This window comes from Collinsella sp. AM33-4BH (genome assembly GCF_003469205.1).
In the GTDB taxonomy this organism is placed as follows: Bacteria; Actinomycetota; Coriobacteriia; order Coriobacteriales; family Coriobacteriaceae; genus Collinsella.
Window position 1 is genome coordinate 115,344 of sequence record NZ_QSIN01000002.1, and the last position, 115,343, is coordinate 230,686.

102 protein-coding genes, 4 tRNA genes and 1 pseudogene (2 of these 107 cut by a window edge) are annotated in these 115,343 nt (G+C 59.6%); 91 read left to right on the plus strand and 16 right to left on the minus strand.

Annotated elements, in window-relative coordinates; translation table 11 throughout:
• The 7 genes in view from DW821_RS02005 to DW821_RS02035 are tightly spaced (at most 9 nt apart) and all read left to right on the plus strand, a layout consistent with a single transcriptional unit that may run on beyond the window.
• Positions 1-789, plus strand: partial view of a sugar nucleotide-binding protein gene (locus DW821_RS02005; RefSeq protein WP_118065282.1) — the 3' portion only. It extends 687 nt beyond the left edge of the window; the window shows 789 of its 1,476 coding nt (coding positions 688-1,476); its start codon lies beyond the left edge, outside the window; its stop codon occupies positions 787-789.
• A complete protein-coding gene (locus DW821_RS02010; protein ID WP_118065284.1) occupies positions 782-1,879 on the plus strand; it encodes a glycosyltransferase in 1,098 nt (365 codons plus the stop codon). Before DW821_RS02005 ends, DW821_RS02010 begins: the two co-directional genes overlap by 8 nt.
• A 2-nt stretch (positions 1,880-1,881) precedes the next feature.
• Entirely contained in the window at positions 1,882-3,180 is a 1,299-nt protein-coding gene (locus tag DW821_RS02015; protein WP_118065286.1) for a hypothetical protein, read from the plus strand.
• A gap of 2 nt (positions 3,181-3,182) precedes the next feature.
• Positions 3,183-4,190 carry a Stealth CR1 domain-containing protein gene (locus DW821_RS02020; protein WP_158567524.1) on the plus strand — a complete coding sequence of 336 codons (1,008 nt, stop codon included), beginning with the start codon at positions 3,183-3,185 and terminating at the stop codon, positions 4,188-4,190.
• A 9-nt stretch (positions 4,191-4,199) separates the two neighbouring features.
• Entirely contained in the window at positions 4,200-5,333 is a 1,134-nt protein-coding gene (locus tag DW821_RS02025) for a hypothetical protein (RefSeq protein ID WP_118065290.1), read from the plus strand.
• On the plus strand, positions 5,330-6,529 hold the full coding sequence (locus DW821_RS02030; protein ID WP_118065292.1) for an ATP-grasp domain-containing protein: 1,200 nt from the start codon (positions 5,330-5,332) through the stop codon (positions 6,527-6,529). The genes DW821_RS02025 and DW821_RS02030 overlap by 4 nt, the downstream gene beginning before the upstream one ends.
• A complete protein-coding gene (locus DW821_RS02035; protein WP_118065294.1) occupies positions 6,529-7,848 on the plus strand; it encodes a lipopolysaccharide biosynthesis protein in 1,320 nt (439 codons plus the stop codon). The genes DW821_RS02030 and DW821_RS02035 overlap by 1 nt, the downstream gene beginning before the upstream one ends.
• Before the next feature lie 72 nt (positions 7,849-7,920).
• Here DW821_RS02035 and DW821_RS02040 read toward each other — a convergent pair whose 3' ends face one another.
• Entirely contained in the window at positions 7,921-9,870 is a 1,950-nt protein-coding gene (locus tag DW821_RS02040; RefSeq protein ID WP_118065296.1) for an RICIN domain-containing protein, read from the minus strand.
• A 292-nt stretch (positions 9,871-10,162) separates the two neighbouring features.
• On the opposite strand from DW821_RS02040, the gene DW821_RS02045 reads away from it, so the two are divergent.
• Both DW821_RS02045 and DW821_RS02050 read left to right on the plus strand, forming a co-directional pair.
• A complete protein-coding gene (locus DW821_RS02045; protein WP_118065298.1) occupies positions 10,163-11,896 on the plus strand; it encodes an ATP-dependent endonuclease in 1,734 nt (577 codons plus the stop codon).
• The gene (locus DW821_RS02050; RefSeq protein WP_158567525.1) at positions 11,896-13,707 is read left to right on the plus strand and encodes a UvrD-helicase domain-containing protein; all 1,812 of its coding nucleotides are present in this window, start codon (positions 11,896-11,898) and stop codon (positions 13,705-13,707) included. Before DW821_RS02045 ends, DW821_RS02050 begins: the two co-directional genes overlap by 1 nt.
• 647 nt (positions 13,708-14,354) lie before the next feature.
• Here DW821_RS02050 and DW821_RS02060 read toward each other — a convergent pair.
• Entirely contained in the window at positions 14,355-14,777 is a 423-nt protein-coding gene (locus DW821_RS02060; protein ID WP_055251178.1) for a hypothetical protein, read from the minus strand.
• 254 nt (positions 14,778-15,031) lie between these two features.
• Between DW821_RS02060 and DW821_RS02065 the strand changes: the two genes are divergently transcribed.
• The 7 genes from DW821_RS02065 to DW821_RS02095 all read left to right on the plus strand — a co-directional run bounded on the left by DW821_RS02065 (position 15,032) and on the right by DW821_RS02095 (position 20,611).
• The gene (locus tag DW821_RS02065; RefSeq protein ID WP_118065304.1) at positions 15,032-15,838 is read left to right on the plus strand and encodes an Abi family protein; all 807 of its coding nucleotides are present in this window, start codon (positions 15,032-15,034) and stop codon (positions 15,836-15,838) included.
• 483 nt (positions 15,839-16,321) lie between these two features.
• Positions 16,322-16,855, plus strand: coding sequence for a hypothetical protein (locus tag DW821_RS02070; protein ID WP_147487018.1), 534 nt, complete (start codon positions 16,322-16,324; stop codon positions 16,853-16,855).
• 147 nt (positions 16,856-17,002) lie between these two features.
• Complete coding sequence (locus DW821_RS02075) at positions 17,003-17,410, plus strand: hypothetical protein (protein ID WP_118065308.1); 408 nt, start codon at positions 17,003-17,005, stop codon at positions 17,408-17,410.
• Between the two features lie 39 nt (positions 17,411-17,449).
• Positions 17,450-17,842 carry a helix-turn-helix transcriptional regulator gene (locus DW821_RS02080; RefSeq protein WP_118065310.1) on the plus strand — a complete coding sequence of 131 codons (393 nt, stop codon included), beginning with the start codon at positions 17,450-17,452 and terminating at the stop codon, positions 17,840-17,842.
• Entirely contained in the window at positions 17,839-18,288 is a 450-nt protein-coding gene (locus DW821_RS02085) for a hypothetical protein (protein ID WP_055251170.1), read from the plus strand. Before DW821_RS02080 ends, DW821_RS02085 begins: the two co-directional genes overlap by 4 nt.
• A gap of 230 nt (positions 18,289-18,518) precedes the next feature.
• On the plus strand, positions 18,519-19,490 hold the full coding sequence (locus tag DW821_RS02090; protein WP_233540507.1) for a LacI family DNA-binding transcriptional regulator: 972 nt from the start codon (positions 18,519-18,521) through the stop codon (positions 19,488-19,490).
• Between the two features lie 128 nt (positions 19,491-19,618).
• A complete protein-coding gene (locus DW821_RS02095; protein WP_158567526.1) occupies positions 19,619-20,611 on the plus strand; it encodes a PLP-dependent transferase in 993 nt (330 codons plus the stop codon).
• 100 nt (positions 20,612-20,711) lie between these two features.
• Here the strand turns inward: DW821_RS02095 and DW821_RS02100 are convergent, their stop codons facing one another.
• Positions 20,712-21,056, minus strand: coding sequence for a winged helix-turn-helix domain-containing protein (locus DW821_RS02100; RefSeq protein ID WP_117854558.1), 345 nt, complete (start codon positions 21,054-21,056; stop codon positions 20,712-20,714).
• Between the two features lie 193 nt (positions 21,057-21,249).
• Here DW821_RS02100 and DW821_RS02105 point away from each other — a divergent pair, with 193 nt between their 5' ends.
• Positions 21,250-22,761, plus strand: coding sequence for an IMP dehydrogenase (locus tag DW821_RS02105; RefSeq protein ID WP_099431630.1), 1,512 nt, complete (start codon positions 21,250-21,252; stop codon positions 22,759-22,761).
• Positions 22,762-22,819: 58 nt separating this feature from the next.
• Here the strand turns inward: DW821_RS02105 and DW821_RS02110 are convergent, their stop codons facing one another.
• Entirely contained in the window at positions 22,820-23,683 is an 864-nt protein-coding gene (locus tag DW821_RS02110) for a SinI family restriction endonuclease (protein ID WP_118065314.1), read from the minus strand.
• A 111-nt stretch (positions 23,684-23,794) separates the two neighbouring features.
• Here DW821_RS02110 and DW821_RS02115 point away from each other — a divergent pair, with 111 nt between their 5' ends.
• The 27 genes from DW821_RS02115 to ffh all read left to right on the plus strand — a co-directional run bounded on the left by DW821_RS02115 (position 23,795) and on the right by ffh (position 55,117).
• The gene (locus tag DW821_RS02115) at positions 23,795-25,144 is read left to right on the plus strand and encodes a DNA cytosine methyltransferase (protein ID WP_118065316.1); all 1,350 of its coding nucleotides are present in this window, start codon (positions 23,795-23,797) and stop codon (positions 25,142-25,144) included.
• A gap of 213 nt (positions 25,145-25,357) precedes the next feature.
• Positions 25,358-27,934 (plus strand): leucine--tRNA ligase, encoded by a 2,577-nt coding sequence (leuS, locus tag DW821_RS02120; RefSeq protein WP_118065318.1) that lies wholly within the window; start codon positions 25,358-25,360, stop codon positions 27,932-27,934.
• A 258-nt stretch (positions 27,935-28,192) separates the two neighbouring features.
• Positions 28,193-28,687, plus strand: coding sequence for a ribosome maturation factor RimP (gene rimP, locus DW821_RS02125; protein WP_117639296.1), 495 nt, complete (start codon positions 28,193-28,195; stop codon positions 28,685-28,687).
• 1 nt (position 28,688) lies between these two features.
• Positions 28,689-29,936 carry a transcription termination factor NusA gene (nusA, locus tag DW821_RS02130; protein ID WP_006234042.1) on the plus strand — a complete coding sequence of 416 codons (1,248 nt, stop codon included), beginning with the start codon at positions 28,689-28,691 and terminating at the stop codon, positions 29,934-29,936.
• Between the two features lie 91 nt (positions 29,937-30,027).
• Positions 30,028-32,742 carry a translation initiation factor IF-2 gene (gene infB / locus DW821_RS02135; protein WP_117639298.1) on the plus strand — a complete coding sequence of 905 codons (2,715 nt, stop codon included), beginning with the start codon at positions 30,028-30,030 and terminating at the stop codon, positions 32,740-32,742.
• 11 nt (positions 32,743-32,753) lie between these two features.
• The gene (rbfA, locus tag DW821_RS02140) at positions 32,754-33,164 is read left to right on the plus strand and encodes a 30S ribosome-binding factor RbfA (protein ID WP_117629486.1); all 411 of its coding nucleotides are present in this window, start codon (positions 32,754-32,756) and stop codon (positions 33,162-33,164) included.
• Positions 33,157-34,200: a bifunctional oligoribonuclease/PAP phosphatase NrnA gene (locus tag DW821_RS02145; protein WP_117639300.1), complete on the plus strand. Its 1,044-nt coding sequence runs from the start codon at positions 33,157-33,159 to the stop codon at positions 34,198-34,200. Before rbfA ends, DW821_RS02145 begins: the two co-directional genes overlap by 8 nt.
• A gap of 15 nt (positions 34,201-34,215) precedes the next feature.
• Positions 34,216-35,148 carry a tRNA pseudouridine(55) synthase TruB gene (gene truB / locus DW821_RS02150; protein ID WP_118065320.1) on the plus strand — a complete coding sequence of 311 codons (933 nt, stop codon included), beginning with the start codon at positions 34,216-34,218 and terminating at the stop codon, positions 35,146-35,148.
• Positions 35,145-36,152 (plus strand): riboflavin biosynthesis protein RibF, encoded by a 1,008-nt coding sequence (gene ribF, locus DW821_RS02155; RefSeq protein WP_233524890.1) that lies wholly within the window; start codon positions 35,145-35,147, stop codon positions 36,150-36,152. Before truB ends, ribF begins: the two co-directional genes overlap by 4 nt.
• The gene (gene dnaG / locus DW821_RS02160) at positions 36,145-38,253 is read left to right on the plus strand and encodes a DNA primase (RefSeq protein WP_117639304.1); all 2,109 of its coding nucleotides are present in this window, start codon (positions 36,145-36,147) and stop codon (positions 38,251-38,253) included. The genes ribF and dnaG overlap by 8 nt, the downstream gene beginning before the upstream one ends.
• Before the next feature lie 110 nt (positions 38,254-38,363).
• Positions 38,364-39,713: an RNA polymerase sigma factor RpoD gene (gene rpoD / locus DW821_RS02165; protein ID WP_055286388.1), complete on the plus strand. Its 1,350-nt coding sequence runs from the start codon at positions 38,364-38,366 to the stop codon at positions 39,711-39,713.
• A gap of 160 nt (positions 39,714-39,873) precedes the next feature.
• Positions 39,874-39,948 (plus strand) — tRNA-Asn (locus DW821_RS02170).
• A gap of 34 nt (positions 39,949-39,982) precedes the next feature.
• Positions 39,983-40,057, plus strand: a tRNA-Asn gene (locus DW821_RS02175).
• Positions 40,058-40,218: 161 nt separating this feature from the next.
• On the plus strand, positions 40,219-40,608 hold the full coding sequence (locus tag DW821_RS02180; protein ID WP_187361832.1) for an Asp23/Gls24 family envelope stress response protein: 390 nt from the start codon (positions 40,219-40,221) through the stop codon (positions 40,606-40,608).
• 27 nt (positions 40,609-40,635) lie between these two features.
• Positions 40,636-42,297 carry a DAK2 domain-containing protein gene (locus DW821_RS02185; protein WP_118065322.1) on the plus strand — a complete coding sequence of 554 codons (1,662 nt, stop codon included), beginning with the start codon at positions 40,636-40,638 and terminating at the stop codon, positions 42,295-42,297.
• A gap of 9 nt (positions 42,298-42,306) precedes the next feature.
• Positions 42,307-44,484: an ATP-dependent DNA helicase RecG gene (gene recG / locus DW821_RS02190; RefSeq protein WP_118065324.1), complete on the plus strand. Its 2,178-nt coding sequence runs from the start codon at positions 42,307-42,309 to the stop codon at positions 44,482-44,484.
• On the plus strand, positions 44,481-45,110 hold the full coding sequence (gene rsmD / locus DW821_RS02195) for a 16S rRNA (guanine(966)-N(2))-methyltransferase RsmD (protein ID WP_118065326.1): 630 nt from the start codon (positions 44,481-44,483) through the stop codon (positions 45,108-45,110). Before recG ends, rsmD begins: the two co-directional genes overlap by 4 nt.
• The gene (coaD, locus tag DW821_RS02200; protein WP_118065328.1) at positions 45,103-45,600 is read left to right on the plus strand and encodes a pantetheine-phosphate adenylyltransferase; all 498 of its coding nucleotides are present in this window, start codon (positions 45,103-45,105) and stop codon (positions 45,598-45,600) included. The genes rsmD and coaD overlap by 8 nt, the downstream gene beginning before the upstream one ends.
• 68 nt (positions 45,601-45,668) lie before the next feature.
• Positions 45,669-46,166, plus strand: a complete 498-nt coding sequence (locus DW821_RS02205) for a hypothetical protein (protein ID WP_022094019.1) — start codon at positions 45,669-45,671, stop codon at positions 46,164-46,166.
• Positions 46,166-46,720, plus strand: coding sequence for a DUF177 domain-containing protein (locus tag DW821_RS02210; protein WP_117847656.1), 555 nt, complete (start codon positions 46,166-46,168; stop codon positions 46,718-46,720). Before DW821_RS02205 ends, DW821_RS02210 begins: the two co-directional genes overlap by 1 nt.
• Before the next feature lie 64 nt (positions 46,721-46,784).
• Entirely contained in the window at positions 46,785-46,964 is a 180-nt protein-coding gene (rpmF, locus tag DW821_RS02215) for a 50S ribosomal protein L32 (RefSeq protein WP_022094017.1), read from the plus strand.
• 87 nt (positions 46,965-47,051) lie between these two features.
• Positions 47,052-48,071, plus strand: a complete 1,020-nt coding sequence (plsX, locus tag DW821_RS02220) for a phosphate acyltransferase PlsX (RefSeq protein WP_117847658.1) — start codon at positions 47,052-47,054, stop codon at positions 48,069-48,071.
• Between the two features lie 124 nt (positions 48,072-48,195).
• Positions 48,196-48,438 carry an acyl carrier protein gene (locus DW821_RS02225; RefSeq protein WP_117847660.1) on the plus strand — a complete coding sequence of 81 codons (243 nt, stop codon included), beginning with the start codon at positions 48,196-48,198 and terminating at the stop codon, positions 48,436-48,438.
• Between the two features lie 3 nt (positions 48,439-48,441).
• Positions 48,442-49,167 (plus strand): ribonuclease III, encoded by a 726-nt coding sequence (rnc, locus tag DW821_RS02230; protein ID WP_117847662.1) that lies wholly within the window; start codon positions 48,442-48,444, stop codon positions 49,165-49,167.
• 10 nt (positions 49,168-49,177) lie between these two features.
• Positions 49,178-52,714 carry a chromosome segregation protein SMC gene (smc, locus tag DW821_RS02235; RefSeq protein ID WP_118065330.1) on the plus strand — a complete coding sequence of 1,179 codons (3,537 nt, stop codon included), beginning with the start codon at positions 49,178-49,180 and terminating at the stop codon, positions 52,712-52,714.
• Positions 52,714-53,631, plus strand: a complete 918-nt coding sequence (ftsY, locus tag DW821_RS02240) for a signal recognition particle-docking protein FtsY (protein WP_117769597.1) — start codon at positions 52,714-52,716, stop codon at positions 53,629-53,631. Before smc ends, ftsY begins: the two co-directional genes overlap by 1 nt.
• Before the next feature lie 10 nt (positions 53,632-53,641).
• Positions 53,642-55,117 carry a signal recognition particle protein gene (ffh, locus tag DW821_RS02245; protein ID WP_117769598.1) on the plus strand — a complete coding sequence of 492 codons (1,476 nt, stop codon included), beginning with the start codon at positions 53,642-53,644 and terminating at the stop codon, positions 55,115-55,117.
• A 120-nt stretch (positions 55,118-55,237) separates the two neighbouring features.
• On the opposite strand, the gene DW821_RS02250 is transcribed toward ffh, so the two are convergent.
• A complete protein-coding gene (locus DW821_RS02250; protein ID WP_117769599.1) occupies positions 55,238-56,002 on the minus strand; it encodes a DUF134 domain-containing protein in 765 nt (254 codons plus the stop codon).
• Between the two features lie 166 nt (positions 56,003-56,168).
• On the opposite strand from DW821_RS02250, the gene thyA reads away from it, so the two are divergent.
• The 4 genes from thyA (at position 56,169) to DW821_RS02270 (ending at position 60,044) form a co-directional block, all read left to right on the plus strand.
• Complete coding sequence (thyA, locus tag DW821_RS02255; RefSeq protein ID WP_118065332.1) at positions 56,169-57,017, plus strand: thymidylate synthase; 849 nt, start codon at positions 56,169-56,171, stop codon at positions 57,015-57,017.
• 9 nt (positions 57,018-57,026) lie between these two features.
• Entirely contained in the window at positions 57,027-57,545 is a 519-nt protein-coding gene (locus DW821_RS02260) for a dihydrofolate reductase (protein WP_117769600.1), read from the plus strand.
• 109 nt (positions 57,546-57,654) lie between these two features.
• Positions 57,655-58,569: an RNA methyltransferase gene (locus DW821_RS02265; protein ID WP_118065334.1), complete on the plus strand. Its 915-nt coding sequence runs from the start codon at positions 57,655-57,657 to the stop codon at positions 58,567-58,569.
• A 125-nt stretch (positions 58,570-58,694) separates the two neighbouring features.
• Positions 58,695-60,044 carry an MATE family efflux transporter gene (locus DW821_RS02270; protein WP_117769602.1) on the plus strand — a complete coding sequence of 450 codons (1,350 nt, stop codon included), beginning with the start codon at positions 58,695-58,697 and terminating at the stop codon, positions 60,042-60,044.
• 83 nt (positions 60,045-60,127) lie between these two features.
• Here the strand turns inward: DW821_RS02270 and DW821_RS02275 are convergent, their stop codons facing one another.
• Positions 60,128-60,613 carry a cob(I)yrinic acid a,c-diamide adenosyltransferase gene (locus DW821_RS02275; protein ID WP_117847666.1) on the minus strand — a complete coding sequence of 162 codons (486 nt, stop codon included), beginning with the start codon at positions 60,611-60,613 and terminating at the stop codon, positions 60,128-60,130.
• 92 nt (positions 60,614-60,705) lie between these two features.
• Here DW821_RS02275 and ftsH point away from each other — a divergent pair, with 92 nt between their 5' ends.
• From ftsH to DW821_RS02295, 3 genes are all read left to right on the plus strand, one after another.
• Positions 60,706-62,598: an ATP-dependent zinc metalloprotease FtsH gene (gene ftsH / locus DW821_RS02280; protein WP_171021520.1), complete on the plus strand. Its 1,893-nt coding sequence runs from the start codon at positions 60,706-60,708 to the stop codon at positions 62,596-62,598.
• Between the two features lie 75 nt (positions 62,599-62,673).
• Positions 62,674-63,135 carry a DUF523 domain-containing protein gene (locus DW821_RS02285; protein WP_118065336.1) on the plus strand — a complete coding sequence of 154 codons (462 nt, stop codon included), beginning with the start codon at positions 62,674-62,676 and terminating at the stop codon, positions 63,133-63,135.
• Between the two features lie 207 nt (positions 63,136-63,342).
• The gene (locus DW821_RS02295; protein WP_370221172.1) at positions 63,343-63,570 is read left to right on the plus strand and encodes an IS3 family transposase; all 228 of its coding nucleotides are present in this window, start codon (positions 63,343-63,345) and stop codon (positions 63,568-63,570) included.
• A gap of 81 nt (positions 63,571-63,651) precedes the next feature.
• Here the strand turns inward: DW821_RS02295 and DW821_RS02300 are convergent, their stop codons facing one another.
• Together DW821_RS02300 and DW821_RS02310 are read right to left on the minus strand one after the other, a co-directional pair.
• On the minus strand, positions 63,652-64,287 hold the full coding sequence (locus DW821_RS02300) for a Type 1 glutamine amidotransferase-like domain-containing protein (RefSeq protein ID WP_118065340.1): 636 nt from the start codon (positions 64,285-64,287) through the stop codon (positions 63,652-63,654).
• 515 nt (positions 64,288-64,802) lie between these two features.
• Entirely contained in the window at positions 64,803-65,885 is a 1,083-nt protein-coding gene (locus DW821_RS02310; protein ID WP_118065343.1) for an iron-containing alcohol dehydrogenase family protein, read from the minus strand.
• Between the two features lie 510 nt (positions 65,886-66,395).
• On the opposite strand from DW821_RS02310, the gene ileS reads away from it, so the two are divergent.
• The 11 genes from ileS (at position 66,396) to DW821_RS02365 (ending at position 78,837) form a co-directional block, all read left to right on the plus strand.
• Positions 66,396-69,173 carry an isoleucine--tRNA ligase gene (ileS, locus tag DW821_RS02315; RefSeq protein ID WP_370221173.1) on the plus strand — a complete coding sequence of 926 codons (2,778 nt, stop codon included), beginning with the start codon at positions 66,396-66,398 and terminating at the stop codon, positions 69,171-69,173.
• A 238-nt stretch (positions 69,174-69,411) separates the two neighbouring features.
• Positions 69,412-69,993, plus strand: a complete 582-nt coding sequence (gene lspA, locus DW821_RS02320; RefSeq protein ID WP_118065488.1) for a signal peptidase II — start codon at positions 69,412-69,414, stop codon at positions 69,991-69,993.
• On the plus strand, positions 69,993-71,006 hold the full coding sequence (locus DW821_RS02325) for an RluA family pseudouridine synthase (protein ID WP_118065347.1): 1,014 nt from the start codon (positions 69,993-69,995) through the stop codon (positions 71,004-71,006). Before lspA ends, DW821_RS02325 begins: the two co-directional genes overlap by 1 nt.
• 82 nt (positions 71,007-71,088) lie before the next feature.
• Entirely contained in the window at positions 71,089-72,384 is a 1,296-nt protein-coding gene (locus DW821_RS02330) for a glycosyltransferase family 2 protein (protein WP_117786779.1), read from the plus strand.
• An 81-nt stretch (positions 72,385-72,465) separates the two neighbouring features.
• Positions 72,466-72,888: a prepilin peptidase gene (locus DW821_RS02335; RefSeq protein WP_118065349.1), complete on the plus strand. Its 423-nt coding sequence runs from the start codon at positions 72,466-72,468 to the stop codon at positions 72,886-72,888.
• A 31-nt stretch (positions 72,889-72,919) separates the two neighbouring features.
• Positions 72,920-74,167: a deoxyguanosinetriphosphate triphosphohydrolase family protein gene (locus tag DW821_RS02340; RefSeq protein ID WP_117757600.1), complete on the plus strand. Its 1,248-nt coding sequence runs from the start codon at positions 72,920-72,922 to the stop codon at positions 74,165-74,167.
• 60 nt (positions 74,168-74,227) lie between these two features.
• The gene (locus tag DW821_RS02345) at positions 74,228-75,577 is read left to right on the plus strand and encodes a replication-associated recombination protein A (protein ID WP_199570618.1); all 1,350 of its coding nucleotides are present in this window, start codon (positions 74,228-74,230) and stop codon (positions 75,575-75,577) included.
• A 100-nt stretch (positions 75,578-75,677) separates the two neighbouring features.
• The gene (locus DW821_RS02350) at positions 75,678-76,265 is read left to right on the plus strand and encodes a hypothetical protein (protein WP_117639347.1); all 588 of its coding nucleotides are present in this window, start codon (positions 75,678-75,680) and stop codon (positions 76,263-76,265) included.
• Positions 76,258-76,635: an ATP-binding protein gene (locus tag DW821_RS02355; RefSeq protein ID WP_117736300.1), complete on the plus strand. Its 378-nt coding sequence runs from the start codon at positions 76,258-76,260 to the stop codon at positions 76,633-76,635. The genes DW821_RS02350 and DW821_RS02355 overlap by 8 nt, the downstream gene beginning before the upstream one ends.
• Before the next feature lies 1 nt (position 76,636).
• Entirely contained in the window at positions 76,637-77,428 is a 792-nt protein-coding gene (locus tag DW821_RS02360; protein WP_118065353.1) for an RNA polymerase sigma factor SigF, read from the plus strand.
• Entirely contained in the window at positions 77,425-78,837 is a 1,413-nt protein-coding gene (locus DW821_RS02365; RefSeq protein ID WP_118065355.1) for an AI-2E family transporter, read from the plus strand. The genes DW821_RS02360 and DW821_RS02365 overlap by 4 nt, the downstream gene beginning before the upstream one ends.
• A 6-nt stretch (positions 78,838-78,843) precedes the next feature.
• Here DW821_RS02365 and DW821_RS02370 read toward each other — a convergent pair whose 3' ends face one another.
• Complete coding sequence (locus DW821_RS02370) at positions 78,844-79,083, minus strand: hypothetical protein (RefSeq protein WP_089571736.1); 240 nt, start codon at positions 79,081-79,083, stop codon at positions 78,844-78,846.
• A 197-nt stretch (positions 79,084-79,280) separates the two neighbouring features.
• Here DW821_RS02370 and alaS point away from each other — a divergent pair, with 197 nt between their 5' ends.
• The 14 genes from alaS to DW821_RS02440 all read left to right on the plus strand — a co-directional run bounded on the left by alaS (position 79,281) and on the right by DW821_RS02440 (position 92,398).
• Positions 79,281-81,938: an alanine--tRNA ligase gene (gene alaS, locus DW821_RS02375; protein ID WP_118065357.1), complete on the plus strand. Its 2,658-nt coding sequence runs from the start codon at positions 79,281-79,283 to the stop codon at positions 81,936-81,938.
• A gap of 17 nt (positions 81,939-81,955) precedes the next feature.
• Entirely contained in the window at positions 81,956-82,384 is a 429-nt protein-coding gene (gene ruvX, locus DW821_RS02380) for a Holliday junction resolvase RuvX (RefSeq protein ID WP_089571740.1), read from the plus strand.
• Positions 82,377-83,732 carry an endolytic transglycosylase MltG gene (mltG, locus tag DW821_RS02385; protein WP_233539075.1) on the plus strand — a complete coding sequence of 452 codons (1,356 nt, stop codon included), beginning with the start codon at positions 82,377-82,379 and terminating at the stop codon, positions 83,730-83,732. The genes ruvX and mltG overlap by 8 nt, the downstream gene beginning before the upstream one ends.
• A 1-nt stretch (position 83,733) precedes the next feature.
• The gene (locus DW821_RS02390) at positions 83,734-84,231 is read left to right on the plus strand and encodes a YqeG family HAD IIIA-type phosphatase (protein ID WP_118065361.1); all 498 of its coding nucleotides are present in this window, start codon (positions 83,734-83,736) and stop codon (positions 84,229-84,231) included.
• A gap of 8 nt (positions 84,232-84,239) precedes the next feature.
• Positions 84,240-84,773 (plus strand): shikimate kinase, encoded by a 534-nt coding sequence (locus DW821_RS02395; protein WP_118065363.1) that lies wholly within the window; start codon positions 84,240-84,242, stop codon positions 84,771-84,773.
• Positions 84,770-85,879, plus strand: a complete 1,110-nt coding sequence (locus DW821_RS02400) for a hypothetical protein (protein WP_118065365.1) — start codon at positions 84,770-84,772, stop codon at positions 85,877-85,879. Before DW821_RS02395 ends, DW821_RS02400 begins: the two co-directional genes overlap by 4 nt.
• Positions 85,880-86,011: 132 nt before the next feature.
• A complete protein-coding gene (locus DW821_RS02405; protein WP_118065367.1) occupies positions 86,012-87,142 on the plus strand; it encodes a Xaa-Pro peptidase family protein in 1,131 nt (376 codons plus the stop codon).
• 159 nt (positions 87,143-87,301) lie between these two features.
• Positions 87,302-87,865: an elongation factor P gene (gene efp / locus DW821_RS02410; RefSeq protein ID WP_117806186.1), complete on the plus strand. Its 564-nt coding sequence runs from the start codon at positions 87,302-87,304 to the stop codon at positions 87,863-87,865.
• Positions 87,866-87,889: 24 nt separating this feature from the next.
• A complete protein-coding gene (locus DW821_RS02415) occupies positions 87,890-88,252 on the plus strand; it encodes an Asp23/Gls24 family envelope stress response protein (RefSeq protein ID WP_006233982.1) in 363 nt (120 codons plus the stop codon).
• 3 nt (positions 88,253-88,255) lie between these two features.
• Entirely contained in the window at positions 88,256-88,843 is a 588-nt protein-coding gene (gene nusB, locus DW821_RS02420) for a transcription antitermination factor NusB (RefSeq protein ID WP_117806187.1), read from the plus strand.
• 2 nt (positions 88,844-88,845) lie between these two features.
• Positions 88,846-89,085 carry an exodeoxyribonuclease VII small subunit gene (locus DW821_RS02425; RefSeq protein ID WP_006233978.1) on the plus strand — a complete coding sequence of 80 codons (240 nt, stop codon included), beginning with the start codon at positions 88,846-88,848 and terminating at the stop codon, positions 89,083-89,085.
• Between the two features lie 34 nt (positions 89,086-89,119).
• Complete coding sequence (locus DW821_RS02430; protein ID WP_233540790.1) at positions 89,120-89,923, plus strand: TlyA family RNA methyltransferase; 804 nt, start codon at positions 89,120-89,122, stop codon at positions 89,921-89,923.
• Positions 89,920-90,780 (plus strand): NAD(+)/NADH kinase, encoded by an 861-nt coding sequence (locus DW821_RS02435; protein ID WP_118065371.1) that lies wholly within the window; start codon positions 89,920-89,922, stop codon positions 90,778-90,780. Before DW821_RS02430 ends, DW821_RS02435 begins: the two co-directional genes overlap by 4 nt.
• Entirely contained in the window at positions 90,770-92,398 is a 1,629-nt protein-coding gene (locus tag DW821_RS02440; RefSeq protein WP_118065373.1) for a DNA repair protein RecN, read from the plus strand. Before DW821_RS02435 ends, DW821_RS02440 begins: the two co-directional genes overlap by 11 nt.
• A gap of 221 nt (positions 92,399-92,619) precedes the next feature.
• On the opposite strand, the gene DW821_RS02445 is transcribed toward DW821_RS02440, so the two are convergent.
• A complete protein-coding gene (locus DW821_RS02445; protein WP_117637710.1) occupies positions 92,620-93,477 on the minus strand; it encodes a MurR/RpiR family transcriptional regulator in 858 nt (285 codons plus the stop codon).
• Positions 93,478-93,750: 273 nt separating this feature from the next.
• Between DW821_RS02445 and DW821_RS02450 the strand changes: the two genes are divergently transcribed.
• From DW821_RS02450 to DW821_RS02495, 10 genes are all read left to right on the plus strand, one after another.
• Positions 93,751-95,754, plus strand: a complete 2,004-nt coding sequence (locus DW821_RS02450) for a fructose-specific PTS transporter subunit EIIC (RefSeq protein ID WP_118065375.1) — start codon at positions 93,751-93,753, stop codon at positions 95,752-95,754.
• Positions 95,755-96,303: 549 nt separating this feature from the next.
• Positions 96,304-96,567: an HPr family phosphocarrier protein gene (locus DW821_RS02455; protein ID WP_022094575.1), complete on the plus strand. Its 264-nt coding sequence runs from the start codon at positions 96,304-96,306 to the stop codon at positions 96,565-96,567.
• A 133-nt stretch (positions 96,568-96,700) separates the two neighbouring features.
• Positions 96,701-98,404 (plus strand): phosphoenolpyruvate--protein phosphotransferase, encoded by a 1,704-nt coding sequence (gene ptsP, locus DW821_RS02460; protein ID WP_055250441.1) that lies wholly within the window; start codon positions 96,701-96,703, stop codon positions 98,402-98,404.
• A gap of 74 nt (positions 98,405-98,478) precedes the next feature.
• Entirely contained in the window at positions 98,479-99,411 is a 933-nt protein-coding gene (locus DW821_RS02465; RefSeq protein ID WP_055250439.1) for a 1-phosphofructokinase family hexose kinase, read from the plus strand.
• Between the two features lie 183 nt (positions 99,412-99,594).
• Positions 99,595-100,527 carry a 1-phosphofructokinase family hexose kinase gene (locus tag DW821_RS02470; RefSeq protein ID WP_117637712.1) on the plus strand — a complete coding sequence of 311 codons (933 nt, stop codon included), beginning with the start codon at positions 99,595-99,597 and terminating at the stop codon, positions 100,525-100,527.
• Positions 100,528-100,691: 164 nt separating this feature from the next.
• A complete protein-coding gene (locus tag DW821_RS02475) occupies positions 100,692-102,086 on the plus strand; it encodes a CCA tRNA nucleotidyltransferase (RefSeq protein WP_118065377.1) in 1,395 nt (464 codons plus the stop codon).
• A gap of 127 nt (positions 102,087-102,213) precedes the next feature.
• Positions 102,214-102,290: transfer RNA gene (locus tag DW821_RS02480), tRNA-Glu, on the plus strand.
• 22 nt (positions 102,291-102,312) lie between these two features.
• A tRNA-Glu gene (locus tag DW821_RS02485) sits at positions 102,313-102,389 on the plus strand.
• Positions 102,390-102,539: 150 nt separating this feature from the next.
• Positions 102,540-103,847, plus strand: coding sequence for a lysylphosphatidylglycerol synthase transmembrane domain-containing protein (locus DW821_RS02490; protein ID WP_118065379.1), 1,308 nt, complete (start codon positions 102,540-102,542; stop codon positions 103,845-103,847).
• A gap of 116 nt (positions 103,848-103,963) precedes the next feature.
• Complete coding sequence (locus tag DW821_RS02495; RefSeq protein ID WP_158556488.1) at positions 103,964-104,575, plus strand: TetR/AcrR family transcriptional regulator; 612 nt, start codon at positions 103,964-103,966, stop codon at positions 104,573-104,575.
• 3 nt (positions 104,576-104,578) lie between these two features.
• Here DW821_RS02495 and DW821_RS10280 read toward each other — a convergent pair.
• The 6 genes and pseudogenes from DW821_RS10280 to DW821_RS02525 form a co-directional block, all read right to left on the minus strand.
• Positions 104,579-104,803 (minus strand): annotated as a pseudogene (locus DW821_RS10280) (DDE-type integrase/transposase/recombinase); the annotation flags it as partial.
• 29 nt (positions 104,804-104,832) lie between these two features.
• Positions 104,833-106,149, minus strand: a complete 1,317-nt coding sequence (locus DW821_RS02505) for an ABC transporter ATP-binding protein (RefSeq protein ID WP_117637716.1) — start codon at positions 106,147-106,149, stop codon at positions 104,833-104,835.
• Positions 106,150-107,172, minus strand: a complete 1,023-nt coding sequence (locus tag DW821_RS02510) for an iron ABC transporter permease (RefSeq protein WP_117637717.1) — start codon at positions 107,170-107,172, stop codon at positions 106,150-106,152. It abuts the gene before it with no gap.
• Positions 107,173-107,194: 22 nt separating this feature from the next.
• A complete protein-coding gene (locus tag DW821_RS02515; RefSeq protein WP_117637718.1) occupies positions 107,195-108,766 on the minus strand; it encodes an ABC transporter substrate-binding protein in 1,572 nt (523 codons plus the stop codon).
• A gap of 4 nt (positions 108,767-108,770) precedes the next feature.
• A complete protein-coding gene (locus tag DW821_RS02520) occupies positions 108,771-109,304 on the minus strand; it encodes a hypothetical protein (RefSeq protein ID WP_117637719.1) in 534 nt (177 codons plus the stop codon).
• A gap of 145 nt (positions 109,305-109,449) precedes the next feature.
• On the minus strand, positions 109,450-110,376 hold the full coding sequence (locus DW821_RS02525) for a sirohydrochlorin cobaltochelatase (protein ID WP_117639389.1): 927 nt from the start codon (positions 110,374-110,376) through the stop codon (positions 109,450-109,452).
• A 458-nt stretch (positions 110,377-110,834) separates the two neighbouring features.
• Between DW821_RS02525 and cobM the strand changes: the two genes are divergently transcribed.
• The 5 genes in view from cobM to cobJ are tightly spaced (at most 1 nt apart) and all read left to right on the plus strand, a layout consistent with a single transcriptional unit that may run on beyond the window.
• Positions 110,835-111,626 (plus strand): precorrin-4 C(11)-methyltransferase, encoded by a 792-nt coding sequence (cobM, locus tag DW821_RS02530; RefSeq protein WP_118065381.1) that lies wholly within the window; start codon positions 110,835-110,837, stop codon positions 111,624-111,626.
• Position 111,627: 1 nt separating this feature from the next.
• Positions 111,628-112,812 (plus strand): cobalt-precorrin-5B (C(1))-methyltransferase CbiD, encoded by a 1,185-nt coding sequence (gene cbiD, locus DW821_RS02535; RefSeq protein WP_255413170.1) that lies wholly within the window; start codon positions 111,628-111,630, stop codon positions 112,810-112,812.
• The gene (cobI, locus tag DW821_RS02540) at positions 112,775-113,494 is read left to right on the plus strand and encodes a precorrin-2 C(20)-methyltransferase (protein ID WP_199584252.1); all 720 of its coding nucleotides are present in this window, start codon (positions 112,775-112,777) and stop codon (positions 113,492-113,494) included. The genes cbiD and cobI overlap by 38 nt, the downstream gene beginning before the upstream one ends.
• Positions 113,495-114,628 (plus strand): cobalt-precorrin 5A hydrolase, encoded by a 1,134-nt coding sequence (locus tag DW821_RS02545; protein WP_117637723.1) that lies wholly within the window; start codon positions 113,495-113,497, stop codon positions 114,626-114,628. It begins immediately after the preceding gene.
• Positions 114,628-115,343 carry the 5' portion of a precorrin-3B C(17)-methyltransferase gene (gene cobJ, locus DW821_RS02550; protein ID WP_117637724.1) on the plus strand. Its footprint extends 28 nt past the window's final position, so 716 of the gene's 744 nt are visible here — the first part of the coding sequence; the start codon lies at positions 114,628-114,630; its stop codon lies beyond the right edge, outside the window. Before DW821_RS02545 ends, cobJ begins: the two co-directional genes overlap by 1 nt.

Here is a 115,343-nt window from a genome sequence, read left to right on the forward strand (position 1 = left end):
ATGTCCGACCCGGAGGCATACGCACAGTACGACTGGTCGCTCTACGGCACCGTGATCAACTGCGGCGCCTACACGGCCGTGGACAGGGCCGAGACCCCCGAGGGCCGCGTGACCGCCTGGAAGGCCAACGCGACGGGGCCCGCGCTGCTCGCCCGCACCTGCGCCGGGCACGGGATCACGCTCGTCCACGTGTCCTCCGACTACGTCTTCGACGGCACGGCCGAGGTGCATGACGAGGAGGAGCCCTTCAGCCCGCTGTCCGTCTACGGCCAGACCAAGGCCGCCGGCGACATCGCCGTGGCCGGGTGCCCGCGCCACTACATCATGCGCAGCTCCTGGGTCATCGGCGAGGGACACAACTTCGTCAAGACGATGAAGTGCCTGTCCGACCGCGTCGCCGACCCGGAGGACGGGCTCGCGCAGGTCACGGTCGTCGACGACCAGCTGGGCCGCCTGACCTTCACGCGCGACATGGCCGAGGCCATCTTCCACGTGCTGGGGACGCACGCCCCCTACGGCACCTACGACTGCACCGGCTCCGGCGCCGTGAAGAGCTGGGCGGACATCGCACGCGCCGTCTTCGAGGCCGCCAACGGCAACGGCGAGAAGGTCGTGCCGGTATCGACCGCCGACTACTACGCGAGTGCCGAGGGCCCCATCGCCCCGCGCCCGGTCCACTCCGCGCTCGACCTGTCCAGGCTCGAGTCGGTCGGGTTCCACATGCCCGACTGGGAGGAAGGGCTTTCCTGCTATTTGAATCAAATCGAAGATTGGAGTGCCCGTGGTTAAAGTACTTCAGGTTACCTCGAAACTGTTCAGGGGTGGCGCGGAGGCATTCATCATGAACGTCTACCGCAATATCTGCCGCACTCAGGTGCAGTTCGACTTTCTCGTCTTCCACACCCCCCGCGAATACTACGAGGATGAGGTCGAGAGCCTTGGCGGGCATGTGTACCACGTGCCCATCATGGAGGGCGCGAACCTGCTGCGCCGCAAGCGGATGTTGGACGCCTTCTTTGACGAGCATCACGACTACGCCGCCGTGCACTGCCATATGGCTGCGCTCGGGCGCGACGTCCTGCGCTCGGCGGGCGAGCACGGCGTCGGGCGACTATTCTCACACTCGCACATCGCCGATTTCGAGCGCACCCCGCGCAATATCGTGAAGCAGGCTTTCCAGAAGGGTTTCGGCGAGTATGCGACCAAGCGGCTGGCCTGTTCGAGGACCGCGGGGGAGTTCATGTATCCAGGCAAAGATTTTGAGGTAGTGAACAACGGCATCGACGTGGCGCGGTTCGCCTTCGACGCCGCACGAAGGGACGCTTTCAGGGGTTCGTACGGGTTTTCGGAGGAAGACATCCTGGTTGGCCATGTCGGACGCTTCGAACTGATGAAGAATCATGCCTTCCTCATCGATGCTTTTGCCGCCCTCGCCCGTATTGACGAGCATGCGTTTCTCGTCCTTGCGGGGGACGGCTCACTGCGCGAGAACGTCGAGAGGAGGGCAGGTGATCTCGGGCTTTCCGAGCGCGTGTGCTTCTTAGGACTGCTCGACGATATGCCCTCGTTCTACGATGGGGTTGATTGCTTCGCCATGCCTTCGTTGTCTGAGGGACTGCCGTTTTCGGCGGTGGAGGCGCAGTGCTCCGGGTTGCCGTGCGTGCTTTCGGACAGGATTACCGACGAGGTGGCCATTACCGACTTGGTGGAGTATCTGCCGCTGGAGGCGGGGGCCGAGGCCTGGGCCGACTGCATTGAGCGCGCGCTTGGATACTCGAGCGGTATGCGCAAGGGCTACGCGGGAGTCGTGGCGGATGAGGGGTTTGATATTCACGGGACTGTCGCGCAGCTTGCTGCGCTATACATGGGACGGGGGTAGTTTTGTCTTCCGTTGCTTTAAAGGTCGGATACAGAGCGAAGGATGCTGGACGTCCTAAGATTCTTGCGCGTGAGGCGTTTCAAGTCATCTTGCTTGTCATCCTTATCGCCTCGCCCATGCTTGATGGTTTCATCAAGGCGTTTTCGTATGCTGACGAGCTCGCCGCCATTCTTCTCGTTGGATGGGGGCTTTTTAGAAAAGACAAGATTGTGCTTAACGGAGGGGAGCGTATCGGCATTTTGGCCGTCGCTTTGCTGCTTGCGCTCGGACTTGCTTCAAACTTCGTTACAGGCTATCAGCAAAGTAAGTTTGCTATTGCCGTAGATGCGTTCACATGCTTCAAGGTTTTCGCGGCATATTATGGAGCGCTGCAGGTCGTATATGGTGAGGAGAGGATTCTTTCGCTTGCGATCGGTGTTGTGAAACTGCTTATAGCCGCCGCCCTTTTCGGCTACGCACTCCATCTTTCGGGGGTTGTGCCGATGGGGAGTGACCGACATTTCATGGGTGTGCCTTGCTATCGCTTCGTGTTCGGACATACCACAGAGCTCGCAGCGTATTGTGTCGGCATCTCCGCTCTCTTGATGACCGATGCGAAAAAGAACAAGGTATGGATTATCCTCGACATTTTGCTCTTGCTTTCGACTATGAGGGCGAAAGCCGTCGGAATCGCCTTCGTCATCGGCTTCTTTCTGGTTAGGGGGTTGGTGACGCGCGGGGACAAGAAGCCCACAGTATTCTTGTACCTGATTCTCGTAGTTGGTGTATTGTTCTTGGGCGCTGATCAGCTGCAGTTCTATTTTGGGGATACGACGTCGGCCAGGTATCTTCTTCAGTCCACTTCTATGCAGATTGCGCAGAGTTTGTTTCCCTTTGGCTCGGGTTTCGGCACGTACGCTAGCTATATGTCGGGCGAGTATTACTCGCCTCTTTATTATCTATATGGGCTTTCCGGCGTCTATGGCTTGAGCCCAGATTACCACGCTTTCGTTAGCGACAGCTTCTGGCCTACGGTCATCGGGCAGTTTGGTTTTTTCGGGCTTGCGCTTTTCACCCTGCTCATCGGGACGTTCTTCTATTCGTTCATATCGAGGTCAAGGTCTCATCGGGTTCCTGTCGGTGCATACGTGATTATTCCTCTCTATTACATGATATTGAGTACGGCTGACGCTTCCTTCTTTAATTTTTATGGGCCTTTTTACGCTATGGTGATGGCGATTGTGTCGACAGATTTTCCTTCAAAGTCAGAGAGTAGGACAGAGGGATTTAAACGCAACTACGAAATGAAAGACAACGGATGAATATGGAAATCGACTTTGTAATTCCATGGGTGGATGACTCGGATTCAGAATGGCTCTCGGAGAGGAATAGGTACGAGGGACCGTCGGATTCGGCTTCTGCTCACGGACAGGACAAGCGATATCGGGATTGGGGCCTACTTCGGTACTTCTTTCGCAGTGTCGCTTTGAACGCACCTTGGGTCCGCAAGGTTCATTTCTTGACCTATGGGCATCTTCCTAAGTGGCTCGACACTTCGAATCCAAAACTTCATATCGTGAAGCATGAAGATTACATCCCCCATGAGTACCTTCCCACCTTCAATTCCAACGTCATCGAACTTAACGCAAACCGAATCGAGAGTTTGGCGGAGCAGTTTGTTTTGTTCAACGATGATCTGATCGTTCTAAATCGTACAAGCGAGGACGATTATTTCCATAAGGGATTGCCGAGGGCGACCGCCGTATTAAGTGCCGGTGGTCTCGCCCGAGGGGACGAGTTCTATGTTCCTTTTAACGTTGCGAGCGTCCTTAGCACTCATTTTGTGCCGTTGAATTGCGTCAGGAGTCATCCGCTGAAATGGCTCAGCCCCGCATATGGGACGATGGCCCTGAGAACGGTACTCATGCTTGCATTTCCATCGTTTAAGGGATTTTATGAACCGCACCTCTGCAATTCTTTCTTGAAATCAACCTTCGATGAGGTTTGGGCTGAAGAGAAGGATGAGCTGGAGAGAACTTCCTCACATCGATTCAGGCAGGCTACCGATATATCGAACTGGCTTATGAAAGATTGGCAGTGCGCAAAAGGCGACTTTTATCCGCGGCCCATCTCATTTGGAAAGAGTTTTAATTTAGGAATTGACTTCGATTCAACCCTGGAAGAGGCTGAATCGTATCTTCGCGGGCGCAAGGGAAAGGTCGTCTGTCTCAATGACGGCGACCTCACGCCGGAGCAGTACGAGACTGCGCGGACGAGAATTCTCGCCTGCCTTGACGAACTTTTCCCCGAAAAATGTGAATTCGAGCTTTAGGGGCAGACGATGCACATAATCAAAGAGGCTGCTAAGGCCCTGGTCGCAAAGCTTGGCTTCCAAACGAATAGGCGTATCGTCGTCTTCGAGTCCGACGATTGGGGTGCCGTGAGGGTCCCGGATTCCGATGCACTTGCGGCATTTGAGAATCGCTTCCCCTCTTTCAGGCTCGATCACTACCAATCTTTTGACGGCTTGGAGAAGAAGGCTGACGTAAGCGCCCTCTCTTCTTTGCTGCGTGAGAATGCGGTGCGATTTCGGGCTTCCGCGCCAGTGTTCACGTTGAACTTCGCAACCGCCAACCCTGATTTCAATCGATGCGTTCCTGGTAACGCTGATGTGGCGCACTTTGGATTTGAGCCAATAGATAAAACCTACCGAACCTATGACGGAGACGAGGGAGTACTCGATTTCGTTCGGCTGGGCTGCGGTGAAACAGCACTGCATCCGCAGCTCCACGGACGAGAGCATCTCAACGCTACGGCATGGCTCACCGATGCGGCCACCGACCCTGTGGTGGAATATGCCTGTAGCTTGAGAATGGTAGGGCTGGACGATGCCTTCTACAATGGGATTGACGCTCTCAACAATGGAAACACTCTGATTGACGTGCACGGATACCTTGAAGACGCGGTCGCGATTTTCAAACGCCTTTTTGGCTTCGCCCCCAGGAGCTTCATCCCACCATGCTATGTCGCCAACAAGGAATGTGAGCTCATCGCCGCTGAGCTGGGCATCGAGACGATCCAATCATCGCCGAAGAGGAATGTTCCGAAAGGGAACGACTCCTATTCGAGGAGGATTAATGTTTTCGGACGCTCCAACGTACCTGGGCAGTGCCGCTTAATCCGCAATGTGCAGTTCGAGCCCTCGCGTTCTATGTTTCAAGGCAAGAGCGTCGACGAGTGCGTCGACGCTGCTTTCGCCGAAATCGAGACGGCTTTCAGGCGTAGGCAGCCAGCGGTGGTATGCACCCATCGCGTCAACTACACTTCACGCGTGGATGAGAGGCATCGTGCGTTCTCGCTCGAGGCCCTCGACGGGCTTCTGCAGGAGTTGGCGACGCGGTACCCGGACTGCGAGTTCATGACGTCCGACGAATTGGGACGGGCGATTCTTTCTGGAGGTGTTATAGATCGATGACTTGTGAAAGACACATCGACTTCCCCAAGGGGTGGCGTATTCTGGTCGTAGGCGGCGATCACCACAACACCCTGGCGAGTCTGAGGAGCCTCGGAAGAGATGGGGTCCCGTTCGACTTGCTTCTTCATTCGGGTATGAAAAGCGCCGACGGGCTCATGGTACCGTCCTCGAAGTATTGTCCCAAGAACTTCGAGCTTGTCGATAACAGCGTAGAGGCCATCTCGGAAGGTTATCGGTCCTGGCTTACAGACAAAGACCCAAGATTGTGCATCGTTCTCGCCAGCTCGGATCTTTCCGCCTACGTCGCCGACCGCGAGCTTGCCCCGAAAGGCATCGTCACGTATTCGTTTTCAGGCGAGCCCGGCAGGGTTGCGGGATTGATGGACAAGTACGAGCAGTATGTTTGGGCGCAAGCGCACGGCGTGCCCATGGCGCGTTCGGTCATCGTTACGAGTCGTGATCACGCGGCGGCCGGGCTCAGCTTTCCCCTCATATTGAAGCCGCTCGTGAGCGCGTTCGGCGAGAAGACCGACATCGCGATTGTGGACTCCCCGGATTCCTACGCCGCTGCCGTCACCCGCCTATTCGCGGACGGCTACGAGCGACTCTTGGTCCAGGAGGTCGTGGACTTCGACTACGAGGCCGTGGCCTCGGGCTGCATCTTCCTGTCGGATGGAAAGGAATCGCACATAACGCTGCGAAAAGAGCTCACGTTCCCAAGGAAGGCCGGCAACGTCGCCATCGGGTGTTCCGAGGCGGCTCCCGAGATGGAAAAGCTCCTCGAAAAAGTAATCGGCGAGCTCTCGAGCGAGGGCTTCAGGGGCATGTTCGACATCGAGGTCTTCGCCACCAGGGATGGGGCGGTCCTAAACGAGATCAACTTCAGGCAGAGCGGGAACATGTTCGCCTGTCTCGACGGCGGTATGTCACTGCCGCTTCTTTGGGCCCTCGACGCGGCGGGGGAGGAGATTCGCCCTCCCGAGCCATTCGGTGGGCGGTTGAGGATTGTCGCCGAGCCACAACTGGTCTCGGGTGTTACCCACAGGCAGATAGGCGTCGGCGCAGCGATTGCCGCCATGGCGGGGGCAGATAGCTTCGCCTTGCGCGCGAAAGACGACAAGGCGCCGTCTCGGCGGTTTTTCCTCGGTGGCTTCGCGGCCAAGCTTTCCAAGGCGCTACGCAAGAAGGGGCGTTGATGGTCGGTAGGGTGAAATCGCTGCTGGGCCGGCTCAAAGGCAACGAGTTTTGGCTGAAGCTCGCCAAGAACGTCTCTACGATTGTGGTGGGGCAGGGGGGCGCCTCTGCGCTCAACATGGTCACGACGTTCTTGTCCGCCGGGTTCCTCGGGGCCGCAGGCTACGGTTCAATGATGATCGGCCAGACGTTCATGCAGGCCGTGGACGCGTTCCTCAACTTCCAGTCTTGGCAGGGAGTGATTCGCTATGGGTCGATTTGCCAGGAGCGAAGGGACGACGCCGGACTCGCCGCGACCATAAAGGCTGGTTTCTTCGTCGACATCGCCTCCGCCCTCATGGGGTGCGCGGTCGCTTTCGCGATTGTTCCGCTCGTCTCAAGCTTGCTCGGGTGGGATGACGTCTCCACGCTCGCCGCGACGATATTCTGCTTCGAGATTGCTGTGCATGTCGAGGGCACGCCGACCGGAGTGCTGAGGCTTTTTGACAAGTTCAAATATGTCGCCATCCATGCGGTCGCAGTGGCGGCGCTGAAGCTCGTCCTCGCCGCGGCAGTGTTCTACGCTGTTGGCCCGAATGTCGCTGCGATTGCGTTTGCCTACTGCGCGGCGGACGTCCTAAAGAGTGTGTCGTTGTTCGCTATCGCGCTCTTCGTTGTCGGTAAGCATGTCGGCCTGAAGGGCGTGGCTGCTGCCAGGAGGCGCGACCTCCCTGAGGGCTTCTTCTCTTTCACAATGTGGTCGAACCTGGCTGCGACCGCCGACGCGCCAATCCAGTACTTCGACGTATTCTTCCTATCCATGTTTTCCAGCGAGGTTGTTGGTGTGTTCAAGTTCTTCAAGCAGCTGCTCTCGGCTTTCACCCTACTCTCGACGCCGGTGCAGCAGGCAATCATGCCTCAGCTCGCAGAGCTGATAGCCAAGGGGCAGGACGACCAGGCTTTTGTCGTTGTGAAGAAAATCGAGCGCATGGTCTTCAAGGTCGTTGCGCCTTGCGCGGCCTTGGCAATCATTGCGGTTCCGCCCGCTCTCTCGTTTTTCATGGATCCAGTCTACGGAGGCTACTGGCACTTGTTCGCCACCCTTGCGGCGCTGACTGTCGTCAGCATCACCTTCTCGGCGCTACACCCATGCTTTACAGCCTACGGGCTGTCGAAGCAGTCTGCGGGGATAACGCTTCTGGCCAACGTAATCTACCTCATCGCCTGCTATCTTCTTCTGGGCGCTATCGACATCATGGCGATTCCGCTGGCCATGGGCGTCCAGTATGCATTGACGATCGGCCTTAAATCCTTGTTTATCAAGAAGATCGTTCTTGCCTAGACCTTTGGCCCGTCGATGAAAGATGCAATTCTCCTTGAAGGCTCGGCGCAGCTCATACGCGTCGAGCCTTTTCTAGCGGCTTTCTAGCACCCACTTCTGCGCCGTAGTGCCGTTTGACCGGTACAGCTGGACGTTGGTCCCGGGGGCGGACTTGCCGCCCGCGGCGTCGAGCACGCACGAGGGGTTCTTCGCCGAGGCGATTGTCACGGTGCCGTCCGCGTTGTCGGAGATTGCCCAGCGCTGGGCGCCCGTCCCGTTGCGCGTGAATTGCTGGACGTTGCCCCCGGGCCGGGCCGAGCCGCCCTGGACGTCGAGCGCCAGCCCCGATTTCGCGTTGGTTATCTCGTAAGCACCGGCATGCGCGTCGTATCGGAAGCGGAGTACCTGGGCGGAGGTCCCGTTCGTCGACCAGAGCTGGACGTTTGCGCCGGGGTCGAGCGAGCCTGATGCCACGTCGAGCGAGGCATCGCCGGGCAGGGCGCTTTTGACGGTGAAGTAGCCGTCGAATTCGGTTGGTTTTGGAATGGGTTTTGTCTCGGGATACTCAGCCTCGAAGTCGAACTTCGCTGACCACTGGTAGCTCGAGGCCGTCGTGACATTAGACGTCACCGTGAGTGTTACGCCGTTGGAGGCCACGCTCCATTCCCTCTGGTTCATATCGTACGCAACGAGCGCGTTTTGTATTCCCGAGATGCTCGGCGGGAAGGTTCCGTTGTCAGCATCTATGGAAAAGCTCTCTTCCTTGGCATCCAAGTGCTGCTGAATGCGGTCGGCATACTTCTCGGCCCATTCATTGGCCTTGCCGTTTCGCACAAAGTAATTGTTGGACAGATCGGTCGAGCGGTAGGCGTAGTCATCCTTTTGGTAGTTTGCCGTGTGGTCGGAGTGGGCGATTGCCATGAGCTCGTCGGTCAGGCCAAAGTACAGATGGCGCTGGTCCAGGTCTCCGTACCAGTTGTCGCTGGTGTCGTCCCAGGTTAGGTCCATCTGGCACCATTTGCCGTCGATCTTTACGGCGTTCCAGGTGTGGCCGTTGCCGGTGATGCGGCCGTTGGCGATGCCCGCGGCGTCAAGGAGCTTGGAGTAGATGCGCTGGTAGCTCTCGCAGGTGCCCTGGTGGCGCGTGAGGCCGCTTTCGGCCGAGCACCAGTTGAGGCTGTGGTCGTACTCCAGCTGGTCGAGCGTCCAGTCGTGGAACCACAGCGCCATGTTGTATTCCGAGCCGTTTGTTTGTTGCCTGCACAGGTCCACGGCGTCGTTGACGATCTGCGTGACGCTCGGGCGGGCGGCGTCGTTTACGGTCACCTCCGCCGTGGTGCGCAGGTAGTAGATCCCCTTGTCGTTTTGGGGGTCGTTTCTGTCGTTGTCCATAAAGTAGAAGTAGATGCGGTACGTGCCCGACGCCGTGAAGTCAAAGGTAAAGTCGTGGCCCGCGGTGCCCAGGCTGTAGTAGCTGGCCCATGCCGGGCGCGACGGGTCGCAGACGCTTTCCTGGCTGCCGCCGTCCCAATAGGTGGGCACGTCCATGCGCGCCTTGGCCTGGGACGAGCCGTTGGCCTGGGTTACGTGGAAGGTCGTCGCGGTGCCCGCGGGGGCGTCGTTCCAGGAGACGGTGAAGGTGACGCCGTTTTGGGTTGCGGTGGCGGAGTGGGCGTAGCCGGCTTGTGACGTGGTGGAGATTGCCTCGGGCGTGCCGTTGGTTTGGGCACGAAGGGATGGGGCGGGGGTGCCGGTTGCGGCGGCGGTGCCGGTTGCGGCGGCGGTGCCGTCGGCGCTTTCCGTGTTGACGGCGCTGGTGCCGGTGGATGTTGCGGTGCTGTCCTCTGCGGTATCTGCTGTCGTATTTGTGTTGGTGCCGTCTTCGGCCTTGCCTGTGTCGCTGCTCGTGGCGTCGGCTTGCGCTTGCTGCTCGGCGGCTGCCTGAGGCTGGATGGCTTCCGCGACGGCTGCCATGGGCATCGTCGAGCTGACCATGGACGTGCACGCGATCGCGCAGAGCAGGTAGTAAATAGGTCGTTTCATAGCGGAGCCTCTCGGTGAGCAGCCAATAGGGTCCGAAGGCAGCTCCAGGCCAGCACTCCGCACATATTTTGTTGGGTTTATTTTACGGGAACCCCAGTCAACATCAGCGAACTTTCTGGGGAATGTTGGGGGAGGGGGAGCCTTAGGAGACGGCTTGGTGCATGCAAACAACCTTCTTAGGACTACGCTTTTGATTTACAAGCCTATCGAAGTGGCTGTGCCTCAAGTTCAGTACAACACGAGGCGTGTTAGATTGTTGGAAGCCATAAAACCATAAAGGTCGGGAGGACGCATGAGGATCTCTAAACTGAGGATTGAGAACTATCGGAATCTCGATGGAGTGTCGATTAGTTTTGACGAGGACGTGAGCTATATTGTCGGCGAGAACAACCTCGGCAAAACGAATGTGCTTGACTTGCTCAATACAATTTTCAATCAAGCGACGATTAGCGAAGAGGATTTCGCTGACATTGAAAAGCGCGCAGGGGCTCTAGTAACTTTAAAGTTGGACGAGGACGAGATCGGAATAACGGGGCTCGACATCGATCCTACGACCGGAAACACTATTACCATCTGCGCTTTTGCTGACGACCCGGATTCTCGAATTGAATTTAAGGCCGAAGGGAGCGGAGAAAGTATTCCACCCTCTCTGATGCGATCCGTTCACATGTTCAGGTACTCGACTGCATCCTTTAATAGGGGAGACCTGGCGTTTGATGGTACCCGAGGTGTCGGTAAAGTTCTCTCCAAAGGTATCGCTCTTTATCTAGATAAGGAGGGTAAAGAGGTCTCCGATTTTCTGGATGGGAGCGAGCTCGAAGGTCTGGTTGCAGATCTCGGCGAAATCGTCGGCGACGTCCCGATCCTGTCATCATATGGTGTGAGGCCTGGCGTCGATTCATCGGATGGCGGAACGCTTGGAAGTTTGGTTACCTTGCTTGACAAGAGGGGCGTTCATTTTAAAAAGGCAGGGGTAGGCTTGCAGTACCTCGCTATTGCCTCGCTCTCGATAATCGAGAGCATTATGCGTCTTTCGCCTAAACGCCTTCAAGAGAGCCTTTGCTCAGATGATGATGACAGACGCGTGCTGCATGCCGTTCTGGCTTATGACGAACCCGAAGCCCACCTTCACCCGTATATGCAGAGGCGTCTCTCGAAGAGCTTGCATAGGATTTGCGAAGGGAAGGATGATAGATTCAATGCTCTTCTAAAGGACTATTTCGGAATTGATTCAATCAAAGCTCAGCTGATCATGGTGACGCATTCGCCTAACATTCTGGCTCGCGGCTATAAGAACATTGTGCGATTCGGGCAGGGCGAAAATTCGCCGAAGGTCATATGCGGTAGGGATATTGACCTGTCCGACAAGGTTGAAAAGCATCTTATGCTGAACTTTGAGTCGATACGAGAGGCCTTTTTCGCGCGGTCGGTTTTGGCTTTTGAGGGGCAGACAGAGTCTGGAGCCATTCCGGTGTTCGCTCGCAACCTTGGGATGGATCTGGATGATTATGGAGTTGTGCCTATCAGGGCCGGCGGGAAAAAGAACGTTAAACCACTCTGTGAACTTCTGGGCAAGTTCGAGATTCCAAATTATTCAATTGTCGACAGAGATGAGGATGAGCTGCAAGAAACTTCTGAAGACCATATAACGACAACCGAACGGGATTTCGAAGGTGAGGTCGTTGACTCGTTCTTCGCTAGCGATAACCAGGGTGCGTTTATTGCGCTTCTTGAGTCGATTGATCCTTTTCAGAGGGCAACTTGCATCAAGGGGAATAGTAAAGCTTTGAAAAGCGCCTGTGCTGTCTACGGCGTTAACTTGCGGGACCCTGAATACGATTTCCGGGGATCGGAGTTTGACGGGTTATTCGCAGACACGCCCAAATCACGTGCGCTTATGTATGCATGGCTTTCATCGAACAAGGGCGTCGTGTCTGGCGTCGCCCTCGCGGAGGCTCTTGGTGCTAATGGCGTTCCCACATGTTACAAAAGTATTATTCGCAAGGCCGTGGGGCTCGAATGCTGATGAGTCAGACTGACCTGCGGGATAGTGTTAGAGCCGAGATTGAGGCGCGCTGTGGTGGGGATGCATCGCAGTGCTCCGCGATTTTCTCGCCATCAAAGAGGGTGTTCGTGGAGGCGCCGGCAGGCTACGGGAAGACCACGGTGATGACTGGGCGGGCTTGCTGGCTGCTGGCATCTGGCGAAGTCCATCCGCCAAAAAGGATTTTGGCCCTGACCTTTAGCGTTGCCGCCGCGCGGAGGATGCGTATGGATTTGGGCATCACTATGTCGGCACTTCCTGGTCCCGTGGCCAAGCGTTTTGAGGACAGCGTCATGGCGACCAACTTCCACGGCTTTGCTTGGGCTCTGCTACGCAGATACTGGAAATCGCTCTCGCTCCCAGTGAACGTTGGCGAGCTCTCTATGGTTGATGACAACAGCGCCGTTAGCGAGCTGGTTTCGCGAGGTGGCAGGCTGACCTGGGATGAAAAGAATGCCGTTGACGACTTCCTCCGCTTCATGAGAAACGGTCAGGAAATGGACTTGAGGCGTGTGATGTTTTCCTTTAATAGGATCATCAAGGAAAGGTTTGCATCGAACGGTCTCTTGCCATACTCCGCAATGATTTCCCTTGCAATTGAATTGCTCGCTCATTTTCCCAAGTTAAGGTCCTATCTGTCGGCAGCATATCCTGTCGTGCTTGTCGACGAGGCGCAGGACACGAACGCGTTGTGCTATGTCTTCCTAAGGGGTCTGATTTCTGATGAGTCGGGGATCTGCATGTTCGGCGACCCCATTCAGCGTGTTTATGGTTTTATTGGTGCAATGGAAGGCTTAAAGGCAAAGGCCACTACCGACCTGCGTCTAACGCCGTTGGAACTCGAGTATAACCATAGGTTTTCTGGGAGATCTATCGTCGGAGAGCTCGGTGCTGCGATTCGCTCCAACATGAAGGGCACCATTGCCGGCGGTACGCCCCGACTTCCCATATTTGTTGGCTCTACTCAGCAAGACGAAGCGACTGCCATCGTTTCCAAGGTTACGGCGCTCGCTCAAAGCAGTGGCGGGAGGATTGCGATTCTTGTTCGTAAGCGTGGTGCCCTTGCCGATCTCATTATGGAAGAGCTTGCTAAAGAAGGTATCTCTTACTTCAACGGACTCTTCTCGGATACAAGTCGGGGGTTCATCGAATTCAATGCGTTTGCTTTATCCAGGATTACCGATGCAGTGTCTGGAGAAAAGGGCGTCAGCCGGTCTGCTGCGGACAAAATAATCGACTCCATCTCTGATGAACTGCTGACTGGCTCCAAGAGGTTCGAGTATGGGCGGTCCTATGCCATGCTTCTAGGAGCGCTGCGGAAACACCTTAAAAATGACTGCGTCGCGATGGGACCTTCGGAGCGCTTCGACTATATCGTTAGTATCTTTTCCGAGGGCTCCCTGCGACGTTTCTCCGATTACCTTGATGTGGGCATCTCCATGATGACCGTTCACTCCGCTAAGGGGCTCGAGTGGGACACCGTTTTCATTCCGGGCGTTACGCGTTTCGATTGGCCTGGAGGGATTTGCTCTCGTTGCGAAAATGCTGGTATATGCTTACGTTCTGCGCGAGGTTGCCAGATTGCTGATGCGAAGAAAATGCCAGATGGGCTTATTGAGGAAATAGGCCTGCTGTACGTCGGCGTCACTCGCGCCCGCAAAGCGGTATACGTCTCCGCTTCGATGCAGCGCAGAACAAATTACGGGAACTATCAGGTTGCCTGCCCCTCTTGCCTAACGTCTCTTCCGGGCATTGAGCCTGTGAGCTGGACGGTCATGGACGGGGAGGGGTGATTGCCGGTGGGATGGAGCGTGTCTGCTTCTGACGCGAGGTCCGGTTGCGGCCCTTACTATGGTCTCATGGAGTGTGCCCAAGCTGCTCTTTGACTAGAACGGCTTGGGCACTGGCGTCTTGGTAGGATGCGGTGTTTGTTTAATTAGCCACTGTTGAATATTGCGAAGCAGCACCGTGGCATTGCGCCTAGGCACCGGGGCCGACATGAGTCCCGCGCCTTCTTCTTGCTAACGTCCGGTTTCGCCCCGCTGCCGCATGTTGACTTCGCTCATTGTTGGTACGGGTCGTATTATGCACGTCTTTGTCCGTGACGGCTGTTTCTTCTAGGATGAAGTGGTCGAACGATCGGCTCTTATGCTAATGAGCTGAGGCTATTTAATAAAATCCTTCCTCCTGATCCGACCAAGGTGGCGGTCCAGTTCGTATATAGCGTCAATGTAAAGCTCGGCAGAATCGCGTATGTCTCGCATGTCGAGGCAGCATCTTTCAAAGTGCAGCTTGCCTTTTTGTTCTTTGGCGCTGCGGATATTGCGACATGTCATCAATGCGATGTCATTATCGCCCACGCAGTTGATTCTTGAAAATCCTTTTGGTGTGATGCGATAAATAACTGCCTTAGGAAAGGAATCAAGTAGGCTTTTCCCTCTTATGTCAATGCAGATTCTTCCTTCTGATCCAAAACCATAATCTTGATGTCTAGTTGAATTGAGGGGGTGGGCAATAACTGCCGAGCGAACAACTTGGAGATATTTGCTCGCGTCGTCGAGTTCACTTTGTTTAGAGAACTCAAAATCGTTTTCGATCTCTTTTCGAAGACAGTTCCCTTTAATTTGCCAGAAGCATCTTTTATCCAAGTAGCAAGTGCCACAAGATAAACGGTGTCCTTTGGGTTGGGCAAGAAGCCCCCGCCGATAGTGGAATTGAAATCTTGAATGCTGTATTTAGCCTTAAGGATGAGATCGGACATTAATTCATAATGATCGGAGTCCTTCCAGGGCCATTTCTTCCATATGCCGCCTCCGTGTTCACCTAAATCATCGGTGGTCTTTAGTTTTTCGATCGCTTGCATGTCACTCCTGTCTATTCGATTTGTTGCAGCGCTTCTTTTGTTGTCTTGATGTCAACATGGTGCCCATTAATGGCTATAATCTGCCAGCTATCCAAAGAATGAGTCCAAAGGTTGATTTGGAGGATTGGCGGCATAGGATTGACGGACCCGGAGTTCTCCCTTAAAGTAAGTCTTGTGATGAGGCCTTGCGACGGTACGTCCGGCTTGGTCCGTGGGAACCGCCGAAAGGCGGTTTTCGCGTTTAAGGGGCCCAAATGGATAAACCATTTAAATCTATTGATGAGCAGATTGCTATTCTTGAAAGCCGTGGACTCGAATGCGATAACAATACTCGTTTAGTTTTGGAACGCGAGGGATACTATCCGGTTATTAACGGCTACAAGGATTTGTTTCTCGACCAGCGTGGAGATTCTTGCCACGAGCTATTCGTAAAAGGTACGAAGTTTTCTGATATATATCGTTTATTCGAATTTGACCGTTCATTGCGTCTGCTCATGTTTGAATACTTTAACAAGGCGGAAGCAGTGCTTAAAACCGTCTGTTCTTATCGTTTCGCAATGGCCCATAAAGATAGCCCGGAGGCATACCTGGATAGAAGATCCTACCGTGCCGATGCTGGTTATCGAAAAAAGATCGACATGCTTATTGGTGATTTCGAGAAGGTGCTGTGTAGGTCTCAAAAATGGAAAAGCGATTATAAAAGGGACTACATTCGGCATTATGAGAATAATCACGACAATACGCCGGTATGGATTCTTATGAATTATTTGATGCTTGGTCAGGCATTCAAGTTCTATGAGTTTCAGCCAGAAAGCATGAGAAATTCCATTGCCAAGTCGTTTTCTGATCTTTATTCCGAGACGCATGAAGTCGATAAGCGCATCAGCCCGCGTAGGCTAAGACTTGCATACGATCACATTAAAGATTTTCGAAATATCTGTGCGCATGACGAACGTCTATTCTGCGCCAGGGTGTCTCCGTCTCACGATGTCAATCTAGTAGGGGTTTTAAGCGATCTTGAGCTAGTGCTGACTGAGGATGACTATAAGATGTTACGATGAAATATACTGCTTGATGCACTTAAGTTGAGCGACGAGCTCAGCAACGATGCCAGCGCAAAGGTGCTTTTCGCTATGGGTGTTAACGATTTATCGAGTGTGTTTCCTAGGGAAATATTGGGGTCGTAATCGACGCGAGCGATGAATTTACTCTACAAGTTGGATGCGCATGAGATTGCGCAGAGCGGGCGGGACGTTGCCCATTGGTGGCGTCCCGCCCGCGCTTCGTTGGCTATACGTGATGCGGCAGCTCCAGCATGAGGCCGTCTCGCGCTTCTTCGAGACTCGCCTGGCCTGCCTATGCGTTTTGCTAGGCGGGCCTTCTTATGCCGCGGGTGTGGATAGCCTTACCATTGTGGGGCAGACCTTCGACGAGCCGGGTGTCTCGGGCCCCGGCTGGGTGGCGCGCACGTTATTGCTGCTGGCGACGGATCGGTCGATGATTGTCGCTTCTTTGGTGTGTACGCCTCCGATGGCCAGTTTGCCATGGACGCCTCCTGGGTGTACGCGACCGGCGCCATAGCCGATGTTGTCTGCGAGAGTGACTCACTTACGTCCGCGCAGTTTGTGACGCCGGCGGGCGGGGCCTTTGGTACCGCCTGCGTGATGGACGCCAGCGGGGCCGTAGCGCTGCGTGTGGTAATTGAACCCGCGGGCGCCCTGCCGCCGGCGGGGAAGACCCAGCCCGGTACCGATGAACCTGCCGGTGGCAATCCCGCGGGGGATACAAAGCCCGGAAGCGAAGGAAAGCATAGCGACGAGAACAAGCCCAGCGAAGATTCCGCCCCCACGCCTGATTCGTCGCCCAAGTCGGACGCCAGGCCCGCGTCCGCGTCCATCAAGACGCCTGCGACCAAGACCACCAAAAAGACCAAGCCCACAACAACGCAAGCCGCCGCGCTCCCTAAGACCGGCCACGGCGACTGGGCGGTTGCGTGCCTTGCCTTCGTCTTCCTAGGTATGTTATTGCTCACCATAAAAGTTCGGGCTCTTCGCTGGGGGCCTTATGTGCCAATGTAGTTTCTACTGCCTCTTTCCCGCATTTCTCTGAGTCAATAATGCAGATTGCTTGAACTCGGCTTGGGGCTTGCCATGTATTTGAATTTGGCTAAACTTAACCTATAAGTTAACCACATTTGGTTTTATCTGAGGCGGAGGGGGTGGCCTTTGGTTAGTGACTATGAACTTGTCGAATATGCTGATCCCGAGGGACGACCTTTTTGGGAACTAACCACCTCCCCTGAGAACTCTCAATTTCAGAAGATGATGTCTGATCCTAAAACGAAGTTTACCGCCCGTAAAATGATCAATCAGATTTCAAAAGTCTATGACTACGGGCTAAAGGATGTCAGTGGAACGTCAAAGCTTCGATGTATCGAGCCTAAGATTGGACTATACGAACTCAAGGGTTTTGATGGGGTTAATCGAGAAATGGTCTACGCGATTTGCCAAGGCGTGGACAAGATTGTTTTGCTTTTTTGGTTTAAGGGCCATCAAGGCTCGGGAAATATTTCCAAAGAAATTAAACGCGCAAAACAGTTGGCCCCGATAGCAAAGCAGCTTTTGGAGTCATAGCGTCGGCTTTTTTGCCCGCTTACGAAACGGAGACTTGTAATGGTTAAGGTCGATTTATCAGACTTTTACGCGAAAACGGAAACGAGCGAAACCCGTGCCTATGAGCACGCACTAGATATTGAGTTTATTGTTCATCGCGAGATGCAGCGCTCGGGCTTGAGTAAAAGTGAGCTGGCAAAGCGTATGGGCGTGAGTCTTCAGTCGCTTTCGAAATTGTTGAATTCTCAGCCCAACATGACGCTGAAAACAATCGCAAAGTTTGAGCTTGCGTTGGGTATCAAAATCATTCCTCAGGTCATTTCCAGTTATTCGAATGAGGCGCCGTTTTCTTCGTCTAATAACTCTGTCCGAGAACAATGGTCTTCATTTAACAGCGACTGCTCGGCGAAACGATTGAACTTTGAGATGATTCCGGGAGGTTTGGCTGCATGAGCAAGGATTTCATTGCGCCTATTCAGGTTGTTCATTTGTTTGTTGTCGACTCAACTTTTCATATCGAGAATGAGCCCTCCCAGAATATGGATTTAAAAGTTGACGTTAGCTATCAGGACGTCCATCTATTGAGGAACAAGGCGGGCGAGCGTGCAGACTTAAAGCTGTATGTGTGTGGCAGTCTGATTGATAGGGACGATGCAAAGGAAAAAATGCGCGCTGATGTGACGGTTGCTATTTCGGTGTCAACAAAAATGCCGTTCGACATTTCAGACGATGAAGCGCGCCGTTATCTTCTCTCTAATGCGATTTCCATGGCGTATGGTCACGCTAAGAGCTATCTGATGGTCGTTACTGGACTTTCGCCCATGGGGGCTTTGACGCTGCCGGCAATTCTTCCTTCGGAATTGGCAGCGGACAGCGATGCATCTTTCCAAAGTGAGTAAGTTGTTCTCGAGTTGGATTTTGCCTGCCGCTGTGTGCAAATGTAACGGGGTGCCGAATCGGTAGTCTGACTGATTCGGCATTTATATTTCGAAGTTTCTAGTTGAAGCCCTGCGATGCCCGTGCTGCGACAGCTAAATTGACCGTGACGTCCCGTCTTGCGACACGCATGTAGCTCCGCACGGGTATCATGGTGAAAGCGATTTCAACGACAGGGGTGCTCGTGGTAAAGATGAAAGATGTGGCCGAGCTGGCGGGCGTTTCGAGCGCCGCCGTCTCGCGCTACCTCAATGGTGGGTATATCTCGGCGGACAAGGCCGAGCGCATTAAGCAGGCGATTGAGCTGACCGGATACGTGCGATCCAGCCAGGCTCGCGCGCTGCGAACCGGTTCCACCAAGCTCATCGGCGTCATCGTGCCTAAGATTAATTCCGAGTCGGTGAGCCGCATTACGGCGGGCATCGGGCAGGTGCTTGGCCGCCGCGGCTACCAGATGCTTCTTGCCAATACCGATAACGTCCCCGATCGCGAGCTCGAATACCTCGATTTATTCCAAAACCATCCGGTCGATGGCATTGTGCTGGTGGCAACTATGATTACCGGCGAGCATCGCCGGGCGATTGAGTCGTGCCGTGTGCCCATTGTGTTGATCGGCCAACATGTCGAGGGCGCGGCGTGCGTCTATCACGACGATTACGAGGCCGCTTTCGAGCTGGGTCAGGCACTCGCGAAGCGTGCTGAGGGCAAGATCGCCTACATCGGAGTTGCCGAGGAAGACCGTGCCGCCGGTTATGACCGTCGTCGTGGTTTTGAGGCCGGCTTGCGCGCCGCGGGCGTGGCACTTGATTCGAGCCTGATTTGCCAGGGGTCCTTTACGCTCGACTCGGGCTATCGCGCTGCACGCGAACTGCTCTCCGTCGATCCCGATGTTTCGCTTATCGCGTGCGCGACCGATACTATGGCGGCCGGCGCCCTGCGCGCTCTTGACGAGGTTCGCGGCATGGGCGAGGGTGTGCGTCGCGTGAGCGGTTTTGGCGACAACGCATTTTTGCGCGCGCTGACGGGCGGCATTCCCACCGTGCATTACGGCTACCTGACCAGTGGCGTCGAGGCGACTAATATGTTGCTCAATACGCTCGATGGCGTGGAGGGGGAGAGCGGTTTAAAGACGCTCAAGCTCGGCCATCAGCTGATGAATGTCTAGGCTTACGTGATCTACCGCGCGCTCAACATTTAGGCGTTCAGTCGCCTATCGGCGCTATACTGCAGCCGTTGCCCACGATGCGGGGAACACCCGCATCGTGGGTTTTTGTTTTGAAGGGACGGTACCGCATGGGCGTACAGCAGCTAGAAGAGGCCTGGGCTTTGAGGACCGGCGCGCGTGAAGCGCGGTTGCTCGCGGCCTCGCATGTGCCAGCAGCGCTGTCGCAGCTGGGGATTGTGCGTCCCGGTGACCGCTTGGTGGCCTTTGCGGACGACTTTGCCGATGCGTTTGCGTGCGGCTTTGATGGCTGCGATGTCGCGCTGGTGGGCTCGCCGTCCGCCGAGGCGTTTGCCGCTGCGTCCGAGGGCTTTGATGCTTCGTTTGATGCCGAGGGTCCGCACCTGTGGTGGTTTGTGAACTCCATCGGCGGGTTTGGTCTGCGTGTGCCCGATCTGCGCGCTCTGGGTCGGGCGGCGCGTGAGGCCCATGCGCTGCTGGTTGTAGACAACACCGTGGCGTCGGCTTTTGGCTGCGATTCGCTGCGGCTGGGTGCTGCGCTGTCGCTCGAGGCGCTCGATCGCGTGTGCGCCGGCAAGGCTCCGCGCAAGCTCGTTGCCGCTTCGGTGGCGCGTTCGCAGCTCAAGCGCCATCATGTGGATGCTGCTGCCGAGTGCGCGAATGCGTTGTTTGCGGGTTGCCGTGCTTTGTCACTCGACCTTTCTACCGAGGAGGCGGGTGTGCTGGAGCGGGGGCTGGACACGCTCGATGCCCGCATGCAGGAGCATTTCGACCGCGCCCGTGCGCTGGCCGAGTATCTGGCCGCCAACGAAATGGTGCGCAACGTGCGCTATCCCGGGCTGAGCTCGCATCCTGACCATGCTGTTGCAACGGGAATCCTGGAGCACGGATTTGGGCCAGCAGTTGAATTTGACCTTATTGAGCGTAGCGCGGGAGAGCTGTTCGATGCTTTGCCGGGGGAGTTTCGCACATCGCCCGCCGGCGGCGCAACGACGCGCCTCTCTGCTCCGCGAGGTAAGCAGGGGAGCACCATCCGCCTCTTCGCCGGCACCGACAACCCCCTGGTCGCGGCAGCCGCCCTAGACAACGCCCTCCGCAAGTAGCTAATTTGGGACGGGGCTTTTTTAGCTACCCAATGTCATTTTTTGCTATGAGTCAAGAATGCTCTGGATGGTAGCTAAAAAAGGCCCCGTCCCAAATTGGCTACTCTTTGATGCTGGCGATGAGGGCGTCGGCTTTGGTGGCAATGACTTGGTTTATGTCGGCCTGCAGCTCCTCGTAGACCGCTATGGCGCGCTCGCCGGCAGGCGTGAGCGTGGATCCGCGGGCGCCGTCGCGCTCGATGAGTTTGCATCCCAGCTGCCCTTCGGCTTCGTTCACAATGCGCCAAGCCTTGGAATAGGCCATGCCCATGCTTTTGGCGGCGCGGTTGAGCGAGTGCTCGCGGGCAATACCCTGCAGCAACAAGACGCAGCCGTGACCAAACACGCCCGGCAGATCTTTGTCGCACGCTTGAATGACCAACTTTGCCGTCGTCTTGTACTCCATGTGCCTTACGTCTCCCCGCTAAAGCGTTTGCTGGGCAAACGCAAAGCGTGCGTCAAACCCTCGTGTGCTCTTCTTAAATCATGCATTGTAGCAGTCAAAGTGCGTTAAGATACTTCCCCAGTATTGGGCGCCCAAGGTTGGGCTGGGTCCTACGAGGCCTGCAGCCGACCGGTCGCATGGAAAAAGGAGAAACATGGCTACGTTCTTTCCCGGTGAGTCCCACACGTTTTCGGAGTATCTGCTGGTCCCTGGCTACTCGTCCTCGCAGTGCATCCCCAACAACGTCTCTCTCAAGACGCCGCTAACCCGCTTTAAGCGCGGTGAGAAGCCGGCAATCACCCTGAACATCCCCATGGTTTCCGCCATCATGCAATCCGTCTCGGGCGTCGACATGGGTGTCGCGCTCGCTACCGAGGGTGGCCTGTCCTTCATTTACGGTTCCCAGAGCGCCGAGTCCGAGGCCGCTATGGTCAAGGCCGTCAAGGATCACAAGGCCGGCTTCGTTCAGTCCGATTCCACGCTGACACCCGACATGACCATGGAGCAGGTCATCGAGCTCAAGGAGAAGACCGGCCACTCCACCATGCCGGTCACCGACGACGGCACTCCCAAGGGCAAGCTCCTGGGCATTGTCACCAGCCGTGACTATCGTCCCAGCCGCGATGACCACCAGAAGAAGGTCTCCGAGTTCATGACCCCGCGCGAGCAGCTCATCGTGGGCGACAAGAACATCAGCCTCAAGGTTGCCAACGACGTCATTTGGGACAACAAGCTCAACGCCCTGCCGATCGTCGACGACAACGATCACCTTATGGGCATCGTTTTCCGCAAGGACTACGACAGCCACAAGACCAACCCCAACGAGCTGCTCGATAACGACAAGCGCTATATGGTCGGCGCCGGTATCAACACCCGCGACTATGCCGAGCGCGTGCCGCTGCTCATCGAGGCTGGCGCCGATGTCCTGTGCATCGACTCCTCCGAGGGCTTCAGTGAGTGGCAGAAGCGCACCATCGAGTGGATTCGCGCCAACTACGGCGAGGACGTCAAGGTCGGTGCCGGTAACGTCGTCGACGCCGAGGGCTTCCGCTTCTTGGCCGACTGCGGTGCCGACTTCATCAAGGTCGGTATCGGCGGCGGTTCCATCTGCATCACTCGCGAGACCAAGGGTATCGGTCGTGGCCAGGCCACCGCGCTGATCGACGTCTGCCGCGCCCGTGACGAGTACTACGAGGAGACCGGTGTTTACGTGCCCGTGTGCTCCGACGGCGGCATCGTCTACGACTACCACATGACGCTCGCCCTTGCCATGGGCGCCGACTTTATGATGCTGGGCCGCTACTTCGCCCGCTTTGACGAGAGCCCGACCGAGCGCGTCAACGTCAACGGCCAGTACATGAAGGAGTACTGGGGCGAGGGTTCTGCGCGTGCCCGCAACTGGCAGCGCTACGACCTGGGCGGCGCCGCGAAGCTCAGCTTCGTCGAGGGCGTCGACTCCTACGTTCCCTATGCCGGTTCCCTCAAGGACGGCGTGGGCGGCACGCTCTACAAGGTCAAGTCCACGATGTGCAACTGCGGCGCCCTCTCGATCCCCGAGCTCCAAGAAAAGGCACGTCTGACCCTGGTGAGCTCCACCTCCATCGTCGAAGGCGGCGCCCACGACGTAGTCGTGAAAGACTCCCAGCAGTCCGTAAGTTATCGCTAGTTACTAAATAATTTATGAAAATGGGGTCGCGTGTCTGTTGGATTGCGACCCCATTTTGTTATAGGTCTCCTTCTCTTTCGCTAATCAGATAAGGATTGTTTCTGACCGTGTTTGAAACAAAATCCAAATAGTCTGCCTCGGTGACGAGATCATTCGGAACAGGTTTATCTACCGTACTGCCCTCTCGAACAATTTCAATCAACTTTGGCCAATATGTTTCAATCTTTCCGTTACGACGCTCCGCCTTCATTCGATTCCATGCTTTTGCGCCGCAGGATTCCCTGAAACCCTTTCCTGAACTATTTTCAGTATTCGTTTTGTTTTTTACCTGAAACATGGCAGTGCATTCATCGTTGCAAAAGTCGATTGCCGTGAGAATCTTCCCTCTGCACCAAATCCATCCATATGGCTTAATTTTTGAATATATGTACTCCTCCAATAGGTTGCCACCTATATTTTCAGCACTCATGAATAAATTGTGGTGCGCCGCCCACTCGTAAGCGCGCTCTTTTGATCCTGCGTGTTTTGCGTCCATTACCATATGTATCAGTGCTTCATCGGTAACCGTCTTTTTGGGATTCGCGACATAATCACTTGGAAGCGACTGCCATCCCGAAAGAAATTTTGAAATCCATTTGTTTAGCCAAAGTTCCAAAAATGCTTTCGAGTCTAATTCGAGTATATCTGGCTTCATTGGAATCGAGGGAATCATTGCTGAGGTTTCGGCTTGGAGAAGAATGGGAAATAGCGACTTCATTTCCCTTTTTCTTTCATTGGCGTCATAGTGACAGGTTTCGTTGTTAATTGTTCGGTCTGCGATGGATTCAAAGAGTTCTTGCGCCGGAATGTGATGCGAGTTGCAGTAATTCAGTGATTCCGATAATTTCTTTTTGACATCTTCACGTTTTGCGTTTTTAGCCATGGTCGTGCCTCCTTTGTGTTGATTTTCAACTAGATAAAACCTATACACAAGCGTATATTTGAATTAAAATGGACTAAAAAATGTTCAATTACTTAATTGCTGGAGTCCATTTTGGAAAATGAGGCGATACTGTCTTCCGCGGAAGTTGCGAGCCGTCTTGGGGTGACATCTCAGACTGTTACAAGACTATCTCGTAACGGAGATCTCAATTATGCGCTTGTTGGTAAGCGTAGAGTCTATAGAGAGAACGAAATAATCAGCTTTATGAGGAAAAAAAATCTATGCTTCGCTCCCGCAGACCATCGCGCTACTGAAGTAGTTGATTCGGCATTAACTGCGGTTTCTTTTTTTTCTGGGGCGCTTGGCTTGGATTATGGAATGGAGAGGGCCGGTATTTCGTCCAGTCTTTACTGTGAAAATGACACGAAGTGCCGAATGACTATTGCGTCCAATCGGCCTAATGTTGGTTTGTTAGGAGACATTAATAAGGTTACTCCCGATCGGGTATTTGATTATTCGGGCATTAGCCCCAAAAGGGGTATAGATGTTATGTTTGGCGGGCCTCCTTGTCAGGCATTTTCTACGGCTGGAGCGCGTCGCGCCTTCGATGACGTTAGGGGCAACGTATTCCTAAAGTATCTCGATCTTGCTGACCATCTTCGACCTAAGTATTTGGTAATTGAAAATGTCAGAGGGCTCTTGTCTACGGCATATCCTTTGGAAGCTGGCGGAGAGCCCGTACACGGCGGCGCTATGAAAACGGTTCTGAACAAACTTGAATCAATGGGCTATGGCGTGAGCTTCAATTTGTATAATGCTGCGAATTTTGGGGCTCCTCAAATTAGGGAGAGAGTTGTCTTGATTGCTAAACGAGACGGTTCAATCTGTGATTGGCTGACCCCCACGAACTCAAATGACCCCAAGTGGCAACTTAATCCTTGGATGACTTTTTCAGATGCCGTTCGGGGATTAAAAGACGAACACCATTACGTTCAGTTTCCGGAAAAAAGGCTTAAGTATTTTAAGTTGCTTAAAGAGGGTGAGTATTGGAAGAATTTGCCTGTGGAGCTTCAGGAAGAGGCGATGGGGAAGGCGTATCGGCTTGGAGGCGGTAAAACGGGTTTTTATAGAAGAATATGGAATGATCGGCCTTCTCCAACTTTAGTCACAAGCCCGACAATGCCTGCTACTGATTTGTGCCACCCCACAGAAGATCGCCCTCTTTCAATTGAGGAATATCGTGCCATTCAGGGCTTTCCGGATGATTGGATTTTCCGAGGTGATATTAGCGATATATATAGGCAAATCGGCAATGCTGTTCCCATTGCTTTGGGGGAGGCTATAGGCAAGTCAATTCTTAAAGACATGTCGAAGTCCAATGACAACAATAAAGACTTGTTCGAAGGCTTCCCGTATTCAAGATATAAAAACTCAAGCCAGTTGACTTGGAGTATTCGATAGTTCGGTTTGTTGCAAGTTGCATACACCTTGTATTTCGTGATTTGCTATCATCAGTCGAGTTAACGATGTGGCGGGGCGTTCTCACCTTTGCTCGCTGCAAGTTCCGCACGAGCCGAAGAGCACTTAATGTGCTCTTCGTGCGAGCAGGACTATCCGCAGCAGCGAGTAAAGGTGAGAACGCCCCGCCCCAACCCAGCTAACAAAGGAGCTGATATGTGCGATTGCACAGATCATAAGGACGAGATCCCTGCCTACGACGCACAGGCCATTGAGTCCAAGTGGATGAAGGCGTGGGAGGACTCCAACCTCTTTGCCGTCGACACCGACGAAAGTAAGCCCAAGAAGTACGTGCTCGAGATGTTCCCGTATCCGTCGGGCGACCTGCACATGGGCCACGCGCGCAACTATACCATCGGCGATGCCATGGCCCGTCAGGCCCGCATGCGCGGCTACGATGTGCTGCACCCCATCGGCTTTGACGCCTTTGGCCTGCCTGCAGAGAACGCCGCTATCAAGCACAACACGCAGGCTGCTGCCTGGACGTACAAGAACATGGACCAGGCGCTCGCCACGATGAAGCGTATGGGCTTTTCCTACGATCTGGATCGCATGGTCAAGACCTGCAGCCCCGATTATTACCGCTGGGGCCAGTGGATCTTTGAGAAGTTGTGGGAAAAGGGCCTGGTCTACCGTAAGAAGAACCCGGTCAACTGGTGCCCCACCTGCAAGACCGTTCTGGCCAACGAGCAGGTCACCGAGGGCAAGTGTTGGCGCTGCGGCACCGAGCCCGAGAAGCGCGATCTGGAGCAGTGGTACTTCAAGATCACCGAGTACTCCCAAGAGCTACTCGACGATCTGGAGAAGCTCCCCGGCTGGCCCGAGCGCGTCAAGCAGATGCAGGCCAACTGGATCGGTCGCTCCGAGGGCGCCGAGGTCGACTTTACCCTGTGCGACAAGGATGGCGAGCCCATCGAGGGCGACGAGGGCAAGATCACCGTCTTCACCACGCGTGCCGATACGCTCTTCGGTGTCTCCTTCTTTGTCCTGGCCCCCGAGTACGCTCGTCTGCACGAGCTCGTCGAGGGCACGGAGTACGAGGAGGCCGTGACCAAGATCCTCGAGGACTCCAAGCATATCTCCGCCGTCGAGCGTGCCCAGGGTACCCTCGAGAAGCACGGCGCCTTTACGGGCCGCTACGTGGTAAACCCCGTCAACGGCGAGAAGATCCCCGTGTGGGTTGCTGACTATGTCGTTGCCGACTACGGCACCGGTGCCGTCATGGCCGTTCCCTGCGGCGACCAGCGCGACTTTGAGTTCGCCCGCAAGTACGACCTGCCTATCGTGCCGATCATCCTGGACGATGAGGATCGCGCTGCCGTCGAGGCTAGCGGCGAGACCATCGACACCTTCCATGCCGAGAACGTCGACTGGGATTGCGCCCACGCTGCCGAGGGCACGCTCGTCCAGTCGGGCAAGTACACCGGCATGCGCGGCGGCAAGCACTCTGAGGGCGAGGCTGCCATCGTGGCCGACCTCGAGGCCATGGGCTGCGGCCGTCGCAAGGTCGAGTTCCGCCTGCGCGACTGGCTCATCAGCCGTCAGCGTTACTGGGGCAACCCCATCCCGGCCATCCACTGCGAGCACTGCGGCATCGTGCCCGTGCCCGAGGACCAGCTGCCGGTGACGCTGCCCGAGAACCTGGACCTGGGTGCCGGCGAGACCCTCGCCGAGTGCAAGGAGTTCTACGAGACCACCTGCCCGGTCTGTGGTCGCCCGGCCAAGCGCGAGACCGATACCATGGACACCTTCACCTGCTCCAGCTGGTATTACCTGCGCTATGCCGACCCGCACAACACCGAGCTGCCCTTCTCCCGTGAGGCCGCCGATCGTTGGATGCCCGTCGATAACTACATCGGCGGCATCGAGCACGCTATTCTGCACCTGCTCTACAGCCGCTTCTTTACCAAGGCGCTTCGCGACCTGGGCCTGCTGAGTGTGGACGAGCCCTTCACTAACCTGCTGTGCCAGGGTATGGTCAAGGACGAGAACGGCGACACCATGTCCAAGTCCAAGGGCAATGTCGTGCCCCCGAGCTCGGTCATCGAGCCCTACGGCGCCGACACCATGCGTCTGGCGATCCTGTTTATCGCCCCGCCCGAGAAGGATTTCGACTGGGACCCCAAGGCCGTTGAGGGCGCCAACCGCTTCATCAAGCGCGCCTGGCGTATCGTTTGGCAGCTCGTCCAGTCCGGCGACGCCAGCGTGGCTTTCGACAAGTCAGCGCTCGACGAGGTTGCGATGAAGCTCTATCGCGAGCGTCACCGCACCATCGCCAAGTGCACCGAGGACTTCGATCGCGGCCAGTTCAACACCGCCATCTCGGCCGTCATGGAGCTCGTCAACGCGGCGAGCGCCTACCTCAACGCCACTGAGGTCGCTTTCCGTGACAAGGCGCTGTGCTACGGCGTGGCTAAGGATATCGTGAGCGTCCTTGCCCCCATCTGCCCGTTCTGGGCCGACGAGCTGTGGCATGAGGCGCTCGGCTGCGAGGGCAATGCCTACACCGCCGCCTGGCCCGAGTTCGACTTGGCCGAGTCCATCGAGAACACGGTGCAGATCGTCGTCCAGGTGCTCGGCAAGGTCCGTGGCCGCATCGACGTCGCCCGCGACGCCTCCAACGAGGAGATGCAGGCTGCCGCCGAGGCCGCCGTCGCCAAGTGGACCGAGGGTAAGACCGTTGTCAAGGCCATCTGCGTACCCGGCAAGCTGGTCAACCTAGTGGTTAAGTAAACGCCGCACGTATAGCCGGCGTGTAAAAGACGAGGGACGATCCGGCTGGATCGCCCCTCGTTTTGTTTTGTCTGCTCGCGGCGCCCGCGGTCAATTGTTCTATTCTTGTGGAGATGCTGTGGGCGCGCTGACCTGCGAGTTTCTGTTGTGCTTGCACGTTTTCGCAGGTATTGGTATAGTTTGCTTGCAAATGAAGTTGTAATTGAAAGAAGTGGGGTTTCGGCCCCGCTTCTTTTTTGTATGGATGGAGGTGCCGCAATGGTCAAGACCAAGACCGAGCAGGCGATCATCGACGCGCTCGAGGCCGTTGCTCCCCAGCACGATGTCGACATTGTCGACGTTGAGCTCGTGGGTGCCACCAAGGCCCCCTGCGTGCGCGTGCGTATCGAGGGTGCCGAGGGTCAGAGCCTGTCGCTCAATGACGTCACGGCCAACACCAAGTGGGTCGGCGATGTGATTGAGGAGCTCGACCCTATCTCTTCGAGCTATACGCTTGAGGTGTCGAGCCCGGGCATGGCGCGCCCGCTGCGCCGTCCGCGCGACTTTGCCCGCTTTGTGGGCGAGAACTGTGAGCTCACCTCCACCGCCTCCGAGGGCCGTCGCAAGTACGCCGGCAAGATTGCGGCTGCGACCGAGACCGACGTGACCCTCGAGCTCGAGGACGGCGAGTCCGTCACCCTCGATTTCTCTGATGTTAAAAAGTGCAAGTTGAAGCCCACCTACGACTTCAAGCCCGCGAAGGAAGGAAAGTAAGATGGCAGCATCCGACATGATGTCCGCCCTGATGGAGCTTTGCCAGGAGAAGCACATCGACCAGCTCTACCTGATCGACCGCCTGGAGCAGTCGCTCGCCAAGAGCTATGCCGAGATCCTGCATCTTGAGTGGGGCGCCAAGGTGACCATCGACCGCACCACCGGCAAGATCTACGTCTACCGCCTGGAGCCGATCGACGATTCCATGGACGAGGAGGGCAACTTCACCGAGTTCGAGGAGATCGACGTCACCCCCAAGAACACGAGCCGCATCGCCGCCCAGCACGCCAAGGCCGAGATCAATGCCATCGTGCGCAACTCCGCCCGCGAGCAGATCTACGAGGAGTTCTCCGGCCGCATCGGTGACCTCATCAGCGGCACCGTGCTGCAGTCCACGCCCGACTTCACGATCGTCAAGATTCGTGAGGGCGTCGAGGCCGAGCTGCCGCACTTCGATCAGCGCCGTTACGAGAACGAGCGCAACGAGCGCCCGATGGGTGAGCGCTACCTGCACAACCAGCATATCAAGGCCGTAATCATCGACGTTCGCGACCCCAACTCCAACCTGCAGCCGGTTCGTGGCGAGCACAGCCGTCCGCCGATCGTCATCTCCCGTACCCACCCCGAGCTCATGCGTCGTCTGTTTGAGCAGGAGGTGCCCGAGATCTATGAGGGCACCGTCCAGATCAAGTCGATCGCCCGCGAGCCCGGCCAGCGTTCCAAGGTTGCCGTCCACTCGCTCGACGACCGCCTGGATCCCGTGGGCGCCTGCGTCGGCCCCAAGGGCAGCCGTGTTCGCGCTGTCGTGGGCGAGCTCCGTGGCGAGCGCGTCGACGTCATCCTGTGGGATGCCGATCCTGCCGTCTACGTCGCCAACGCCCTGTCGCCCGCTAAGGTCACCCGCGTCCTCATTGACGAGGAGAAGGCCTACGCCGGCGTCATCGTCCCCGACGACCAACTGTCCCTCGCCATCGGCAAGGAGGGCCAGAACGCCCGCCTCGCCGCGCGCCTGACCGGCTGGCACATCGACATCAAGTCCGAGACGCTTGCCGCCGACATCCTCAAGAACGTTCCCGTTCACGAGGAGCCCGCCGCCGACCTGATCGGTGACGAGGAGGACGAGGACGTCCGTCGCTGCGAGTACGTGTCCGAGGACGGCATCCAGTGCCGCAACCAGGCCCGTCCCGGCTCCCGTTTCTGCGGTGTCCACGACACCGACGCCTTCGATGATGCGGAGGACCTGATCTAGCGCGCGGTCGCGCCGGGCAGGTCCCAGCGCATACCCCACGCTCGTTCAGTCTCTAGGCACCCAAGGTGCCAGAAAGGGTAGGTGAAGTCATATGGCAAAAGTCCGTGTGTCCACCCTGGCCAAAGAGTTCGGCATGACCTCCAAGGAACTGATGGGTCATCTCGCCGAAATGAAGATTCCCGCTAAGTCCGCTTCCTCCACCTTGGAGGACGCCTATGTCGCCATGGTCCGCAAGCAGCTCGCCTCGGTGATCGAGGCCCGCGCTCAGGAAGTCGAGGCCGCCAAGCAGGCCGAGGAGCAGGCAGCTGCCGCCGAGGAGGCAGCACGTGCTGCCGAGGCAGAGCGCGAGCGCATCGCCGCCGAGAAGGCGCGCGAGGAGGAGCGCCGGCAGTTCGCCGCCGCCCAGGCTGCCGAGGAGGCCGCCCGCGCCGAGGCCGAGGCCAAGAAGAAGGCCGAGCAGGAGCGCCTTGCCCGCGAGAAGGAGGAGGCTGCCCGCGAGGCCCAGCGCCGCGCCGTTCCCGCTTCCGACTCCGGTTCGCGTTTCCGTTCGCTGCTTGACCAGATTGCCGCACAGGAGACCGTGCTCAAGGAGAAGAAGGACGCCGAGCAGAAGGCCAAGGCCGAGCGCGCTGCCGAGCGCGGCAACCGTCGTGGCGGCAACAACGACCGTCGCGGTGGCCGTCGTAACGATCGCAACGCCTCCGACAACAACTCCGAGCGCAACGCCTCCGAGAGCCGTCCCCACAGCCATCGCACCAATGCCAGCAACAACGTCGCTGCCGGTATGGACTTCCCCAACCCCGACAAGCAGGGCAAGGGCAAGAAGCGCAAGGGCGGTCACAACAACGAAGAGGACCACTACAGCCGCATGGCGCGCGAGGCCGAGGAGTACAGCCGCGAGAAGGTGCTCGAGGAGGCTCGTGCCGCCGTCGAGGAGGCCTCTCGCGAGTCCACCGGTCGCCGCAAAAAGCGCAAGGAGAAGCGCGAGCGCGAAGCTGCCAAGGCTCAGGAGGAGCGCAAGATAGAGGAGGCGCTGGCCCAGGGCGTGAACCCCGAGGAGCTCGATGCCATCAAGGTCTCCCAGGGCGTTACGGTCCAGGAGCTCGCCGAGGCGCTCGACGTTCCGGCCAACGATATCATCAAGCGCCTGTTCCTGCTGGGCACGCCGCTCACCATGACGCAGTCCATGTCCGACGACCTCGTCGAGCTCGTTGCCGACGACCTGGGTCGTCAGATCAAGATCATCACCCCCGAGGAGGAGAACACCTTCTCGTTCTACGACGATCCCGCCGACCTTAAGCCGCGCGCACCGGTCGTCACCGTCATGGGCCACGTCGACCACGGTAAGACGTCGCTGCTCGACGCCATCCGTCACACCGGCGTCGCTGCCGGCGAGGCGGGCGGCATTACCCAGGCCATCGGCGCTTCGCAGGTCATGATCAACGACCGCAAGATCACCTTCATCGATACCCCTGGCCACGCCACCTTTACGGCCATGCGTGCCCGTGGTGCCAAGGTGACCGACATCGTCATTCTGATCGTGGCCGCCGACGACGGCGTCATGCCCCAGACCATCGAGTCGATCAATCACGCCAAGGCCGCCGGCGTACCCATCGTCGTCGCCGTCAACAAGATCGATAAGCCGGGTGCCAACCCCGACCGCGTGCGCCAGGAGCTCACCGAGTACGGCATCATCCCCGAGGAGTGGGGTGGACAGAACATGTTCGTCAACATCTCGGCCAAGCAGAAGATCGGTATCGACGACCTGCTCGAGACCGTGCTGCTCCAGGCCGACGTGCTCGAGCTCAAGGCCAACCCCGACACTTTTGCCTCCGGTAACGTCCTCGAGGCTAAGCTCGACAAGGGCCGCGGTTCGGTTGCCACGGTGCTCGTGACCCGCGGTACCCTGCACGTGGGCGATACGCTGGTCGCCGGCCTTACCTACGGTCGCGTCCGCGCCATGCTCGATCCCAAGGGCAACGCCGTCACCGAGGCCGGTCCTTCCGACGCCGTCGAGATCCTGGGCCTGCAGTCCGTGCCCAACGCCGGCGACGAGTTCCGCGTTTTCGAGGACGAGCGCGAGGCTCGCGCCCTGGCCGATGAGCGTTCACTCAAGGCCCGTATCGAGGAGCAGAGCCGCGTCAAGCACGTCACGCTCGAGAACCTCTTCGAGACCATTGCCGACGCCGAGGTCAAGGAGCTCAACCTGATCATCAAGGCCGACGTCCAGGGTTCCATCGAGGCCCTTCAGGACTCGCTCGACAAGATGGATCAGTCCGAGGTTCGCATCAACACGATCCACTCCGCCGTTGGTGCCATCAACGAGACCGACGTCGTCCTGGCCGACGCCTCCAACGCCATCATCATCGGCTTTGGTGTCCGCCCCGACGGTAAGGCGCGTTCCGCCGCCGAGCGCGAGGGCGTCGAGATCCGTTGCTACGACGTCATCTACAAGTGCCTCGAGGAGCTCGACGCTGCCCGTATCGGCATGCTCAAGCCCACCGAGGTCGAGGTCTCCACGGGTACCGCGACCGTCCTGGACACCTTCAAGGTGCCTAAAGTCGGTATCGCCGCCGGTGTCCGCGTCGAAGAGGGCGAGATCGCCGCGACCGATTCCGTGCGTCTGGTGCGCGACGGCATCGTGGTCTTCAACGGCAAGATCGCCTCGATGCGTCACTACAAGGACGAGGCCAAGAGCCTCAAGAGCGGTTCCGAGGGCGGCATTGGCCTGGAGAACTTCCAGGACATCAAGCCCGGCGACCAGATCGAGGGTTACCGTATCGACCAGGTTGCCCGTACCGAGTAGGGGGTAGCGCTATGAAGCAAACGCAGGCAACCCGCCGTCTGGGCGAGCAGCTTCGCGAGAAGCTCGGTTATATCCTGCTCTTTGAGGTTTCCGATCCGCGTCTCGACCTGGTTACTTTGACCGCGGTCGAGGTCGCGGTGGACCGTTCGTTCGCGCGTGTGTTCGTGTCGTGCGATGCGAGCCGCTACGACGAGGTCATGGAGGCGCTCGCAAGCGCTAAGGGCCGTATTCGGAGCCTGTTGGCTCGCTCGCTCGATTGGCGTGTTACGCCCGAGCTCGATTTTCGCATCGATCGCTCGACCGATGAGGCCGAGCGCATCACGCGTGCGCTGGAAAACGTTCCCGCCACGCTTGCGATCGAAAAGGACGAGGACGGCTATCCGATAGCGGATGCCGCCCAGGAGGCGGCTTTAGATGACTAATTCCGCCGACCTCGCCTCGTGCGAGTCTGCAGATATTCAGCGACGCATCCTTGAGCTCATCGAGGGTGCGTCCTCCATTGCGATTTCGGGACACACTTCTCCCGATGGCGACGCCCTGGGCTCCGTGTTGGGTCTGGGCCTCTCGCTTATGAAGTTTTTCCCTAACAAGGACATTGCCCTGCTGCTGGCAGACGATGACCCGGTTCCGCGCATCTACCGCTTTATGGAAGGCTCCGATCGCCTGGTACCGGCATCTGTGTATACCGGCAATCCGGACCTGTTCATATCGGTGGACGTACCGGTCGTCGAGCGTCTCAATAATTCCGCCGAGGTGCTTCGTCGCTCCAAGCATGTGGTGTGCTTCGATCACCATCCGGCGCGCGAGGAGTTTGCCGAGCTCAGCCTGAGGTGCGTCGAAGCTGCAGCCTGCGCCATGATCATCGACCGCTTCTTGGACAATTGCGGCATTGTCGCACGTGATGGCGTTGCGACCTGCCTGCTGTGTGGCTTGGTTACCGATACCGGCCGTTTTCAGTACCAAAACGCCGATGCCGCCGCGTTCCATGCAGCCTCGCGTCTGGTTGCCCACGGTGCCGATCCGGCGCGTGTGGCACTCGAGGTCTACCAGAGCATGCGCGTTGAGTTTTTGCACCTCAAGTCCATCGTTATGGGCCGCATCAAGACGGTGGCCCACGGGCGCGTCGCGTATAGTTACGCGTACCAGAGTGACCTTGAGGCTTGCGGTGTCACCTCGGATGAGTGCGACGGCCTGGTCGATGTGGTTCGCTCGGTGATGGGCGTCGAAGTCTGCCTGTTCCTGAAGGGCATTGAGGGCGATACCAAGGTGCGCGGCAACCTGCGCTCCAAGGGCGACCTCAACGTGTCCGAGATCGCTGCTGCCTTTGGCGGAGGCGGACATCCCGCTGCCGCCGGTTTCTCCAACAACGGAACGATTCTCGAGACGCTCACCGTGGCACTTCCCATGCTGGCCGAACTGGTAGGGGAGGATCCCGCTTCGGTGACCGTCGAGCTTTAACTTTTTGGATGGTACATGGCTCGTCGTACGCCTTCTCAACTGAATATGCTGCTCGCCGTCGATAAGCCGGTGGGCTGCACGTCCCACGATGTGGTCTCGCAATGTCGGCGCGCCCTCCATGAGCGTCGCGTCGGCCATGCCGGCACGCTCGACCCCATGGCATCGGGTGTCATGGTGGTGGGCGTGGGTCAGGCCACCCGTCTGCTGGGTATGCTCACACTCGATACCAAAAGCTACGTCGCCGACATTTCGTTTGGCGCCGAGACCAATACCGATGATGCGGAGGGCGAGGCCGTCCGCACCGTGGCTGTTGCCAACGAGCTCCGCGATCCTGCCTATGCCCGTGAGCGCTTGGCCGCCATGCTGGGTCCGCAGATGCAGGTGCCGCCGGCGTTTTCGGCCATCTCGGTCAATGGCGTTCGCGCCTACAAGTCTGCTCGCGAGGGCAATGCGGTGGACCTACCTCCGCGCCCCGTCGAGGTCTATGCCGCCGACCTGATCGCCGTGGGAGGCGAAGGTGATACGTGTGTGTGGACCGTGGCGTTCTCAGTGAGCAAGGGTACCTATATCCGTGCGCTCGCTCGCGACTTGGGCCGCGCCTGCGAGAGCGCCGCGCACATTTCCGCGCTGCGCCGCACGGCCTCCGGTGTTGTTTCCATTGGCGCTTGTCATGCGGTCGAGGAGCTTTCTCCCGATTCCGCGGCTAGCTTTGCCCTGGATCCCATTGCGGCCCTGGGCGCCACGCGTGTTGACTTGCCGGGCAATCTTGCCGACGACCTGCTCTGCGGCCGACGCATTCCCGTTGAGCGTGCGCTTGCGCGCTTCGATGTCTCGAAGGCGCCGTTTGCATTGGTGCTCGATGGGGGACTTAAGGCTCTCGCCCGCATCGAGGGTGGCCGCTTTGTCATGGAGCATGTCTTTCCGCAGGCCATCGGCGGTGTTCGATGATGTTGTCCGCTCACGAGCTCGCGCGTATTTTTTTCGCGGGCGAGTCGGACGAGGCTCGCATCGTCACTGCCGATGCGTTTGATAAGTGTGAGCACCTGGGTGCTGCCTCGATCGCCATTGGCGTGTTCGATGGCGTGCACCGTGGACACCAGGAGCTCATTGCGGCGCTTGTCCGTGACGCCCGTGCCCATGGCTGTAAGGCGGTCGTGGTTACCTTCGATCCCGACCCTGACGTCGTGGTGAGCCCTTCGCCCGCTCAAAAATTGATGACGACGGCCGACCGTCTGCATGCCCTGGCTCAAACCGGGGTCGATGCGGTGGTGGCCGTTCCCTTTACGCCTGAGGTTGCGGCGCTTGACCATGTTGATTTTCTCTCGCTGGTGTCGCGTCTGGTCGACATTCGATCGATTCGCGTTGGCAGCGACTTTAGGCTGGGTCGTGGCGGTGCTTCTGGTGTTGCCGAGATGCGCGCCTGGGGTGCCGAGCGCGGCGTTGACGTATACGGGCACGACTTGCTTTGCGAGGGCGGTGAGGCCATTTGCGCCACCCGCATTCGTCATGAGCTGGGACAGGGCCATGTGGAGCTTGCTGCTGAGTTACTCGGCCGCCCGTATATGGTGCGCGGCGGTGTTATTCGCGGCCGTCACGAGGGTTCTGGCATGGGCTTTCCCACGGCAAACCTACATGTTCCCGACGGCATTCAGGTGCCTGCCGATGGCGTGTATGAGGGCCTGGTGCTGGTCAACGACATCGTGTGGCCCGCTGCCGTTAACGTCGGACTGCCGCCGACGTATGCTGACGATGCGGCATCTGCGCATCTCGAGGCCAATTTAATTGGTTATACGGGCGACCTGTATGGCGCTTCCGTTTCGCTGGCGTTTACGCGCTGGCTGCGTCCGTCGCGCGTGTTCGATTCGCTGGATGAGTTGATCGCGACCGTCGAGGGTAATATCGAAGATATTCGTCACAACTTGGGCGAGCAGGGGGTGAGCGTCCGTGATTAGCGATGAGGAAAAAGACCAGGTCCGCGCTGCGTCCGACCTAGTTGCCATCGTGCAGGAAACGGTTGAGCTCAAGCCCCGCGGCCATGAGTTTTGGGGCTGCTGCCCCTTTCATGGCGAAAAGACGCCGTCCTTCCACATAATCCCTGCCACGCAGGTGTGGCATTGCTTTGGCTGCGGCGAAGGCGGCGATGTCTTCACCTATATCATGAAGCGCGAGAACCTGAGCTTTCCCGAGTCAATCCGATATTTGGCCGATCGCGCGGGTATTGAGCTGCATGACACCGGAGATCGCCGCGAGCGCGGTACCAAGCGTGCCCGCATCTACGATCTGTGCGCCGAGGCCGCCCAGTTCTACCACACCATGCTTATGCGCGGTAAGGACGGCCGTCCGCGCGAGTACTTTGCCAGCCGCGGCATGGGTGGCGACGTCTGCCGCCGCTACTGCCTGGGCTTTGCGCCTGGCCGCAACGCGCTGGTGTCGCACCTGTCCCAGGCGGGTTTTACCCCGCAGGAGATGATCGATGCCAACGTTGCCGTGAGCCGCGGGCGCGGGCAGCTTGCCGACCGCTTCTACGACCGCGTGATGTTCCCCATCTTTGACGAGCAGGGTCACAACATTGCCTTTGGTGGTCGCATCATGGGTGACGGCCAACCCAAGTACCTCAATACCGCCGAGACGAGCGTGTTTCATAAAAAGCGAAACCTCTACGGCTTTAATTGGGCCAAGGAGTTTATCGTCGCGCAGGATACCGCCATCGTGGTGGAGGGCTATACCGACTGCATCGCCTGTTGGGAGGCGGGGATTAAAAACGTTGTCGCCACGCTGGGCACCGCGCTCACGGAGCATCACGTCAAGACGCTCACCCGCTTTGCTAAGCGCATCGTGTATATGTTTGACGGCGATGCCGCCGGTCAAAAGGCCGCTCGCCGTGCGATTCAGTTTATCGAGCAGGATTCTATGGACCTGCGCTGCGTGGTGCTGCCCGACGGCAACGACCCCATGGAGTTCATCACGGCGCATGGTGGACAGGAGCTTCAGGCGCGCATCGACGCTGCCGAGCCGCTCATGGACTTTGTCTACCGTTCGCTGCAGGAGTCGAGTGACATCACCACGCCGGGCGGTCGTGCCAAGGCGCTGGAAGATGCGCTGACGCTTATCTATCCGCTGCGCGATAGCTATATGATCGACACATACTTTATCCAGATTGCCGATCTGCTGGGCTTGGATCTGGAGACGGTTCGCGCGAGTTCGGGTCGCGTGTTTCGCGATGTCGCCAAGCGCGAAGATGCGGAACGACGTCGTGAGCAGAACTATGAACGCCAGCGGGCGCAAGCCGAGCGCTCTGGTAGCGCGGGCGGTCGGACGTCTGGTTCGCAGGGGGCATCTCGCGGTGCTTGGGCATCGGGCGCGACGCCGCCGGTGTCCGCGCCGGTCGAGGAGGAGCCGTACGACCATGTCCCGCTCGATGCCTACGGCGCCGCGCCCGTGGAGCTCGTCGACGATCTGCCGCCGATCGATGTGCCTGATGATATGGGTGCTGTGCCTGTGACTGATGGTTCGGGCGCTCCGGCTGCGGCGGCGCCGATGGTTCTTACTGATCTTGAGCGCAAGTCCTTGGCAGGGGAGCGCGAGCTGTTGACGATGCTCACGAGCTACCCCGACCTGTTCCGCACGTATGCCGACCGCATCTGCTCTATCGAGTGGGTTGACCCACGTCACGAGTCCATCGCATGGGCCGTTCTGGCAACGCCGCCGGGAACCGATCCTGCAGCCTGCATGGATGCGGCGCGCTCGGTGTGTCCCGAGGCGGCAACGCTTGTGAGTGCCGGGCGCATCTCGGCGACGAGCAAGCATCCCACCGAGACGAACATCGTGTTTATGCTCGACACCCTCGAGCTCTACACCATCAAGCGCCGCATGCGTGCCGCACAGGCCAAGCTGCGCCAGGACCGTTCGCTCGATGATGAGGCCCGTCGCGCGCTGACCGTGCAGGCCGCGCAGGATTCGCAGCGTCAACGCGAGCTGCAAAAGTCTATCGGCGGCGTGGCGGACCCGTTCCGTTTGATCGGTCTGGAGGCCGCGGGCACCGAACAGGCCTAGATGTTGTGGTCAAGCAGCGTATTCTCGCCTATATCCAGTCCTCTTTTTGGGTATAGATGTCAATGTGTGTGCTAAAGTATTGAGTCCTGTGGACTATGAAGGGAGAATCTGTGCCAAAAAAGACTGAGAGCACGGGTACTGGGCTGGAATCCTACGTTGCAAAGCTCATGGGTAACGGCTCAAACAGGACTTCGGTAACCGAGGACGAGATTCAGGTCGCCCTGAAGGATATCGATGTTTCTGACGAGCAGCTCACCGCGGTGTATTCCGCGCTGCGCAACAGCGGCATCCAGATTATCTCCGCGAGCGGTAACGACGACGCCCCCATGGACGTCGACGATGACGATAACGATACCGATACCGACGATTTCGATGACGACGACGAGCACGATTCCGGCTCGCTCGACGATCACGAGCTCAAGATGGCCCGTCAGGCCGACGCCGAGATGGGTTCTTCCAAGAGCAAGAAGAAGCGCACCGTGCGCACGTCCCGTTCACGCTCCCGCGTGCGTGGCATCGATGCCTCCACGGTGATGCTGACTGGCGATCCTGTTCGTATGTACCTCAAGGAGATCGGCAAGGTCGACCTGCTGACCGCCTCCGAAGAGGTCGATCTGGCCATGAAGATCGAGGCCGGTCTCGAGGCCACCGAGAAGCTCGAGGCTGCCGATGCCGGCGAGCTCGAGCTCACGCGTGCCGAGATGCGTCGTCTTACGCGCATTGAGAACGTTGGCCTCGAAGCCAAGCAGGCACTCATCAGCGCAAACCTGCGTCTGGTTGTCTCCATCGCCAAGCGCTATGTCGGCCGCGGCATGCTGTTCCTGGATCTGATCCAGGAGGGCAACCTCGGTCTGATTCGCGCCGTCGAGAAGTTCGACTACCAGAAGGGCTTCAAGTTCTCCACGTACGCCACGTGGTGGATCCGTCAGGCCATTACGCGCGCTATCGCCGACCAGGCCCGTACCATCCGTATTCCCGTGCATATGGTCGAGACCATCAACAAGCTCGTCCGCGTGCAGCGCCAGCTTCTCCAGGACCTGGGTCGCGACCCGACCCCCGAGGAGATCGGTGCCGAGATGGACATGAGCGCCGACCGCGTCCGCGAGATCCAGAAGATCTCGCAGGAGCCCGTGTCGCTCGAGACCCCGATCGGCGAGGAAGAGGATTCCCAGCTGGGCGACTTCATCGAGGACTCCCAGGCAATCGTTCCGCCCGATGCCGCCAGCTTCTCCATGCTGCAGGAGCAGCTCACCCAGGTGCTCGACTCGCTTGCCGATCGTGAGCGCAAGGTTATCGAGCTGCGCTTTGGCCTTGTCGACGGACATCCCCGTACGCTCGAGGAAGTCGGCCGCGAGTTTGGCGTCACGCGCGAGCGTATCCGCCAGATCGAGTCCAAGACCTTGGCCAAGCTCCGCCACCCCAGCCGTTCGAGCAAGCTGAAGGACTATATCGAAAGCTAGTCAAGCAAGAAGCGCCCTCAAGCACATCCGCCTGGGGGCGCTTTCATGTAGTCATTGGGGACGTCCTCAATGACTAGGTCGGAAAAAATCTCAAAAAAGTTCTTGCCCTAAGCTGATTCGTCCGTATAATAAACTTCGTTGCTTGAGAGCATGCACCTATTCCTCGGTAGCTCAATGGTAGAGCACGCGGCTGTTAACCGCGCTGTTGTAGGTTCGAGTCCTACCCGGGGAGCCAGAATTTCTCAGCCCATTCCGCTGGGCTTTTAAATTCCTCGGTAGCTCAATGGTAGAGCACGCGGCTGTTAACCGCGCTGTTGTAGGTTCGAGTCCTACCCGGGGAGCCAGGTTGTAAAACCCGTCGCTTATGCGGCGGGTTTTTTCATGCCGCGACCACTTGACTCGAACGTTGCCATATCAACATTTCGTGTCGAGGATGTAATCCCGCGACCCACCACCTCAACATGGCGCGGTCGTTGTAGAATATTGCAATGATTGCTCCCACGACATGGTGCCGCGAGCACCAGATAAGGAGATTCTTGTGTCTGAGACCATTAACGGCAGCCTGAGCGTCTCGAACGACGTTATTGCCGATATTGCCGGTTATGCCGCGATGACGTGCTATGGCGTCGTCGGTATGGCTGAGCAGCTCCAAGGCGCCGAGAGCGTGCGCCTGCTTGCCGGTCAGCGCCTCCGCAAGGGCGTGCTTGTCTCCGCCGACGAGAACGGCCTTACGGTCGATCTTCACGTCGTGCTCGAGAACGGCGTCAACATGAAATCCGTCTGCCACAATCTTTCGAGCTCCGTTGCCTTCACCCTGCAGGAGATCGCCCAGATCGATCCCGCCAGCCTTAAGATCGGCATCCATATCGACGCGCTCAAGAGCCGTCTGAACTAGCATCCGAAAACGGAGATTTAAATACCCATGATTGCAAAGACCATTCGCACCTGTTTTCCGATCGCTGCGGCTGCCGTTTCCGACAAGGCCGAGGAGATCAACAAGCTCAACGTCTTTCCCGTGCCCGACGGTGACACCGGCACCAACATGTCGCTCACGCTCGCCTCGGTGACCAAGGAGCTTTCTGCCCTTCCCGCCGACGCCGACATGGAGGCCATCGCCGGCGCCATCACCCACGGCTCCCTGATGGGCGCCCGCGGCAACTCCGGCGTCATCACCTCGCAGATCTTGCGCGGCGTGGCCGAGGGCCTTGTCTCCGCCGACGAGCCCATTACGTCCGCCAACATCGCCTTCGCCTTCCGTCGTGCCGTCAAGGTTGCCTTCCAGGCCGTCCGTAAGCCCATCGAGGGTACGATCCTCACGGTGTTGCGCGATGTCTCGACCAAGGCCGACGAGTGCGAAAAGAAGAAGTTCTCGGCCGAGGACGCGCTCGACGCCATCGTCGTCGAGGCCTACCAGTCCGTCGCCCGCACGCCCGACCTGCTGCCCGTTCTGAAGGAGAACGGCGTGGTCGACTCCGGCGCCTTTGGCTTTGCTATTTTCCTTGAGAACTTTGTTGCCGCCGCTCTTGGCCGCAGCACCGTTGTCGAGGATTTCTCCGCCACGTTTGACTCCGCTGGCTCTGCCCGCGACGCGGCCCTTGGTCGTGTTGAGATCGAGGCCAACGACGACTGGGAGGGCTCGGAATTCCGCTACTGCAACGAGTTCCTCTTTAAGGCCGACGCTCCCTTTGACGAGGACGAGTGCCTCAAGTTCCTGGGTTCCATGGGCGACTGCGAGCTGCTCGTGGGTGCTTACCCCGATTACAAGATTCACGTGCACTCCAACACCCCCAACCTGGTGCTCGAGCATATGCTGCAGCTTGGTCAGATTTACGAGGTCTTTATCCACAACATGGAGATGGAGGCCCACGACCGTACCGCCAAGATCCACGAGGACCAGGAAAAGGCCGCCGAGCCCGCCAAGGCGCTGGGCTTTGTCGCCGTTGCCGCCGGTTCCGGCGAGGCAGACATCCTCAAGTCCCTCGGCGTCGACGTGATCGTGTCGGGTGGTCAGACCATGAACCCCTCGACTGCAGACTTGCTGGGCGCCGTTGACCAGGTCAACGCGACCTCGGTCATCATCCTGCCCAACAACGGCAACATCCGCATGGCTGCCGAGGTCGCTGCCTCAGCCTGCACCGACAAGAAGGTAGCCGTCGTTCCCACCAAGACCGTCCCGCAGGCCTTCTCCGCGCTGTTCGCGGTCCTGCCCGATTCCGAGCTCGAGGATGCCGTCGCCGCTATGGTCGACGCCATCAGCGAGGTTCGCGATGGCGAGGTCACCCGTGCCGTGCGCGATTCCAGCGCCTCCGACGGCTCGCCGATTCACTCCGGTGACGTCATGGGTATCATCGCCGGCTCCATCGACGTGGTCGGCTCCGACGTGAAGCAGGTCACGCTCGATTGCATCAACCGTATGCAGGAGGAAGAGGAGGGCGACGCGCTGACGATTCTGGCCGGCGAGGAACTGTCCGATGAGGCCTTCCAGGAGATCGTAGACGCCATTGAGGAGGCTCAGCCCGATTTGGAGATCGACGCCCATCGTGGCGAGCAGCCGCTCTATCCCGTGATCTTCTCGATCGAGTAGGCTCTGCCCATGTCCGAGCTGTGCTCCGTGCCGCGCGTCTCGGAGCGCTTTGCCCAGAGCAATGCGCTCGACGAAGATATCGCGCGACTCAAATATGTTTCAGGTAAACGTGAGGAGGCCCTTCGCCGTCTGGGAATTCGGACGGTGGGGGACCTCCTTCTCCATATCCCTCATCGTTACCTCGACTTTACTCGTTCGTGGTCCATCGAGATGGCGCCCATCGGTACCGTGTGCACTATCATCGCCACGGTCGACCGCATCGTCCAAAAGCAGCCGCGTCCGCGCATGCAGGTGACCGAGGTCTCACTCGTTGACGAGACGGGCGTGCTACAGGTCGCCTTTTTCCGCCAGCCCTGGATTGCCCAGCAGCTTAAGCAGGGCGACCGCCTGGCCGTGATGGGCAAGGTCGAGTTTGCCTACGGTTTTAAGCAGATGGCCTCGCCGCACTTTGAAAAGCTCGAGGAAGGGCGTGCCGCAGGCACTATCCTGCCGGTCCATTACGTCAGTGATGGCGTGAGCCAGGCGTGGATGCGCCGCATCGTAAGCGGCGCGCTCGAGGTCGTCGGCAATCCCTTTGATCCCATTCCGGCGCGCTTACGCGTTAAGCGTCGCCTGATGAGCAATGCTCGTGCGCTTCGATCGATCCACTTTCCCTCGAGCATGGCTGAGCGCGACATCGCACGCCGGCGTCTTGCCTACGAGGAGTGTCTCTACCTGCAGCTGGCGCTGCGTCTGCGCAACGACGGCGGCCTGGTCGATGTGGTGCCCTATGCCCACACCGCGGGCGAGCACCTGGTCGCGCTCAAGCAGGCCCTGCCGTTTTCGCTGAGCAACGAGCAGGAGGCCGCGTTCCAGGATATCCTGCGCGATATGTGCGATGGCGGGCGCGTGATGAACCGCCTGCTGCTGGGCGATGTCGGTACCGGTAAGACCGCCGTTGCCGCCTGCGCGCTGGCTGTGGCTGCCGATGGCGGTACGCAGGCCTGCGTTATGGCGCCCACGGGCGTGCTGGCGCGCCAATATGCCGATAAGACCGGCCCTCTGCTCTCGCAGGCCGGCATGTCCTGGGCACTTCTGACGGGTGCCACGCCGGCCGCAGAGCGCGAGCGCATCCATGCGCAGCTGGAATCGGGCGAGCTTGACGTGCTCTTTGGCACCCATGCGGTGCTTTCGGATAACGTTGCGTTCAAGCATCTGTCGCTTGTCGTCATCGACGAGCAGCACCGGTTTGGCGTCGGCCAACGCAACGCCCTACGCGCGAAGGGCCCCGGTGCGGACCTGCTCGTTATGACGGCCACGCCTATCCCGCGCACGTTGGCGCTCTCGGTCTATGGCGACCTGGATACGAGCATCATCCGCCATCGTCCAATTCCGGGTGCCGGCGTGACGACGCGCGTCCTCACCGAGTCGAGTCGCGACCTGGCCTATGGCGCCATCCGTGAGGCGCATGAAAAGGGTCAGCAGGCCTACGTGATTTGCCCGCTCGTGGAGCCGAGTGACTCGGCCGATGAGCTGGAAGACGTGCCCGGTATTGCCCGCGACGATGAGGGCCGCGTGACGGTTCCCGTGCCGCTGCACGATACGGCGACCGAGCTCGATCGCCTGCGTCTGGCGTTGCCGGGCCTTGCCATCGAGCGCCTTCACGGCCGTATGCCAGCGGGGGAGAAGGACCAGGTTATTGATGCCTTTAAGCGTGGCGAGATTGACGTGCTCGTCTCGACTACGGTGGTCGAGGTGGGCGTCGACGTGCCTAACGCCACCGTCATGGTCATCGAGAACGGCGAGCGCTTTGGTTTGGCTGCCCTGCACCAGCTGCGTGGGCGCGTAGGCCGCGGCAGCGTGTCGGGTACGTGCCTGGTCATGACGCACTCCAAGGGCAACGGCGGCGCGTCGGCGGCACAGGAACGCCTCCAGTCGCTCGAGAAGACCTCGGACGGCTTTACGCTCGCCCAGATGGACCTGCGTCTGCGCCACGAGGGCGAGATTCTTGGCTACCGTCAGCATGGCGGCGTGACCTTGCACTTTGTTGACCTCGATGCCGACGAGGAATTGATCGAGTGGGCCCATTTGGACGCGGTCGAGCTCTTGCGGTATGCTTGCAACCTTGACTCCGTGGCGACGCGCCCCTTGCGCGATGCGGTCGCCATGCGGTATCGACACATCTTTAAGGAGGTCAGCGGAGGATGAGAATCATCGGCGGCGAATGGCGCGGTCGTAAGATCGAGGAGCCCCGTGGTCGCGATGTCACCCGCCCCACGACCGATCGCGTGCGCGAGGCGTGCGCATCTATGGTCATGTCGGCATTCGACTTCGATCTGGACGAGGTCCGCGTGCTGGATGCCTTTGGCGGCTCCGGTGCCTTGGGCATTGAGATGCTCTCGCGTGGTGCCCGCTCGCTCACCACGTTCGAGATCGACCGCAACGCTGCTCGTCTGATTACCAAGAATATCGAGTCACTGTGCCGCGACCGTGCGCGTTGGCGTGTGGTGGGCGGCGACGTGCTGGCAAGCGCTTCGCGCGGCCGCGTGCCGGGCGGTCCCTTTGACCTGGTCCTGCTCGATCCGCCCTATGCTTATGGCGCCGAGCCGGTCGAGGAACTGCTGCAGAACTTGGCCCAGCAGGACTTGCTGGCGCAGGGTGCCTATGCGCTGTTTGAGCACGCTGCCGCCGATGCGGGTGCGCATCCGGCAGGTTTTGAGACCGTGCGCGAGAAGCGCTACGGAATAACCTCGGTCGACCTGCTTCGTTGGGTTGGTAACGGCGAGGATGATGACAACGATAGCGACGTACCCGCGGAGGATTCCGATGAGTGACACCATTAACCGCGTAATCGTCCCGGGCACCTTCGATCCCATCACGTTTGGCCACATCGACGTGATTCGCCGTGCCCGCCGCATTTTCCCCAGCGTGATCGTGGCCGTTGCCGAGTCGCAGGGAAAAAACGGCGTGGGCACCACCTTTATGCTCGATGAGCGCGTGGCGCTGGCACGTGAGGCGCTCGGTGATATTGACGGCGTTGAGGTGCTACCCTTCACCGGCCTCTTGGTCGATTTTGCCCGCGAACAGGGAGCAGGAGCCGTGGTCAAGGGCCTGCGCGCCATGACCGACTTTGAGTATGAGCTGCAGCAGGCCGACCTCAATTATCGCTTGGATAGCGAGCTGGAGTCCATCTTTGTCATGAGTGCGCCGCAGTACGGCTATATCTCGAGTTCGGTGGTTCGCCAGATTGCCTCGCTCGGTAGTGACGTCTCTAATTTTGTTCCGCCCAATGTGGTCAAGGCGCTCAAACATCGCTTTTCGTGACGTTTTTTAATGCCTGGTGGCATGTGGTAAACTAACACGATGATATGTTACCTATGAAAGGAGACCGGATGCCGGGCGAGAATTTTCCTGGCGACAGGATCGTGAGTCTTGTCGACGAGCTCGAGGGGCTCATCGAAGAGGCTAAGACGCCGTTCGGCAAGAACGCCCAGATGAAGGTTATCGACGCCGACGTCTTCTTTAACATCCTCGACGAGATCCGCATGAGCTATCCCGAGGAATGGCAGAAGTCCCGCCGTATCCTCAAGGAGCGCGAGGAGCTTATGGCTTCCGCCGCCGCTCAGGCCGATTCCATCATCGCCGATGCTCAGCAGCAGGCCCTCACCATTGCCGGTGAGCAGGAGATTGTCCGCTTAGCTCAGCAGCAGGCCGACGACATTCGCGATCGTGCCCAGCAGTATGAGCGCGAGACGCGCTATGCCGCCGAGGATTACGCCGAGCAGGTCTTTACGCACCTCGAGGAGAACCTCAAGAGCCTGACTGGCACCGTTACCCGTTGCCGTCAGCAGCTCAACGAGGGTGCCGCCCAACAGAATGGTCAGTGGTAATGGCTGAGTTCCCGAGCGTTACCGTCGATCTTTCCGAGCAGCTCGAGTTTCCTGGAGATTCGTATCCGCTGACCGGCAAGGTCGATGTCGCCACCTACACGGTGGGCGAGAAGGAGTACCAGCTTCAGGACGGCATCGACTACGACGTTGTCTTTACCAATGCCGGTACCGGTGTCTTGCTCACGGGCATGGTCCGCGCGCACGCCACCGGCGAGTGCGACCGTTGCCTGGAGCCCGCCTCGTTTGATATCGCCGGCGAGATCGAGGAGTTCTACCTCTTTGAGGAGCCCGAGGATCCCGAGGCCTACGAGGACGGCTACGAGCTCCTGTGTGAGGACCGCATCGTCGATCTGGGTGAGCCCATCAACGACGCGGTCGTCATGGACACGCCGTTTGTGGTGCTCTGCAAGCCCGATTGCCGCGGTCTGTGCCCCACATGCGGTTGCAATCTCAACGTCGAGCAATGCGATTGCGCCGCCCAGGCAGAGGCAGAATGGGCCGCTGCCACGGAAAATCCATTTGCAGCATTGAAGAATCTCAAGCTTGATGAGTAAAACTGTGGTAGTATCGCTACTTGCGCGTAATCGCCACACTGGATAGTTCATAAGGAAGGTCACTATGCCCGTACCTAAACAAAAGCAGGGTCGTATCCGCACTCACACCCGCCGTTCCGCCAACATGAAGATCTCGGCTGCGGCTCAGTCCACGTGCCCCCGTTGCGGCGCTGTCAAGCTTCCGCACCACGTGTGCCCCAGCTGCGGTTTCTACAAGGACCGCGAGGTTATCGTTACCGAGTAACGGTATACTCTGGATGCGATGCCGTTCCAAATGGAACCACAATGGCCGGCTCAATGAGTCGGCCATTTTTGTATAAGGAGCATGTATATGAGTAACGTTCGCGTTTGTGTAGACGTTGTGGGCGGAGACGAGAAACCTCAGGTTGTTCTCGATGGTATCGAGGCTGCACTTGCCGCCGATCCCGATATCGAGGTCTTGGCAGCTGGCCCCGCCGAAATCGTCAATCCCTTTGCCGCTTCCCATGCACGTGTTGAGGCCCTTGAAGCACCTGACGTTATCGCCATGGATGACGATCCCATTCGCGCCGTGATGACCAAGCGTAAGTCGTCGATCGTGCTTTCTTGCCGCGCCATTAAGAAGGGCAACGCGGATGCGTTCTTCTCCGCCGGCTCGACCGGTGCCATGACCGCCGCTGCCACCGCCTACGTGACGCCGTTTAGGTATCAGGCCGAAGGCAAGAAGCAGCCGGTGCGCCCCTGTCTGACCAATGCGCTGCCCAATCGCGCCGGCGGTCTGACGGTGCTGTGCGATATGGGCGCCAACCCCGATGTCGAGGTCGATGACATGGTGCGTTTTGCTCAGATGGGTAGCGCCTATGCTCGCGTCGTCCTGGGCATCGAGCATCCCCGCGTGGGCCTGCTTGCCAACGGCACCGAGGACGAGAAGGGCTCCAACTTTACCAAGGCCTGCTTCCCGGCCATGAAAGCCGCCGTTCCCGGCTTTGTTGGTAACTGCGAGGGCACTGACCTCACCTCAGGCAACTTCGATGTCGTCGTTGCCGATGGTATGTCGGGCAATATCGCTCTCAAAGCTACCGAGGGCGCTGCCAAGTTTTTGCTGCAGGAGCTCAAGGGCGCCTTTATGGCCTCGCTCGGCACCAAGATCGCCGCACTGCTCATTAAAAAGCAGATGCGCGAGATAAAGGCCAAGCTCTCTGGCGACGCCAAGGGCGGCGCGATTCTTTTGGGCCTGCGCGGCGTGGTCCTGATCGGCCATGGCGCTACCTCGGTCGAGGCTGTTAAAAACGGTACGCTCGCGGCGGCCGAAGCCGTTCGCGCCGGGCTGGTCGAGAATGTCGCCAACTCTATGGACGGTATCGTTTTATAAGAGCGAGTTAGAGCGCTGTTATGTGCTTCGCGGCGCACGTCGTGGGGTAGAATCAGAACCGTGTCTTGGTACCGCCCGGGCGGTACCATTCTTTTGGTATTCATGCACTATGAGAGGAAGCGCTATGGACCGCTCCGAAATCTTCGACAAGATCGCCGAGGTCGCTGCTGACGTTCTGGGCGTCGATGTTGCCGAAATTAGCGAGGAGACCACCTTTGACGACCTCGATGCCAACTCGCTCGAGCGCCTGCAGCTGGTTACGGCTATCGAGGACGAGTTCAACCTCGAGATCGATGACGAGACTCTGCTCTCGCTCAACTCTGTCGCCGACGCCGTCGACGCGATCGAAAACGCCAGGGAGGCCTAGGTCTTGGCTTTATCCGAACGACTTACGCGTGCCCAGGAAATCCTGGGCCACGAGTTCAACAATAAGGTGCTGCTGCGCGCGGCCCTTACGCATCCCTCGGCAGTCGAGGGCCAGCCGGTTTCTGCCAGCTATGAGCGCCTTGAGTTCTTGGGCGATTCCATTTTGGGTGCTGTGGTCGCACGCTCCCTGTTTGAGTCCTATCCGGAGTTTGACGAGGGCAAGCTCACGCGCCTGAAGGTGTCGCTTGTCTCGGGCGCTACGCTGTCCGAGGTTTCTCACGAGCTGGGCATTGACGACATCATCATCTTTGGTGCCTCCGAGACCGGTACCGGTGCGCGCGGCCTGCATTCGGCGCTCGAGAACGTCTATGAGTCGCTCGTGGGCGCGCTGTACCTGGATGCCGGCTGGGATGCGGCGGCGGAGTTCATTCACCGTACGCTTAAGCCGCATTTGGCTTCCGAGCGTGCCGAGCATCCTGCGAACCCCAAGTCGTTTTTGCAGGAGTGCGTGCAAGCCGACGGTCACGAGCCCCCGGCGTATAAGCTCGTTGGCTCCGAGGGCCCGGCGCATGCGCCCACCTTTACCGCCGTGGTGTTGATCGATGGTATTCGTCAGGGTCGCGGCTCCGGCTCCTCAAAGAAGGAAGCCGAGGGAGCCGCTGCACTCGATGCACTTGACCGCATGGGCTACACCACCAACGGCGTGATTCTCAACAAGAAGCCTGTTTAAGCGAGGAACCGTGTATCTCAAGTCCCTCACGCTCAAGGGGTTCAAGTCGTTTGCCGACCGCGCCCATATGACGTTTGAGCCGGGCCTGACCGTCATCGTCGGTCCAAACGGCTCGGGAAAATCGAACATCTCTGACTCGATTCTGTGGGTCCTGGGCGAGCAGAGCGCCAAGCAGCTGCGCGGCCAGGCCATGGAGGATGTCATCTTCTCGGGCTCATCAGCGCGCAGGCCGGTGGGTGTCGCCGAGGTCACGCTGGTGCTCGATAACTCGGACCATATACTGCCCGTCGATTTTGAGGAGGTCGCCATCACCCGTCGCATGTATCGCTCGGGCGAAAGCGAGTACCTCATCAACTCGAGTCCGTGCCGCCTGATGGACATTCAGGACATCCTGCACGATTCGGGCCTGGGCAAGGATACGCATTCCATCATCAGCCAGGGCAAGCTCGACGCCATTTTGCAGAGCCGCCCCGAGGAGCGTCGCGCCCTCATCGAGGAGGCCGCCGGCATCTCCAAGCACAAGCGCCGCAAGGAGCGTGCGCTCAAAAAGATTAAGTCAATGGACGAGCACCTGACGCGTGCCCGCGACATCAATAAGGAAATCGCCCGTCAGCTGCGACCGCTGGAGCGTCAGGTCGACCGCGCGCGCAAGTACAAAGAGCTGTCCTCGCGCGCGAACGAGCTTACGCAGATGCTGGCCGTCGACGAGCTGCGTTCGCTGCAATCGCAGTGGAACGACCTGGAGAGCCGCTCTAAGGAGGGCGCCGCCGAGCTGGAGCTCGCGCAGTACCGTCTGGGTGAGAAAGAGCGCGAGCTCGAGAAGCTCCAGGTTATGCTCGAGGAAAAGGGCCTGTTTGTGGGCGACCTGGGCGAGCAACGCCGTCACATGCAAGATGTGGTCGGTCGCATTAACTCCGACATGCGCCTGCTCGAGGAAAAGGGCCACAACATGGTGTCGCGCCTGTCTGACATGCGCGGGCAGATCTCGAGCTCCGAGCATCAGCGTCGTCGCGTGGTCGAGGAGCTCGAGGACGCGCGTGCCCAGCTTGAGGAAGTGACCGGTGCGCACATGCTGGCCCAGGAGGACGTTGACGCCGCTGGTCCTGCCGCCGCTGAGCTCCACGAGCGGCGCGTGGCGCTCGACAATCAGATTTCGCAGTTTACGCGTGAGCAACGCGATGTGCAACGCGTGGCCGATAACGCCGCGCTCGAGCTCGCCAAGGTGAAGGATTCCTTGAGCAATGCCGAGGTCGAGGACAACATGTATGCCTCGCGCCTGGAGCAGATTGACGAGCAGCTCGAGGAGGTCACGGCCTCGCTCGAGAGTCGTCGCGACCGCGCAGAGGAGCTTGAGGGTGCTCTTGAGGAAGCGCGCCAGGCCCAGGCCGATGCGCGTGAGGCCACCGAGACGGCACGCGCGGCTCTGAAGGACCTGCGTGCCCGCGAGAGCGATGCGCGCAACAAGTTATCCGAGGTGCGCTCGGAGCTTTCCAGCCAAAAGAAACTCGATGCCCGCATGGCCGACAGCTCGCCGCTCGTGAGCCGTCTGGTGGGTGCGCTGGGCGATGATGTCACGGGTCGTCTGGGCGACGTGCTCGAGGCCCCGCGCGAGCTTGAGGGCTTGGTTGAGCAATTGCTCGCCGGCGATATCGATGCACTGCTGTTCGACGATACGTCCGCGCTTGAGCGTGCCGGTCGTGCCGCTCTGGACCAGAAGAAGGCCTCGGGCGAGGCGCTGCTGGTGGCGCGCGGCGTGAGCGGCTCTACCGCCGCTGAGGGCGCTGCCGGTACCCGTCTGGTTGATCATCTGTCCGTGCGCGCAGGCTACGGTCCCGTCGTCGAGGCGTTGCTCGGCGGATATTACGTAGTGGACGATCTTGCTGCCGCGCTGTCGGCGCCGGTCGTTGACGGCGTGACTTACGTGACCCCCGATGGCGCCCGCGTCGCCTGCGGCGGCCTGGTGCGCGTGGGCCTCGATGCCGGCGAGGCTTCGGGTGCGCTGGAGCGCAAGCGTCGCATTCGCGAGCTGGAGGGCCTGGAGCCCGATCTGGCTGCCGTGTTTGAGCATGTGTCGGATCAAGTCGTCGAGGCCAATGCGGCCGTTGAGGAAGCGCGTGCCGCTGAGGGCGATGCCGCCGGCGAGATCGCCCGTCTTGAGGGCGAGCGCCGCTCGCTGCTCTCCGAGATCGGCCGCTTGGAGCAAAGCGCCAACAATGCCGAGGTCGAGCGCGTGCGCATCTCCAAGCGCCGCGAGCAGGCCTCCGAAGCCGTTCGCGCTGCGCGCCCGCGCGTTGACGAGCTCACCCGTTCGCGTGACGAGGCTCGCGCGCAGGCAAGCAATCTGGGGTTGCAGATTGCCGAGGCCAACGACGAACTCGACCGCGTTCGCCGTGACGATTCCGAGGCTGCCGGCAAGCTCGCCGACGCCAAGGTTCGCCTAGCCCAGACGAGCGAACGCCTGCGTTCGCTGAAGGGCCGCGTGCCCGATCTGGAGCATCGTCTTGAGGGCATCGACCGCCGTATCCGCGGAACACGCCAGGCCTCGCGCTCGCTCGAATTGCTGCGCCTGCGCGTCGATCCCATGCACGAACGCTATTCGGCCCTGCTGGAGCGCGCGTCGGATTGGGCCTCGCGTCTGCGTGACCAGGCTTCGCTCGAGGAGGCTGACTCGGCCTCGCTTAAGAAGACCATTGAGGACGCCAAGGCCGAGGTCTCCCGCGCCAAGGAGCGGGTCGATGCCGCCACCGCGACGCAAAACGAGTTCAAGGTCGCTCGCGGCAAGCTTGAGGTGCAGGTAGAGGCGGCTATCAAGGCCATTACCGCCGATGGCACCACGGTGCTCGAGGAGGCGCTCATGCTTCCTGCGCCCACCGACCGTGACGCTGCCGAGCGTGAGCTCAACCAGCTCGTGCGCCAGATCAACAACCTGGGCCCTGTGAACCAGGTTGCCATGGAGGAGTACGAGCAGCTCAAGCGCCGCGCCGATTACATCGAGGAGCAGCTGGCCGATCTGGAGAGCGCGCGCAAGGCGCTCACCAAGATCACCGTGGCCATTGACCGTAAGATGCGCAAGGCCTTCCTGGTGACCTTCGAGAAGGTCGATGCGAACTTCCGCGAGATCTTCGCCATGCTGTTTCCGGGTGGCCAGGCACATCTGGAGATGACCGACCCTGAGCATCCGGCCGAGACGGGCATCGAGGTCGTGGCGCAGCCGCGTGGCAAGCGCATCACCAAGATGATGCTCATGTCGGGCGGCGAGAAGAGCCTGACGGCGCTCGCCTTGCTCTTTGCTGTCTATCGCACGCGTACGGTGCCGTTCTATGTGCTGGACGAGGTCGAGGCGGCGCTCGATGACGCCAACCTGTCCAAGCTCATCGGCGCACTCGACGTGTTGCGTTCCGATACGCAGCTCTTGGTTATCTCGCATCAGCGCCGTACTATGGAGGACGCTGACGTCCTCTACGGCGTCTCGATGCAAGCCGACGGCGTCAGTCGCGTCGTCTCGCAAAAACTCGATCGCGAAACCGGAAAGGTCGTGAATGCATAATGGGATTCTTCGATGCTCTCTCGCGCGGACTTGAGCGCAGCCGCGAGGCCCTCAACGAGGTCTTCTACTTTGGCGGCGAGGTCGACGAGGATTTTTGGGAGGACCTAGAGGACACCCTCGTCATGGGTGACATGGGTGCCGAGGTCGCGATCCAGGTGTCCGATGACCTGCGCGATGCCGCGGCCAAGAAGAACCTTAAGACCGCCCCGCAGCTCCGTCGCGCCCTGGCCGAGCAGCTCGAGCAGCATTTTGTGCCCGTCGAGCGCGATCCGTTCGCCGACACGCCGAGTTGCGTGCTGTTTGTGGGCATTAACGGTGCCGGCAAGACCACGACGGTCGGCAAGATCGCGAGCGCCATGTCTGCCCGCGGCAAGAACGTCGTGATCGGCTCAGCCGACACCTTCCGCGCCGCCGCCATTGAGCAGCTCGATGTGTGGGGCCAGCGCGCCGGCGTTCCCGTCATCAAGCGCGACCGCGGCTCCGACCCGGCGAGCGTTTGCTACGACGTGCTCGACGAGGCCGACAAGCGCGGCAGCGACCTGGTGCTTATCGACACCGCCGGTCGTCTGCACACGAGCCCCGAGCTCATGCGCGAGCTTGCCAAGGTGGTCAACGTGACGCGTAAGCGCGCCGCCAATATGGCCGCCGGCCCCATGCCCGTCTCGGTCGTCCTCGTAATCGATGCCGCAACAGGCCAAAACGGCCTGAACCAGGCGCTCGAGTTTAACGAGGCGCTGGGCCTGGACGGTATTATCATGACAAAGCTCGACGGCACGGCAAAGGGCGGTATCGCCATGGCCGTGGCCGAGAAGCTCAAGCTTCCCATCCTGCGCATCGGCGTGGGCGAGCAGGTCGATGACCTGCAGGAGTTTAATGCCAAAGATTTCTGCCGCGCCCTGGTGGGCGAGTCCAATTAAGGAGTGACTAGTGTTTGATTCCCTGAGCGATCGCCTCAACGACACATTTGACCGCCTGCGCGGCAAGGGCAAGCTGACCGAGGCCGATATCACCTCGGCCATGCGCGACATTCGCATGGCGCTGCTCGAGGCCGACGTCAACTTCAAGGTCGTCAAGGAGTTCGTCGCCAAGACCAAGGAGCGCTGCATGACCGCCGAGGTCATGGAGTCGCTGTCGCCGGCGCAAAACGTCGTCAAGATCGTGCTCGATGAGCTCACCGATATGCTCGGTTCCACCGAGAGCAAGCTCGTCTTTAGCAACCGCATCCCCAATGTCATCATGCTCGTGGGCCTGCAGGGCTCCGGTAAGACCACGGCGGCCGTAAAGCTGGCATACCTGCTCAAGAAGCAGGGTCGCTCGCCGCTGCTCGCCGCGTGCGACGTCTATCGTCCCGCCGCTGCCGACCAGCTTGCCACGCTCGGTGGCGAGATCGGCGTGCCGGTCTTCCGCGGTGACGGCGCGCACCCGGTCGATATCGCCAAGGGCGCTATTCAGGAGGCCGTTGACCACCTGCGCGACGTGGTCATCGTCGATACCGCCGGTCGCCTGCAGATCGACGAGCAGATGATGCAGGAGGCCGTGGACATCAAGAAGGCCGTCAAGCCCGATCAGGTGCTGATGGTTGTCGATGCCATGACCGGTCAGGATATCGTCAACGTCGTCTCGACCTTCGCCGAGCGCACCGACTTTGACGGCGTGATCATCTCCAAGCTCGACGGCGATGCCCGTGGCGGCGGCGCGCTTTCCGTGCGCCAGGTGACCGGCAAGCCCATCAAGTTCGTGAGCATGGGCGAGAAGCCCGATTCGCTGGAGCCGTTCTATCCCGATCGTATGGCCAAGCGCATTCTTGGCATGGGCGACGTTGTCGGCATTATCGAGAAGGCCCAGGAGGCGGCCGACGCCGAGCAGCTCGAGGCTGCCGAGCGAATGCTGCGCGAGGGCTTCACCATGAACGATATGCTCGACCAGATGAAGGCCGTCAAGAAGATGGGCGGCATGAAGGGCATCCTGGGCATGCTCCCCGGCGGCCAGCGTGCGCTCAACCAGATGGGTGGCAACCTGGACGAGGGCATCTTCGATAAGAACGAGGCCATTATCATGTCGATGACCAAGGAGGAGCGCCTGCGTCCCTCCATAATCAACGGTCAACGTCGCGCGCGTATCGCCAAGGGCGCCGGCGTAACCCCCACCGAAGTCAATACCCTTATGAAGCAGTGGGGCGAGATGAATAAGATGATGGGCCGCATGCGCACGATAGCCAATCAGGCACAGGCCGGCGGCAAGAAGGGCAAAAAGGGTAGGAAGGGCAAGAAAATGCGCATGCCCAATATCCCTGGCCTGGACGCTATGGGTCTGGGCGGCATGGGCGGCCTGGGTACGGGCGGTCCCAAGTCCGATATGGAGCTGCTGCGCCAGATGGAAGCGCAGATGCGCAATAAGAAATAGGGCTGTAATTCCAGCTTGATATGGCAAAGGCCACTCGGAAGCTACCGGGTGGCCTTTGTTGTTGGCTTTGATTGTTGGGTTGCGTTTGGCGTCGCGCCCCGAGCTCGCGGTGTCGTGCCGTTAGTGGCAGCTGCAGCCCTCGTGGCCCTCGTGCTCGTGATGGTCGTGGCAGCTGCAGGACTCGCCGTGTTCGTGGGCGTGGTCGTGGTCATGGCCGTGGCAGCCGCACGTGGCCTCGCCGTTCTGTGCGAGCGTGCCGGCGATAAGGGCCTCGACGCAAGCGTCGCAGCTGCCCTGGGCACCTGCGTATACCGTGATGCAGGCTTGGGCAAGCGCATTGATAGCGCCGCCGCCGATGCCGCCGCAGATGAGCGTGTCCACGCCACCGTTGGCGAGCAGGCCCGCAAGGGCACCGTGGCCGGTGCCGCCGGTGCCCACGACCTGTTCGTTGAGCACCTTGCCGTCCTGAATGTCGTAGATCTTGAACTGCTCGCTGCGGCCAAAGTGCATAAAGATGTTGCCGTTGTCGTACGTGGTTGCCACCCTCATGGTGTCGACCTCCTTTGCTGGCCATGCGGCCGTCGCTGTGGTGATGGGGGAGTACGCGATATTGCCGCCCTCGATGATGAGCGCTCGTCCGTTGACCAGCGCGTTTGCCACCTTGCGATGCGCGCGGCTGCAGATTGCCGCCACCGTGGCGCGAGCAATGCCCATCTGCTGTGCGACGGCCTCTTGGTTAAGGCCTTCCAGGTCGCACAGGCGCAGCGCCTCGAGTTCGTCGACCGTCATGTCGATGGCATCGCCGCTCGCCAGGCCATCGGGGGTAAAACCGCGATATTCGGGGATGATTCCGACGCGGCGCAGTTTTTCGCGTCTTCCTGCCATGCGCACTCCTTATCTGACATATGTCAACAATAGGATAACTCGATGCTCATTGAGCGCAAGGAATTTCTGGCATATGTCAGAAAATGAGGGCTTATGTTAGGGCTGTGGGGCCGCGTGCGCCTGGGCTACAATGAATCTCGCTTGTAGGCGACTGACAGGAGGGTCAATGAGCAAGGCTGATCAACAGTTTGTAGCCATGTGCCGCGATATTCTGGACCATGGCACCACCACCGAGGGCCAAAAGGTCCGCCCGGTGTGGGAGGACGGCACCCCTGCCTATACCATTAAAAACTTTGGTGTCACGGCGCGCTATGACCTGCGCGAAGAGTTCCCGGCACTTACCCTGCGCCGTACGGCGCTTAAGTCTGCTATGGACGAGATCCTATGGATCTATCAAAAGAAGTCCAATAACGTGCATGACCTCAACAGTCATATTTGGGATGAGTGGGCTGACGAGACCGGCTCTATCGGCAAGGCCTACGGCTACCAGATTGGCCAGAAGAGCCATTACGCCGAGGGCGACTTCGATCAGATGGACCGCGTGCTGTACGACCTCAAGCATACGCCGTACAGCCGTCGTATTATGACGAACACGTACGTGTTCAGCGATCTACCCGAGATGCATCTGTATCCGTGCGCCTACAGCGTGACCTATAACGTCACTCAGCGTCCGCAGGACGACAAACCGACGCTCAACATGATTCTCAACCAGCGTAGCCAGGACATTTTGGCCGCGAACAATTGGAATGTGTGCCAGTACGCAATTCTGTTGATGATGGTTGCGCAGTCGGTCGATATGATTCCCGGCGAGCTGCTGCACGTGATCGCCGATGCCCACATTTACGACCGCCATGTCGATATCGTCCGCGAGCTTATCGAGCGTCCGCAGTTTGCCGCGCCCAAGGTAACGCTCAACCCCGATGTGCATGACTTCTATGCGTTTACGACCGATGACCTGATCGTCGAGGGCTACGAGCACGGCCCGCAGGTCAAGAACATTCCCATTGCGGTGTAGGTGGCGCTCATGACGTGTAAGCTTTCTGCCATCGTCGCCGTGTGCGATGACTGGGGTATTGGGTGCGAGGGCGACATGGTGGTGTCCAACCGTGCCGACATGCGTCATTTTGTGGCGCGCACCAAAGGTTGCCCGGTCATTATGGGACGCAAGACGCTGTTGAGTTTTCCCGGCGGACGACCGCTCAAGAATCGCCGCAACATTGTGCTCACGCGCGACCAAGGCTTTGCGCCCGAGGGCGTCGACGTGGTGCATAGCGTTGATGAAGCGCTCGCCGTGGTAGCCGATGAACCCGTTGCGTGGGTGATTGGCGGCGGCGAGGTGTATCGGCAGTTTTTGCCGTATTGCGTGGAGGCCGAGGTCACGCACAACCATTGCATCCATGCCGTGGACACGTACTTTCCCGATCTGGATGCCGATCCCGCGTGGGAGATTGCGCGACGTGGTGGTGTTGCTACGATTGCCGCGGGCGAGGGTGACGAGGGTCTCGATTATGAGTTCGTGACGTATCGTCGCGTTGATGTGTAAACCCGTTTATCCCTTCGGTATTATCGGGTTGGAATGAGTGGCGGGGTAGCGCATGGCGTTGCCCCGATATTTGTATAGGTGCTGCAAAGAAAGGTGCGAGCTGGCTGCTATGACTGATGCCGTTGAGGTGCTGCAAATCGATTCGCTCGAGGACGAGCGGCTCGATGCCTACGTGCGACTGACCGAGCGCGAGCTGCGCTGCGTGTTGGAGCCGCAAAAGGGCATCTTTATCGCCGAGAGTGCCAAGGTTATCGAGCGCGCGGTTCGCGCCGGATACGAGCCGGTGAGCTTTCTTTTGGGCGAACGCTGGCTCGACCAGATGATGCCGCTGTTTGAGCGCCTGGTTGTGCGCGAGGGCGCGGGCCCGGTTCCCGTGTTCGTGGCCTCGATGGAGCTTATGGAGCAGCTGACGGGCTTTAACGCGACACGCGGTGCGCTCGCGGCATTCCGCCGTCCACGTCAGATTCCGGTAGCCGAGTTCTTGGGTGGCGTCGTCGAGGCGGCGGGGGAGCGCCCGGTGCGCGTGTGCGTGCTCGAGGGCATTGTCGACCACACCAACGTCGGCGCGATTTTCCGCTCGGCGGCTGCGCTGAACGTCGATGGCATTTTGGTGAGCCCTACGTGCTGCGATCCGCTGTACCGTCGCTCGGCCCGTGTGAGCATGGGCACGGTGTTCCAGGTGCCCTGGACACGCATTGGCAGCGAGGCGCGCGTATGGCCGCATGATGGGCTGGCGGCGCTACACGATGCCGGCTTTTCGTGTGCCGCCATGGCATTGACGGATGATTCGGTGTCGTTGGACGATTCCGCGCTGCAGGAGATTGACCGCCTGGCAATCTTTATGGGCACCGAGGGTGCTGGCTTGGGCGCCAAGACCATTGCGGGCTGTGACCGAGCCGTGCGAATTCCGATGGCGCACGGGGTCGATTCGCTCAACGTGGCCGCGGCAAGTGCTGTCGCCTTTTGGCAGCTGTGTCCGCATGTGAGCAATGAGTATCACTACCAGCCGGGTTTGTATCACTAAACAGATATTTCGCACCGGGCTGTGGTTCGGGGCGTTTCGGCCGACGCTGGTCGGTGCTAAGCTGGTGTCGGCTTTGGTCTTAAATTGCCGTTTTGTTGTATGACGTACGCTAGTGGGGAGGGCGTGTGGCTAAGAAATCTACGGCTATCGATGTAACGCAGGGTGTCATTTGGCAGCAGCTGCTGTCGCTGTGCGTTCCCATTTTCTTTAGTTCGTTCTTTCAGCAGGCATACACGCTTATCGGTACCTATATCGTCGGTCAGTTTGGCGGCAAGCTCGCGCTGGGTGGCATTCAGGCCACGATGGTGCTCACCGAGCTCTGCATTGGTTTTTGCGTCGGTGTGGGTGCTGGCTGTGCCGTTATTACCGGTCAGTTTTTTGGCCAGCACGATGACGAGCGCCTGAGCCGATCGGTCCACACGGCCATGACGCTCGCGCTGGTGGGCGGTATCGCTTTCTCGATTCTTGGCATAGTGTTCGTTGAGCCCATGCTGGTGCTTATGAATACGCCGCATGAACTATTGGCCGAGGGCGTGGCCTATGCCCGTTGCTATTTTGCCGCCATGGTTGCGGCGCTGCTGCTCAATATGGGAACGGCATTGCTGCGCGCCGTGGGCGACACGCGCGGGCCCGCTGTGATCATCGCTTCCGGCTGCCTTGTTAATGCGGTGCTGGATGTCATCTTCGTTGCCGTACTTCATATGGAGGCTCTGGGCTGCGGCATCGCGGTGGCGCTGACCATTTGCTCCAATGCCACGATGATCGTGATTCGTATGATGCACGCACCGGGTGCGTGGCGGCTTTCACTGTCCAAACTCGGCATTGATCCTGGTATTTGTAAGAGCATGATTTCGTGTGGTCTGCCGCTTGGCTTTCAGTCTGCTGCGTATTCGATTTCCAACGTTTTGATTCAGGTGTCGGTCAACTCGTTTGGTGCCGATGTCACCACGGCTTGGGGTCTTTCGGGCCGCCTGGATGGCATTGTCTGGATGGTTACCGAGGCGCTTGGCGTGTCGATTACCACGTTCTCGGCACAGAACTTTGGCGCGCGCAACTACGAGCGTATGCGAAAGGGCTACCATACGTCGCTCGTGCTGTCGTTTATGCTCATTGGTGGCCTGTCTGCCGTGCTGCTGGTGTTCTCGGGTCCGTTGTCGCGCCTGTTTGTCGACGATGCTTCGATTTCGGCGTACACCACGACGATTCTTCACTTTATCGCGCCGTTCTACGCGATCTTCTCGATTATCGAAAACGCGTCGGGCTCCATTCGCGGCGCCGGCGTGAGTCTGCAGCCTATGATGCTCACCATCTTTGGCACCGTTGTCTTGAGGGTGATTTGGGTGTTTGCGATCATGCCCTTCGATCCGTCGCTCGAGCATCTACTGCTGGTCTACCCCGTAACCTGGCTCATTACGGCCACGATGTTCACCATCTACCACCACAGCGGCAACTGGCTAGGCCGCGCCATCGCCTAATGATCCCTTGGGGCGGAGGGAAACGGATCATTGCTCTCCGTCGTGATGTCGATGTCCGTTTTCCTCCGTCCCCTTCGGTTTCATTAGTATTTAATGCCTTGGCGGGCCAGGAGGCCTTCGTCGAAGTAGTGTTTGACGGGGCGCATTTCTGTGACCAGGTCGGCGAGGTCCGCGAGGGGCAGCAGGCCGCGGCAGGTCAGTATGAGCTCTGTGGTGTCGGGTTTCATCGCGATTAGTTCCTCGACATCCTCTCGCGCCACAAAGCCGCGGCGCATGGCCTCGCCGAGTTCGTCCAAAATCAGAACGTCGACCTGTGAGATCTGCTCGCGTGCGAGCTCCATGATCTGTGCGGCGCAAGCCTCGGGCGTGTCGCGGTCGGCCTGTGCAATTCGTAACCCTAGGCGTGGTGCCGCATCATGCTCGGCGCAGTGCAGCTTCTTGGCAATCTGCAGCATGAGTACGTCGAGCCCATAACCTGTGGCGCGCATCGCCAATCCCAGCGCAGCCGTGGTTTTGCCCTTGCCATCGCCCGTATAGATCTGAACCTTGCCGACTTCGAGTGATGCCATCTCTATCCTTTCGTGCCCGGCGTCGGTTTATCGCCGGCCGGGTTGGGTATTCTAGTTAGCATTATCAACCCCAGTAGATGGAGTTCAAGCAGATGGAGATGGATGACAACAAGCGTAGACGGAATATGATCCTCTACGTGCTCATCGCCTTCGTCGTCTACCTCGTGCTCTCGACCGTTCTGTTCCCTAACATCGGTCACACGCAGCAGATTACGAAGACCGATTACTCGACGTTTGTCAAAGCGCTCGATAAGAAGAGTGTCGACAAGGTCGAGTACAACACGGACGATTACTCGATTTATTACACCAAGAAGGGCGAGGACGAGAACATCGCCTATAAGACGACCGGTGTGCCGAACGATGCGGGCTTTACCGATCGCGTGCTTGAGTCTGGCGCTTCGCTGGAGTCGGTCGTTCCCGATAAAAACTCGGGTTTGATGACCTACTACCTGCTCACGCTCATTCTTCCCATGGCGATTTTCTTCCTCATCGGTTGGTGGCTCAACCGCCGCATGAAGAAGGCTATGGGCGATGACGGCCCGTCGATGAACTTTGGCGGCGGCGGTTTTGGCGGCGGCGGACTGGGTAAGTCCGGCGCGCGCGTGATCGCCTCCAAGGACGTGGGCGTGACCTTTAAGGACGTCGCCGGCCAGGAAGAGGCCAAGGAGTCCCTCAAGGAGGTCGTCGACTTTCTGGAGAAGCCGCAGCGCTACGAGGAGATTGGCGCCAAGCTGCCGCGCGGTGCTCTCCTTGTTGGCCCTCCGGGTACCGGTAAGACCCTGCTAGCCAAGGCTGTTGCCGGCGAGGCTGGTGTTCCGTTCTTTAGCATTTCGGGTTCTGAGTTCGTCGAGATGTTCGTCGGCCGTGGCGCCGCCAAGGTGCGTGACCTTTTTAAGCAGGCCAAGGAAAAGGCCCCGTGCATCGTGTTTATCGACGAGATCGATACCATCGGTAAGAAGCGCGATGGCGGCGGTTTTAGCGGCAACGACGAGCGTGAGCAGACGCTCAATCAGTTGCTGACCGAGATGGATGGCTTCGATAACCACAAGGGTATCGTTGTCCTTGCCGCAACCAATCGCCCCGACAGTCTCGATCCGGCGCTGCTGCGCCCCGGTCGTTTTGACCGCCGCATCCCCGTCGAGTTGCCCGATCTGACCGGCCGTAAGAACATCCTTGAGCTTCACGCCAAGAGTGTGAAGACCGAGCCGCCGATTGACCTGACCGCGATTGCCCGCGCCACGCCCGGTGCCTCGGGCGCCGACCTGGCCAATATCATCAACGAGGGCGCCCTGCGCGCCGTTCGCGAGGGTCGCAAGCGTGCAACCCAGGACGACTTCGAGGAGTCGGTGGAGGTCGTCATTGCCGGCCAACAGCGTAAGTCCACGGTGCTTTCCGACCACGAGAAGCAGGTCGTTTCCTACCACGAGATCGGCCATGCTATCGTCGCTGCCCGCCAAAAGGGTTCCGCGCCGGTTACCAAGATCACCATCGTGCCGCGCACGAGCGGTGCTCTTGGCTATACCATGCAGGTCGAGGAGGACGAGCGCTTCCTGACGACACGCCAGGAGGTCTTGGACAAGCTCGCCGTCTACTGCGGCGGCCGTGCGGCCGAGGAACTCATCTTTGGCGAGATGACGACCGGTGCCGCCAACGATATCGAACAGGCCACCAAGCTTGCCCGTAATATGGTGACGCGCTTTGGTATGTCCGACGAGTTTGGCATGATGGCGCTCGGTACCGTGCAGAACGCGTATCTCAATCAGGACACGTCGCTCACCTGCGCCCCTGGTACGGCCGAGCGTGTGGACGCGATTGTCGCTAAGCTGATCGAGGACGCGCACGATCGCGCCCTGCAGATCCTCAAGGAAAACAAGTTTAAGCTGCACGAGCTGGCTCGTTATCTGTACAAGAAGGAGACGATCACGGGCGAGGAGTTTATGAATCTTCTTACGCGCGAGAATCCGCTGATGCCAAAGCAGCAGTAAGGCTGCCTGCGCAGTGTCGAACGCCCCATTTGAGTGTCCATCTCAAATGGGGCGTTCTGCTTGAGGGAGATGCAAATGAAGATCGTGGTGAGTGCCTGCTTGATGGGCGAGAGCTGCAAGTATAACGGACTTGACAATTACCATCGCAAGCTGGTCGAGGCTTGCGAGCGTACGGGGACCGAGGTCCTGCTGGTGTGCCCCGAGGTTTTTGGCGGTCTGCCTACGCCGCGCAAGCCGTCCGAGATTGTGGACGGTGAGGTCCGTACCTGCGAGGGTGTCTCTGTCGATCGCGAGTTTCGCCTAGGTGCCCAGCGTGCGCTCGATATGTGCGAGCACTTTGGCGGCCCGTCCGAGATTGCTGCCTGCATCCTTCAAGACCGTAGCCCCTCGTGCGGTGCGGGTCGCGTCTACGATGGCACCTTCAGCGGTACGCTCACCGCGGGCAACGGCGTTTTTGTCGATCTGCTGCTGCGTCACGGGTACCGTGTGATTCCGGCTAGCGAGTTCGATCCCAGCATGCTGGAACATTGTCCATAGCACTCGAACCCAACACTTCCTCACGGGTGACCGTTTTGGCATCATCCGTGAAGTTGATATTGAGTACGACCCGGTCATCAAAGACGTAGACCGAGTTGACAGGCGCCGTACCCAGGCAGCCCCTCCCCGCGGCCCTCGCGCAGGAACGCGCACACGGCCTTCCCGTCTCTTGCGCCCCTCCCGGAACTGTCCACATCAGTGTAGCCAATCCAGTCCGCCAAGGGCTGCAGCCCGGACAACGCGGCGATGGAGGGCTTCTTCGGCTTGTTCAAGAAGGAGTTCTGGCACGGCAGGGACTGGTCGGACTGGACCCCCGCCCGCTTCATCGAGGAGCTCGGGGGCTGGATCGGTCGATACAATACGGAGAGGCGCAGCGATGCGCTCGGTGGCCGCACGCCGGCCGAGTTCCGCTCCGCGCTGGGAAGGGCCGCATAACGGTCCAAGAAATCGTCCGCAGTCCCCATTCTTGCCCCTTTGGGACAGCTTCTTGTTGGGGCGTGCCTGCCCCAAACCCTGCTAGGAACGAGTGCAGCAAACTGGAATTTTAAATTTGTCTTTGCAAATAACCTTTGAACCTTCACCATCAATTACAATTCCCTGACGATTGTTAATTGGGCATAGATTCAAATCCGAAAACTCAGTCATTATTTTCTCGGTAACTTTCTTAAATGGTGCTGTAAGATAATGCGGAAGAACATAGAAATCAATCAAATTAAGCCCTGAATCATCTTCTTGTGAGTAGTCCTCCGGCTTTTCATCCATTTGCTCGATATATTGGATGCTTGGAGCGCATACAATCGCACCTGCCGATTCACCAATCATCAGTTTTCCCTTTGCCAATTCTTTCTTCAACAGCTCATCCGTTCCCGTTTTACGGAGCTGGTCTATAAGGAAAAAAGAATTTCCGCCGGTAAAATAGATCACATCCGCATCTTCAAAAAGAGACTGTATCGTTGAATAAGCCTCCGTTGAAATATCAATTTCAGTTACGATTGCTCCCAACTTTTTGAATAATTTTCGAGCCGAGCCGACATAACCGGTGTAGCCTTCACGCAGCGAAGCTGTTGGAATAAATGCGACTTTTTTATTTTCAATTTCTTCCTTTATCAGACTTCCTACACTTGAAAAGTGAGAACATAAAAACAGTTTCATCAATATTCTCCTTTATATATAAATTCTTATTTGTTGAACTAAGCTGTGTATACCATACTCTCCAATGAAAGAACGCCCTGATATAGCGAAATTTTGCCGTTTTCCTGCGTACGTGCGTACACACTCCACAGGAATTCTAAGGGGCCTGCCCCCCTTAGCACACGGACTTTGGAACAAAGTCTAGTGTGTTACGCCTTGCCAGAGGTGTACAGGCTCCCGGTACGCACGTACGCAGCAATTGCCATCAATGCGCCATATAAGTGGCGATCAAGTTCGCATAAAGCGACCTTGATCCCGTAAAACAAAAGGCAGGATACCATCACCACGATGATACCCTGCCTCTGTTCGTTCCTGTTTATCGTTCCGAGTAGTCCTTCCGCAGAATTTCCGATAAACAAAAAACGTACCCGAACCCTTTCTCGTAAAGAATCGGGTTCGAGTACGAACTGAATGCTGGAGCAATAAAAAACCACCAGAAAGGTGCCTGTCCCCTTTGTGGTGGTTTTGGGCCAGTCCTAGAGCTTGTGGCCGTAGGCGTTGGCGGCCTTGATGGCGGCGGCGAATTTCTCGTCGGTGAAGGGCTCGGGGTTTCCCTGCTTCCATTCGTTGGTGGCGTGCGCGTACTCGCACAGGGCCGGGATGTCGGCCTCGGAAAGCCCGACCTGCTCAAGCGTCACAGGCAGGTCCATCTGCTTGTTAAAGGCGGCGTAGCGCTCAAGGTTCTCGGTATCGCCCGTATAGGCAAACAGCACGAGCACGCCCAGGCTCACGACCTCGCCGTGCAGATAGGTTCCCTCGCGAGGAATGCTGCACGTCGCATTGTAGAACGCGTGCGCCACGCTCGAGTTGTAGTAGTAATCGTTTTGGTTGGTCAGGTTGGAGACATAGCCCGTGTTGACTACGATGTCGAGCGCAATCTGCTTGACGGCCTCGCTCGACAGATTCCGGCGCACGTCCTCAAGACCCTGGACGCCATAAGTAAACAGCGGCTCGGAGCAGGTGTGCGCGAGTGCCAGGCCAAGACCGGCGGTGTGCTCTAAGTTGCCGGCGCTCGTGGCGTACTCGACTTCGGGCTGCTTGGACAGGGCATCGCCCACGCCGGCCCAGAAGTACTCCGCCGGAGCCTCGGCGATGATTTTGGGGTTGATGAAGATGTGCGCGGGTCGGTTGGGGTACGAATAGCCCTCGAGCGAGCCGTCGTCGTTGTAGACAACGGCAATGGCGGTCGCGGCCGAGCAGTTGGAGCAGATCGTCGGTACCGTAAAGACGATCTTCTTGAGCTCGATGGCCGCCGTCTTGACGGTGTCGAGCGCTTTGCCGCCGCCGCATGCGATGAGCACATCGGCCTCTCGGCAGGCGGGGGAGTTAACAAGCTTGGCGATATTGGCACGCGTGCTGTTGGTGCCGTAGACGCGTGTCTCCAGAATCTCGACGTCGGTGTCCTCCAGTGCCGCTTCGATACTGGGAAGCGCCGCGGCCAGTGCTCGTTTACCACCGATAATCGCGACCTTGGCCGCTCCGTACTCGGCCAGCGCGCTGGGCAGCTCGTCAAAGCAATCCTCGCCGACGGTATAGTCGCTCATTCCAATTGTGCGCATAGCAGCCTTCTTTCGTTAGATAAAGTGCTTTCAGGTATTTTGCTCCAAGAGAAGGTCCACGGCCGCGAGAAATTTCGAACGTATAAAACCAGTGTTGAGGGTTTTTCGCCGGCGCGGAACGTGCTAGCATACTCCGAATAAGCGTTGATGGGGACGAGTAGTCGGCCGTCCGCATGCTACAGAGAGCGGGGAGCGCTGAGAACCCGTGCATGCGACCGATGAAAATCACCCCGGAGCTGCGGTCCCAACGGACGTGCCGCGCAGGTTCGTCTTAGTAGACATCGCCGAGATGGTCGTCGATACAGACCAGCCGAGTAACGGATGCGAGCGCGCGAATACGCGGGCGAGGGCATCTAAGCTGGGTGGTTAAGCGAAGAGCTTTTACGGGCAGGCTGCTCGTTTTGTGGCGCTTCGTCCCAGCTTGTAGGGACGGGCGCTTTTTTGGTGCCCAGAGGGCGTGCGCGCCCATGACATGAAAGGGGTACCGTGGCAAACGAGTACAAGCAGACGATGAATCTGCCCAAAACCGGATTTCCCATGCGTGCCGGTCTTTCCAAGTCCGAGCCTAAGCGACTCAAGGACTGGCAGGACAACAAGGTCTACGAGCAGGTTCTGAAGAAGAACGAGGGTCACAAGAAGTTCGTGCTGCACGACGGTCCTCCGTACGCCAACGGCCCGATCCACATCGGCCACGCCATGAACAAGATCTCCAAGGACATTATCAACCGTTACTGGATGATGCAGGGCTGTGAAGTCCCCTATGTCCCCGGTTGGGACTGCCACGGTCAGCCGATTGAGCACAAGGTCGAGGAGAAGCTCGGCACCGAGAAGTTCAACCAGACCTCCACGGCCAAGATCCGTGAGCTCTGCAATGAGTTCGCTGTCGAGAACATCGAGCTCCAGAAGGCCGGCTTCCGTCGTCTGGGCGTGCTCGGCGACTGGGACAACCCGTATCTGACGCTCTATCACCAGCATGATGCCGCCGACATCGAGGTCTTTAAGGCCATGTTCGATAAGGGCATGATCTATCGCGGCCACAAGCCGGTTCACTGGTGCAAGCACTGCCACACCGCGCTGGCCGAGGCCGAGATCGAGTACTCCGACGAGACGAGCCCGTCCATTTTCGTGCGCTTTGAGATGACCACCAAGCCCGCCGGCCTCGAGGACTTCGACGGCCCGGTCGACTTTATCATCTGGACGACCACGCCGTGGACCATCCCCTCCGACCAGGCAGTTTCCCTCAAGCCTGGCGCCGCCTACGTCGCCGTTGAGCACGATGGCCGTGCCGAGGTCATGCTCGAGGACCTGGCTCCCAAGTGCTGCGAGGAGTTTGGCTGGGAGTACACCCCGGTCATGGTCGACGGCAAGCCCTATGTGGTTCCCGCCGAGACCTTCCACCACATCCACTACAAGCAGCCGATCTTTGACGGTGTCGAGGGCGTGGCGCTGCTGGCCGATTACGTCGGTGTCGATGACGGTACCGGTATCGTCCACAACTCGCCCGGCCACGGCGTCGACGACTACTTTGCCTGCCTCAAGGAGGGCATCACCGACATCTGCATGCCGGTCGATGACGACGGCAAGTTCTACACCGGTGAGGAGTTTGGCACCGGTGGCCCCTTCAGCGGTATGGATACCGACGAGGCCAACCCGCACATCATCGAGTTCCTGCGCGAGCGCGGCACCCTGGTCCTCGAGAAGAAGATCACGCACAGCTATCCGCACTGCTGGCGCTGCAAGCATCCGGTGCTCTTCCGTGCTACCGACCAGTGGTTCGTCTCTATGGACAAGACCGGTTTGCGCGAGCAGGCTGGCAAAGAGGTCCGCGAGAACGTCAAGTGGTATCCGGCCCACGCCGCCAACCGTATCGGCGCCATGGTCGAGCAGCGTCCCGACTGGTGCATCAGCCGTCAGCGCAACTGGGGCGTGCCTATCCCCAGCTACACCTGCGCCGACTGCGGCGAGAAGGTCATGAACGACGCCACGCTCGACGCCGTCATCAAGCTCTTCCACGAGAAGGGCTCCGATGCTTGGTTCACCGACGCTCCCGAGAGCTATCTGGGCGAGGCCTGCGTCTGCCCCAAGTGCGGCGGCCATCACCTCAAGGCCGATAAGGACATCCTCGACGTGTGGTGGGATTCCGGTGTCTCCTGGAAGGCCGTCTGCGAGTACCGTCCCGAGCTGGAGTATCCGGCGGATGTGTACCTCGAGGGTTCCGACCAGCACCGCGGTTGGTTCCAGAGCTCGCTGCTCACCTCGGTGGGCGCCAACGGCCACGCTCCGTACAAGGCGGTCGTCTCGCAGGGCTTCACGCTCGACGGTCAGGGCCGCAAGATGTCCAAGTCGCTCGGCAACGTCATCGACCCCAACAAGGTCTGCGACGAGATGGGCGCCGACATCATCCGTCTGTGGGTCGCTTCCGTCGACACCAGCTCCGACGTCTCCATCGACCACGAGATTCTCGCTCGTACGTCCGATGCCTACCGTCGTTTCCGCAACACGCTGCGCTTCCTGCTCTCCGAGCTCGAGGGCCAGTTTGAGCCCGAGACCGATGGCGTCCCCTTTGCCGACCTGCTGCCGCTCGACAAGCTCATGGTTGCCCGCCTGACCCAGGTCCAGGCCGAGGTCGACGATGCCTACGCCAGCTACGAGTTCCCGCGCGCCTACCGTGCGCTCTACGACTTCGTGGTTACCGAGCTTTCCAACGTGTACCTCGACGCCCTGAAGGATCGTCTGTACTGCGACAAGCCCGGCTCGCTCGAGCGCCGCAGCGCCCAGACCGTGCTGGCCGAGCTCTTCTCGATGCTCATGCGCGACCTGCAGCCGATCCTGTCCTACACGGTCGACGAGGCCATGGCCTATGCGCCTGCCGGCTGCGTCGATCACCAGAAGTACGCTGCGCTGCTCGATTGGTATAAGTCGCCCATTACGGTCGACGAGGCCAATGAGTTCGAGGGCGTGCTCGAGGCTTCACTCGAGCTCCGTAGCGCCGTGACCAAGGCCCTTGAGGACGCCCGCACCGCCGGCACCTTCACCAAGAGCCAGCAGGTCCGCGTCAAGGCGGTCGTTCCCGCCGAGATGTACGCGCTGCTGACCGGCGACAAGGCCGTCGACCTGGCCGAGTTCTACATCGTCTCCGCTGTTGAACTGACCCAGGGCGAGGAGCTTTCCGTTGCCATCGAGGCTGCCGAGGGCGAGTGCTGCGACCGTTGCTGGAACTACCGCACCACCGTCGGCGAGTACAACGGCCACGCTCACATTTGCAAGCGCTGCGCGAATGCCCTTTAAGGCACGGTAACTCGGCATTTTAGTTATAGGGAGAATTAAGGCGCCTTCGGCCCATTTGCTCCGCTGAAGAAAAGCGACATTCCGTTATCCGGATTGCCGCTTTCTTTTATGCTGGTTATTTATCTGACGTTAGCGAATGTGTCGTGCGCTCTGCGTGTGGCAATATAAGATGGTTATTTGCGTTAAACGGAATTTGATTATCTGAGGGTAGGGGATTTCTTTGGGTCGTGGTGCGGATATGACGCCGCCTTTGCGTTGGCGGTTGGGTGTTGCTGGTGGGGTGGCGCTCGTTGTGCTGCTTGTTGACCAGCTGACCAAGCTCGCTGTTCGTGCCGTGGGCGACGCCTTGCATGTGACCGTCATCCCCGGTGTTATCGACTTTATGTTTGTCCGCAATATCGGTGCTGCCTTTAGCATGGGCGAGGGGCATGGCATTGCGTTTGCCGTGCTGGCGTTGGCGGTCATTATCGCTATTGCCGTGTACCTCGTTCGTGCACCTCAGCTCGCCCATCTTGAGGTTGTGGGCATGGCGATGGTTGCGGGCGGTGCTATCGGCAATGCTATCGATCGTTTGGCCTTTGGTTTCGTGACCGATTTTATTGCCACCACCTTCATTGATTTCCCTGTCTTTAACGTTGCCGATATCGGTATTACGGTCGGTGTCGTGCTGGCGCTCATCGGCTACATGTTCTTGAGCCCTGCCTCTCGTGAGGTCGATGCGACTGCCGAGCTCAACGCCCGTGACGAGGCCCGGGCCAAACGTAAGGCCAAGCAGCGTGGGGAGCGTGCCCGCAAGATTCGCGAAAGGAATGAGCGCTAATGGCCGACATCCATATCCTTGTTGCCGACGATGCCGCTGGCCAGCGTCTCGACGCCTATCTGGGCGCCAACGACGGCTGCCCTACGCGCTCTGCCTGCGCACATCTGATTGAGGGTGGGGCCGTAGTGGTCAATGGCGAGACCTGCCTGTCCAAAAAGTACGCCGTGCGAGCCGGTGACCGTATTTCGGTTGATTTGCCCGAGCCGCACGATCCCGCCGACGTGATCCCCGAGGCCATCCCGCTCGACATTCGCTATGAGGACGACTACCTCATCGTGCTCTCCAAGCAGCGCGGCCTGGTGTGCCATCCTGCGCATGGTCATGAGAGCGGTACGCTCGCGAATGCGCTGGTCTATCACTGCGGTATCGACCATCTGGGCACCGTGCAGGGCGAGGACCGCCCCGGTATCGTACATCGTTTGGATCGCGATACCTCGGGTCTTATGCTTGCGGCAAAGGACGACGATACCCAGCGCGCGCTCCAAAATCTTATCCGTACGCGCACGCTCGACCGCCGCTACATTACGCTCGTTCACGGTCATATCGCCATGGATGAGGGCACCATTAACACCGGCATTGCCCGTTCTACACGTGACCGTGTCAAGATGGCGGTTTCCGATGATCCTTTTGCGCGCCAGGCCATCACGACCTTTAAGGTCCTTGAGCGCTTTGATTCCACGCGCTTTGATGACGGCTATACGCTCGTTGAGTGTCACCTGTTTACCGGTCGCACGCATCAGATTCGCGTGCACATGCGCCATATCAACCACGCCTGCGTGGGCGATCCGCTCTACGGTAAGTGCGATGCGCGTGCCGATCAGGGTCTGACCAGGCAATTCCTCCATTCCTGGCGCGTGGCGTTCGATCATCCCGTGACGGGAGAGCGCATTGAGTGCCGCGACGAGCTGCCGTGGGATCTCGCTGCCGTCCTCGACGACTTAGCCCCGCGTTCGCTTGGTCGCACTACTGCCGGCGACGAAATCGTACCGCAGCTCGGTCTGCTCGAAGCCTAGCCAGTATTAGGTGGTTTCTTGAACTCGGTAAGCCTGCGGTAAGATATACGGTTGTTTACGTAACGCGTTCCTGGGAGCCTGCATGCTCGCCTTTTTACAAACCAACACACCCATCGTGATCTTCAACCAGATTGTCGTCACGCTGCTCACGGTCTGCTTCTTGTACCAGGTGGTCTTCTTTGTCATCGGTGCTCTCCGCGGCGAGGTCGCGCCTCCCAAGGCCAAAAAACTCCACCGGTATGCCTTCTTTATTGCAGCACACAACGAGGAGGCCGTTATCGCCAACCTCGTTCGCTCCATCAAGGACCAGGATTATCCGTCCGAGCTCATCGAGGTCTTCGTGGTCGCCGATGCGTGCACCGATAACACCGCGCAGCTCGCGCGCGAGGCGGGCGCTGTCGTGTACGAGCGAAACGACCTGGCCCGTAAAGGCAAGAGCTGGGTCATGGACTTTGGTTTTGACCGCATTCTTAACGAGTATCCCGATACCTTTGAGGGCTACTTTATCTTCGATGCCGACAACGTTATCTCCCGCGATTACGTCTCCAAGATGAATGACGCCTTTGACCAGGGCTTCCATGTGGTCACAAGCTACCGCAACTCCAAGAACTTTGGCAGCTCGTGGATCTCGGCTGCCAACGCCACTTGGTACCTGCGCGAGGCGCGTTTCCTTAACAACGCGCGTAATATCTGCAAGACGTCCTGCGCCGTATCGGGTTCGGGCTACCTTATCTCGGCTAGCGTTATTGAGGGCATGCACGGCTGGCAGTTCCATACGCTGACCGAGGATATTCAGTTCACCACGTTCTGCGCTATTCACGGCATTCGTATTGGCTATGCGCCGGCGGAGTTCTTTGACGAGCAGCCTGTGACGTTTAAGGCGTCCTGGAAGCAGCGTATGCGCTGGACCAAGGGCTTCTACCAGGTGTTCTTTACCTACGGTAAGCATCTGGTCAAGTCGACCTTCCGCTATCATCGTTTTGCCGCCTACGACATGTTTATGACGATTGCCCCTGGTATGCTGTTATCGCTGATTTCGATGCTCGCCAACGCCACGTTCCTGATCGTCGGTGGTCTTTCGCATGGCTTTTTGGCTACCGAGGTTGAGATGCAGGCTTGTGCCGCCTCGCTCATTATGACCTTCGCGATGATGTATCAGACCTTCTTTATCCTGGCGCTACTTACGACCATCTTCGAGTACAAGCACATTCATTGTGCGCAAAAGTGGCGCCTGGTGACCAACCTGTTTACCTTCCCGATCTTTATGTTCAGCTATATCCCCATCACGGTGGCTGCGTTGTTCCTGAAGGTCGACTGGGTCCCGACGCAACACGCTGTCAACGTTACCCTCGACGAGGTCATGCAGGGCGCTAAATAACCACCACCAAAACCACCACGAAGGGGACAGGCACCTTTGTGGTGGTTTTTGCTTTTGAGTGACTGCCACGGGAGGTGTTCAATGGTCTATATTCCCTTTTGGATCTGCGCCTTTGCCGGTGCGGTGATTGATGTCCGTGAACGGCGGTTTCCCAACGCGCTTGCCGCCGCATGCGCCGTGGCGGCGTTTGCAGGCGTTTGGCTGGACAGGGGCTTGAACACGGCGCTTGACCACGCCGGTCCTGCCGTTATCGTGTGCCTTTCCCTTGTGCTGACCGAGTCGCTTTGGCGGCGTTTCCGCCAGGCCCCCGGCATCGGCATGGGGGATGCCAAGGCGCTTTTCGCGCTTTGCACGCTCGACCCTCTGGGCGGCATCGTGGCATTTGCCGTCGCGCTCCTGGTCCTGGCCCTCTCCTGCCTCTTTACAAAATCGCGCTCCCTGCCTTTGCTCCCGTTTTTGGTGCCGATATTTGCCATAATCGAGGTCGTGGGCTGGACATTGTAACCGATTGCGCATCCTTTTTAAGGAGCATGCCATGGCAACTAATCAAGAAACGGCCGTCATTAAGGCGCGCATGGACCGCATTCCCGCGGCGTTGTTGCCCGAGCTGGTCGAGCGTATCGCCGCCGACCGCGCCTCGGGTGTCGTTAATCCTTATCGATGCTGCGACGACCAGGTCATTCGTCGTATAGATCGCGCTGCCGACAAAGGCACGCTTATGCGTCCGGCGTTTATGCGCGATACCGAAAAGATTCTTCATCTTCCTGCGTACACGCGTTATGCAGGCAAAACGCAGGTCTTTAGCTTTCGCAGCAACGACGACCTGTCGCGGCGCGGCCTTCATGTGCAGCTCGTCTCGCGCATTGCCCGCGATATCGGCCGTGCCCTGGGCCTCAACTGCGATTTGATCGAGGCGATTGGCCTGGGCCACGATTTGGGCCACACGCCCTTTGGCCATGCCGGCGAGCGTTTCCTCAACGATATCTATCACGAGCGTACGGGTCGTTATTTTTTCCATAACGTGCAGTCCGTCCGCGTGCTCGACGCGCTGTACGGCCGCAACGTGTCGCTCCAGACGCTCGACGGCGTGCTGTGCCATAACGGCGAGTACGAGCAGCGTGTCTTTGAACTCTCGGACATGGCGTCGTTTGACCAGTTCGACCGTACCGTCGAGGACTGCATTGCCACGGGCTATGGCGCGATCGAGCACCTGCGCCCCATGACCCTCGAGGGCTGTGTGGTGCGTATCTCGGATATCCTCGCCTACGTTGGGCGCGATCGCCAAGACGCCATCGCGGCGGGCCTGTTGTCACCCGACGCTTTTGACGATGGCCTGGGCGGGGCTTACAACAGCTGGATCCTCACGCACGCTTCTATCGATATCGTTGAGCATAGCTACGGCAAACCGCGTATCGAGATGAGCGAGGACCTGTTTGAGGAGATCCGCCGGGCGAAGCGCGAGAACTACGAGAAGATCTATAGCAAGGGCGGTATCGAAGGCGATTCTGAGGCAGAGTTGCGTGAGGCCTTCGAAAAGCTCTACGACCGTTGCCTGCAGGATCTAAATAAAGGCGACGAGTTCTCTTACATCTTTAAGCATCATGTTTCGCGCATTGAGCAGCAGCTTTCCTACTACGATCGCACGTATGCCTGGCAGGACGACAAGGATCAGGCCGTCGTCGATTACATCGCAAGCATGACGGATGGTTATTTCTGCGAGCTGACGAGCAAATTGTTCCCAGGTCTAAAGTTTCCGCACCGCACCTATATTAACGAACGGTAGTTCGTATCCTTTCGGTATACTGTTGGTCAACAACGATTTTGATTAATGCACGGGATGGCTATGGACGACCTTTTTTCTGCTTCGACGCGCGAGCGCTCCTTTAAAAATGCGCCGCTTGCGGTGCGTATGCGCCCCAATTCGCTCGACGAGTATGTGGGCCAGCAAAAGGCCGTCGGTAAGGGCTCGTGGCTGCGCGCCGCGATTGAGCATGACGTGCTGTCGAGCGTGATTCTGTACGGCCCGGCTGGCACGGGCAAGACGACGCTGGCCCACATTATCGCCAACCATACCAAGAGCGAGTTTGTCGAGGTCAGCGCCGTGACGGGCACTGTGAAGGACCTGCGCCGCGTAATCGATGAGGCTAAGACCCGTCTGAACACCTACGACCGCCGCACCATTCTATTCATCGATGAGATTCACCGCTTCTCTAAGTCGCAGCAGGATGCCCTGCTGCATGCAGTTGAGAACCGTACCGTCATTATGATTGGCGCTACGACGGAGAACCCGTACTTCGAGGTCAATTCGGCACTGTTGTCGCGCGGACGCGTGGTGGAGCTTGAACATCTGAAGGATGAGGATATCGCCACGCTTATTGAGCGTGCGCTCGAGGCACCACAGGGCTTGAACGGAAAGTTTTCTGCCGATGATGATACGGTCAAGACCATCTGCACGCTGGCCGCGGGTGATGCGCGCTCTGCCCTGACGACGCTCGAGCTGGCGAGCGAGATTGCCGTCACGCGTCCCGATACCGAAGGGACGCCAGCGCCGGCGGCGGGGGAGCGTTATCCCATCACCGTCGATGACGTGAAGATTGCCAACCCGCGCCGCGGTTTTTCGTATGACAAAAACGGCGACATGCACTATGACATTATCAGTGCGTTCATCAAGTCCATGCGCGGCAGCGACCCCGATGCCACGATCTATTGGCTCGCGCGCATGATTGACGCGGGGGAGGATCCTAAGTTTATCGCCCGTCGCATTATGATTCAGGCTTCTGAGGATGTTGGCAATGCCGATCCGCAGGCACTTTTGGTGGCACATGCCGCGTTTAAGTCTGCCGAGGTCATTGGCTATCCCGAGTGCCGCATTAACCTGGCTCAGGCTGCACTCTATGTGTGCTTGGCGCCTAAATCCAACGCGTGCGAGGCTTCGATCGATGCGGCGCTGGCCGATATCCACTCTAGTGGGCTTCGCGAGGTGCCGAGTTATCTACGCGATCGCCATCGCCCGGGCAGCGATGAATACGGTGTGTATAAGTATCCGCACGATTATCCCGAAGGCTGGGTCGACCAGCGCTATTTGCCCGAAGGCTTAGAACGCGGTGCATTTTGGCAGCCTGCCGGCCGCGGTTGGGAAGAATGGCGCGTAGAGCAAAGCGAACGCGACCGCAGCGGGAATGCACCGAAGTAGCTGCTGATAATTTTGTCCCACGTTGCTGCTCTTGGCATGTTCGGTCCCCTTTGGGGTACCATGGAAAGCGTTTGTATTTCGATTCCTTTGGGAGGCTTGTATGAGTCCCATTCAAATCGCCTTGCTGCTGCTTGCCGTTGCCGGCGTGTGGGCTATCGTTGAGCTTGCGCTCACCCTGCGCAAAACCCGCACCGTTGTCGACTCGCTCGACAAGACGGTAACCGACCTCAACAATACGATTGCCGAGGCGCAGCCCGTGGTGGCAAAGCTTGATGGCGCCGTTGACGAGCTTACGCCGGCACTTGCCCAGATGGAGCCGCTCCTCAAGTCGAGCAAGACTGCCGTTGATGCTCTGACGTCTAACCTCGTTGAGGTTGAGGCGGTCGTTCGCGACATTTCCGAGGTCACGGGCAGCGTGGCCGAGGCCAGCAATGCCGTATCGAGCGTGACTGATTCTGCTGCTGGCGCCGTGCAGAAGCTCTTCAATAAGGTGAAGGCTCCTGCAGCCGACGCCGATCGCAAGCTCGCCGCTGCCGCTGCCGAGGCCGAGCAGCCCACTGAGCGCGTTCTGATTGGCGACGACGATGCCGCTGCTGACGACGATGATGTTCAGAAGCCCGCTGCTAAGCCTGCTCAGTATTACACCTATACGCCTGCCGAGACCTCCGAGGAGTCCTGCGATGAGTAGCGAAGCAACCTGCCCCATTACGCTGAGCGTTGCTGGTGATCCGCGTCTCGCGCGCTTGGTGCGCATGACGGCCGCCAACGTCGGCGCCCTGTGCTCTATGTCCGTCGATCGCATCGAGGACATTCGTATGGCTGCCGAAGAAGCCTTCATCTTTGGCTGCACGGCTGTTGATTCCGACGATATCTCGATCAAATTCGATGTCGACGAATCGCATGTGGGCATGACCTTTACCTTTGGCGACCAGGCGACTGTCGATGAGGATGACCAGGCTGCCGTGTATGCCGAGCTCATTTTGGCGAGTGTGTGCGACTCCTACGAAAAGACTACAGCGCCCCTAACGCTTTCCCTCGACCTCAAGGCGGATATCTAATATGACCGAACGCTCCCGGAGCGGCAAGACCGCTTGGGACAAGGAGAAAACCCGCGAGCTGTTTCGTCGTTATAAGGAGACCGGTGATCCGGATGCTCGCGAGCAGCTCGTCATGTCCCATATGAACCTGGTAAGGTTTCTTGCCAACAAATTCAAGAACCGCGGCGAGCCGCTCGATGACCTTTTGCAGGTCGGGTACTTGGGCTTGCTCAAGGCAATCGACCGCTTTGATCCCGAGCGCGGACTCGAGTTCACGACGTTTGCCACGCCCACCATCTTGGGCGAGATTAAGCGCCACTTCCGCGACAAGGGCTGGAGTGTGCGCGTGCCGCGTCGTCTGCAGGAGCTCTCTGCCAAGGTTAACCAGGCCACCGACAAGCTCACCAACGAGCTTCAGCGTTCGCCCAAGGTTGAGGAAATCGCCGATTACCTTGGCGTAACCGTCGACGAGGTGCTCGAAGCCATGGAATCGTCCTCGGCCTACACCTCGGTGCCCATCGAGGCTCCCGGTGCGTCCGATTCCGATGATGCGCCTTCGATTCTCGATCGCTATGCCGACGACGACAACGAGCTCGACTTTACCGATGACCGCCTGGTAATCGAGGAAGCTATCCGCGATTTCTCGCCGCGCGAGCGCGAGGTTATCGAGCTGCGCTTCGCTAAGGGCATGACCCAGATCGAGATTGCCAAGAAGCTTGGCATCTCGCAGGTGCAGGTCTCGCGCCTGCTGCGCCGCACGCTTAAGAAGATTCAAGATAAGATTGATCCCGACGGAGTGATGGTTCGTTCATGAGTGAGCACCCCCAACAAATCGACCGCACGCTTCGCGATACCCGCATTCTGACGCTGCGCATTTGGGGCGTCGTCGGCTGCATTGTCATCGCTGCCGTCATCTTTAACCTTATGGGCATCCTGGCACCGGTCATCGAGTTTCTCGCTGTCGGTTCCATCATCGCTTTTGTGATGTCTCCGATCACCAACTGGCTCGAGCATCACGGTGTCGGACGTGGCCTCGGTTCGCTCATCGCACTCATTGTGGTTGTTGCCGTGCTCGTTGGCGTCGTCTGCATCCTATCGCCTATTTTGCTCGGTCAAATCATGGAAGTCCTGAGCCGCCTGCCCGAGCAGCTTCGTGTTGCGGGTGGCGATCTCAACGAGATGCTCTCGCACGCTAAGACGCTCAACAACACGCCGCTCAAGGAGTATCTGGACGACAATCTTTCTTCGTTGGTTACCGTAGCGTCTAAGTACGTCTCGCAAATCGCTGCTGAGCTCGGCCGCGGTGTGTTTCCGCTCATTACCAACACGGCCTCGCAGCTGTTCGTCATCTTCCTGGGTCTGGTGCTTGCCTACTGGCTTGCCTGCGATTATCCCCGCATGCACCACGAGGTCTGCACCATCATCGGGCAGGAAAAGGAGACCTCGTACCGCTTTATGGTGGCCATCCTTTCGCGTTCGGTCGGCGGCTACATGCGTGGCATGGTCATCACATCGATCTGTGGCGGTTTTCTTGCCTTTATTGGTTTTACGATCATCGGCCATCCGTATGCAGCACTCATGGCTATCTTTACCGGCATTATGCACCTGGTTCCGGTTGTCGGTCCCTGGGTGAGTGCGGCGATCGCCACGGTGCTCGGCTTTATGTTCAGCCCCATGCTGGCGTTGTGGACGCTTGTCGTGACCATGGTGGCTCAAAACGTCACCGATAATGTCATTTCGCCTAAGGTCATGCAGAGCTCGGTGCAGGTGCATCCCGTTATGAGCTTGACGGCTCTCGTTATCGGTTCGGCACTCATGGGTCCCATCGGCATGGTTATCGCCATTCCGCTGTGCGCGGCCCTCAAGGGCATTTTCGTCTACTACTTTGAGAACGAGACCGGGCGTCAGCTCGTGGCATACGATGGTGCCGTGTTTAAGGGCACTCCGTATCGCGATACCGAGGGTAACCCAGTTGCCGCCTACGACGCGCTTGGCGACGATACGTTCATCTATGAGTCCGAGCTCATCGGCAACGAGACCGCGCCCGAGGCCCAGGCCATGCCCAAGCCCGAGCTCGATAATCCCTGGATTAAGCTCTCAGGCCTGCAGCCCGACGCGACGGGTTTCTTAAAGAACCCCTTTGCCAAGGACGACGACACAAGCTCTGACGACGACACCAAAACCGGCATCGACGGCTCCATGGACGATTCGGATTCCAAATAGGCCCTGTTAGCGTTTCTTGATGTTGTAAATAACAATAAACGCGATCAAAGCGATTGATAAGGGGCCAGCCACATAGAAAAAGATGGCGTCAATTGCGCTTAGGGTGTAATACGCTTTATCGCCAGATGTTACTGCGTACAATGCGTAGCCAAATCTCGGCTGGTTCACATACCAGCTCGAGTAAGCGAAGATTGCTAAAAGGGCTACCGAGGTTAGTGCATTCACGACAAACCGTTTGCTATTCATCGATCGCTCCTTCCGGACGATTCTTATATGCAATTATACCGAAATCATTTTTTTTCAAAGTATTTGACAGACCTAAATAACGTGCACTTTCGCTGGAGGGTCGCTGTTTGGCGGCCCTCTTTTTTGCACAGGCGCGGTGGGATGGTAATATCGTTACGTTTGAACTGTTTCGATGTGAAACCGAGGAGATTCCCTCTATGAGTGCTGACTACCCGTCAATGACTACGGCCGAGATTCGCTCTAAGTTCCTCAACTTCTTTGAGGAGCGCGGTCTTAAGCTCTATCCTTCTTCGTCCCTCGTCCCCGACGATCCTTCGCTGCTGCTTGCCAACGCCGGCATGAACCAGTTTAAGGAGTATTACCAGGGCAAGAAGACCATGAAGGAGATCGGCGCAATCTCCTGCCAGAAGTGCGTCCGCACCAACGACATCGATTGCATCGGCGAGGACGGCCGTCACCTGTCCTTCTTTGAGATGCTCGGCGACTTCTCCTTTGGTGGCGTCTCCAAGCAGCAGGCCTGCGCTTGGGCCTTTGAGCTCATTACCAAGGAGTTCAAGCTGCCGCTCGATCGCCTGTACTTCACCGTCTTTACCGAGGACGACGAGACCCATGACGTGTGGCGCTCCCTGGGCGTTGCCGAGGATCACATCTCCCGCCTGGGCGAGGACGACAACTTCTGGGCCGCTGGCCCCACCGGCCCCTGCGGTCCGTGCTCCGAGATCTACTTTGACATGGGCGAGGAGGTCGGCTGCGGCAGCCCCGACTGCAAGCCCGGCTGCGACTGCGACCGCTTCCTGGAGTTCTGGAATCTCGTCTTTACCCAGTACGACCGCCAGGAGGATGGCTCCATGCCGGAGCTGCCGCACCGCAACCTCGATACGGGCATGGGTCTGGAGCGCATGGCCGCCATCATGCAGCACAAGACCGCTAACTACGACGGCGATCTGATGCAGCACCTCATCAAGCTGGGCGAGAAAATCAGCGGCAAGACCTATGACGCCGACGATTACTCCGGTGCTAGCCGCTCCCTGCGCATCATCGCAGATCACTCTCGTGCCGTCGACTTTATGATCTCGGACGGCATTCTCCCCGGTAACGAGGGTCGCGAGTACGTCCTTCGCCGCCTGCTCCGCCGCGCCGTGTTCCACGGTCGCCTGCTGGGCATCGAGGGCGCCTTCCTGACCAAGTTCATTGACGAGGTCAACGCCCAGATGGGCGAGGCCTATCCCGAGCTGCTCAAGAACGTCGCGCTCGTTAAGGGTATCGTCGCTTCCGAGGAGGAGCGTTTCTCCACGACGCTCGACAACGGCCGCGTCTACCTGGACGAGGCCCTGGCCGCGCTTGCCGAGGGTACTGTCCTTCCGGGCGACGTTGCCTTTAAGCTGCACGACACCTTTGGTTTCCCCATCGACCTGACCGTCGAGATCGCCGGCACCGCCGGTCACAACGTCGATATGGACGGCTTCACCGCTTGCATGGAGGACCAGAAGGCCCGCGCTCGCGCCAACGCCAAGGGCGATGCTTGGGGCAGCTTCAACGACGTGTGGGTCGAGCTTTCCGACAAGGTTGCCGCGACCGAGTTCGACGGCTATGACAACGATGTGATCGAGGGTGCCAAGGTTGTCGCCATCGTTCGCAACGGCGAGTCCGTCGAGTCTGCTTCCGCCGGTGAGGACGTCGAGGTCGTGCTCGACCGCACCCCGTTCTACGCCGAGATGGGTGGCCAGCAGGGCGATGCCGGTGAGCTTTCCGCCGAGGGCGTTGCGCTGACTGTTGCCGACACCAAGAACCACAATGGCCTGTATGCTCACGTCGCGCACGTTGCCGAGGGCACACTGACCGTCGGTGCTACCGTGACAGCCGCGCTCGACGCCGAGCGCCGTGGCTTCCTGCGCCGCAACCACACTGCCACGCACCTGCTCGACGCCGCGCTTAAGCAGGTCCTGGGCGAGCATGTCTCCCAGGCTGGCTCGTTGGTGACGCCCGAGCACCTGCGCTTTGACTTCACGCACTTCGAGGCCCTGTCCTCCGAGCAGCTCAAGGCTGTCGAGGACCTGGTCAACCAGCAGATCTTCGCTTCCAAACCGGTCGTGACCCGCGTCATGGGCATCGACGAGGCCAAGGCCGCCGGTGCTGTCGCCCTCTTTGGCGAGAAGTACGGCGACGTCGTCCGCGTCGTCTCCGTGGGCGCCGAGGATCAGCCGTTCTCCCGTGAGCTCTGCGGCGGTACGCATGCCGCCAATACTGCCGAGATCGGCCTGTTCAAGATCATTTCCGAGTCCTCTACGGGCTCCAACGTCCGCCGTATCGAGGCCGTGACCTCCAAGGGCGCTCTCGACTACATGGCCGACCGCCTGGCGCTCGTTGACGCCGCTGCCGCTGCGCTCAAGTGCCGTGTTGACGAGGTTCCCGCCCGCGTGGAGAACCTGCAGGCCGAGCTGCGCGAGACGTCCAACAAGCTCAAGAAGGCACTCACCGGTGGCTCCTCCGACGCTATCTCTGGCGCCATCGAGGGCGCTGTCGAGCTGAACGGCTACAAGCTCGTCGTCGCTGAGCTTCAGGGTCTTGAGGCTGCTGACCTGCGCAATGTGTGGGATACCGTGCACCAGAAGGTTGCCGGCCCCGTCGCCTGCGTCGTTGCCAGCGTTACCGAGAAGGGCACCCCGGCCCTGCTCGCCGCCGGCTCCGATGACGCCGTGAAGGCCGGTTTCCACGCCGGCAACGTGATCAAGCAGATCGCGGGCCTGGTCGATGGTCGCGGTGGCGGTCGTCCCAACATGGCCCAGGCCGGTGGCAAGAATGCTGCCGGTATCGCCGATGCCCTCGCGGCCGCCAAGACCGCGCTCGGCGCCTAAGAACCTAAGTAGTCGCTGTGGTCGCGCTCGCACTGGACATAGGGGAGACCAGGATTGGCATTGCCGTCTCGAGCCGTGATGGCAAGATGGCGATGCCTGTCAAGGTGCTTCCGGCTGCCGAGGTCACTGGTATGGCAAAGACGTTTCGCTACCTGGTCGAGGACTATGAGCCCGATATCCTGGTAAGTGGACGTCCCTTGACCATGGCAGGTGAGCCCGGCCCCCAGGCCGAGCGCGTCGCCGCAGTGGCCCAAAAGATTGCCGACGAGCTCGAACTTCCGCTGGAGTTTGAGGACGAGCGTCTGTCCTCGCAGGAGGCCAAGCGAATCCTGCGAGAGCAGGGACTCAACGAAAAGCAGATGAGGGGCAAGATTGACATGATCGCCGCCAGCCTGTTCTTGCAGACATGGCTCGATCGTAAAAACGAGGAGGTTTCGCATGCCTAGCGCTTCCGATCCGCGCCAGCAGAATCGTACACGGCAGCCTGCGCCGCGCCCTGCTCAGCCTGGCCAGCGCCCGGCGCAGCCGACGCAGCGTTCGGCTCAACCTGCTCAGCGTGCCGCTCAACAGCCCGCAGCTCGTCCCGCGCAGCCCGCTGGCGGCGCTCGTTTTAAGCAGCAGGCTCCTGCCCAGCGCACGCAGGGGCAGGCCCGGCAATCACGCCCCCACGCACATCATGCTCATGGCTCGCACGGCGTTGCTCCGGCCACGCGCTCGAGCTATAACACGCATGCCCGCCGTGGCGTCCAAAAGAAAAGCTCTCCGGTGCCTATGATTATCGGTGGCGTCATCGCCGTGCTTGCGCTTGTCGCGATCGTTTTCTTTGTTGTGCCGGCCGTCAAGGGCTTCTTTGCCGGCGAGGATGCGAAAGTCGCTGCTGGCCAGCAAGTTACTATTACGATTCCCGATGGCGCCTCGGGTGATGCCATCGCTTCGATTCTCTCCGAGAACCATATCGTCGAAGACCCCAAGGATTATTACGCGGCGGTCAAAAAGCTCAATGCCGATATGTCGCTTAAGCCTGGCACCTACTCGTTTACCACGCTCATGGACGCGACCAAGGTTGTTCAGCAGCTCATGGAAGGCCCCAATGCGGGCTCCGATGCACTGACTATCCCTGAGGGCCTGACGGTCGACCAGGTCGCCGATCGTGTGGCCGCGGCATACGACAGCATTTCTAAGGAAGATTTCCTTAACCAGGCCAAGGCGAGCAATTATGTGAATGATTACGCTTTCCTTAAAGACGCTGCAAACGATTCACTCGAGGGCTTCCTATTCCCCAAGACCTATTCGTTGGGTAAGGACCCTTCTGCCGATGATGTGATTCGCGCCATGCTTGACCAGTTCAACACCGAGTACAAGTCGCTTGACTTTGCGAGCTGCGAGGCCAAGATCAAGGAGCGCTATGGCGTGGAGATGTCCGATTACGACATCGTTAACCTTGCCTCGATCGTCGAGCGCGAGGGCCTCAACGCCGATCAGCGCGCGCATGTGGCATCGGTTTTCTATAACCGTCTGGCGGGCAAGCTCGATGGCCTGCGTTACCTCAATAGCGATGCGACCATGATGTATGTCACCGGCGGAGAGGTTACCGCCGACGACCTGCAGAGCGATAGCCCGTATAACACCTATAAGCACGAGGGCCTGCCGCCCACGCCCATCTGCTCTCCGTCGCTCGAGGCGCTCAAGGCCACCCTTGAGCCGACCGACTCCGATGACCTGTATTTCTACATTACACAGGACGAGGAGTACTTCTCGCAAACCTACGAAGAGCATCAACAGTCTTGGAATTAGCATGAGGATTTTTAGCCCCAAACGATACGTTGCCTCGGTCGATCGCATCGACCTTGATACCCTGTGGGCCGACGGCAAACGCGCCATTCTGCTCGATCGCGATAACACCCTGGTGCCGCGCGACACCGAGCAGGTTCCCGCCGCGGTTTCCGCTTGGCTTGACGCCGCCCGCGCCAAAGGCTTTAAGCTGTGCATGGTGTCCAACAACTGGCATCGCGACCAGGTCATGAGCTCTGCACGCGAGCTGGGACTCGAGGCCATTAGCCACGCCATGAAGCCGGCGCCGTTTGCCCTTAAGGCGGGTCTTAAGCGCCTCGGCGCCACGGCCGACGAGGCGGTACTGATCGGTGATCAGCTCTACACTGACGTGTGGAGTGGCAATTTAGCCGGCGTCGATACCATCCTGGTAAAGCCGCAGGCGACGCAGGACCTGTGGTATACGCAGATCTTCCGTATTTTTGAGCGCCGGGCCCTGCGCGACCTTCCCTGCGAGGAATAGGTTTCGCCATGTCTCAGCACATCAAACACGGCTGCGACCATATCTTCTTTATCGGCTTTTTGGGCGCGGGCAAGTCGACGCTCGCGCGCAACGTCGGCACCATGTTCAAGCGGCGTTTTATCGATACCGACCGCCTGGTCGTGCGCCGTTGCGGCAAGTCGGTAACCGAGATTTTTGAGACCGAGGGCGAGGATCGTTTTCGCGAGCTCGAGACCTCGGCGCTCCGTTCGCTCCAAAGCGAGCGCAGCCTGTTGGTTTCGTGCGGTGGCGGTATCGTCGAGACACCGGTGAATATTGAGCTGATGCACGATATGGGTACGTGCGTGTACCTCGAGGGCGACTTCGAGGATTCGATTCGCCAGATTCGTCGGTCCGACACGCGCCCCGATTTCCGCTCGCCCGAGCATGCCGCGCGCCTGTTTGAGCATCGCCGTCCGCTGTATCGCCAGGCCGCAGATATTACCCTTGATATTTGCAACAAGTCCTTCGAGGACGTTTCCTACCTTTGTGCCGAGATGCTTTTGGAGCGTGGACTGCTATGATTCGCCGTCAACTGATCAATTTCCAAAATCGCAGTGTCGATGTTCGCGTCGGCTTTAACGCTTTTAGTGAGCTGTCGCGTATGTTTGCCTCGGCCGTGGGCAAGCCCAAGCGTGCGATGGTTGTCTGGAACAGCGCTGTTTCCGACTGCTTTGGCGAGATCGTTGAGCACGCTCTGGTCGATGCCGGCTTTGCCGTGTCGCCGCTCGTCTTCGAGGTTTCGCCTGCCGGTGCTACGCTGGCCGATGCCGATGCTATCTTTGGCGCCCTGTCTGCCAACGGCGTTACCTGCGACGATCTGGTTGTCGCCGTTGGCGATGCCGCAACCTGCTCGGTTGTTAGCTGGTGCGCCAACCAGTGGTGCGGCCGAACTGAGTGCGCGCTGTTGCCGACGACCTTCGACGCCATGCTCACGGTCGCGACGACCATGAAGCCGCTCGTCGCATCGTCGGCGAATGCGCATCCCGCCATCGCGTTCCGTCCCGAACCGGGCTTGGTCGTGTGCGACCTCGACCTTGTTCGCGAGGCGGACCCCGAGGACCTCAAACTCGGCTATGCGGTACTTGTTGGCACCATGCTTTCGAGCAGCAAATCCCGCTGGAATCAGTTTGCTGAGACCGTCCCCGAGATTCTCGCGGGCGAGGAGGTCGCGCTCGTCAATGCCGTCCAATGGTCTCAGACTGCCCGCAAGGACGTACTGATGGCCACGAACCCGAGCGCTCGCCATGCGCTCGATTTTGGCAAGACGGGGGAGCGTACCCTGCGCGCTTGCTTGGGCGATGCCGCTTCGCAGGTCCCTGCCTACCAGCTGTTGTCCGAGGGCATGCGCTTTGAGGCGCGCCTAGCACATGATGCCTGCGACTTCGATATCGATTACGTCTTTGAGGTCGATGACTGCCTGGAGGACTTTGGTATCGAGGAGCTTGCCTTCGATCTGGAGCCTGCCGCATATATCGAGGAGTTCCGCAGGCAGCAGTTTGTCCGTTCGAACCGCAGTATGTTGCCGCTGCCCGCGGCACTCGGCGCCATTCGTCTCACGAGCGTTGAGGACGAGGTTCTTGAGCGCCATGCTCACGCCTACTTGGCTTCTCGCAAAGAACTTCTCTAAGATTTATTGACATCCATTGTCTTTCGTATCATGTTGAGGGGCGGGTTTTCAGTCGGTTGCGGATCGCATGCGATTCTGTCGTTCGGTTGAGACCCGTCCCGTCTTTATAGAGGCAACAAGAAAGGAATCTGCATGTCTGAGTTTGCTGCCGGTCCTGCCGGTCGTATCGAGCGTGTCCGTGCCCTGATGGTCGAGCGCGGCTACGATGCCATCGTGGTGCGCGACGAGGCCAACCTTCGTTGGCTCACGGGCGTGAAGGGCGTCTTCGATTACACCTTCGAGTTCCCGCACGCGGCGTTTATTACGGCTGACCAGTGCCTGTTCCATACCGACTCGCGCTACCTCAACAGCTTTGAGGAGAACACGCCCGCCGGCAGCCCTTGGGTCTACGACATGGACGAGGGTACCATCCCCGGTTGGGTCGCCGGCAAGATCGCGGCCAACAAGTGCCGCGTCTGCGCTGTCGAGGACGACATGCAGATCAACTTCTACCAGGGCATTCAGCGTGGTCTGGAGGATCGTTCCGTCGCCTGCATGCTGCCGCTGATGCATGACGACATTCGCAAGATGCGCGCCATCAAGGACGCCGAGGAGATCGAGCTCATGCGCCATGCGCAGTCGATCACCGATGCCGCCTTCCAGCATATGCTCGGCTTTATTAAGCCCGGCATGACCGAGAAGCAGGTTCGCAACGAGCTCGAGAACTTTATGTTCGCCAACGGCGCCGATAGCCTTGCCTTCGGCTCCATCGTGGCGAGTGGTCCCAACACCGCCAACCCGCATGCCGTGCCGAGCGACCGCGTGATCGAGAAGGGCGATTTCGTTCTTATGGATTACGGCGCGGGCTACTGTGATTACCGCTCCGACATGACACGCACCGTCGTGATGGGCGAGCCTACCCAGGAGCAGCTCGACCTGTACGCGCTCGTGCGCCGTACACACGAGGAGTGCGTCGCCGCCATCCATCCGGGCGTGGAGGGCAACGACATTTTCAAGCTTTCCAAGAAGATCATCGGCGATGCCGGCTATGGCGATTACTACAACCATGGTCTGGGTCACGGCGTGGGCATCGACATCCATGAGCTGCCCAACTTCAACCGCAGCAAGAACACCATCGAGGTCGGCTCGGTTATCACCATGGAGCCTGGCGTGTATCTGCCCGGCGTGGGCGGCGTGCGCCTGGAGGACTACGGCGTGGTCACCGAGAACGGCTATGAGCCCTTCACCAAGACCCCGCACGACCTGCACATTATCGATTGCTAGCTCATTTCGATAGATTTTTGGGGCGGGGTGTCCGGAGCAATTCGGGCGCCCCGCGTTCTCTTTTTATGCGCTCGCTGCAGGCGCCGTCTGCAAGTGTATAATTTCGGTCGTATGTAAATTGGACGCTTGTGCGTTCTGCCCATAACAAGAAAGGTCGCTATGCCTACCATTTCTACCGCCGACTTCAAGAACGGCCTCGGTCTCCGCATTAAGGACAAGGTCTACACCATTGTCGAGTTCCAGCATGTCAAGCCGGGCAAGGGCGGCGCGTTTGTGCGCTACAAGACCCGCGACATCAAGAGCGGCCGCGTCGTCGAGAACACCTGCAACGCCGGCACCAAGTTCGAGAGCGTCATGCTCACCACCCGTGAGTTCCAGTACCTCTACAACGATGGCGCCGACTACATCTTCATGGACAATGAGACCTATGAGCAGGTTCCTGTTCCCGAGGACATGGTGGGCGAGAACTCCAAGTGGCTGCGCGAGAACGACATTTGCCAGCTGCTCTTCGCCGACGATGAGCTCATGGGCGTGACCCCGCCGATGTTCATCGAGACCACCATCGTCCAGACCGACCCGGGCTTTAAGGGCGACACCGTCCAGGGCTCCACCAAGCCGGCCACGATCGACACCGGCGCTGTCATCCAGGTCCCCATGTACCTCAACGAGGGCGAGGTCATCAAGGTTGACACCCGCGACGGCAAGTTCGTCTCCCGCGTCTAGCAACCAACTCTTCTAGGAGGACTCATGCCCCAGGAAATCAAGATTGACGGCATCGGCATTTCGCCCGATGTTCTGACCGCCATCGTCTCGCGCGCCGTGTCCGATGTCGAGGGCATCGCCTCCGTTGGCGTCAAGGACCTTGCCACCAACCTTGTCTCCATGATGCTCTCGTCTAAGGCCCCGGCTTCCGAGCCGGCGGTCGAAGCCGAGGTCGTCGGCGACAAGCTCGCACTCACCGTGCGTGTCGTGGTGTTCTTTGGCTATCCGTTCAAGAAACTCGCCGAGGCCGTTCGCGCCGCTGTAGTCGCCGCCATCGATGCCCAGGTGGGTGTCGAGGTCGAGCGCGTTGACGTTTGCATCGACGGCCTCGTTTTCCCCAAGGAGTAACCTTTGAGCCTTAAGGTTTATCGCGGGCGCACGCTTGCCCGCAGTCAGGCGCTGCAGCTGCTGTTCCAGGCCGAGGCCACGGACAGCCCGCTCGAGCGCGTCCTCGAGGGCGATTTCCTGATCTCGAAGGGCCCCCTCGACCCCTATGCTCTGGAGCTGTGCCGCGGTGCCTACGAGCATATCGATCGCATCGACTGTGCCCTGCGCGCCGTCGCCAAGAACTGGGATCTTATGCGCATGCCCGGCGCCGACCGCAATCTGCTGCGTATCGCCGTCTACGAGATGCGCTTCCTCACCGACGAAGAGGTCTCGGACGCTATCGTGATCAACGAGGCCGTCGAACTTGCCAAGGCCTATGGCACCGACCAGTCCGCCTCGTTTGTCAACGGCGTGCTGGGCAAGATCGCTCGCAGCGAGGAGCTGCCGGGCGAGGACCTGTACCAGGAACTGCTGGCCGAGGATCGCGCTCGCGAGGAGGCCCAGGCTGCTGAGGCTGCCGCCAAGGTCGCTGCCGCTCAGGCTACCGCCGGTGTACTTGCCGAGGATGTGGACGCTGCTGAGGCCGTCGAGGCCGACTCCGTCGAGGAGTAGCCATGCCAGAGGGTTCTGTCCGCAACTTTGACGAGATCTCGGACCGTCTGGACCAGATCATTGCTACCGTTCGCTCCAAGGATACGTCCTTGGAGCGTTCACTCGATCTGTTTGACGAAGCGATTGAGCTGGGCTCCCGCGCGGTCGATATGGTCGACAAGTTTGAGCTGACGCCGCGTGAGGCCGATAAGCTCGAGCAGGAATACGATGAGGATGCGGCAAACGAATCCCAGGATAGCTAGCCGCATCTCCGGATACGAATGGTTGATGGCATTCATGAAACGCGTGCGTCTTGATGACGAACTGATTTCACAGGGCATCTGCGCCGATCGCGCGGATGCCCTTCGCACTCTTATGGCCGGCTTGGTTTCGAGCGGCGGTGAGCGTTTGGCCTCTCCGGGGCTCAAGGTGACGCCGGGCCTGCCGCTGCACGTTAAGGGGCGCATTCCGTACGTTGGGCGCGGCGGCCTTAAGCTTGAGGGTGCGCTCGATGCGTTTTGTATCGACCCCACGGGCCTTGCCTGCCTGGACGTAGGCTGCTCTACCGGCGGCTTTACCGATTGCCTGCTCAAGCGCGGAGCTGCGACCGTTGTCTCGGTGGACGTGGGTCGCGCACAGTTCGATTGGTCGTTGCGTCAGGACGATCGCGTGACGCTGCATGAGCGCACCAACGTGACGCAGTTGCCTGAGCTTGGCTATGCCGGCGCCATCGACCTGGCTGTTTGTGATGTCTCGTTTACCGGCATCGCGAATATCATCGACGCCGTGCTGGCGTGTCTGAATCCTTCGGGTTCGTTCTGCACGCTCGTAAAGCCCCAGTTTGAGGCGCCGGCTGCGCTGGTGGGCGAGGGCGGTATCGTGACCGACCTCGCCGTCCGCCGCGATACGCTCGTGGCGGCGATTGAGCTTTTTGCCGCCAAGGGCCTGTTCCCGCTTGACGTGTGCGTGTCGCCCATCCATGGCGCTAAGGGCAACGTTGAGTTTTTCCTGTACGGCACAAGGTTTGCCCCTGGCGAACGCACCGACGATGAGCTGCAATCCCAGGTATCGGTTTTGAGCGAGAAAGCTGCAACGCTATGAAAGTCTTTCTGGTTCCCAATTACTACAAGCAAGAGGCGGTCGAGAGCGGCCTGATGCTCGAGCTTTGGCTTTCGCGCCAGGGCTACGAGGTCGCATGGGCTGCCGATCAGCGCTCCAAGATCCAAAGCGCGCCCGATGTTGACGATGCCGACCTGGTCATTACGCTCGGCGGCGACGGAACGCTGCTGCGCGCGGCTCGTATCCTCAACTACCGCGAGATTCCCATTTTGGGTCTTTCCTATGGTCATCTGGGCTTTTTGACGGCAGCGAGCCCCGAGGAGCGCGACATTTTAAAGGTTGTGAGCGATGCTCTGTCCGGCGAGCTCCACGTGAGCCGCCGCGCCACCATCGCCGCCGATATCGTTTCGGTGCGCGAAGACGGCACGAAGGATGTCGTGCGCACGTTTGCCCTCAACGACATGGCACTTACGCGCGGCCCCCTTTCCGATATGGTTGAGTTTGACATTACGGTGTCCGGCCATCATATCGATCGCCTGCGCGGTGACGGTGTCGTCGTGTCGACGGCGACTGGCTCTACCGGCTATGCGCTGAGCGCCGGCGGCCCTATCGTGAGCCCCGATTATACGGGCATGGTTTGCGTGCCCATCGCGCCGCACACCATTCAGGCTCGCGCTTTCTTGACATCGCCAAGCGATGTCGTTGAGATCTTTATGTCCGACGACCGCCCGAGTGTGCCTGCCATCGCTATCGACGGACAGTTTATTACCTGCGACGGCACGGTCGAGAGCGTGGCTGTGCGTCGCGGTCCCGGCGATGTGCTGCTGCTGGATTACGGTCCCGAGAGCTTCTATAACTCGGTGAGTCGCGTGTTCTATGGAGTGCGTCATGATCGATGAGCTGCAGGTTTCCAACATTGCACTCATTCGCGAGGCGACGTTGGTTCCGAGTGCGGGTCTAACGGTTCTGACCGGCGAGACCGGTGCTGGTAAGACCGCACTGCTCTCGGCACTCAAGCTCATTTTGGGCGAGCGCGCCGATTCGTCGACGGTTCGCGAGGGCGAGGCGCTTGCCAGCGTCGAGGCGCGTCTGTTTGACGGTCCGCACGACACGGAGGGCTTCACCGTGCAGCGCAGCCTTTCTGCCGAGGGCCGCAGCCGCGTAAAAATTGACGGCCGTATCGCCAGCGTGCGCGAGCTTTCGGAGCGCGTTGGCGTGATGATGGATCTGTGCGGCCAGCATGAACATCAGCGCCTGCTCGACCCGGCGCACCATGTTGCCATGGTCGATGCTTGGGCTGGGCGCGCGGCGCTTGAGGCGCTCGAGAAGTATCGTGCCTGCTTTAAGGCTTCGCGTGCTGCCGCCAAGGAGCTTCGCCGTGTGGAGGAAGCCTCACGTGCGCAGGGGAGTCGCGTCGAGGAAGCGCGTTTTGCCCTCGAGCGTATCGCCGAGGTCGACCCCAAGCCAGGCGAGTACGAGGAACTCGAGGAGCTGCTGCCGCGCTCGGAGCACGCTGAGGTCTTGGTGGCGACGGCCAACGAGGCCCATGCATCGCTTGCTGCCGAGGGGGGAGCGCTCGATGCCGTGAATGGCGCCGTGGCCGAGCTTTCACGCATGACGACCGTTGACCGCAAGCTCGGTGACATTGCCGATGCGCTTTCGGATGCCTGCATCTCGCTTGAGGATTGCGCCAACGAGCTGCGTGCCTATCGCGATGGCGTTGCGTTTGACCCTCGTGAGCTCGCTCGCATGCGCGAGCGGTATTCCGACCTCAAGGGCCTGCTGCGTCAGTGGGGTCCCACCATGGACGATGTCTTTGCCATGCGCGACCGCTCACGAGAGCTGCTGTCTCTAGTCGATGATGGTGATGAGCAGATCAAGAAGGCTCGCGAGGCACTCGGGTGCGCTGAACGCGATCTTTTTGCTGCTGCTAAGGCGCTTAAGCGCGCGCGGAACACCGCTGCCCCGCGCTTTTGTCACGAGGTTGGCCGTCAGATGGCGCGCCTGGAGATGGGCGGTGCCGAGCTGGTCTGGGAGTCGCGCGATCTTCCGCGTGCCGAATGGACGCCGGCGGGCCCTTCAAGCTACGAGCTGCTATATCGCAGCGGCGCTGGCTTGACACCTCGTCCCTTGCGCCGCATTGCGTCGGGCGGCGAGCTCAGCCGCGTCATGCTGGCAAGCAAGGTTGTCCTCGGTAACGCGGACGGTGTTGATACGTTGGTGTTTGACGAGGTCGATGCTGGTGTCGGTGGCTCCACGGCGCGTGCACTTGCGGGCGTGCTGACAGATCTCGCCGCTACGCATCAGGTGATTGTCGTAACCCACTTGGCGCAGGTCGCCGTCATGGCCGACAAGCATTACGTGGTCAGTAAAGAGCCCGGCGACTTTCCCCAAACGCATCTGGACGAGGTGACCGGCGATGCCCGTACCGCAGAGATCGCCCGTATGCTGAGCGGCGATCAATCGGAGGCAAGCCTAGCGCACGCCAGGCAGATGCTGGAAGAAGCGCGTGCTTAGGCCGTGCCGCCACATGCATGTCCGACCTGTCCGCCACGAAACCGGCCCATCTACTACGTTTAATAGGCCATCGGGAACCATGTCAAGAATTGCAAAAAGAAAACCGCAGGTAGAGCGCCTGCGGTTTTCTCTATTTTCGGTATGTGGTTGGGCCATACGGATAAAACGTAGTAGATAGGCCGGTTTCGTGGCGAGTGGCGTTTATCGGCTCCCTAAAATGTCTACTCTACGACCTTATCCGGCTGGATGAGCTCTTCGTAGTAGCTGATGTGCTCGCGCGCGTCCTCGATTTCGGGCAGCAGGAAGTTGTAGATGACCTCTATGATCATCGTGGCGCTCATCTTGGAGAACGCGAAGTCGCCCGTTGTCAGCAGTGCCTCGTGATTGACGGTATTAAAGGTGTAGTCGGCTAGGCGCGCAAGTGGAGACTTGCTGTCGCTGCTGATGACGACTACAGTGGCGCCGCAATCGCGAGCTGCTTTTGCCATGCGGTTCAGTCGACGCGACTTGCCAGAGTTCGAGATCAACACGATAACATCACCAGGGCGCAACGTGAGCGCGAAACCAATCGAGGTCTCGCTGATGGTGCTTGCCATGCAGCGAAGGCCCAGCTGCGAAAACTTAAATGTCGCATCGAGCGCGACCGCGTTCGTATTGCCCACGGCGGCGAACTCAATAACGCCGGCATTCTTAAGCGCGTGCACAACTGCGGCCAACGTGTCGTGATCAATGCCGTCGATGGTCGCATTAAGCTCACTCACCTTGGCGGCGAGGATATTTTTAAGGCTCTGCTCCATGTTGTCGAGCGAGACCTCGTCGGTCAGGCCCTCGTTGCGCTGACTCTCCAAGTCGCGAGCCAACGAAAACTGAAAGCTGCGGAAGCTGCCAAAGCCCAGCTTGCGGCAGAAGCGCGAAACCGTCGCCTCGGACGTGGCAGCGGCTCGTGAGAGCTGGGCGGCCGTCAGGCGCGGCGCCTCGGACTGGTGCTCCAATATATAGTCGACAATGCGCTGCTCGGAATCGCTGTACCCTTTGTGTGTGCTAATAAGGGAGAGCGCGCTCTTGCTGCTATCGGTCATGGATGGCTCCTGGTTGGCATTGAAAATCGGACTCGTTTTTCAATGCCATAGTATACGTGCATTTTCAATTACAAGATACACCTTGCCGTTTCAAGTGTTGATGGTAAACTTTCACTTACCGTTTACGGTTATGAAAGAACCTTTCACCGGAGAATTGCGCCTTATCTCTTCTCACGCGGACGGTAGGTTGGTATCTTTCAAGTGTGGAAAAACGCGCATTGAAGCGCGTTTAGGGGAGCGCCTGCGGGCGCAGTACTCAAGAAGGAGGGACACATGGCTAAGTTTGACATCATCGCCGCGACCGGTTGCCCGACCGGCATTGCGCACACCTTCATGGCGAAGGAGGCGCTGGAGAAGGCAGCTGCCGAGCGAGGTCTGACCATTAAGGTCGAGACTCATGGCCAGGTCGGTGTCGAGAACGAGCTCGCCAAGAGCGAGATCGCCGGTGCCAAGGCCGTCGTCGTCGCAGCCGATAAGGATGTCCAGGCTGAGCGTTTCGCCGGTAAGCCCATGGTTTCCGTCGGTGTTTCCAAGGCCCTGTCCGTCGAGGCCGCCGGAAAGCTGATCGACCGCGCGCTCGCCGCCAAGGGCGACGACACGGTTGCCGCTGCCGCCGATGTCGAGGACGAGGTCGAGGAGAAGGAGTCCATCGGTCACGTCATCTACAAGCACCTCATGAACGGCGTCAGCCACATGCTGGTCTTCGTCGTTGCCGGTGGTGTTCTGACCGCCATTTCGTTCCTGTGGGGCATCACGTCCTTTGATTCGACGGCTGCCGACTACAACAGCTTTGCCGCGATGCTCAAGATTATCGGCGGTATCGCCATGAACCTCATGGTTCCGGTGCTCTCCGCCTACATCGCCGAGTCTATCGGCAAGCGCCCGGCGCTCGTCCCCGGTTTCGTCGCCGGTATGATTGCCATCCAGGGTCTGCCCGCTAACGCCGATACTGGCATGATCGACGCTGGAGGCTCGGGTGTGGGCTTTGGCTTCCTGGGCGGCATCGTCGGCGGCTTCCTCGCTGGCTATGTCATCCTGCTGCTCGAGAAGGTTTTCTCTAAAATTCCCGCGAGCCTTAATGGCCTGAAGGCAATCTTCCTTTATCCGCTGTGCTCTACCGCCATCGTCGGCCTAGTCATGCTCGGTATTTCCGGCCCCATGGCTGCCATTAACCAGGGCATGATGGATTTCCTGCAGAGCCTCGGTAACTCCGGTCCGGTGATCCTTGGCCTGGCCATCGGCTGCATGTGCGCATTTGACATGGGCGGCCCGGTCAACAAGGCTGCTTACGCTACTGGCACCTTCCTGCTCGGTACCGCTCTCGAAGCTGGCGTCGGCACCGAGACCTACAACTTCGGCACCAACTTCATGGCTGCCGTCTCCGCCGCTTGCATCGTTCCGCCGCTGATCACCACCTTCGCCGTCGTTGTCGGCAAGAAGTACTTCAGCCAGGAGGATCATGACGCCGGTATCGTCAACCTTATCCTTGGTTGCACCCACATCACCGAGGGCGCCATTCCGTTCATGACCAAGAACATCTGGCCCGTCATGCCCATCATGATGGTCGGTTCTTCCATCGCTTCCATCTTGACCATCTTCTTCAACGTTCACGATCCGGCGCCTCACGGCGGCTTCCTGGTCCTGCCCGTTGTCGAGAACGGCCCGCAGTGGGTCCTCGCGATCCTCATCGGCGCCGTGGTCGGTGGCATCCTGTTCGTGGCCTTCAAGAAGTACGACTTCGAGAAGAATCAGAAGGCCGCTCCTGTAGCCAAGCCGGTTGAGGCTTCCAAGGCCGCTGCCGTTGAGGCCCCTAAGGCCGAGGCTGCCGACTTCGTGAAGGTTGAGAATGTCTTTGTCGCCGAGGACTTCGCTTCTCGTGACGAGGCTCTGAGCTTCGTTTCCAACCAGGCTGTCAAGGCCGGTATCGCCGGCGACGCCGACGCCGTGATGAACGCCTTCCTGGCCCGCGAGGCCGAGGGCACCACGGGCATGATGGAGGGCTTCGCCATCCCGCATGCCAAGTCCGACGCCATTACCGAGGCTGCCGTCATCGTCGTCAAGGACGAGTCTGGCGTGACCGGTTGGGACACCATGGACGGCGCTCCCGTCAACGTGGCCATCGCTCTGCTCATCCCGGGTGCCCAGGCTGGCACCACGCACCTCAAGATCCTGTCCAAGGTCGCCGAGGCGCTCATGGACGAGGACTTCCGTGGCACCGTCAAGGGTTCCACCGACGCCGCCGAGATCGCCAAGACGATCAACGCCCGCCTGGTCTAATCCCACAGTACGCGAATAACATCGCCCCCTGTAACAAAGGCGAGGACTCCACCAGGAGCCCCCGCCTTTTTCTATGCCCTCCCATAAGTTGCGGTGAAATGGGGACTGTTTAAACGATTCAACCCCAAATTCAGTCCCTATTTCACCGCAACTTACAAAAGGGCATAGAGTGGGCTGCCTATCGAGTCTTTGTCGCGAACAAGTCATCAGCCAGAATTCCGTTCGCACGATATTACTTTGGACCGACCGAGTTTCCGCAGTTTGCTCGCCCCGGACCCCGCGCGCGGGGGCCATGAGGTTTATCGCGAGTTCCGCACGAGCCGAAGAGCACTTAATGTGCTCTTCGTGCGAGCAGGACTGTAGAGCAGGAAATCTCATGGCCCCCGCGCGCGGGGTCCGGGGCGAGCAAGCGGACAGAACAGACAACTGTCCAACAATTCGTGCGAAACACAATGAAAAACCGTTTGATGTGAGTTAATATAAACAACGTCGTGAATCTGACTCCTGCCACATGCATGACAGGGGTTAAACACAAAAAAGGAGTCAACTATGGTTTCTGAGAAGGCTACCCTCGTTAATCCTCAGGGTCTGCACATGCGTCCGGCTGGTCTGTTCGCCTCCACCATGGGCAAGTACGCCTGTGACGTGACGGTCGTCACCCCCGAGAAGGAGGTCAACGGCAAGTCCCCGATGGCCCTCATGGCTGCTGGTATCCCCTGCGGCACCGAGGTCGAGGTCAAGTGCGACGGCGCCGACGAGGCCGAGGCTCTGGCTGCTGCCATCGAGCTCATCAAGAGCGGTCTTGGCGAGTAGAACTCAAACGGGTCGCATGTTGAACAATTAAGTTCATACTTGGGGGCGCAGTGACCTGTATCAAGGTAGCTGCGCTCTTTTGTCATGGATATGGCAAAACGCTTTATCACATGGCACGGAGAGAGGAATGGGAATGTATCAGGGAGTCAACGCATCCGAGGGCATCGGAATCGGCACCGTTATGGTCGCCGTCGATCCCGACTTGACGTTTGAGCCGCACGAGGTTGCTGATTCGGCAGCAGAGAAGGAGCGCTATCAGACCGCTCTTTCGGTCTTCTGCGAGAAGACCCAGGCTCAGGCCGACCACATGAAGGAGACGGTGGGCGAGGCCGAGGCCGAGATCATGAGCGGACACATTGTCCTGGCTCAGGATCCGGGCATGACCGACGCCATCAACGCCGCCATTGACGGCGGCACCTGCGCCGAGCAGGCGCTCATGGACACCTCGACCATGTTCGAGAACATGTTCCTGTCCATGGACGATGAGATGTTCCGTCTGCGCGCGGCCGACATCGCCGACATCCGCACCGGTATTCTGGCCGAGCTGCTGGGCAAGGAGGTCGTCGACCTTTCCGTCCTGCCTGAGAACACCGTCGTTGTCGTGCACGACCTCACGCCGTCCATGACCGCCACGATCGATAAGGCGCACGTTGCCGGTATCGTCACCGAGACTGGTGGCCGCACGTCGCACTCCGCAATCATTGCGCGCGCCCTCGAGATCCCTGCTGTCCTTTCGGTTTCCAACAGCTGCACCGCACTGCGCAACGGCATGACCGTTGTCGTCGACGGTGGCAAGGGTATCGTCGAGGCCGATCCCGATGAGGAGACGCTCGCCGCTTACACTGCCAAGGCCGAGGCTTTCGCTGCCGAGAAGGCGGCTCTCGAGGCCTTCCGCGGCAAGCCGTCCGTGACTGCCGACGGCATCAAGAAGATCATTGCCTGCAACATCGGCAACCCCGATGACGTGCCCAACGCGCTCGATCACGACGCCGAGGCTATCGGCCTGTTCCGTTCCGAGTTCCTGTTCATGGACTCTGCTGAGCTTCCTTCCGAGGAGGAGCAGTTCAACGCCTACCGTAAGGTCGCCAGCGCGCTCAAGGGCGCTCCGGTCATCATCCGCACGCTCGATGTGGGTGGCGACAAGGAGATTCCGTACCTGCACATGGTCAAGGAAGAGAACCCCTTCATGGGCTTCCGCGCCGTGCGTTACTGCCTGGCCAACCCCGACCAGTACAAGGTCCAGCTCCGCGCCCTGCTGCGCGCCAGCGCCTTCGGTGACGTCAAGATTATGATCCCGCTCGTCACCTGCGTCGAGGAAGTCTTGGCTGTCAAGGAGCTCGTCGAGCAGTGCAAGACCGAGCTGACCGAAGAGGGTCGCAAGTTCAACGAGAACATCGAGGTCGGCATCATGGTCGAGACGCCTGCAGCCTCGCTGCTCGCTGACCGCCTGGCCGAGGTCGCCGACTTCTTCTCCATCGGCACCAACGACCTGATCGGCTACACCATGTGCGCCGACCGTGGCAACGACACCATCTCCAACCTGTACCAGGTTTACTATCCCGCCGTGCTCCGCTCGCTCAAGAACATCATCGAGAGCGGCGTGAAGGCCGGCATCATGGTCGGTATGTGCGGCGAGGCCGCTGCCGATCCGTTGCTCGAGCCGCTGCTGATCAGCTGGGGCCTGGAGGAGTTCTCGATGAGCGCTCCGTCCATCCTGCGCGCCCGCAAGACCATCAGCCAGTGGACCAAGGCCGAGTGTGACGAGCTCGCCGAGAAGGCGCTCGCCTGCAACACCGCCGCCGAGGTCAAGGCACTGCTCGAGTCTGCTGCTCGCTAATTTGGTATCAGAGGTAACCGCGTGGTTGGAATGGGCCGGCCACGCGGCCCTCACATATACAGGGGGTACTGTAAATGTTCTACACGCTAACCGCTAACCCGGCTGTCGACATGACGGTTTCGAGCTCTCCGCTCGAGCCCGACGAGAACGTCCGCACCGGCTCGGCCAGCTACACGGCTAACGGCAAGGGCCTCGACGTGTCCTTCGCCTTTAAGAAGATGGGCGTCGACACCGTCGCGCTCGGTTTCTTCGCCGGCTTCACGGGCAAGTTCATCGTCGAGGAGGTCATGAACCTGGGTTGCCTCTGCCGCCCGGTCTGGACCGACGGTATCACGCGCATCAACACCTACGTCAACGATGGCCAGCACGAGTACGGCATCCTGAACCCCGGTGCTCCGATCACGCCGCAGCATCAGGAGGAGCTCTACAACATCCTGGACACCGCGGGCGACCTTGAGTGCCTGATCGTCTCCGGCTCCGTGCCTCCCAAAGCTACGCCCGACTTCCTGGCTCAGGTCATGGAGCACGCTCAGGCCCGTGGCGCCGACGTCGTCCTGGACCTGTCCTCCGACAAGCTCAAGGAGCTCGCTCACAAGAAGCCGCTGCTCATTAAGCCGAACCATCACGAGATGAAGGCTATCTTCGGCGTGCCGGTCGACACCGACGACGAGGTCCGCGTTGCCATGAAGCTGGCTCACGAGGCCGGCGTCCAGAACGTGCTGCTCACCCGTGGTAGCCGCGGTGACGCTTACTTCTCCAACGGCGAGGACATCTGGTATGCCAAGCGTGAGTTCAACATCAAGCTTGTCTCTTCCGTCTGCGCCGGCGACTGCACCCTCGCTGCGTTCCTGCACAAGTGGTACAGGGATCGCGACAACGTCGAGGAGGCCATGAAGCTCGCTATGGCCACCGGCGCCAACGTTGCTGAGTCCGTCGGCATCGGCGACTTTGGTCACGTCGACGAGTACAGCAAGCGCGTTGCCGTTCGCAAGCTCGATCGCAAGTAAGCGAAACACGACAAACTCGTGCGCATACGGCGTCCCGGTTTCGACCGGGGCGCCGTTTTTTGTCCCACTCGAACCTCGGAGCCGCGCTTCACGCGTTCCACACCGTTCACCGAGTTGTTGTAGCCTTTTGCCGAAGCGTGGAATATACTTTCATTAACACGTTGCTTCGTGAAAGGAACATTCATGATTTACACGCTTACTGCAAATCCCGCTATTGACTACAACATCTCCTGCGATGGCTTGTCCGCCAACACCGTTACCCGCACCCGTAACGCTGTCTACACCCCCAACGGCAAGGGTCTCAACGTTTCGTTTACGCTCGACCACTACGGCGTCGACACCACGATCCTGGGCTTCTTCGCCGGCTTCTCGGGTGAGTATATCGTTAAGGGCGCCGAGGCCCTGGGCGTGCCCGTCAAGCCCGTGTGGACTGACGGCATCACGCGTGTTAACGTGTTCCTCAACGCCGGTCCCGACACCGAGTACAACATGGTCAACGCCGGTGCCGCCATCAACGAAGCCAACGAGCAGGAGATGTTTGAGCTTATCGATTCGCTCGATGACATGACCTGCCTGGTTATCAGCGGCTCGCTGCCCCCCAACACCTCCGAGAGCTTCCTGGCAGAGGTCCTGCGTCGCGTGAAGGCGAAGGGCGCCGAGTTCGTGCTCGATATCTCGAGCCATCAGCTGGCCGACCTCATTGCTATGGAGCCGTTGCTCATTAAGCCTAACGATGACGAGCTGCTCGACATCTTTGGCATTAAGGTGAGCGGTGGCGACGACGAGTCCGTCAAGGGCGCCATGGCCGAGCTGCACGCCAAGTGCGCTAAGAATGTACTGCTGACGCTCGGCGGCGACGGCGCGTACTTCTCCAACGGCGAGCACATCTGGTTTGCCAACCGCACCTTCGACGTCAAGCTGCTGTCGACCGTCTGCGCGGGCGACTCCTCGCTGGCCGCCTTCCTGTCCGTGTGGCACGACGCCCCCGAGCGCGTCGAGGATGCCCTGCGCCTCTCGATGGCCACCGGCGCCAACGTGGTCGAGTGCCCGGGTCTGGGCGATTTTGCCAAGGTCGATGAGTATCAGAAGGGTATTGCAATCCGTCAGGTTTGCTAGTTCCGGCACCTTGCCTGAATAGTTCAATTATTTCGCATCCGTCTTAGACCAGGACGGATGCGTTTTTGTTTATCGGACTTGCGTGTGCAGTGGAGGCTGTTTCTTGCTAGACTTCTTGCAGACGCAATCGATAGCCAATTTGATAGTCGCAGGAGGCCATAGGCATGTGCAATGTTTCGCTCAACGGTACGCAGCCGACCGATGCCTCTATCCGTGTCCTGCGTGCGCTTGAGGCAGCAGGTCTTGAGGCTTGGTACGTGGGCGGTTGGGTACGTGATGCCCTGATGGGACGCCCCAGCCACGATGTTGACATGTGCTGCAGCGGCCTGTGGCAGGAGTCCAAAGAGGCGCTCGAAGCGGCTGATATTGCCGTGGTTGAGTCGGGCATAAAATTTGGCGGCATCACGGCTATTTGCGATGATGAGCGCATTGAGGTCACCACCTACCGCCTAGACGGCTTTTACACCGACGGCCGCCATCCCCAGAGTGTGGAGCGTGCGGCGTCGCTTGAGGACGATCTGGCGCGTCGTGACTTTACCGTTAACGCTATGGCCTGGCATCCCGAGCGTGGTCTTGTCGACCGCTACGATGGTCAGGGCGACCTAGACCGCAAGCTCATCCGCGCCGTTGGAGATCCCAAGCGTCGTTTTAACGAGGATGCCCTGCGCATGTTGCGCGCGGTGCGTTTTGCCTGCCGTCTGGATTTTATGATCGAGCCTAAGACTGAACAGGCGCTTGCCGAGTGCGCGCCGCTGCTCGATGCCGTGGCGCGCGAGCGCGTGGGCATTGAGCTCGAGGGTATCCTTTCGACCGGCCACGGGGGAGACGCCATGCTGCGCTACCCCGAGCTCATCTGCGCCGCCGTGCCCGAGTTGGCAGCGGGTCGCGGGTTTGATCAGCGCAGCGTCTATCATGCGTTTAACGTTTACGAGCATATCGCCCGTGTGCTGACGGTGGCGGGGGAGTTGGCGCTGTGCGACGGCTTTACACCCTCAATGAGCCTAATGTGGGCGGCGTTTTTGCACGACGTTTCCAAGCCCGATTGCTTTACGGTCGACCATGCGGGCAGCGGCCACTTTTACGGTCACCCCGAGCTCGGGGCCAAGAAGGCGCGCGCCATCATGGATCGCTTGGCGCTTTCGCACGACTTGGTCCGCGACGTGTGCCTGCTCATTAAGTACCACGACAAGCCGCTGCGCCCCGAGCGCTCCTGCTTGCTCAATATGATGCGCTTGCTTTCGGGCGAGGGCGTCGATACGCCGCGCCTGATGGACGAGCTTATGGACCTTAAGCGTGCCGACACGCTGGGCAAGGCGCCGTCGTGCTTCTATTACGTCGAGACGATCGAAGAGATGCGCTCACTCGCCCATGATTTGTTGGAGGCGGGGGAGCCCTATTCGCTCAAGATGCTTGCTATCAACGGCGGCGACTTGATTCGTGCCGGTGTGAAGCCGGGGCCCGAGCTAGGCCAGCTACTCAACGCCGCCCTCGAAGCCGTTATCGAGGACAACATCCCCAACGATCGCGAAACCCTTTTGGTTCATCTCAACTTGAATTAGCTAATTAGTTGACCTGCGCGTTCCATAACCTGTCGACAATTTTTCGGCAATTTGGAATTTCTTCTTGCGCTGATGTTTTTTGTCCCGTAATATATTTCCTCGCAGCACGGCAGTGCAGATGTCATGTGGCCCGTTCGTCTAGCGGTTTAGGACGCCGCCCTCTCAAGGCGGAGATCACCAGTTCGAATCTGGTACGGGCTACCACTTCTTTTCTGCCGAGGCCTATGGCCCGTTCGTCTAGCGGTTTAGGACGTCGCCCTCTCAAGGCGGAGATCACCAGTTCGAATCTGGTACGGGCTACCACGCATCTGATACCCGGTCTTTCCACGGAAGGCCGGGTTTTTTATTATCAAACAACTGTCTGTCATTCCCGTTTGAACAAGAGCTTTGCGTTCTGCTTATGGCCCTTACGGGTACAATAACCAAGATATTTTGACTGTTAGAAGGAGTCTCATGACGGAGTCCTCTCAGCATACGTCCAAGCCCCAGGTCGAGGTTGAGGCCTCGGGCGGCGATGACAATAAGAGCGCACGCCGCGGCGCAATCTTTATCGGCGTTGTGCTGGTGGGTTATATCGTCTATCTGGTGGTAACCGGGCAGATGGGGCAGTTCTGGGCTGCTATGTCGAGCGTCCAGGCGCCCTGGCTCGTTGTCGCGTGTCTTTGCATGTTCATGTATCTGTTCTTTGGCATTGTGGCCTATGCGATCGCCGTCTGGCTCGACCCCAATTCACCCGTCGGCATTCGCGATCTGATCTCGGTCGAGGCGAGTGGCATTTTCTTTGGCAACCTGACGCCCATGATGATGGGCTCTACGCCTGCCCAGATCTACCGCTTGACCAAAGCGGGCCAAAATGTCGGCGAGGCCGGAGCCACGCAATTCACGCGCTTTATCGTGTATCAGTTTGGCCTCGTTGCCTGGGGCGCTATCCTACTGCTTGCTCGCATGCCGTTTTTTGCCGAGCGCTATGGCGACATGACGCTGCTGTGTGTCTTTAGCTTTGGTGGGCACTGCTGCATCTTGCTTGGCATCTTCGCCGTCGCGCTCATGCCTAAGACCGTCACGCGCGTCGCCCATTGCATCATCAATTGGCTTGAGCGCATTGGTGTCTCGGCCACTAAGATCGAGGGATGGCGCACGTTTGTCGATGGCGAGATCTACTCCTTCTCCGAGAAGTTCAAGCTTTCAGCCGGCCACTTTTCGTCCATGCTGCTCACGGTGGTCATCACCATGTTGCAGCTCGCGTTTTTCTACCTCGTGCCGTATTTCCTGATGCTTTCCTTTGGCCACCACGAGGTCGACTTTTTCTCGGTCATGGCCGCGAGCGCCTTTGTCCAGCTGCTGAGCTCTGCGGTCCCCTTGCCCGGTGGAACTGGTGGCGCCGAGGGCGGCTTTGCATTGTTCTTGGGTCATTTCTTTGGGTCGGCATCGACCGCCGGCTATCTGCTGTGGCGCCTCATTACGTTTATCGCGCCGACCATATTGGCTGCGCCCCTGCTGGGCCTTAAGAGCGCCCACAACGAGAGCATCCATGCGCGCTGGGATCGTGTGATGCGCAAGCTCGGCCGTACGCCTCAGACGCCCTCTGCGCCCACTAAGCCGCACCCCATGAATGCTGTTACCGTTGATCCCAAGAAGCACGCTCAGAAGGCTTCTGGGACCGCTAAGCCGGCTCATAAAGCCTATGTGCGACAGACAGGCGACGGTATCCGCGTGTCTCCGTCGGCACTCAATAAGAAGAAGCACCCTAAGTCGCAGTAGGGCAGTCGTGCGTTCTTCATGATGCGGGGCATATTTGTGCTGTATGGGGGATAATCCTCTTACGTAGATTATCTCTCATCTGTTGATGAATGCCCGCATATCGAAGGGACACGTCCATGGACACCAGCAAACCGCGTCTTGATCGCCGCATCGTTCGCAGCCGCAATGCCATCCTTTCCGCTTTCGAGCGCCTGCTCATGGAAAAGCCGCTGGCAGACATTACGGTGAGTGCCATCGCGCGCGAGGCCAATGTCGACCGCAAGACCTTCTACGTGCACTTTGGTACGGTTGATGGCTTGCTCGATGCCATTGCCGTCGATGTGGTGGAGATGATTGTCGACTCGGTCGAGAAAACGCTTGCTTCCATGGACGGTGACACCAACGAGCGCGCCCTGGGCGCGGCGGCGACCTTCTTTAAAACCGTTAACGAGGCGCTGTGCAACAACCTGGTGCTCAATCGTCAGCTGATCGAGAACATTCCGCTCGATGATTTTATGGCTCGTCTTCGTGCGCCGCTCGAGCACGAGATTGCCGAGCGCGATCTGCTGCCCCAAGGTCTCAAGGACGAGATGTTCGACTACTATCTGGCGTTTTTGCTGTCGGGTATTATCGGAATCTATCGCACATGGGCGCTGTCTGACGGCTCGGTTCCTATCGAGCGCGTCTCGGAGGTCGCCAACGACCTGACTCTCAATGGCCTGTCGAGTCTGGAATCTCGCTTGGATTAGGCGCAGGCTTGAGTTCGCGAGGCGCTTGTCGGGGTGCAGCCCGATCGACCAGGCGACGAGCATCCCGCCGAAGCAGTCGATGACCGGGCTCAGGTAGACCTTCTCGCCGCCCGGGAGCCTGAACTCGGTGATGTCGGTGAGCCACAGCAGGTTGGGCTCGTCGGCGTGGAAATTCCTGTTTACGAGGTTCTCCGGCGCCTTGTAGACCTCGCCGGCGTAGGAGCTGTAGCCTGAGGATCCTTAAAAGAAAGTCCAGTTTATCCTTTCCACCCCAATTGGGAATCCTCCGATGCGCCTTCGCACGCTCGCATGACCTCGATACCGTGCGAGCGTGCGAACTCGACGAGCTCTGCGTTGCGGGCGTTTATGGTGCCGAAGGCGGCGGGACACACGATAAGGCGCGCGCAGTGGACGAGGAGCTCTTTGGCGCGGGCTATGGTTCTATCCCCGATCGGCTCGAAGGCGCGCTCGGTCACGCATTCCGCCGCCAGGTCGCGCGCGAGCTCGCAGTCGATGTCCCCTTCGTGCAGAACGCCCGTGTAGAACGCCTTGCCCTGCCGGATGAGCTGGCGAAACACAGCCGACCCCGTACCTGCGCCGGCGATGACGAACGTGTGCGCATCGCCGTGCGGGCGTCCAATTTCCACGCTGCCGAAGCGTTCGTTGAAGGTGCCATGTTGAAGGCCGTAGAGCTCGCCAATCGTCTCGCGCGTGAATATGTCCTCGGGTGCGCCGGCGCGGAAGACCCGGCCGTCCTTCACGCAAATCACCTTGTCGGCGCTTTTCTGCGCGAGCTCGAGTTCGTGGATGGACATGATGACAGCCACATTCCGCGATTTCGCAAGGTGGCGAAGTATTCGCAGCAGGTCGATCTGGTAGCGGATATCGAGATACGACGTGGGCTCGTCGAGCACGAGCACACGCGGATCCTGCGCGATGGCGCGTGCGAGCATGACGCGCTGGCGTTGCCCGTCGCTTATCTGCATGAAGTCGCGCTCGGCGAGCTCTTCCACACGTGCGGTTTTCATGGCCTCGTCGACCCGACTATGGTCGTCGGGCGAGAGTGTGCCCATTCGCCCGGTGTAGGGGTGCCTTCCCGCCTCTACGACATCGCGGCAGGTGAGGAGCTCGGTCCGGGGGCGATCTGTCAGCATAACGGCAAGGTTCCTTGCAAACTCCGCCGTCTTCCATCGGGAAATCTCCCGCCCGTCGAGCTCGACCGCGCCGGCAAGCGGTGCCAGATGGCGTGTGATGGTTTTTAAGATGGTCGACTTGCCCGAGCCGTTCGGCCCGATGAGCGCCACGACGTCGCCCGCGCGAACCTCCAGATCGACGCCTCCGACTACGACCTTCTTGTCGTAGCCCGCCGACAGGTCGCTTATGTGGAAAAGCGGCGCTCCGTCAGCCTGCGTTTCGACCGTAGTTTCGAGGTTCGGCTCCGCTCGGAAGAGGCGTTCCGCGCGCAGTTCCGCACGAGCCGAAAGTGCCTTCTGGCGCTTTCGTGCGAGCTCAGGACTGTCTAAGCATGGAATGTCCCCTCCGAGCGTTTTGGGCCGCGGCACGAATTCCCCCATCTACCTCACCCGCTTCTTCAACATGAGCGCGATAACCACCGGAGCGCCGAAGATGGCGGTGACGGCGCTGATGGAAAGCTCGACGGGAGAGAACAGCGTGCGCGCGATCAAATCGCAGCCCGCGCAGAAGATGGCGCCTCCCAAGAAGCACGCAGGAATCACGCGGATGGGCTTCGACGACTTTAGCGCCGACTTCACGAGATGCGGAACCGCGATGCCTACGAACGACACCGGACCAGCGAACGCGGTCACGCAGGCGGAGAGCATGCTCGCTAGAAGGACGAGCACCACGCGGAAGCGTTCGACGTTCACGCCGACGCTTTTCGCGTAGGCTTCTCCCAGCTGGAAGGCGGAAAGGGGCTTCGATATCGCGAATACGCATGCGCTCACGGTGATCACCACGACCGCGATGACCGCGATGTCGTCCCAGCTCGAACCCGAGAAGCTACCCAAAGACCAGTTGTGCAGGTTCACGATGGACTGGTCGTCGGCGAAGGCGATGAGGAAGTTCGTCGCCGCCGAGCAGATGTATCCCACCATGACGCCCGCCACGATGAGCATGGCCATGGAACTTATGCGCCGTGCGATGAGGAGCACGAAGCCGATGGTGATAAGCGAGCCCAGAAACGCTGCGGCCACCATGGCCGGCGAGGACATGGCCTGGTTCGCGCCTAGAAGTACGATCATCGTAAGCGCGACGACGAACTTTGCGCCCGAGGAGACGCCCAAGATGAACGGGTCGGCGATGGGGTTGTTGAAAAACGTCTGCAGCAGGAACCCGGAAAGCGAAAGTGCCCCGCCGAGAAGCACGGCTGAAAGCACGCGCGGCAGGCGAATCTCCCAGATGACCTGGCTTTCCATGGAATTGGCCGCGCCGCCCGAAAGGATGCCGGGGATGTGGTCTGCGGGCACGAGCACGCTCCCGATGCACAGGTTGGCCCCGACGAGCACGATGAGGGCAACAGCGAGCAGCGCCGTCACGACGCGACACCGCGCGGCGCGCCCCGATTCGTCGTATGCCATGGAAAGCCGGCTTCTCATGGCGCTAACCGAGCTTCCTCAGATAATGGAAGTCGCTCGCGTCATCGCCGGTGAACGCCCCGTGCAGCTCGTCGATAATGTCGGCGGTAGAAGTCATCTGCTGGTACATGTCGGCGCTTGTGACCCAGACGTTGCCGTTCTTCACGGCTTTGAACTGCGACAATAGCGCGTTTTTGCCTACGAAGTCGTTCAAGGTGGCAACCGATTCGTCGATGGTGCCGTTGTAGACGATGATGTCGGCATCCTTCGCCGTCGCGTAGAAGCGCTCCATTTCGAGCGTTACTGACGAACCTGACGTCGACGCCGTCTGCGCGTCATCGAGCGCATAGCTGCCGCCTGCAAGCTCGATCATCTGCGCCACGTAGTCGCCCGCCCGCCGCGTGACGGCGGCCCCGTTCGAGTTAATGTAGAAATACGCCACGGTTTTACCTGACGACGCGAGCCCCGACGTTTGCTCGACGCGGGCCTTCTGCTCGTTGAACAGGTGCGCGGCCTCGTCTTCCTTGTCGAACAGGACGCCGAAAAGCTTAATCCACTCGACGCGCCCGAGTGCTTCGGGCTCGCTCGACGACTGTTCGGTGAGCACGACGAGCCCGAGCTTCTGCAGCTTTTCCTTCACATCGGGCGTGTGGTTGATCATGGTGTTCTCGATGGCAAGCGTACAGCCCGAGGCCGATATTCGCTCGTAGTCGGGCGCGCTGTACTTGCCGCCGTAGGCGATCGCCCCACTTTCGAGTGCGCTTTTGAAGCCCACGACCGAGCAGTCGTCGGCCTTCGTGCCCGACATGATGATATTGTCGTTCGCATCGAGCGCGTCGACCAGGCACATCGTCGCCGACGACACGAGGTACACCTTGTCGGCGGGGCGCCTTATGACCGCGATGTCGGAGCTCAACCCATCAGGTACCTTCGCATCTTGCGGCACCACGAGGAAACGCTCCCCATTCGAAACGCAGATAAGCCGCAGACCGCCTTCGAACTCGTCGACAGTGAAGTGCTCGGCGTATTCAAGCTGAAGCGCCCCCGTCGGCTCCCAGCCGCAGCCCAAATCGGCGTTGTGGAAGTCGGCCGCGGCGCTTGAAGCCGTTCCCGCAGGGGAGCCGCCGCTTGCATCGTCGCCCGATTTCTCCTTCATGGTGGATGAGTCGAAGTGGAGCGTGTAGTCGATGGTGTGCGGCGTCGACATGGCGACGGTCTCGGCCGACACGGCGATGTCCTCGTCGAGCGTGACGGGTATCTCGAACGTGGAGTTGCCGCCGTCGTTTACGGGCGCGTAGTCCACGCCGTCGACGGTCATCTTGTCGTAGTTCGAACTCGACCAGGTGATGGTCGCGGTGTAGGTGTCGCCATCCTTCACAATTGTGGTGGGTGAGGCGATGCTTGCGCGCCCTGACCCGCCGGAAAGCGAGACGCTCACCGTGTATTCCTGAGAGCCCGCCGTGCCACCGGTCGCGTTCGGGCTCGCACTGCACCCCGCGAAGGGAAGCGCGAGCAGGGCGACGAGAACGCAGGCGATCGCGCGCGCCGCGATGCTGTGGAGCTTCCTGTTTTCCCCCTTGGGAAGAATCGACCGCATGGCGTTACTTCAGTGCGTCGGCGCGCAGATCGACGCCGGCGGATTCGAACACAAGTGTGCGGTCGTACCACTGCTCTTTTCTAATACTCCACGCGGCACAGGCGGTGTCCTCGTCGAGCGCATCAACGGGCACGTCGTAGGTGTACTTGCCTTCCGCGTTTTCCACATAGGGGATGAAGTCGGCCTCGCTTGCGGCGGCAGCCTCGTCGCCCGTGCCCATGAAGAGCTTGCCGTAGCCCGTGCCGGAAAGCGTCATCACGCAGTGCATGGAGCCGTTTTCCACGATGAGCTGGGCGTCCACAATCCTGAACATGTTCGAGCTGGAATCTACGGTGATCGGATAGGTGCCGTCAGCCACCTTGTCGGCGGTAATGGGGGCAGCGCTTGCGCCCTCGGGCGCATCGGCCGCCTGTTCGGTCTTTTCCTGGGAATCGGCATCGCTTGCCTTTGCGCTGCCGCTTGAATTTCCGCCGCAGCCGGCGAGCGAGAACGCGAAAAGCGCCGCCGACAGGGCGAAGACGAGGGTTTTCTTCAACATGGAGGGGTTCCTTTCAATCGCTTCGACCGCCCGCGCCGTGCGGTGGGCGGGCGGGATGCGAATGCAACGGGCATGCGTCGTCAGTCGGGGAAAGGCGCATGCCCGTTGCACGGGGACGCGACCGGTGCCCCCGTGCGCGGCGAGTTTACAGCTTGGCGATGGCGTCGTCCACGTGCGAGACGTAGATGTCGTCGACCGCGACGTTCTGTCCCAGACCCTGGAGCAGGCACGTCACTTCGAAGCCGGCGGCCACGAACTTCGCAGCCCAGCTGTCGGGGTCGGTCTCGTCTGCCATGTCGTTGTTCGCGTGGTCGCCCGCGACCACCATGAACGGCGCGAGCACGGCCTTCTTGTAGCCTGCGGCGCTCGCGGCGGCGATAACATCCTCGCAGGTCGGTTCAGCCTCGACGGTGCCGACGAAGAACTGCGTCAAGCCCTCGTTCTTGAACACTTCCTGCATCTTGGCATAGTCGGCGTTGGAATCGGCTTCGGTGCCGTGGCCCATGAGGCACAGCGCCGTCTTGCCGTCGTCGAAGGACGCCATGTTCTCCTTAATGGCTGCGGCCACCTTCTTGTAGTCGTCGTCGGAGGTGAGCAACGGGTCGCCGAGCGAGATCTTGTCGAACTTGTCGGCGTACTTGTCGAGCTCGTCTTTCACGTCGGTGTATTCCAGGCCGCCCATGAGATGCGTCGGCTGCACGACGATTTCCTTCACGCCGTCTTTCACGCAGCGGTCGAGCGCCTCGGTCATGTTGTCGATCGTGATGCCGTCGCGCTTCTTCAGCTTGTCGATGATGATCTGCGCGGTGAAGGCGCGGCGGATGTCGTAGTCCTGCCAGTACTTCTCGCGGATAGCGTCTTCGATGGCGCCGATGGTGATGTGGCGCGAGTCGTTGTAGCTCGTGCCGAAGCTCGTGACGAGGATGACCGGCTTCACGGCCTTCTCCTTTTCGCTCGATTTCTCGGAACTTGCGGAGGTGCTGGAGCAGCCCGCGAGCGTTATTCCGGCGAGCGCGACGGCTCCGGTTGCTGCGGCGCCCATGAAGCTGCGGCGTGACATCTGGTCGGACATGGTTTTTCCTTTCCTCGGTTTGCCGGTCCCCCGGCGACAGTTGCTTGTCGGCACAAGCGAAAGAAAAGCGCACCCCTCGGGGTTCACAAGGAGCTAACGCCACGGCGATGCCGTGAGGAAAAGGCGAAGCAGTCTGGCTTGGGGCGCGAGGCGGTTCGCCCGCGCGTCCTATACAGTAATGTCCCTTGCCCAGGATTCCCACCTGGTTCCCTCCGCAAGCCAGCGCGGGCTGTGCGGACGCCGCGCCGGTCATTTCCTTTTATCCGATTGTCATATGCTCGTTGCCGAATCTTTTACTATGATAGTGGGCACTTGTGAACGTGTCAAAGCCAGGGCGGGCGGCATTGCGCCTCCTGCCTGCGTATTTGCGCCGATTGCCGCTTCGGGCGCCGTGTTTTGCCCGCTGCGCGAATGGCGGCGTAAACGGTTGCGATGAGAAACGGGAAGGGAAGGCTCGGATGATTCATATCGTTGGCGCAGGCTCGGGCGCCGCCGACCTTATCACGCTGCGCGGGGCGCGCCTTCTGCGCGCGGCCGACGTAGTCGTTTGGGCGGGAAGCCTTGTGAATCCCGAGCTGCTCGCCGAGTGCAAGGAATCCTGCGTCGTCTACGACAGCGCGCACATGACCTTGGAGGAAGTGCTCGACGTGATGTGCGCGGCAGATGCGCGGGGCGAGGAAGTGGTGCGCCTGCACACGGGCGACCCGTGCCTGTACGGCGCCATCCAGGAGCAGATGGACGCGCTCGACGCGCGCGGCGTGGACTACGAGGTGGTGCCCGGCGTGTCGAGCTTTTGCGGTGCCGCGGCGGCGCTTCGCCAGGAATACACGCTGCCGGGAATCAGCCAGTCGGTCGTGATCACGCGGCTTTCCGGACGTACCCCCATGCCCGCGGGCGAGGGCATGCGCACCATGGCGGAAAGCGGCTCGACTATGGTCATCTTCCTGAGCTCGGGTATGCTCGCCGAGCTTTCCGCCGAGCTTTTGGGCGCGGGCCGCAGCTCCGACGAGCCGGCGGCGCTCGTGTACAAGGCGACCTGGCCTGAGGAGCGCGTGGTGCGCTGCACAGTGGGCACGCTCGCCGATGCGGGCGCGCGAGAGGGCATCGACCGCACGGCGCTCGTGGTGGTGGGCCGCGTGCTCGGAGCTCGTGGCGGGCTTGCGCACATCGGCGCGCAAGCGGAGTCGTACGAGCGCAGCAAGCTTTACGACCCTTCGTTTGCCACAGGGTATCGAAAGGCGAGCAGCTAGCGTGGCCTTCGAGCACTACATATATACCGGGACGACCCGCCTGCGCTGCGGCTACACCACGGGGAGCTGCGCCGCGCTCGCGGCGAAGGCGGCCTGTGAGATGCTCTTGTCACGAAAGCCCGTCGGCCGCGTGTCGATCGTCACCCCCGGCGGGCTGCCCGTCGAGGCGAACGTGGTAGACGCATGTATCGGCGAGGGGTGCGCCCAGTGCGCCGTGCGAAAGGACGCAGGCGACGATGCCGATGTGACCGACGGCGTACTCGTGTACGCGCGCGTGGAACATGCGGGGTCGGGCACGGGCGCTGCGGGCAGCAAGGGCGTGCCCGCGCGCGAATCGGAAGTTTCCGTCGATGGCGGCGTGGGCGTGGGGCGCGTGACATTGCCCGGGCTCGAACAGCCGGTGGGGGCGGCCGCCATCAACGCGACACCGCGCGCGATGATCACTTCGGCGGTGCGCGAGGTGTGCGCCGCGCACGGCTTTTCTGGAAATATTGCTGTGACGATTTCGGTACCCGAGGGTGTTGCCCTTGCCGAAAAGACCTTCAACCCGCACCTGGGGATAGAGGACGGCATCTCCATCCTGGGCACGACGGGCATCGTCGAGCCGCGCAGCCTCGCTGCCTTGCGCGACAGCATCGAGCTCGAGATCCGGCAGCATGCGGCTATGGGGCGGCGCGGAGTCGTGCTCACGCCCGGCAACTACGGCGCGCAGTTCATCTCGGGGCATTTCCACCTAAACGGTGCGCCGGTGGTCTTCATCTCCAACTTTGTGGGCGATGCGATTGATTGCTGCGTTCGCGAGGGATTTACCAATGTCCTTCTTGTGGGACACATCGGCAAGCTGGTGAAGGTCGCGGGCGGCATCATGGACACCCATTCGCGTACCGCCGACTGCCGCGCGGAGATTCTGGCCGCCCACGCGGCCTTGGCCGGCGCGGGCGCGAAGACCGTGCGCGAGATCATGTCGTCGGTCACGACCACGGCGGCGCTCGAGGTAATCGAGGCCGCCGGCGTGGGGGACGCTGCGCGCGCCTCGCTCGCTGCGGCAATCGAGGACAGGTTGCGCCGCCGCGCGGCGGGCGCATGCGACATCGCCGCGGTCGTGTTCGACGCCGAGCGCTGTGAGCTTTTCCGCACGTCGGGCGCCGATGCAGTTATCGGGGAATTGGGGGCGACGTATGAGTAAAGGCGTGCTGTACGGGGTGGGCACGGGGCCTGGCGACCCCGAGCTGCTCACGATCAAGGCCGTCCGCACAATCGAATCGTGTCCGGTCATCGCCGCACCGCAGACGGCGGACGGGGTCATGGTCGCGCTCGACATCGTGCTCGGCGCCGTCGACCTTACAGGCAAGACGGTGATCCCCGTGCGATTCTCGATGACGCGCGACGCCGAGCGCCGCGCGGCCGAGCATGCCTCGCTTGTTCGCGAGCTTGTCGCGCACCTGGATGCGGCCCGCGACGTCGCGCTGCTGAACCTGGGGGACCCAAGCATCTACGCCACCTTCCAGCGCATAGCGCCCGACGTGCGCGCCCGCGGGTTCGAGGCGCGCGCCATTCCCGGCGTGCCGAGCTTCTGCGCGGCCGCCGCAGCGCTCGAGCGCGACCTCACGCCCGAGATGTCGTCGCCTCTGCACATCGTGTCCGGCGGCTACGACGACGTGCGCCGCGCAATCGGCTGGCCGGGGACGAAGGTGGTCATGAAGGCGCGCCGCTCGCTTGCGGACACGAAGCGCATCCTTCGCGAGGAGGGCGCCTTCGACGGTTCCGAGCTCGTAGAGGACTGTGGGCTTCCGGGCGAGCGCGTGTACCGCTCGCTCGACGATGTGCCCGATCGGGGCAGCTACTTCTCGACGATGGTGGTGCGCTAGATGAGGGTTTCCTGCATAGCGTTCACTGAGAGGGGATATGCGTTGGCGGAGCGCACCGCACGCGCGCTTTCCGATTGCGCGCAGACAGGTGAGGATGACCCTGGCTGGGACGTTTCCGTTTCGCGCGGGTTCGGCGAGGGGAAGGCCGACCTGCGCGCATGGACGGCGCTCGCGTGGGAAGCGTCGGACGCGCTTCTGTTCGTGGGCGCGGCGGGCATCGCCGTGCGGGCGATCGCGCCGCATGTCGCCTCGAAGGCAACCGATTCCGCGGTTGTGGTGATCGACGAGGCGGGGCGCTTTGCCGTCCCACTTTTGTCGGGGCATTTGGGCGGTGCGAACGAGCTTGCGCAAACTGTGGCACGCGCGGCAGGGGCCATCCCCGTCATCACCACGGCGACCGACGTCCGCGGCGTGTGGGCGGTGGATACGTGGGCGCGCTGTGCGGGGCTCGCTGTTTCGAATCCCGAGGCTATCAAGCGAGTGTCGGCACGGCTGCTTTCGGGCGGGCGCGTGGCGCTCTATTCCGACATGCCGATTTCGGGACAGCCGCCTGAGGGGGTTGACATTGCGTCCGACCGCGCTCGGGCCGATATCGTCGTGTCGCCGTTCGCTGGCGCGAATGCAGGTGCGTCCGTTCGCGCGGCGGAGACAACGGGCGAGGTCGTACCCGCCGGTGAGACGGGGAAGCCGGCGGGCGTGCGGGCTCAGGCGCCTGCGCCCGAGCCGCTTCGCCTTGTCGTGCCCTGCATCGTTGTGGGCATAGGGTGCCGCCGCGGTGCGTGCGCCGAAGCGATCGGGGAGGCGTTTCTTCTCGCGTGCGGGCAGGCGGGTATCTCGCCTTCGGCCGTGTGCGAGGCGGCGACGATCGACGTGAAGGCGCGCGAGGAGGGTCTGCTCGCCTTCTGCCGCGCGCGCAATATCCCGCTCGCGACGTATTCCGCAGAGGAGTTGTCGCAGGTCGAAGGCAGCGTTTCGCCATCTGATTTCGTGCGCGCGACGGTGGGAGTCGACAACGTGTGCGAGCGTGCGGCGCTCGCGGACGGGGGCATACTTATCTTCCCGAAGCTCGCTCACGGCGGCGTGACCGTCGCGTTTTCCAAGGTAACTATCGAACTTTCGTTTAAGGAGCGGTGATGGGAAAGCTCTTCGTAGTGGGGATCGGCCCGGGCGGCCCCGACGGCATGACGATTGCGGCTCGGCGCGCGCTCGAGGCGGTCGACATCGTTGTGGGGTACACGAAATACGTGGAGCTCGCGCTCGCCGCCGTGCCCGACGCGGCGCGTCTCGCGACGCCGATGATGCACGAGGTCGAACGGTGCCGCGTGGCGCTTTCGCGCGCGCAGAGTGGAGAAGCGGTGGCGCTCGTGTGCAGCGGTGACGCGGGCGTGTATGGCATGGCGAGCCCCGTGCTGGAGCTTGCGGAGGACTACCCCGATGTAGACGTGGAAGTTATCGCCGGGGCCACCGCGGCTCAGAGCGGGTCGGCGGTGCTCGGCGCCCCGCTTGCCCACGATTTCGCGGTCGTGTCGCTTTCCGACCTGCTCACGCCGTGGGAGGTCATCGAGCACAGGCTCGCCGCCGTGGCGAGCGCCGACTTCTGCATCTGTTTGTACAACCCGCGCAGCAGAAAGCGCGCCGACAGGCTCTCGCGCGCGGCGAAGATTATGCTCGAATGGAAGGCCCCCGACACGCTCTGCGGTTGGGTACGCAACATCGGGCGCGAGGGGCAGCAATCGGGCATGTGCAGGCTCTCCGAGCTGGGGGAGTTCGACGCCGACATGTTCACTACCGTGTTCGTCGGCAACGCGGACACGAAGCGCGTAGGCGGCCGTATGGTCACGCCGCGCGG

Excerpts from the sequence above, each read along its gene's own strand:
- DW821_RS02020 (WP_158567524.1), top strand. The coding sequence starts at position 3,183 with ATGGAAATCGACTTTGTAATTCCATGGGTGGATGACTCGGATTCAGAA.
- DW821_RS02025 (WP_118065290.1), top strand. The coding sequence starts at position 4,200 with ATGCACATAATCAAAGAGGCTGCTAAGGCCCTGGTCGCAAAGCTTGGC.
- DW821_RS02030 (WP_118065292.1), top strand. The coding sequence starts at position 5,330 with ATGACTTGTGAAAGACACATCGACTTCCCCAAGGGGTGGCGTATTCTG.
- DW821_RS02035 (WP_118065294.1), top strand. The coding sequence starts at position 6,529 with ATGGTCGGTAGGGTGAAATCGCTGCTGGGCCGGCTCAAAGGCAACGAG.
- DW821_RS02040 (WP_118065296.1), bottom strand. The coding sequence starts at position 9,870 with ATGAAACGACCTATTTACTACCTGCTCTGCGCGATCGCGTGCACGTCC.
- DW821_RS02045 (WP_118065298.1), top strand. The coding sequence starts at position 10,163 with ATGAGGATCTCTAAACTGAGGATTGAGAACTATCGGAATCTCGATGGA.
- DW821_RS02050 (WP_158567525.1), top strand. The coding sequence starts at position 11,896 with ATGAGTCAGACTGACCTGCGGGATAGTGTTAGAGCCGAGATTGAGGCG.
- DW821_RS02060 (WP_055251178.1), bottom strand. The coding sequence starts at position 14,777 with ATGCAAGCGATCGAAAAACTAAAGACCACCGATGATTTAGGTGAACAC.
- DW821_RS02065 (WP_118065304.1), top strand. The coding sequence starts at position 15,032 with ATGGATAAACCATTTAAATCTATTGATGAGCAGATTGCTATTCTTGAA.
- DW821_RS02070 (WP_147487018.1), top strand. The coding sequence starts at position 16,322 with ATGGACGCCTCCTGGGTGTACGCGACCGGCGCCATAGCCGATGTTGTC.
- DW821_RS02080 (WP_118065310.1), top strand. The coding sequence starts at position 17,450 with ATGGTTAAGGTCGATTTATCAGACTTTTACGCGAAAACGGAAACGAGC.
- DW821_RS02085 (WP_055251170.1), top strand. The coding sequence starts at position 17,839 with ATGAGCAAGGATTTCATTGCGCCTATTCAGGTTGTTCATTTGTTTGTT.
- DW821_RS02090 (WP_233540507.1), top strand. The coding sequence starts at position 18,519 with ATGAAAGATGTGGCCGAGCTGGCGGGCGTTTCGAGCGCCGCCGTCTCG.
- DW821_RS02095 (WP_158567526.1), top strand. The coding sequence starts at position 19,619 with ATGGGCGTACAGCAGCTAGAAGAGGCCTGGGCTTTGAGGACCGGCGCG.
- DW821_RS02100 (WP_117854558.1), bottom strand. The coding sequence starts at position 21,056 with ATGGAGTACAAGACGACGGCAAAGTTGGTCATTCAAGCGTGCGACAAA.
- DW821_RS02105 (WP_099431630.1), top strand. The coding sequence starts at position 21,250 with ATGGCTACGTTCTTTCCCGGTGAGTCCCACACGTTTTCGGAGTATCTG.
- DW821_RS02110 (WP_118065314.1), bottom strand. The coding sequence starts at position 23,683 with ATGGCTAAAAACGCAAAACGTGAAGATGTCAAAAAGAAATTATCGGAA.
- leuS (WP_118065318.1), top strand. The coding sequence starts at position 25,358 with ATGTGCGATTGCACAGATCATAAGGACGAGATCCCTGCCTACGACGCA.
- rimP (WP_117639296.1), top strand. The coding sequence starts at position 28,193 with ATGGTCAAGACCAAGACCGAGCAGGCGATCATCGACGCGCTCGAGGCC.
- nusA (WP_006234042.1), top strand. The coding sequence starts at position 28,689 with ATGGCAGCATCCGACATGATGTCCGCCCTGATGGAGCTTTGCCAGGAG.
- infB (WP_117639298.1), top strand. The coding sequence starts at position 30,028 with ATGGCAAAAGTCCGTGTGTCCACCCTGGCCAAAGAGTTCGGCATGACC.
- rbfA (WP_117629486.1), top strand. The coding sequence starts at position 32,754 with ATGAAGCAAACGCAGGCAACCCGCCGTCTGGGCGAGCAGCTTCGCGAG.
- DW821_RS02145 (WP_117639300.1), top strand. The coding sequence starts at position 33,157 with ATGACTAATTCCGCCGACCTCGCCTCGTGCGAGTCTGCAGATATTCAG.
- truB (WP_118065320.1), top strand. The coding sequence starts at position 34,216 with ATGGCTCGTCGTACGCCTTCTCAACTGAATATGCTGCTCGCCGTCGAT.
- ribF (WP_233524890.1), top strand. The coding sequence starts at position 35,145 with ATGATGTTGTCCGCTCACGAGCTCGCGCGTATTTTTTTCGCGGGCGAG.
- DW821_RS02180 (WP_187361832.1), top strand. The coding sequence starts at position 40,219 with ATGGTGCCGCGAGCACCAGATAAGGAGATTCTTGTGTCTGAGACCATT.
- DW821_RS02185 (WP_118065322.1), top strand. The coding sequence starts at position 40,636 with ATGATTGCAAAGACCATTCGCACCTGTTTTCCGATCGCTGCGGCTGCC.
- recG (WP_118065324.1), top strand. The coding sequence starts at position 42,307 with ATGTCCGAGCTGTGCTCCGTGCCGCGCGTCTCGGAGCGCTTTGCCCAG.
- rsmD (WP_118065326.1), top strand. The coding sequence starts at position 44,481 with ATGAGAATCATCGGCGGCGAATGGCGCGGTCGTAAGATCGAGGAGCCC.
- coaD (WP_118065328.1), top strand. The coding sequence starts at position 45,103 with ATGAGTGACACCATTAACCGCGTAATCGTCCCGGGCACCTTCGATCCC.
- DW821_RS02205 (WP_022094019.1), top strand. The coding sequence starts at position 45,669 with ATGCCGGGCGAGAATTTTCCTGGCGACAGGATCGTGAGTCTTGTCGAC.
- DW821_RS02210 (WP_117847656.1), top strand. The coding sequence starts at position 46,166 with ATGGCTGAGTTCCCGAGCGTTACCGTCGATCTTTCCGAGCAGCTCGAG.
- rpmF (WP_022094017.1), top strand. The coding sequence starts at position 46,785 with ATGCCCGTACCTAAACAAAAGCAGGGTCGTATCCGCACTCACACCCGC.
- plsX (WP_117847658.1), top strand. The coding sequence starts at position 47,052 with ATGAGTAACGTTCGCGTTTGTGTAGACGTTGTGGGCGGAGACGAGAAA.
- DW821_RS02225 (WP_117847660.1), top strand. The coding sequence starts at position 48,196 with ATGGACCGCTCCGAAATCTTCGACAAGATCGCCGAGGTCGCTGCTGAC.
- ftsY (WP_117769597.1), top strand. The coding sequence starts at position 52,714 with ATGGGATTCTTCGATGCTCTCTCGCGCGGACTTGAGCGCAGCCGCGAG.
- DW821_RS02250 (WP_117769599.1), bottom strand. The coding sequence starts at position 56,002 with ATGGCAGGAAGACGCGAAAAACTGCGCCGCGTCGGAATCATCCCCGAA.
- thyA (WP_118065332.1), top strand. The coding sequence starts at position 56,169 with ATGAGCAAGGCTGATCAACAGTTTGTAGCCATGTGCCGCGATATTCTG.
- DW821_RS02260 (WP_117769600.1), top strand. The coding sequence starts at position 57,027 with ATGACGTGTAAGCTTTCTGCCATCGTCGCCGTGTGCGATGACTGGGGT.
- DW821_RS02265 (WP_118065334.1), top strand. The coding sequence starts at position 57,655 with ATGACTGATGCCGTTGAGGTGCTGCAAATCGATTCGCTCGAGGACGAG.
- DW821_RS02275 (WP_117847666.1), bottom strand. The coding sequence starts at position 60,613 with ATGGCATCACTCGAAGTCGGCAAGGTTCAGATCTATACGGGCGATGGC.
- ftsH (WP_171021520.1), top strand. The coding sequence starts at position 60,706 with ATGGAGATGGATGACAACAAGCGTAGACGGAATATGATCCTCTACGTG.
- DW821_RS02285 (WP_118065336.1), top strand. The coding sequence starts at position 62,674 with ATGAAGATCGTGGTGAGTGCCTGCTTGATGGGCGAGAGCTGCAAGTAT.
- DW821_RS02300 (WP_118065340.1), bottom strand. The coding sequence starts at position 64,287 with ATGAAACTGTTTTTATGTTCTCACTTTTCAAGTGTAGGAAGTCTGATA.
- DW821_RS02310 (WP_118065343.1), bottom strand. The coding sequence starts at position 65,885 with ATGCGCACAATTGGAATGAGCGACTATACCGTCGGCGAGGATTGCTTT.
- ileS (WP_370221173.1), top strand. The coding sequence starts at position 66,396 with ATGAATCTGCCCAAAACCGGATTTCCCATGCGTGCCGGTCTTTCCAAG.
- lspA (WP_118065488.1), top strand. The coding sequence starts at position 69,412 with ATGACGCCGCCTTTGCGTTGGCGGTTGGGTGTTGCTGGTGGGGTGGCG.
- DW821_RS02325 (WP_118065347.1), top strand. The coding sequence starts at position 69,993 with ATGGCCGACATCCATATCCTTGTTGCCGACGATGCCGCTGGCCAGCGT.
- DW821_RS02330 (WP_117786779.1), top strand. The coding sequence starts at position 71,089 with ATGCTCGCCTTTTTACAAACCAACACACCCATCGTGATCTTCAACCAG.
- DW821_RS02335 (WP_118065349.1), top strand. The coding sequence starts at position 72,466 with ATGGTCTATATTCCCTTTTGGATCTGCGCCTTTGCCGGTGCGGTGATT.
- DW821_RS02340 (WP_117757600.1), top strand. The coding sequence starts at position 72,920 with ATGGCAACTAATCAAGAAACGGCCGTCATTAAGGCGCGCATGGACCGC.
- DW821_RS02345 (WP_199570618.1), top strand. The coding sequence starts at position 74,228 with ATGGACGACCTTTTTTCTGCTTCGACGCGCGAGCGCTCCTTTAAAAAT.
- DW821_RS02350 (WP_117639347.1), top strand. The coding sequence starts at position 75,678 with ATGAGTCCCATTCAAATCGCCTTGCTGCTGCTTGCCGTTGCCGGCGTG.
- DW821_RS02355 (WP_117736300.1), top strand. The coding sequence starts at position 76,258 with ATGAGTAGCGAAGCAACCTGCCCCATTACGCTGAGCGTTGCTGGTGAT.
- DW821_RS02360 (WP_118065353.1), top strand. The coding sequence starts at position 76,637 with ATGACCGAACGCTCCCGGAGCGGCAAGACCGCTTGGGACAAGGAGAAA.
- DW821_RS02365 (WP_118065355.1), top strand. The coding sequence starts at position 77,425 with ATGAGTGAGCACCCCCAACAAATCGACCGCACGCTTCGCGATACCCGC.
- DW821_RS02370 (WP_089571736.1), bottom strand. The coding sequence starts at position 79,083 with ATGAATAGCAAACGGTTTGTCGTGAATGCACTAACCTCGGTAGCCCTT.
- alaS (WP_118065357.1), top strand. The coding sequence starts at position 79,281 with ATGAGTGCTGACTACCCGTCAATGACTACGGCCGAGATTCGCTCTAAG.
- mltG (WP_233539075.1), top strand. The coding sequence starts at position 82,377 with ATGCCTAGCGCTTCCGATCCGCGCCAGCAGAATCGTACACGGCAGCCT.
- DW821_RS02390 (WP_118065361.1), top strand. The coding sequence starts at position 83,734 with ATGAGGATTTTTAGCCCCAAACGATACGTTGCCTCGGTCGATCGCATC.
- DW821_RS02395 (WP_118065363.1), top strand. The coding sequence starts at position 84,240 with ATGTCTCAGCACATCAAACACGGCTGCGACCATATCTTCTTTATCGGC.
- DW821_RS02400 (WP_118065365.1), top strand. The coding sequence starts at position 84,770 with ATGATTCGCCGTCAACTGATCAATTTCCAAAATCGCAGTGTCGATGTT.
- DW821_RS02405 (WP_118065367.1), top strand. The coding sequence starts at position 86,012 with ATGTCTGAGTTTGCTGCCGGTCCTGCCGGTCGTATCGAGCGTGTCCGT.
- efp (WP_117806186.1), top strand. The coding sequence starts at position 87,302 with ATGCCTACCATTTCTACCGCCGACTTCAAGAACGGCCTCGGTCTCCGC.
- DW821_RS02415 (WP_006233982.1), top strand. The coding sequence starts at position 87,890 with ATGCCCCAGGAAATCAAGATTGACGGCATCGGCATTTCGCCCGATGTT.
- DW821_RS02425 (WP_006233978.1), top strand. The coding sequence starts at position 88,846 with ATGCCAGAGGGTTCTGTCCGCAACTTTGACGAGATCTCGGACCGTCTG.
- DW821_RS02430 (WP_233540790.1), top strand. The coding sequence starts at position 89,120 with ATGAAACGCGTGCGTCTTGATGACGAACTGATTTCACAGGGCATCTGC.
- DW821_RS02435 (WP_118065371.1), top strand. The coding sequence starts at position 89,920 with ATGAAAGTCTTTCTGGTTCCCAATTACTACAAGCAAGAGGCGGTCGAG.
- DW821_RS02440 (WP_118065373.1), top strand. The coding sequence starts at position 90,770 with ATGATCGATGAGCTGCAGGTTTCCAACATTGCACTCATTCGCGAGGCG.
- DW821_RS02445 (WP_117637710.1), bottom strand. The coding sequence starts at position 93,477 with ATGACCGATAGCAGCAAGAGCGCGCTCTCCCTTATTAGCACACACAAA.
- DW821_RS02450 (WP_118065375.1), top strand. The coding sequence starts at position 93,751 with ATGGCTAAGTTTGACATCATCGCCGCGACCGGTTGCCCGACCGGCATT.
- DW821_RS02455 (WP_022094575.1), top strand. The coding sequence starts at position 96,304 with ATGGTTTCTGAGAAGGCTACCCTCGTTAATCCTCAGGGTCTGCACATG.
- ptsP (WP_055250441.1), top strand. The coding sequence starts at position 96,701 with ATGTATCAGGGAGTCAACGCATCCGAGGGCATCGGAATCGGCACCGTT.
- DW821_RS02465 (WP_055250439.1), top strand. The coding sequence starts at position 98,479 with ATGTTCTACACGCTAACCGCTAACCCGGCTGTCGACATGACGGTTTCG.
- DW821_RS02470 (WP_117637712.1), top strand. The coding sequence starts at position 99,595 with ATGATTTACACGCTTACTGCAAATCCCGCTATTGACTACAACATCTCC.
- DW821_RS02475 (WP_118065377.1), top strand. The coding sequence starts at position 100,692 with ATGTGCAATGTTTCGCTCAACGGTACGCAGCCGACCGATGCCTCTATC.
- DW821_RS02490 (WP_118065379.1), top strand. The coding sequence starts at position 102,540 with ATGACGGAGTCCTCTCAGCATACGTCCAAGCCCCAGGTCGAGGTTGAG.
- DW821_RS02495 (WP_158556488.1), top strand. The coding sequence starts at position 103,964 with ATGGACACCAGCAAACCGCGTCTTGATCGCCGCATCGTTCGCAGCCGC.
- DW821_RS02505 (WP_117637716.1), bottom strand. The coding sequence starts at position 106,149 with ATGGGGGAATTCGTGCCGCGGCCCAAAACGCTCGGAGGGGACATTCCA.
- DW821_RS02510 (WP_117637717.1), bottom strand. The coding sequence starts at position 107,172 with ATGGCATACGACGAATCGGGGCGCGCCGCGCGGTGTCGCGTCGTGACG.
- DW821_RS02515 (WP_117637718.1), bottom strand. The coding sequence starts at position 108,766 with ATGCGGTCGATTCTTCCCAAGGGGGAAAACAGGAAGCTCCACAGCATC.
- DW821_RS02520 (WP_117637719.1), bottom strand. The coding sequence starts at position 109,304 with ATGTTGAAGAAAACCCTCGTCTTCGCCCTGTCGGCGGCGCTTTTCGCG.
- DW821_RS02525 (WP_117639389.1), bottom strand. The coding sequence starts at position 110,376 with ATGTCCGACCAGATGTCACGCCGCAGCTTCATGGGCGCCGCAGCAACC.
- cobM (WP_118065381.1), top strand. The coding sequence starts at position 110,835 with ATGATTCATATCGTTGGCGCAGGCTCGGGCGCCGCCGACCTTATCACG.
- cobI (WP_199584252.1), top strand. The coding sequence starts at position 112,775 with ATGCAGTTATCGGGGAATTGGGGGCGACGTATGAGTAAAGGCGTGCTG.
- DW821_RS02545 (WP_117637723.1), top strand. The coding sequence starts at position 113,495 with ATGAGGGTTTCCTGCATAGCGTTCACTGAGAGGGGATATGCGTTGGCG.